This window comes from Streptomyces sp. NPDC093065 (assembly GCF_044754585.1).
Lineage (GTDB): Bacteria > Actinomycetota > Actinomycetes > Streptomycetales > Streptomycetaceae > Streptomyces.
This window is the reverse complement of sequence record NZ_JBIVPJ010000011.1, coordinates 110755-224370: the sequence shown is the minus strand read 5'-3', so window position 1 is coordinate 224370 and position 113616 is coordinate 110755. Positions and strand designations below refer to the sequence as shown.

Sequence of the window (113616 nt, the reverse complement as noted above, 5' to 3'; positions counted from 1 at the left end):
CCGGTACCGGTCGGCGACGTGGTCCAGGGCCTCGGCGATCATGTCGGGGACGGCACTGAGCCAGTCGACCGCCCGGACGTTGCGCCGGGTGGCGTCCAGGGTGCGGCGCAGGGTCTCGGAGTACTGCACGGTCCGGTACCGGGCCTGTTCGGCGGCGAGCTGGGCGTCGGCGAGGCGGCCGCGGCTGATCAGCACCTCCAGCTTGACCTCGGCGGCGATCTGGGCGCTGGTGACGTCGGTGTCCAGGGCGCCGACGAGGACGTTGACCGCTTCGTCGGTGGTGCGCAGGTAGACGGTGCCGCCGGGGCCGGGGACCTCTTCGAGCAGCTTGAAGTCGTAGTCGCGGCGGACGTAGGTGCCGTCGGGGCCGAAGGTGCCGTACACCGCGCGGAAGCCGCGGTCGACACTGCCGACGTTGATCAGGTTCTCCAGGACCCAGCGGGCCACCCGCTCGTGCTCGGCGACGGGGCGGCGCGGGGCCTGGGCGGCGACGCGCGGGATGAGCCTGGCCACTATCTGGTCGTGGTCGGCGCCGGTGTCGAAGTCCATGTTCAGGGTGACGAGGTCGATGGCGGCGAGGGCGACCTCCGCCATGCCGTAGACCGAGTACTCGCCGGCGAGGTTGGCCTTGCGTGCGTCGAGGTCGTGCAGCGGCGCAGTGCAGGCGAGCGCCCGCAGCCGCCGCGCCAGCCCCTCGTCGGCGGCCGGGCCCGGGGCGGGGCGCGGCCCCGCGCTGAGCTGGGGCGGAACGCTGTCCGTCGATGCAGGCGAAGTCACGGTGCACAGACTAGGTCCTCGGTCTGACATCGACCCAAACGACGCAGATGGGCCCCTTGACGGCCGGGGCCGGCCGCCGTGCGCGTGCCGCCCTACGCGTCGTCCCCGACCCGACGCAGGTAGACCTCGACGACGCGCTTCAGCGAGTTCTCGAGGTAGACCGCCAGCAGTCGCGCCGCCTCCTCCCGCTCACCGCTCTCCAGGGTCGCGAGGAGCTCCGCGTTCCGGGCGATGTACGGCTCGTGCAGGCGGCGCGGGTCGTCCACGACGTGGAAGGCGAGGCGCAGTTCGGCGAAGACGCTGCGCATCAGTTCGTCGGTGCGTTCGCTGCCGGCGAGGGCGACCAGCTCCCGGTGGAAGTGGATGTTGGCCGTACCCACGCCTTTCCAGTCACCTTCACGGGCCGACCGCCGCCCGTCCTCGACGGCTTCCGCGAGTCCGTCCAGCGGGTACGGCGGCTCGCCCAGGCTGCGGACGACGGCGCACTCGACGAGAGAGCGGGTGCGGTAGATGTCCTCGACGTCCTCGACCGTCAGGACGCGGACGAAGACGCCCCGGTTCAGCTCGTGGACGAGCAGGCGTTCATGTGTGAGCAGGCGGAACGATTCGCGCAGGGTGTTGCGGGAGACGCCGAGGGCGCCGCCGATGCTGTCCTCCGAGAGCCGGGTCCCGGGTGGGAAGTAGCCCTCCGCGATGCGGCTCCTGAGGATGTCCGAGACCCGCTCGGCGGTGCTGGTCCGCCCGAGGAGGGCACGGTCGTCGGCCAGTCCCGTCAACTGCTCTGCCATGCCCGGAATTCAATCGCAGATACCAGAACGAAACAACAGGGGTATTGAAGGATCGTTGAACGATCCCCTACGGTGCCACCAAGTACCGCTCGACCAGCACCCTCCGTCCTCCCACTGCGAGGTGCACCATGAGCACACCCCCTCCACCCCAGGCCGCGACCGCCGGCACCCGTCCCCCGGGCGCACCCGAACCCGCCGCCGACGACGGCCCGTTCGGCTGGCTGCGCGCCCTCGGTCCGCGGGGCCGCCGCGCCTTCGGTGGCGCGTTCGGCGGTTACGCCCTCGATTCGTACGACTACTTCACGCTGCCGCTGACCATGGTCGCGCTGGCCGCCTACTTCGGCCTGGACAGCGGTCAGACCGGGCTGCTCACGACGGTCACCCTGGTCGTCTCGGCGATCGGCGGAGCGCTCGCCGGAGTACTGGCCGACCGCGTCGGCCGGGTCAGGGCACTGCTGCTCACCGTGATCACCTACGCCGTGTTCACGGTGGCCTGCGGTTTCGCGCCCAACTACGAGACGCTGCTCGTCTTCCGCGCCCTCCAGGGCCTCGGCTTCGGCGGCGAGTGGGCGGTCGGCGCCGTGCTGGTCGCCGAGTACGCGAGCGCCAGGCACCGGGGGCGCACGCTCGGCGCGGTCCAGAGTTCCTGGGCCGTCGGCTGGGCGCTCGCGGTGGTCGTGTACACCCTGGTGTTCTCACTGGCCGGGGACGACCTGGCCTGGCGCGTCATGTTCTGGACGGGCGCGCTCCCGGCCCTGCTCGTGGTGTGGGTGCGGCGCAGTGTCCACGACGCGCCCAAGGCGGCGGAGGTGCGCGAGAAGAGCCGGGGCAAGGGCTCGTTCGCGGCGATCTTCAAACCGGGCACGGCGGACTCCCCCGGCCTGTTGCGCGTCACGCTCTTCGCGAGCCTGCTCTCCACCGGTGTCCAGGGCGGCTACTACACCCTCGCCACCTGGGTGCCGACGTACCTCAAGGACGAGCGCGACCTGTCGGTCGTCGGCACCGGCGGCTACCTGACGTTCCTCATCTCGGGTGCCTTCATCGGCTACCTCGCCGGCGGCCACCTGACCGACGTGCTGGGCCGCAGGCGCAACATCTGGCTGTTCGCACTGCTGTCGGCGGTCTGCATCCTGGCCTACGCGAACATTCCCAGCGGCTCCGACACCCTGCTCCTGGTGCTGGGTTTCCCACTCGGCTTCTGCATGTCGGCCATCTTCAGCGGGTTCGGTTCGTACCTGAGCGAGCTGTACCCGACGGCGGTGCGGGGCGCGGGCCAGGGCTTCACGTACAACACCGGGCGCGCCGTGGGCGCCGTCTTCCCCACCACGGTCGGTTTCCTCGCCGACGGCTGGGGCGTGGGCGGCGCGCTGGTCTTCGGCGCCATCGGTTACGGCATCGCGGCGCTGGCCCTGCTGGGGCTCCCGGAGACACGCGGAAGGGAACTGGCATGAACCACCCGCACCCCGCGACCGGGGACCGGCCGCTCGCCCTCGTCGACGCGCACACGCACGCGTGGAGCCCGAAAACGGCCCGCGCCCGTTTCCGGGAGGGGCTGACCGGCCCCACGGCCGGGGTCGCCGCCGGCCACACCCAGGCCAACCTGATCTCGGTGCCCGCCGACTGGGCGTACGACATGCTGCTGTTCTGCACCCGCAACCCGCAGCCGTGCCCGGTCCTGGACGTGACGGACGCCGGGTCCTGGACCACCGTGCTCGCCGACGGTGCGGACCTGCGCACCGATCTGCCCCGCTACCGGGTGTGGCGGGACGGCGAGCTGGTGGACGAGCCGACGGACGTGCGCGAGTACTGGCGGGACGACCTGGTGACGTTCCTGATCGGCTGCAGCTTCACCTTCGAGTGGGCGCTGGCCACGGCGGGCGTCCCGATCCGGCACGTCGAGCAGGGCCGCAACGTCCCGATGTACGTCACCTCCCGCCGGTGCCGTCCGGCCGGGCGGCTGCACGGCCCGATGGTGGTGTCGATGCGTCCCGTGCCGCCCGCCCACCTGTCGGCGGCCATCCGCGAGAGCAGCCGGCTCCCGGCGGTGCACGGCAGCCCGGTGTACTGCGGCGACCCGTCGGTGCTCGGCATCGGCGACCTGGACCGGCCCGACTTCGGCGACGCGGTGGAGCGCGAGCCGGACGACATCCCCGTGTTCTGGGCCTGTGGCGTGACTCCGCAGGCGGCGGTCATGGCCTCGCGGCCGCCCTTCGCGCTCACTCACGCGCCGGGGCAGATGTTCCTCACCGACGCCCGTGACGAGCAGTACCGCGTGGGCTGATGCGGGACGCGACGGCACGGTCCGGTACCGACCGCGGCGACACCGGGGAGACTGGAGACATGACCTCGATCGACCTGAACGCGGACCTCGGCGAGGGCTTCGGCCGCTGGCGGCTCACCGACGACGAGGGGCTGCTGTCCGTCGTCACCAGCGCCAATGTCGCCTGCGGCTTCCACGCCGGGGACCCGGCGACCATGCGCCGGGTGTGCGCACTCGCGGCCGAGCGGGGCGTGACGATCGGCGCACAGGTCTCCTACCGGGACCTGCCCGGTTTCGGGCGGCGCGCGATGGACGTGCCGCCCGCCGAGCTGGCGGCGGAGGTGGCCTACCAGATCGGCGCCCTGGAGGTCTTCGCCCGGGTGGCGGGCACACGCGTGGCGTACGTCAAGCCGCACGGCGCCCTCTACAACCGGGTGGTCGGGGACGAGGAGCAGGCCGCCGCGGTCGTCGACGGCGTGCTCATGGCGGGCGGCGCCCTGCCCGTCCTCGGGCTGCCCGGCTCACGCGTGCTGGAGCGGGCCGGCCGGGCGGGGCTGCCGGTCGTCCCGGAGGCGTTCGCGGACCGGGCGTACACCGACGAGGGCACCCTCGTGCCGCGCGGTCAGGAGGGCGCCGTGGTCGCCGATCCGGACGCCGTCGTGGAACGCGCGGTGGGGCTGGCCCGCTCCGGCACGGTCACCGCCCGTTCGGGGGCGCCGGTCGGAGTCCGGGCGCGTTCCCTGTGCGTGCACGGCGACACGCCCGGGGCGGTTGAACTGGCGCGCCGGGTCCGTGACCGGCTGGAGGCGTCCGGCGTCCGTGTGGAGGCCTTCGCGTGAACGTCCTGCGGGTCGGTGACGGCGCCCTGCTCGTCGAGGTGTCCTCGGGCGAGGAGGCGCAGGCGCTGCACGCGGAGCTTCTTCGGCGCCGCGCGGAGGGCATGCTCGCGGCCGGGGAGATCGTCCCGGGGGCTCGCACCGTCCTCCTCGACGGCCTCCCCGACCCTGGCCGGATCTCGTCCGAGCTGACGGCCGCCGAGGCGCCGCCCGCTCCCCCGCGCGCGGGGCACGTCGTGGAGATCCCGGTCCGCTACGACGGCCCGGACCTGGCCGACGTGGCCGCGCACTGGGGCGTCGCGCGGGGCGAGGTGGCGCGCGTCCACGCGGGCACCGAGTTCCGGGTCGCCTTCTGCGGGTTCGCGCCCGGCTTCGGTTATCTGACCGGCCTCCCGGCGCGCTACGACGTGCCGCGCCGCGACACCCCGCGCACCGCCGTGCCCGCCGGTTCGGTGGCGCTGGCGGGGCCGTACACGGGCGTGTACCCGCGTTCGTCGCCGGGCGGCTGGCAGCTGATCGGCAGTACGGACGCCGTGCTGTGGGACCACACGCGCGTGCCGGCGGCCCTGTTGTCGCCCGGCACGCGCGTGCGGTTCGTTCCCCTGGGAGGCCAGGGACTTCTGGGAGGTCAGGGGCTTCCATGACGGATCGCGCGCTCACGGTCGTCCGGGCCGGGGCCCTGACCACCGTGCAGGACCGGGGCCGGCCCGGCCACGCCCATCTGGGCGTCCCCCGCTCCGGGGCGCTCGACGCGCCCGCGGCGGCGCTGGTCAACCGGCTGGTGGGCAATCCGCCGGGGGCCGCCGTCCTGGAGACCACGCTCACCGGCTGCGCCCTGCGTGCGCGGTGTGCGGTGACGGTGGCGGTCGGCGGTGCTCCCTGCGCGGTGACGGTGGACGGGCGGCCGGCGTCCTGGGGCGCCGCGGTCGGCGTGCCGGCCGGAGCGCTGCTCGACGTCGGGGCGGCGGACTCCGGTGTGCGCTCCTACGTTGCCGTCTCGGGCGGCGTCCTCGTCGAGCCGGTCCTCGGCAGCCGCTCCACCGACCTGCTGTCGGGCCTCGGGCCACCGCCGCTCGCGGACGGCACGGTGCTGCCCCTGGGACGACCGGGCGTGCCGCACGCGCGCGTGGACGTCGCGCCGCAGCCGGCGCCCCCGGCGGAGCTGGTCCTGAGGGTGTCGCCCGGGCCACGCGCCGACTGGTTCACGCCGGAGGCGATGCGGGCGTTCACCTCGTCCGTGTACCGGGTGTCGTCCGCGAGCAACCGCATCGGACTGCGCGTGGACGGGCCCGCGCTGGAGCGCGCCCGCCCGGGCGAACTCCCCAGCGAGGGCACGGTGCTCGGCGCGGTGCAGGTGCCGACCGACGGACGGCCCGTGGTGTTCCTGGCCGACCATCCGACGACCGGCGGCTACCCGGTGATCGGCGTCGTGCGCACCACCGACCTCCCGGCGGCGGCCCAGGCGGCACCGGGGACACCGGTCCGCTTCGTGCCGACGGGCGGACGCTGACACAGTGCCACGCCGGGCCACGCCCCCCTTGCCGACGGACAAGCCCTAGCCACCCCGGCGCCCCGCGCTTCCCCGCCGCGCGATCCACGGTCCCGCCACCTCCCCGACGCGACACCCCCGCACAAAGACAGACCCAACCCCGCACCGCACCACCCGAACCACCTGAACGCCAGCCACCCGCCGACGGCATACGCACCACAGACGGGGACACCGAAGCGCAGACGGGCCCCGGCACCCCGCGCGCCGGGGCAAACGCTCCGGCCCGCGCGGTCCGGCGTCCTGGCCTCCCCGTGTGAGGAGGCCGGTCGGCCCCAGGACGGGCCACCCGCCCGTGCGGCAGGGCCGATCGCAGCGGCGGCACCGCGCTCATCGGTACCGCGGTGCTCACACGGCGGGGGCGTCCGGGCCGAAGCGGCTGCGTACCGCCGTCTGGACCTCGTCCTCCTCGGCCGGGTCGGTGGCGAGCCTGCGCAGGCGTTCGACGACGCGGTTGTCGCCGGTCTCGGCATGGCGGGCGGCGAGTTCGCGGGTGGTCTCCTCGCAGTCCCACAGGCACTCGACGGCGAAGCCCGCCGCGAAGGACGGATCCGTGGCGGCCAGCGCGCGGGCGGCCCGGCCGCGCAGGTGGGAGGAGGCGGTTTCGCGGTAGATGTGTCGCAGTACGGGAGCGGCACAGGCGATGCCGAGCCGTCCGGTGCCGTCGACGAGGGTCCACAGGGTCGGCGCGTCGGGGCTTTCACCGCGTACCGCCTCCCGCAGCGCGGCGAGGACGAGATCCCGGTCCTGGGCGGCACCCCGGCAGGCCAGGACCCGCCCGGCGGCGGCGCCCAGGGCGTCGGGCCGGTGCACCCAGCCGCGTGCCCGGTCGACCGCGGCGAGGCTGCGCATCCGCTCGTAGGCGGCGACGGCGGCCTCCACGACCGGGACGGAGCCGGTGGCCACGGCGCCCTCGATCAGGCCGAGGACGTCCGGGTCGTTGGCGTCGGCGAGGTAGCGCAGGGCGGTGCTGCGGGCGCCCTCGGTGCCGGTCCGCGCGGCCTCGACGATCTCGGACCGGTCCTCGGGGCCCGCGACGGCCGTGAGGCAGCGGGCGGCCGGGACGTGGAGCGGGGTGCCGCGCTCCACGCCCTGCTCGGCCCACTCGAACACGGCCCGCACGCTCCAGCCGGGGCGCGGGCCGCTGGAGTTCATCTGGCGCTGCCAGCGGTCGAAGCAGCCCGTCTCCTGGGCGGCACGCACCCGCGTGGCGATCGATTCGCGGGGGTCGTCGGCCCACAGACGCCAGGGCCGGGGTTCGAAGGCGTCCCGCACGGCGGCGGCCAGCTCGGCCTCGCCCTCGGCGTCGCGCGGGAAGCGGGCCAGCACGGGCGCGGCGAGGGCGCGCAGGCCGGCGTCGTCGTCGCGCAGCGCCAGCTCGTCGAGGGCCCACGCCCAGTTCACGCCGTGAGCGGCGTACCGGCGCAGCAGCTGGAGCGCGTCCAGCCTGCCGTAGGAGGCGAGGTGGCCGAGGACGGCGAGTGCCAGCCCGGTGCGCGACTCGTCGGCGTCCAGGACGTCCTCGGGGTCGAAGAGGTGGGCCTCGACCGCGTCCAGCTCGCCGTTGAGGTCGAGGTAGAGGCGGGCGTAGTAGAGGGAGCGGTTCTCGACCTGCCAGTCGTGGCGGGGGTCGTGGAGCACACAGTGGTTCAGCGCCGCGAGCGCTTCGGCGCGCGGAGCGGTGAGCGCGTGCAGCGTGCCGTCGCCGCGACCCCGCTGAAGCAGGCCGAGCAGCGTACCGCTGGGCGCTATGACCGGATCGAACATGGGAAACAGCCTCACATCAAGCGTCGACGCAACCGGGGAGCACGCGTTACCTGGCCGTGCGCCAACACGTCGGATCGCCCGCCGTCTCTTGCTTGCCGAAGACCATGTTCCTCTGCCTCTCGTCGGTGGCCCTTGCGGGCCGTGTCACGGCCCGCGCGGTGCGGCAACATCTGCCCAGCCATCACGTCCGTGAACCACGTCGTCATGATGGCCCGGCGGTCACATCTGCCGCGACCGAAATTTCGGCGGCCCTGTACCGCCTCCCCCGTTTTCAGTGTCTTCCCTGGTCAGAAAGTGCGGAGCGGACCCCGACGGGCTCCGTTCCGCCGCCTCGTCAGGAGGCGCCGAACAGCTCCAGCAGGTCCGTCCGGGCGAACATCCGGGCCGTGTCGACGGCCGACGGAGTGCCCGCCGCGGGGTCCGCGCCGGCCCCGAGAAGCGCCTTGGTCACTTCCGTCTCACCCTTGAAGGCGGCTCCGGCGAGTGGAGTCTGACCCCGGTCGTTGACGCGGTCGGCGTCGGCGCCGCGGGCGAGGAGCGCGCGGACCGCGTCGGCGTGGCCGTGGTAGGCGGCGAGCATGACGAGGGAGTCGCCGCGGTCGTTGGTCAGATCGGCCGGGACACCGGCGTCCACGTACGCCACAAGTTCCTCGGTCCTGCCCTGCCGGGCCAGGTCGAAGATCTTGGTCGCCAGCTCCACGACCTCCGGGTCGGGGGCTTCACTCATCGGCCGGACCACCTCTCACTGCGCAATCACTGCGAACGTGACGCCCGTCCTGGGGCGGACGGACGCCGGGGACAACGTGTGCGCACAGCCACGAGCGGTGTGGCCGTGCGAGTGAATCGCCAGGGTACTGGCTCGTGGGGCACCCGAGCGGACCAAGGACCTCTCGACCACCTGGGGTAAATCCGGCAACTTTCCCCCATTTGCACCTTTTATCGTATGGATACATGCTGTGAGCCTGGAAGTACTCATGGTGACTGTCCCCGTGAACCAGGAGAACTCACATGATCCTCTCGATCTCAGGCGTCGTCCTGCTCGGCATCGTCGTCTTCATCTTCTTCCGCAAGGACGGCCTCAAGGCCTCGCACCTTCTGGTCGCCGTCCTGTTCGGGTTCTATCTCGCGAGTACGGCCATCGCCCCGAGCATCAAGGCGGGCGGCGAGAGCCTGGCGGGCCTCCTCGGCGGCATCAAGTTCTGACGACCCGCTCCCCCGCCCGTCATCCGCACGTACGCACCTCCAGGAGGCAGCAGTGGCCCGGCGGCCCCTCCCCCGCATTCTGAGCAACGGCGGCGCACAGCTCGCCCGGAGCCGGGAGCTGGCCCGGACGGCGGCCGACAGCGCCACCGACGTCCTCCAGCCGCTGATCACGATCGCCCGCGGTCTGCGCCGACTGGCCGCGGCCGCTCGGCGCAGATGGACGGAGACCCCCAAGGACCGGCGCGGCGCACTGCTGTTCCTGGTGGCCTCGGTGGTCCTGGTCGTGGCACTCGTGCCGTACGGCCCGCTGCTCGCCGTCGTCGTCCTGATGGCGGCGGCGGCCTGGCAGGGCAGGGACCGCACCACGCCCGTGCCCACGGGTCCCGACGACTCGCAGAGCCGGCGTCTGCAGTCCCTCTACGAGGCGCTGGTCCCGTACTTCTCGATCGCGGAGGACCCCGACCCCCTCTACGCCCACGGCGGTGGGTGGGAGAAGGCGTTCCCGGCCCACGAGTTCGACGACGACGGCCGCGTCGCCCACCTGGTGATCCGCTACCCCGCCTACTTCACCGACGGCGAGGCGGAGTCCCGGGCCCGGATCGAGCACCTGCTCACCGCGAAGTCCGGCCGGGGCCGGGAGTACCGCTTCACGTGGGACGAGGAGGCCAACCACCTCTCCGTGGACGTGCTCCCCGCGCTCCCCACCGACATCGCCGCCCAGCGCTTCGTGACGGCGCCCGGTGAGACCGTCCTCGGCTTCACCGACCCGACCGGGGTCCAGCGCACGCTCCCGCTCACCCACGGCGCGGAGCAGCGGGACGTGCCGCCCGTCGTGTGGCGCACCGGTATCCGCTCGACCGAGCCCCACCTGCTGGTCCTGGGCCAGCCCGGCACCGGTACGTCCACGCTGCTGCGCTCGGTCGCCCTCCAGGCGCTGCACCACGGCGACCTGCTGATCGTCGACGGCGGCGGCACCGGGGAGTACGCCTGCCTGGTCGGCCGGGACGGTGTCCTGGCCGTGGAGTGCGGCCTCACCGGCGCGCTGACCAGCCTGGAGTGGGCTGCCGCCGAGACGGAGCGGCGTCTGATCTCCGTCAACCGGGCCCGGCAGCAGGGCCTGGCGGCGCCGGACGACACCCGGAGGCCCCTGTGGGTCTTCGTGGACCGTCCGACCGCGTTCACCCACCTCGCCGACGCGGACGGCCGCCGGGACCCACAGACCCTGCTCCAGATCCCGCTGCGGCACGGCCGGGCCGCGAACGTGACCGTGGTCGTCGCCGACCAGCTGGACGCCCTGGACGGCCTCACCGACGCCGTGCGGCAGCACACGCGCGCGCGTGTCGTGCTCGGGGCGGCGACGGCGGACGAGCTGGCGACCGCGCTGGGCGCTCCCCCGCACACCACGCCCGTCGACCAGGTCCCGCCCGGCCGGGGGTATGCCCGCCTGGGCACCGGCCCGGTACACCGCCTCCAGGTCCCGGCCACCCCGGACCCCTACGACGACGCGACGAGCGAGGCACACCGGCAGGCGGTGCTCGACCTGCTCCCCCCGCGCACGACACCGGCGGACGGGGAGCAGGCGCCCCTTCCTCCGGAGGCGGAGGCCGAGGCCGAGGCGAAGGCGGTCTCCATGGAGAAGGCGGAGAAGCAGGACTCACCGGCTCCCGCGACCGCGCGCGAGCCGCAGGAAGCCGCGGCGGACCCGGAGCAGGCCCCCGTGACGGTGGAGAAGGCGCCGGCCGAGCCGGCCGCCCGTGAGACGGTCCCCGCCGAGGCCGTCGCGGCGGAGAGCTCCTGACGCCGTGGCCGGGGCGGTGCGACCCACCGCTCCGCTCCGGCCCCCTCGCACAGCCGGCGCGGGTCCGGATCCTGCCCGCGCCCGCCGCCGAGAGCCCCGGCGGCAGGGGCGCCTCAGCCGGGTCGCACCGCGGACGCGGGTGCGGCACGCCGGTCCACGCCACCGCCGCCCGTGGCCGACGCGGCGCGTCGACGCCGTCCGGACCCCGGCGGCCGAACGGACCGGGCTCGGCCCGCCGGCGCTCACGGGTGCCGGTGGCGCTCCCGCGGCCTGCTCCGCCGGACCGGCCCTAGGCCACGAACGTCCGCGGTGCCTCGCCGCCGCCGACGCCCCCGTTCTCCACCAGGCGGGCCGCCGCGGCCAGCCGTACCGCCGCCTCCTCGGCGACGGGGCCGCCGACCGTGAACGGCAGCCGGACGTACCCCTCGAAGGCACCGTCGACCCCGAAGCGCGGTCCGGACGGGACGCGGACGCCCACCCGCTCCCCCGCCTCGGCGAGCCGGGAGCCCGACAGGCCCCCGGTCCGCACCCACAGGGTGAGCCCGCCCCCGGGCACCTCGAACTCCCAGTCGGGCAGCTCCCGCCGCACCGCGGCCACCAGCTCGTCCCGGTTCTGCCGGGCCTGTTCGCGGCGCACCGTCACGGCCTGCTCCCAGCCCCCGGTGCTGAACAGCCAGTTCACGGCGAGCTGCTCCAGCACCGGGGTGCCCAGGTCGGCGTACGCGCGCGCGGCGACCAGACTGCGGATCACGTCGGGCGCGGCACGGACCCAGCCGATGCGCATCCCGGCCCAGAAGGCCTTGCTCGCGGAGCCGACGGTGATCACCGTGGAGCCGGCCGGGTCGAAGGCGCACACGGGGCACGGCATCTCGACGTCGTCGTCCAGCCACAGCTCGCTCATCGTCTCGTCGGCCACGAGCACCGTCCCCGCCGAGCGGGCCGCGTCCACCAGGCGCCGTCGCTGGTCGTCGTCGGCGAGCGCGCCGGTGGGGTTGTGGAAGTCGGCGACGACGTAGGCGATGCGGGGCGCGGCGTCCCGCAGCACCTGGCGCCAGCGGTCCACGTCCCAGCCGGTGAGCCCCTCGGCCATCGCGACGGGCACCAGCCGGGCACCGGCCTCGCGCATCAGCTGGAGGATGTTGGCGTAGGAGGGGGACTCCACGGCGATGCGCTCGCCGCGGCCTCCGAAGAGGTGGCAGATGGCGTCGATCGCGCCCATCGCTCCCGTGGTCACCATGATCTGCTCGGGCATGGTGGGGATGCCCCGCGCGGTGTAGCGCTCGGCGATCATCGCGCGCAGCGCGGGCAGCCCGGCCGGATAGTCGCCGTGAGTGTGCGCGTACGGCGGCAGTTCCTCCAGGGCGCCCTGCACCGCGCGCGTGAGCCAGGGCTCGGGTGCGGGCAGCGCGGCACACCCGAGGTCGATCACCGAGCCGAGGGCCTCGGGCGGCAGCGGCTCGAGACCGCGGGCCGGGAGCGGGTTCCCGGCCGGGACCGCGGTCCAGCTGCCCGCGCCCCGCCGGGACTCCAGGAAGCCCTCCGCGCGCAGCGCCTCGTAGGCGGCGGCGACGGTGGTGCGGCTGACGGTGAGGGCGAGGGCCAGCTCGCGTTCGGCGGGCAGGCGGGCGGCGACCGGGACGCGGCCCTCCAGCACGAGCAGCCGGATGCCGTCCGCGAGCGCGCGGTAGGCCGGCGGTCGGCGCGTGCCGGGGCCGGCCGGACGGTCCTGCTGGGAGCCGAGCAGCCGGGCCAGCTGCCCCGCCCCCACGGCCGAGGTCCACTGCGCCATGGAAATCAGTCCACCTTCCCGGAATTGGCCATGGTTGACTCTCCTTCTCAGGCCACAGGGTGTCATGCGGCAGGCCACCACCACCACACAGGGGGCATCTCTTGTCCAGGCAGTCGAGGCAGACCAGGCAGTCGATGCGGTTGATGCCGTCCGGGCGGCCGGGGCACCTCACGCGGCGGCTGATACAGCTCTACGGCGGTCTCGTGCTGTACGGGGCGAGTTCCGCGCTGCTGGTCAGGTCCGGGCTCGGTCTCGAGCCGTGGAACGTGCTGCACCAGGGCCTCGCGGAGCACACCGGGCTGTCGATGGGAGTGGTACTGACCATCGTGGGCGCGGTGGTCCTGCTGCTGTGGATCCCGCTGCGCCAGCGGCCGGGCCTCGGCACGGTCTCCAACGTGCTGGTGATCGGCGCCGCGATGGACGCCACGCTGGGTGTCGTACCGGACGCCCACGGCTGGACGCTGCGGACCGCCGTCATGGTGGCGGGCATCGTGCTGAACGGCGCGGCGACCGGGCTGTACATCGCCGCACGGTTCGGTCCGGGCCCGCGGGACGGCCTGATGACGGGGCTGAACCGGCGCACCGGGCTCTCGGTGCGGCTGGTGCGGACCGCCGTCGAGATCACCGTCGTGGTGACGGGCTTCGCCCTCGGCGGCACGGTCGGCATCGGCACCCTGCTCTACGCCGTGTCGATCGGACCGCTCGCCCAGGTGTTCCTCCGCGTGTTCGCCGTGCCGCCGACACCGGACGGCAGCACGGTGGTTGCCGCCGGTCGGCCCCGGCGCGCGATACTGCGTCGGTGACCACCCCGATACGCCACCCGTACCTCGACCATCCGGGCCCCATCGCCTTCGCCCACCGGGGCGGGGCGGCGGACGGCCTGGAGAACACGCTGCGGCAGTTCCACCGCGCGGTGGAGGCGGGCTACCGGTACATCGAGACCGACGTGCACGCCACACGGGATGGGAAGCTCGTCGCCTTCCACGACGCGACCCTGGACCGGGTGACGGACGGGGCCGGGCGGATCGCGGACCTGCCGTGGGAGGACGTGCGCCACGCGCGCGTGGCGGGCGAGCAACCGGTGCCGCTGTTCGAGGAACTCCTGGAGACCTTTCCCGAGGTGCGCTGGAACATCGACGTGAAGGCCGAGCCCGCGCTGCGGCCCCTCCTGGAACTGATCGGACGGCGCGACGCCTGGGACCGGATCTGCCTCGGCTCGTTCTCCGAGGCCCGCGTGGTCCGCGCCCAGCGGCTGGCCGGCCCGCGCCTGGCCACCTCGTACGGCACCCGTGGCGTCCTCGGCCTGCGACTGCGCTCCTGGGGCGTACCGGCCGCGCTGCGCCCCTCGGCGGTGGCCGCGCAGGTACCCGAGGCCCAGTCGGGCGTACCGGTGGTGGACCACCGCTTCGTGCGCGCCGCCCACGCGCGCGGGCTGCAGGTGCACGTCTGGACGGTGAACGAGCCGGACCGGATGCACCGGCTCCTGGATCTGGGAGTGGATGGCATCATGACCGATCACATCGACACACTGCGCAAGGTCATGGAGGACCGCGGCGTCTGGGCATGAGACCCGGCCGCGCCCCGGGGACGGTGCGCCTTCACGGGGAAGCGAGGGCACGGGTGGGCACCGACACCCTGCGGACGGGCGCGGCCGACGGAGCGGCCGGACGACGGCGCGAGCAGCGCGGCTGGTACTTCTACGACTGGGCGTGCTCCGTCTACTCGACGACCGTGCTCACCGTGTTCCTCGGGCCCTATCTGACCTCGGTCGCCGAATCTGCGGCGGGCGCGGACGGGTACGTCCATCCGCTGGGCATACCGGTGCGCGCCGGGTCGTTCTTCGCGTACTCGGTGTCGCTGTCGGTGATCGTGGCAGTGCTGGTGATGCCCCTGGTGGGCGCCGCCGCCGACCGCTCGGGGCGCAAGAAGCCGCTGCTGGCCGCCGCCGCGTACACCGGCGCCGCGGCTACGACCGGCATGTTCTTCCTGGACGGCGACCGCTACCTGCTGGGCGGCCTGCTGCTGGTCGTCGCCAACGCGGCGCAGTCGGTCGCGATGATGCTCTACAACTCCTACCTGCCCCAGATCGCCCCGCCCGAGGAGCGCGACGCGGTCTCCTCCCGCGGCTGGGCCTTCGGCTACGCGGCCGGGTCCCTGGTCCTGATCGCCAACCTGGTGCTCTACAGCGGCCACGACTCCTTCGGGCTGAGCGAGAGCGCGGCGGTACGCATCTGCCTGGCGTCGGCAGGCCTGTGGTGGGGCGCCTTCGCGCTCATACCGCTCCGGCGGCTGCGCGACCGGCGCGCGGTGGCCCGGGAGGCCGCGCTGCCCGGGTTCCGGCAGCTCGCGGCCACCGTCCGCGACATGCGCCGCCGCCCGCTGACGCTGGCCTTCCTGCTGGCGTACCTCGTCTACAACGACGGCATCCAGACGGTGATCTCCCAGGCCTCGGTCTACGGCTCCGAGGAACTGGACCTCGGGCAGTCCACGCTCATCGTGGCGGTCCTGCTGGTCCAGGTGCTGGCCGTGGTGGGCGCCCTGGCGCTGGGCCGACTGGCCCGGAGGTACGGGGCCCAGCGCACCATTCTCGGGTCGCTGGTCGCCTGGACGGTGACCCTCGCGGCCGGGTACTTCCTGCCGGCCGGGGCGCCGGCGTGGTTCTTCGTGCTGGCCGCCGGGATCGGGCTCGTCCTGGGCGGCAGCCAGGCGCTGTCCCGCTCCCTGTTCTCCCATCTGGTCCCGCCGGGCAAGGAGGCCGAGTACTTCTCGGCGTACGAGATGAGTGACCGCGGGATGAGCTGGCTGGGACCGCTGCTCTTCGGGCTCACCTACCAGCTGACGGGGAGCTACCGGGACGCGATCATCTCGCTGGTGGCGTTCTTCGTCATCGGGTTCGTACTGCTCGCACGGGTACCCGTGCGGCGCGCGATCGGCGACGCGGGCAATCCGGTACCCGAAAGGATTTAGCACTCGGCGCGAAAGGGCTGTAGTGTACGCGTTTGGCCTGCCAGGCGTACCGTTACTGCGCGTCAAAGGTGCCGAATCGCTATGCCACATCTGCCAGCAGAGGTGACAAACCGGACGTCGGCGGGTACTGCACTGGTTGCAAGGCTGCGGCTGCGACGGCGACGCAGGGCCCGGATCGGGAGTCGGAACGGGAATCTTTACCGCCGCCCGGACGTTGACCGGATGACGACGACAGCGACACCTGTCCTGTGGGCGACAAGCCCGGGAGGCACGATTCATGAGTGAGCGAGCTCTTCGCGGCACGCGCCTCGTGGTGACCAGCTACGAGACGGACCGCGGCATCGACCTGGCCCCGCGCCAGGCCGTGGAGTACGCATGCGAGAAGGGGCATCGATTCGAGATGCCCTTCTCGGTCGAGGCGGAGATCCCGCCAGAGTGGGAGTGCAAGGTCTGCGGGGCCCAGGCACTTCTGGTTGACGGCGACGGCCCTGAGGAGAAGAAGGCCAAGCCCGCGCGTACGCACTGGGACATGCTGATGGAGCGACGCACCCGCGAGGAGCTCGAAGAGGTCCTCGAGGAGCGGCTGGCCGTTCTGCGCTCCGGCGCTATGAACATCGCGGTCCATCCGCGTGACAGCCGCAAGAGTGCGTAGCGGGAAACCGTAGACGACACAACCGAAGAACCGCGGGTGCCGTACATGAGTCTCATGTACGGCACCCGCGGTTTTCCGGGCTCAGCGCGTCAGCGGCGGGCGGGGGTCCTGCGGGGTGTCGTCCGGGTCGTCCCGTATGACCTCGCCCTGGACCACCTTGCCGTCCGGGCGGTGCATCCGGGCCTGGCGGAAGGCGTCGCCCAGGCTGCCCGGGCCCGCGTCGCGGAGCCTGCGCTCGAACGTCCGCTGGGCGTATCGGCTGACCGCCTTCTGTACCGGGGGCAGCAGCATGAGAAGGCCGAGCGCGTCCGAGATCAGGCCGGGCAGGATCAGGAGCAGCCCGCCCAGCATCATCAGGCCGTTGCCCTCGCTGTTCGGGCGGGCGGCCTCGGGCGGCGTGCCAGACTGCTGCTGGTTGAGCGTCTCGGTGAGGTTGCGGAAGGCCCGGCGGCCGGCCGCCTTGATGACCACGGAGCCGAGGACCACGCCGGCGACCAGGAGCAGGAAGACCACGAAGCCGCTGGTCGCCCCCGCGACCACGACCAGCAGCCAGATCTCCAGCACGAGCCACGCGGCGACGCCCAGCGGCAGGAAGGTGCGCAGCCGGGAACGCGGGGGCCGGGCGGGGGACCTGGGGGTCTGAGCGCCAGTCGTCATGCTTCCAGTGTGCCTGGCCCCGGCTCAGTGCGGCATAAGGGGGCGGTCAGGCGTCGCCGTCGGGCACCTTCGCCGACTTCACCGACTCCGCCGGCTCTGTCGACTTGTCGCCGGGGCCCTCCGGTCCGCCGGACCCCGCGTCGGAGCGCTTGTCGCGGCCCAGGACCTTGCCGACCCTCTCCCCCACACCCCACGTGGTGACCCGCCACAGGGCCTCGACGAGGATGTCGCGGCTCATCTTCGAGTCGCCGAGTTCGCGCTCGACGAACGTGATCGGCACCTCGACGACGTGGTACCCGGCCTTGATCGCCCTACGGGCGAGGTCGACCTGGAAGCAGTAGCCCTGCGAGGCGACCTCCTCCAGGCCGAGTCCTTCGAGGGTCTCGCGGCGGAAGGCGCGGTAGCCGCCGGTGATGTCGCGCAGCGGCAGATCGAGCGCGAGCCGCGAGTACATGCTGCCGCCGCGCGAGATGATCTCGCGGGACTTGGGCCAGTTCACCACCCGGCCGCCGGGCACCCAGCGGGAGCCGAGCACCAGGTCGGCGCCCTTGAGGGCGGTCAGCAGCCGGGGCAGTTCCTCGGGCTGGTGGGAGCCGTCGGCGTCCATCTCGATCAGCACGCCGTAGCCGTGCTCCAGGCCCCAGCGGAAGCCCGCGAGGTAGGCCGCGCCCAGACCCTCCTTGCCCTTGCGGTGCATGACCTGGACGTGGTCGTCCGCGGCCGCCAGTTCGTCGGCGAGCTTGCCGGTGCCGTCGGGGCTGTTGTCGTCGGCCACGAGCACGTGTGCCTCGGGGACGGCCTCGCGCACGCGCGTGACGATCGCCTTGATGTTCTCCGCCTCGTTGTAGGTCGGGATGATCACCAGGGCCGTACCCAGGGGGCCGAACCGCCTCTCACGCTCCGCTGCCGCGGGCGTCCCGTCGCCGTCGTTCACCACTGCCCCTTCGTGTCCGTACACAGAGGACCACCATAATCGCCGCGGCCTGCGTCGACGTGACAGGACGGTCGTACGGTGGTGTCGTTTCCCCAGGAGCGGGGTAAGGATGGCCGATTCGGGTCGTTGTGCGACGGATGGGGGCCCGGCGCCCTTCGGGCCGGCCCGGGACCCGCCGGCTGCGGGTCGACCTGAGCCGTTGTCTACTGAGCGCCCGGGCCCCACCCGGGTCACACCTCCCGACCGGCCGGAACGTTCCCTCGTCGCGGTGCGGGCACTGAGCCTGGCTCCCAGTGGCGGTGCCCCGGTGCGGCACACCGTCCCTGACTCAGCGGCGCCGCGACGCGTATGCGGAAGATTCCCCGGTCGGGCGTCCGGTGGTGGACTCCGCCGAACCTACCGGCCCCCCGCCGCCGCCTGTCAACAGCCGTTCGACCTGCACCTTTTCCATCAATGCGCAGGTCAGCGCGGAGGCGACGCAGGTCGTGGCGGCGCGAAGATCATCGCCCCGTCGGCCGTGGAGATCACTCGCCCGGCCGTACGAAGACGGTCCGGCCGCCCACCACGGTACGCAGGCAGACGGGCAGGTCCCGGCCGGGGGTGAGGTCGGGCAGGCCGGGCGTGCCCGAGCGCGGGTCGGTCGACCAGCGCGCCACGCGGTCGTCGGGGGCCTGCACCACGAGGTCGCCGGTACGCCAGACCGCGTAGTCCGCGGGCACGCCTGGCACCAGCACGCCCGCGTCGTCGCGGCCGATCGCCCGCCAGCCGCCACGCGTGTGCGCCGTGAACGCCGCGCGGACGGAGACACGGTGCTCCGGCGTGCGGTGGAAGGCGGCGGCCCGGACGGTGCCCCACGGGTCGAGGGGGGTTACGGGGCTGTCGGAGCCGAAGGCGAGCGGCACCCCGGCGCGCAGCAGGGCCGCGTACGGGTTGAGCGTGCGGGCCCGCTCGGTGCCCAGGCGCTGGGCGTACATGCCGTCCTCGCCGCCCCAGAGCGCGTCGAAGGCGGGCTGGACGGAGGCGGTCAGGCCCAGTTCGGCGAAGGCCGCGACCGTCTCCGGCGTGAGCATCTCGGCGTGCTCGATCCGGTGGCGGGCGGCGCGGATCCGGGCAAGGCCCACCTTGTCGGCGGCGGCACGCACTCCCTCCACGACGGTGCTCACGGCGGCGTCGCCGATGGCGTGGAAGCCCGCCTGGAGGCCCGCCTCGGTGCACGCGACGACATGCGCGGCGACGGCGGCGGCGTCCAGGTGGGAGGTGCCGGTGTGACCGGTGTCGGCGTAGGGCTGGTGCAGGCAGGCGGTGTGCGAGCCGAGGGAGCCGTCGACGAAGAGGTCGCCGGCGGCCCCGACGGCGCCCAGCTCCCGCGCCCTGTCCACGTCCTGTTCGGCCCAGTAGCCGATCACCCGCGGTCCGGACTCCTCGGCGGACAGCCGTAGCAGGCCGGTCAGGTCGTCCTCGGAGGAGATGTCCGGGCCTGCGCATTCGTGAACGGTTCCGATACCGAGGGATGCGGCGTGCGCGAGGGCGGCGCGCTGGGCCCCGGCGCGCTGGGCCGGGGTGACGGCCCCGAGGGCGGCGGCGCGTACGGCGTGGTGGGCGTCGCCGGTGAGCGGGCCGTCCCCGCGGGGGAGGCGGCCGGGCGCCAGGTCGAGCATGGCTGTGGTGACGACGGCCGAGTGGACGTCGATACGGCTGAGGTAGAGGGGACGGCCACCGGTGGCCGCGTCCAGTTCGGCGCGCGTCGGGGGCTGTCCGTCGGGCCAGCGGGCGGCGTCCCAGCCGTGGCCGAGGAGCACGCGGTCGTCCGGGCAGGCGGCGGCGAAGTCCCGTACGAGGGCGAGGGCCGCCTCGCGGCTGGGGGCGCCGGTCAGGTCGAGGCCGGTGAGGGCGAGGCCCGTGGCGGTGGTGTGCACGTGTGCGTCGGTGAACGCGGGGGTGACGAGGGCGCCGTCCAGGTCGATCACCTCGTCGACCCCGTCCGCGAAGGCGTCCGCAGCGCCCTCCGAGCCGACCCAGGCGACCTGGCCGCGCTCGACGACCATGGCGGTCGCGAAGGGGTCGGCGGGACTGTGGACCTCGCCGCGGCGCAGCAGAACGGTCGAGGACGGGGTGGTGGACTCACTCATGGGCACCAGTCTCGCCCCTCACGGGCACCGCCCGGCAGCCGGGGCGGCCGGGCGGCGGACCGACCGCCCGGCCGGAGAGCCCGGGAAGCCGGGCAAGGCCGGAAGCCGGGCAACGCCGGGAAGCCGGGCAAGGCTCGCGCTTCCCGGCGGTGCCGGTCAGATTCGCGGCGGGCGGGACTCGTAGGGGGTCGAGAGGACCACGGTGGTGCGGGTGGAGACACCGGCGAGGGAGCGGACCCGCGCGAGCAGTTCCTCCAGCTCGTGGGGGGTGGCCACGCGGACCTTGAGGATGTAGTTCTCGTCGCCCGCGACGCTGTGGCAGGCCTCGATCTCGGGGACACCGGCGAGGCGGTCCGCGATGTCGTCGGGGGCGCTGGGGTCGAAGGGTTTCACCGAGATGAACGCGGTCATCGGCAGCCCGACGGCCTCCGGGTCGACGACCGCGGCGTAACCGCGGATGACGCCACGCTGTTCCAGCCGCCGCACCCGCTGGTGCACGGCCGACGTGGACAGGCCCGTGGCCTTGCCCAGGTCTGTGTAGCTCATCCGCCCGTCCTTGACGAGCAGCTGCACGATCTGTCGGTCCAGCTCCTCCATGGCGCAAGAACCTACAGTGCCGCTGATCTCCTCGGATAGCCGAGCAGTCCAGGTCATGCCCCGTTCGTGATGTGACGGGCCGTCGGGCCCCGGCCGGCCGGGGACAAACCCGCCGCACGGGGCATCTGCGAGCGGCATGTGACGAAGGCCACACTGGTTGAACGTTCTCCGTGATGTTCTCGTGATTACCCCGGAGGGGGGACGGGAAGTGCTTGCTGTGGTCGAGGCCGCAGTGCCGTCACGGCCCAGCCCGAGGGGGAGATCCCATGCAGAGTCTTAAGCGCCCTGGTCGTACCACGTCCAAGCGGCAGCAGCCGGTCCTCGAGCCCGTATCGGAGGGCGTCGAACCGGACGCCTTCGACGACGAGGAACTCGACGCCTACGACACCTTCGAGATGTACCGGGTGATCTGCCCGGACTGCGCGCAGCCCATCGCCCTGCTGGCGGACGAGGAGAAGCTGCCGGAGCACGCGCTGTGCGCCTCGCCGTGGAACCCGTTCGGGCTCACGGTCTGCGCCGGCACCGGCCGCCGGGCCACCGAGGCGCATCCGGCGGACGAATCGTTCCGGCCCCACGAGCAGGACACCGCCCTGCTGTTGACGCTCCCCCGGGGCCTCGACTGGCGCACCCAGCCCTTCTCCCACGTCGGCGGCCCGGGCTCGCGCCCGATGCGGGTGCCGACGATGCGGCGCGAAGCCGCCTGAGGCGACCGGGGCACCGACCCGCGTCACGATGCTCCGGGAGCCGTGACGCGGGCGGACGGCGGACCGCGTCCGGCAACCGGCACCTGCCCGTGGGCACTCACGAACTCACGCTCGAATAGGGCCGCCGGTGACCTGCCCGCGCCTCGCCGCGTTGCCCGGGTATGACCCCCACGTACTCGTCGGCCGGAAGTCGGCGCCGCGTGTTCGTACCGGTGCCCCCGGGACCGGTACCCCCGGCCCCGCAGATCCCGGACCCGCCGATCTACCGTGAGCTGATGCGGACCTGGGCCGACGGCGGCCGCACCCTGCCGGGGCGCCACGACCCCGAGTGGGTCAGGCTCGCGGAACCCCCGCGCGGACTCGGCGACTTCTTCGCCACGGGTGACTTCGTCACCACCGGCGACTTCCGGGTGGGCGGCGACTTCGCCGTCGCCGCCGATCTCACCGCTCCTCGGGACCCGCGAGGTGACGGGCGATGACCATGCGCTGGATCTGGTTGGTGCCCTCGACGATCTGCAGCACCTTGGCCTCGCGCATGTACCGCTCGGCCGGGAAGTCGGCGGTGTAGCCGTACCCGCCGAGGACCTGCACGGCGTCGGTGGTGACCCGCATCGCCGTGTCGGTGCAGTGCAGCTTGGCCATGGCGGCCTGCTTGGCGAACGGCAGTCCGGCGTCGCGCAGCCGGGCCGCCGTCAGGTACAGCGCACGGCCGGCCTCGATCTGCGTCGCCATGTCGGCGAGCATGAAGCGCAGCCCCTGGAAGTCGGCGATCGGCTTGCCGAACTGCCGCCGCCCGGCCGCGTAGGACACCGCCTCGTCCAGCGCCGCCTGGGCCACGCCGATCGCGCAGGCGGCGATGCCGAGCCGGCCCGAGTCGAGCGCGGACAGGGCGATCGCGAAGCCCTGCCCCTCGTCGCCGATGCGCCGGGCGTCGGGCACCCGCACCCCGTCGAGGTGGACCTGAGCGGTGGGAGAGCCCTTGAGCCCCATCTTCCTCTCCGGCACCGCGGCGCTCAGCCCCTCGGCGTCACCGGGCACCAGGAAGGCGGTGATGCCGCGCGGCCCGTCCTCACCCGTGCGGGCCATGACGGTGCAGAAGTCGGCGATGCCGCCGTGCGTGATCCACGCCTTGGTGCCGGTGATCACCCAGTCGTCGCCCTCCCGCACGGCCTTGGTGCGCAGGGAGGCGGCATCCGAGCCGGAGGCGGGCTCGGAGAGGCAGTAGGCGCCGAGCAGACCGCCGCCCAGCATCGCGGGCAGGTGCTCGGCCTGCTGCTCCTTGGTGCCGTGCGTGGCGAGCGCGTAGGAGGCGAGCGTGTGCACGCTGACGCCAAGACCGACGGTGAGCCGGGCCGCGGCCAGCTCCTCGAGGACCTGGAGGTAGACCTCGTACGGCTGCTCACCGCCGCCGAACTCGGCGTCGTAGGGCAGTCCGAGCAGTCCGGAGTCGGACAGGAGGGTGAAGACCTCGCGCGGGAAGCGTCCGGCGTCCTCCTCCTCGGCCACACTCGGGGCGATCTCATGCTGCGCGATGTCGCGGACGAGCGAGATCAGGTCCCGTGCCTCGTCCGTGGGCAGTTGCCGGTCCACCGGCTGCGGGGCGCGGTCGGGCATGGCGACGCTCTCCTCCCTGTCGGGCACATCGGCGGACGTGCGCCTTGGGTGGAGGCGGCGCCGCCGGGTCGTTGGGCCTGGCCGATGCTCGCACTCCCGGGTCGCGGAAGCGGCTGACCAGCGGCTGTGCGCTGTGAGTATGCCCGATCGGAGGCACGGAGTCACCAGTTAACGACCGCTTACTCAAAGAATTCGGAGAACGGCCGGGGCAGGGCCCACGGGGCCGGGAATCCGGCTCAGGGCATCGAGAATGGTCCGAACCATTGACCACACTGGTCTAGTCCTCCTACGGTGGCGAACCGAACGCCTTACCGCGTTCATGCCAATCGGCGCGCGTTCCCTCTTCCCCCCACGAGGAGACACCCGATGCACGTCCCGCACCTCCCCCGCGTCCGCCCCGTCCGGACGCTCCTCTCCGCCCTGTGCACCGCCGCCCTCGGCGCCGGGCTGCTGGCAGGCGCCGGTCCGGCCACGGCCACCGCGGCGGCGCCCGCCGGGCCGGCCGAGGCACCCGCCGCGCAGGCCGCGGCCGGGTCCAAGGTCGTCGGATACTTCACCGAATGGGGCGTCTACGACCGCAACTACCACGTCAAGAACATCGAGTCGTCGGGCTCCGCCGACAAACTCACCCACATCAACTACTCGTTCGGCAACGTCACCGGCGGAAAGTGCGCCATGGGCGACGCCTATGCGGCGACCGACCGGGCCTACACCGCGGCCGACTCCGTCGACGGCGTCGCCGACACGTGGGACCAGCCGCTGCGCGGCAACTTCAACCAGTTGCTCAAGCTGAAGGAGAAGCACCCGGACCTGAAGATCCTCTGGTCCTTCGGCGGCTGGACCTGGTCCGGCGGCTTCGCGCAGGCCGCGCAGAACCCCGAGGCGTTCGCCCAGTCCTGCTACGACCTGGTCGAGAACTCCAAGTGGGCCGACGTCTTCGACGGCATCGACATCGACTGGGAGTACCCCAACGCCTGCGGCCTGAGCTGCGACACCAGCGGCCGCGACGCCTTCCCGAAGCTGATGGGCGCCCTGCGGGCCAAGTTCGGCCAGGACTACCTGGTCACCGCGGCCATCACCGCCGACGCCACCTCCGGCGGCAAGATCGACGCCGCGGACTACGCGGGTGCCGCCCAGTACGTCGACTGGTACAACCCGATGACGTACGACTTCTTCGGCGCCTGGGACGCCACCGGGCCGACCGCCCCGCACTCGCCGCTGACCTCGTACTCCGGCATCCCGAAGGAGGACTTCCACACCTCGGCGACGATCGCGAAGCTCAAGGGTCTCGGCGTTCCGCCCTCGAAGCTCCTGCTCGGACTCGGCTTCTACGGCCGCGGCTGGACGGGCGTCACCCAGTCGGAGCCGGGCGGCACCGCGACCGGCCCCGCGAAGGGCACGTACGAGGACGGCATCGAGGACTACAAGGTGCTGAAGACCAGTTGCCCGGCGACCGGCACCGTGGGCGGCACCGCCTACGCCAAGTGCGGTGACGACTGGTGGAGTTACGACACTCCGCAGACCGTCGCCGGCAAGATGGCCTACAAGAACGAGCAGGGCCTGGGCGGCACCTTCTTCTGGGAGCTGAGCGGCGACACCGCGAACGGTGAGCTGATCAAGGCGATCGACTGAACCACCCGGCGCGCACGGGGGGCGGAGGGGCGGAGACCGGCTCGGGTCTCCGCCCCTCCGTCACGCGTCGTCGCACCGTGCCGCCGTCACGCGCCGCCGTCAGGCCTCGTCGCGGCGGGCCGGGGCCGGGGCCGGGCAGGCCGGGTCCAGTTCCTCGATGGCGCGCAGCGTGCCGCCCAGCGACCTCACCAGCAGTTCACGCATGGTCTCGCGGGGCAGTTCGGGCCGGCCGATCCAGTCCAGGGTGGCGCCCTCGACACTGCACACCCAGGCGAGCAGACCCATGCGGGCCAGCGGCCCGATGTCGGAGCGGCCGTACGCCCCTTCGGCGATGGTGACGACGATCGCCTCGCGCACCCCGTCGCGGATGCTGTGCACCTCGGCGTCGAAGCCGACGCCACCGCTGACGATCGTGCGGTAGGCGGCCTGGTTGTGCTCGGCGTAGCGCAGATAGCCGTCGATGGTGCGGTGGACGCGGTCCACCTGCGGCAGTTCGGTGCCGCGCGCCGCGGTGGTGACGAGGTCGGTGACGGAGTCCTGGACGATCGCCAGGTAGTAGCCCCGCTTGGACTGGAAGTAGTAGTAGATCAGCCCCTTGGCGACATGCGCCTGGCGGGCGATGTCGTCCATCGAGAGCGCGTCGTAGGACCTGTCGGCGAACAACCTCCGCCCGATGGCGATGAGTTCGGCGCGGCGTGCCGCCGAGCGCTCGGTGCCGCGCGCCCGGGGACGGGCGTCGGCACGTTGTTGACTGATATTCAATTTCGACCCTGGTCTCCTACGGGCGGCGGGACCTCCGCAGTATGGCAGGTCGGGTCGTGGGGCAGGTCACACGCGGGTCACGTCACAGCAGGCCCAGCTGAACCACGAGCATCGCGACCACCACGACGAGGGTCCAGCCCATGACGTGTTCGAGGATCTTCGGGCCGTCGTCCTTGGGGCCGCCGGTGCGGACGCGGGCGGCGGCTGCGGTGTGTGCGGTCATGGCTTCTCGCTGCTCTCGGGCTTCGGCTTGGGCGGAGTCCCCCCGCTCACGGTGTCCACCTTGCCACCGTGAGCGGCTTTTGCGGCCGAGAGCTTCGTCACAGCGGGGCCGGTCAGCGCACGCCCACCGCCGCGAGGGCCTTGCGCTGCCGCGGGCTGGGGTGGGCCGGGAAGTACAGGTAGCAGACGCCGCCGGTACCGGAGACGACCTTGCCGCCGGCGTTGTACCGCTTCGTCCTGAGCCAGATGTTCTCCCACTCGCGCCGCTTGTAGACGCGGCGGACGGCGTCGTTGTCGTCCGAGGCCGGGTCGTTGGCGATCACGTCGCCGTCTGCGGTGAAGCCGATCACGGTCATCAGGTGGCCGGAGGTGCCGTACCCGGACCCGGTCAGCTCCTCCTCCAGGAACGACTGGGACGTGATGGCCGGGATGCCGGCCGCGATCAGGGTCTCCAGGTCGGTGAGGGAGCCGAGGCGGGTCACCACGCCCTGCAGGCCCTTGAACGTGGCGGCGTAGGCGGCGTTGAAGGGCCAGTTGCCGCAGCCCTCGTACTGGTAGTCGTAGGTGTACCGGGCGGCGTGGCACACCTGCGGGTCGGCGTAGGAGGGGTCGACCCAGGCGAGCTGCTCCTCGGTGAGGCGGCCGCCCCAGTACTCGACGATCATCTGCGAGGAGGTCGGGCTGCACCAGGCCTCGCCGCCGTTGTCGTACTCGGGGTACTGGCCCTTGTGGATCTCCTGGGAGTGGCGCGGGACGCGCAGTTCCCCGGCGTGGCGCGGGGTGGAGGCCGGGACGGTGAAGCGGTCGGGGATGTCCGAGCCCATCGCGCCGAGCCGCCAGACGGTGGGCGTGGTGCGCGTGCCGGGGCGGCGGTGGAGGGTGAGCCGCAGCCGGTAGGAGGCCAGGCGCAGGCCGGTGGAGGCGTCGTCGATCGAGAAGGTGTCGGTCCAGATGCTGCTCCTGCCGTCGCTCTGGTCGTCGACCGAGGTCCGCCTGATGTCCTGGTCGCCGTCGCCGGCCGTCCAGCGGCCCATCACGTACCAGGGCGTGTCCGTGCCGTCGGAGTAGGTGCCCTTCAGCTCGACCTGGACCCAGGTGCCGCTCGGCGTGTGCGCGTTCCAGGAGGCGATGACCTCCGTCGAGGGCACCGCGAGCCGGTGGACGGGCGAGGTCCAGGTCGCGTACTCCCAGGAGGCGGTGGTGCCGGTGTGCGGGTCGGTGTAGTCGGTGGTGCCGGCCGGGGCGCCGATCACGACGCCGGGGCGGGCGCCCGCGACGGGACGGGCCCCCCGGGCGGTCCCGTGCCGCCAGTCCCCGAACGTGGTCCAGGCGTGGTAGTCGACCGGTCGCCGGGGGGTGGCGCGGCCGGGGCCGGTGCCGCGCCCGCCGCCGGAGTCCGCGGCGGTCGCGGCCCGGGCGGTGGCCGGGATCGCGCCGCCCGCCGTGGCGGCCGCCGCGACGGCCGCGGCCAGAAGGGTTCTGCGGGACGGCTGTTCGACTCTGCTCATGGGCGGGAGACCCCCAGGTGTCCGTGTCGGGCGGGTCCGTCGTTGCACGTTCGTGCGCCAACTATGGCCGCAGGCGCCGGCTCCTGCCAGCACTTCCACGCACGCCACGCCATCAATATTGGTGTCTACCAGTGGCGGGTACGGGGGTGCGGGTGCCGGGGCGCGGGGCGCCGGAGGCGCGGGTGGCTAGAGTGCGGGTGAACGTGTCCGCACCTCCTGCCCAGGGACCCGCCATCCTCGACCTGGCAACCCGGCTCCGCCGGCTTCCCCCCTCGTGCGGGCCCGTGCGCCTGATCGGCGTCGACGGACACGCCGGGTCGGGGAAGTCCACCTTCGCCGGGCGGCTGACGGCCGGGCTGGACGGTGCGCCGGTGCTGCGCCTCGACGACATCGCCAGCCACGACGAGCTGTTCGACTGGACCGCACGGCTGCTCGGCCAGGTGATCGAGCCCCTGCGGCGCGGTGAGACCGCGCACTACGCGCCGTACGACTGGCGAACCCGGCGCTTCGGGGCTGCGCGCCCCCTCGCGCCCGCTCCGGTGATCCTCGTCGAGGGTGTCGGCGCGGGCCGGGCGGCGCTGCGACCGCACCTGGCCGCACTGCTCTGGATGGATCTGCCCCGGGAGCAGGCGTGGGCACGCGGACGGGCGCGCGACGGAGCGGAACAGCGGGCGTTCTGGGACGGGTGGATCCCGGCCGAGCGCCGGCACTTCGCCGAGGACCCCTCGCGCCCCTTCGCGCACCTTCTGGTGCGACAGTGCGAACAGGGATACGAGGTGCTGCCGGGGCCCGCGGGAACCGCCACCGGAGCCCACTTCCTCACTCAGGGTGACGGGCCATAGGCGATGTGTTGAACGCGTGAAGATCACGCTCCGGCAACCCGCCGACGGACCCCAACTTGGCTTGACCCAGGGGCCGTACAGGTCTTACGTTCTGAATGTGCGGCAGTTCGAAGCCGCCGACAGACGCGAAGCCCCCGGTTGTTCCCCCGTGATCGGGGGCTTCGTTCTGCCCTGAGCACCATTTCCGGCTGCTCCGCGGCGCCGCGCGATCACACTCGGTCACCGTCTGGCCGTGCGCCCTCGTCGCTTCGACCTCGTGGAACGGCCCCTCCCGCACCCTTCGGAGGAAAGACCCCCGCGGGTACGATGCCCTCGGTGCGGGCTACCGGAGATTGCCGCACGCACCTGCAACTCCGGTCCGCGGCGGAGCCGTTGACCGAGACGGCCGACGAGTGACGGCTCGACGGCTTACCGACGGGGGCACGGTAGGTGGGGGACGTGATGGACTTCGGCGCGCAGGGCCCACAGGCCCCGGCCGAACTCGCCTGGCTGCGCGGCGTGGACGCCTACACCATGGGGGCCTACCCGCAGGCGGAGGAGGAGTTCCGGGCGGCGGTGCGGATCGATCCCGCGATGGCCGACGGATGGCTGGGACTGCACGCCCTGCGCGTCGACACCACCAACGCGCTCCTGCGAATGTTCCGCAACCGCGACCGCTTCGGCGAGCAGCGGGCCCGCCACCGCCGGACGCTCAACTCCTGGTACTGGCTGGGCTGGTGGGTGCAGCCCGTGCTGGAGAACCCCCGCGATCTGCTGCTGGCGCACGCCTCGCACTGGCTGGACGGGCGGCACGTACCGGAGCTGGACCGGGCCCTGGCCGGACTGCCGCCGGTGGACTCCGACCCCCAGGTCCGCTTCCTGCACGCCTGCCGTGCCTACCTCGTCAAGGACTGGGAACAGCTCGTCCGGCACACCGACCCGCTGCTCGGCGACCCCTTACTGGGCATCGAGGCCGGCCTGTTCAGCGGCATGGCCCGGGTCCGCCTGGAGATGTTCGGGCAGGCCCAGCCGCTGCTGTCGGCGGCCCTGATGCGGTGCCGCAGCGAGCAGCCGCAGCGCAAGGAGCTGCGCTACTGGCTGGCGCGGGCCCACGAGGGCACCGGGCGCAGCGCCGCCGCACTCCCGCTGTACCGGGCGGTGCACCGCGTCGACCCGGCCTTCATGGACACCTCGGCCCGGCTGGCGGCGATCGCCGAGAGCGACGGCTACGACGACCCGGCCGACCTCGCGGGGCTCGCGCAGGCCGGTGCGGCGACGGACGGCCTGGACGGGCTCGACCCCCTCTTCGGCATCGAGGAGCGCGGCGTCAAGCTCTCCGCGCCCGAGCCCCCGCTGTCCACCCCGCTGCCACCGCTCGGCGGAGCGTCGGTGCGCGAGAAGGCCGACGGGCCCGACCCGTCCCTGCCCACCGGGCCCACCGATCCGGCGTTGCTGGAGGAGGCGCTCGCGGAGCTGGAGCGGATGGTGGGCCTCGAACCGGTGAAGCGGCAGGTCAAGGCGCTGTCCGCGCAGCTGAACATGGCGCGGCTGCGGGCCGGGCAGGGCCTGCCGGTGCAGCCGCCCAAACGTCACTTCGTCTTCTCCGGTCCCTCCGGCACCGGCAAGACCACCGTGGCCCGCATCCTGGGCCGCGTCTTCTACGCCCTGGGGCTGCTCGGCGGCGACCACCTTGTGGAGGCGCAGCGGGCCGATCTGGTCGGTGAGTACCTGGGCCAGACCGCCGTGAAGGCCAACGAGCTGATCGACTCCGCGCTCGGGGGTGTCCTCTTCGTCGACGAGGCGTACTCCCTGTCCAACTCCGGGTACGGCAAGGGCGACGCGTACGGCGACGAGGCGCTGCAGGTGCTGTTGAAGCGGGCCGAGGACAACCGGGACCACCTGGTGGTGATCCTCGCCGGCTATCCGGAGGGCATGGACCGGCTGCTGGGCGCCAATCCCGGGCTGTCGTCGCGCTTCACGACCCGGGTGGACTTCCCGTCGTACCGGCCGCTGGAGCTGACCTCGATCGGGGAGGTGCTCGCGGCGGACAACGGGGATGTGTGGGACGAGGAGGCGCTGGACGAGCTGCGGTCGGTCGCGGGGCACGTGGTGGATCAGGGGTGGATCGACGAGTTGGGGAACGGGCGGTTTCTGCGGACGCTGTACGAGAAGAGCTGTGCGTACCGGGATCTGCGGTTGTCCATGTATCCGGGGGTGTTGAGCCGGGATGATCTGTCGACGTTGCGGTTGCCGGATCTGATGCAGGCGTATGGGGAGGTGCTGTCGGGGCGGGGGCCGGGGGGCCCGTCGGCCGTGTAGGTGCTGAGCCTCGGTGCGGGGTGGTGCGGTGCGCAGCCCGGCGTTGCGGGGTGCCGCTGCGCCCACCCGTGCCGCCCTGGGGGCACTTCCCAGGCCGTTCAGGCACTGGGGGAGGCACGACTGCCCGCAGCGGCGGCAGCGGCGGTCAGGTCGCCAGGGTTACCTCTCTGTCTCTGTGGGCCGGGTCTCTTACCTCGCCGACCAGGAGTTCCAGTACGTCCTCCAGGGCGACCAGGCCCAGTCCCCTGCCCGACGCGTCCGTGACCTGGGCCAGGTGGGTGGCCGCGCGGCGCATCACCGTGAGGGCGTCGTCCAGGGGGAGTTCGGGGCGCAGGGTGGTCATCGGGCGCCACAGGTGCTGGGGGACGGCGCGGTCGGACTCCTCCAGGTCGAGTACGTCCTTGACGTGCAGGTAGCCCATGAAGGCGCCCTGTTCCGCCGCGACCGGGAAGCGCGAGTACCCGGTGCGGGCGGTGAGCGCGACGATCTCCCCGGGCGTGACCGAGGGGCTGACCGTGATCAGGGACTCGCGTGACAGGAGTACGTCGGTCACCGGACGGGAGCCCAGTTCCAGGGCGTCCTCCAGGCGTTCCTGCTCCTCCGGGTCGAGCAGGCCGGCCTGGCCCGCGTCCTCCACCAGGCGGTTGAGCTGCTCGCTGGTGAAGACCGCCTCGACCTCGTCCTTGGGCTCGACGCGGAACAGCCGCAGGATGCCCTGCGCACAGGCACCGAGCGCGACGGTGATCGGCCGGCACAGGCGGGCGAAGGCGACCAGGCCGGGGCTGAGCCACAGCGCGGCCTTCTCGGGGGCGGCCATGGCGAGGTTCTTCGGGACCATCTCGCCGATGACGAGGTGGCAGAAGACCACGGCGGCCAGGGCGATGACGTAGCCGAGCGGGTGGATCATGCCGTGCGGCAGGTGGACCCACCCGAAGACCGGCTCCAGCAGGTGGGCGACGGTCGGCTCGGCGACCGCGCCGAGGGTCAGGGAGCAGACGGTGATGCCGAACTGGGCGGCGGCCATCATCTGCGGCAGCCGCTCCAGCCCGTACAGCACCTGTCGGGCGCGGGCGGTGCCGAGCGGTTCGATCTGGCTGCGGCGCACCGAGACGAGTGCGAACTCGGCGCCGACGAAGAAGCCGTTGGCGAGCACGAGCAGTGCGGCGAAGAGGAGTTGCAGGATGCTCATCGGGCCGCCTCCAGGACGGAGACCGGCGCGGTGCGCACCAGTCGTATCCGCTCGGCGCGGTAGTGACCGACCTGGCGGACGGAGAGCCGCCAGCCGGGCAGCTCCGCGCGGTCGCCGACGGCGGGGATGCGGCCGAGCAGGTCGGCGACGAGCCCGGCCACGGTCTCGTACGGCCCCTCGGGCGCCTGGAGGCCGACGCGGCGCAGGGCGTCCACGCGGCAGCTGCCGTCGACGTCCCAGGCGGGGCGGCCGTCCTCGGGCGGGGCGGGGGCGAGTTCGGGCACGTCGAGCCCGTCGTGTTCGTCGCGGACCTCACCGACGAGTTCCTCGACGATGTCCTCCAGGGTGACGACGCCGGCCGTGCCGCCGTACTCGTCGACGACGACCGCGATGGGCTGCTCGCTGCGCAGGCGGGTGAGCAGCGGCCGGACGGGCAGGGTCTCCGGGACCAGCAGCGCCGGGCGGGCGATCCGGCCGGCCGGGGTGCGCAGCCGGTCGCGCACGGGGACCGCCAGGGCGTCCTTGAGGTGGACCATGCCGACGATCTCGTCGATCTTCTCCCGGTAGACGGGGAAGCGCGACAGCCCGGTGGCGCGGGTCAGGTTGACCACGTCCTCGGCGGTGGCCGAGGAGTGCAGGGCGCTGACCTTCACGCGGGGGGTCATGACGTGCTGGGCGGTGAGTTCGCCGAGCGAGAGGGTCCGTACGAAGAGATCGGCGGTGTCCTGCTCCAGGGCGCCGGCCCGGGCGGAGTGCCGGGCCAGGGAGACCAGTTCGCCCGGGGTGCGGGCGGAGGCCAGTTCCTCGGCGGGTTCGATGCCCAGCATGCGGACCAGGCGGTTGGCCACGGTGTTGAGCGCGGCGATCACCGGGTGGAAGATCCGGGCGAAGGCGTGCTGGGGTCCGGCGACGAAGCGGGCGACCTGGAGCGGCTTGGACACCGCCCAGTTCTTGGGCACCAGTTCGCCGATCACCATCTGCACGGCGGAGGCCAGCAGCATGCCGACGACGACCGAGACACCGGAGACGGCGCCGTCGGGGACGCCGATCGCCGTGAAGGGCCCGTCGAGCAGTCGGGCGAGCGCCGGTTCGGCGAGCATGCCGACGACGAGGGAGGTGATGGTGATCCCGAGCTGGGTGCCGGAGAGCTGGAAGGACAGCTCCTTGAGGGACTCGACGACCCGGTGGGCGCGCCGGTCGCCCGCCGCGGCGGCCTGTTCGGCGTCGGGCCGTTCGACGGTCACCAGGCCGAACTCGGCCGCGACGAAGAAGCCGTTGGCGAGGATCAGCAGGAACGCGGCTGCCAGGAGCAGCAGGGGGGTGGTCATGATGCCGCCGCCTGTGGGGTGTCACAGCAGGGGGCGGCGCAGGTACTGCAGGACGGTCCGTCCATCGCCGGAGGGAGTCACTCCTCGGGTAGCAGGAACCCCGCGCACCGGGCGGAGCGACGGGGGCGAGGACGCGACGGCCGCGTCCTCGTTCCCAGATTAATCACGAAAAGGGTGCCCGCGGCAGGGGCGGCGGCGCTGCGTCAGTCACGCGGGGCCTCGGGGAGGGCACCGGAACGGGCCTCCACGAGGTCGCGCAGGGCGCGTGCGTCGGCGAGGGCACGCTGCCTGGCGATGCCCGGCTGGATGCCGAGCGCGGGCAGGCTGGTGCCGTCGCTGAGGTCGAGGAAGACCCAGGGGTCGCCGTGGCGGAGGTTGACCCGGAGGATCTCGGGCCACGCCAGGTGCCGCCTGGCGGTCAGGTTGACCACGGTGACGCCGCTGTCGTCGGCGACGACCTTGGGCCGGGCCAGCAGGAGCAGCACGCCGGCCAGGAGGAGGGCCGTCAGGACGAAGCTGCCGCGCTCTCCGGGGCCCAGGCCGCCCAGCAGCATCCCGAGCGCAGTGACGGTCGCGAAGGTCACGACCGCGAGGACGATCAGGACGGCACGGGTGCGCCCCGGACGGAAGGTGACGGGCAGGGCCGGCGGATCGTCCGGCGTGGTGTCGGGCATGGCGTGGCTCCGGGTGGTACTCCGAGGCGGTGGGCCGGTCAGAGGCGGCAGGCGTGGATGGCCGTCGTCAGGATGGCCCGGGCGCCGATCTCGTACAGGTCGTCCATGATCCGCTGGGCCTCCTTGGCGGGGACCATCGCGCGGACGGCGACCCAGCCCTCGTTGTGCAGCGGGGAGACGGTCGGGGACTCCAGGCCGGGGGTGAGTGCGACGGCCTTCTCCAGCTGCTCCACCCGGCAGTCGTAGTCCATCATCACGTACGTGCGGGCCACCAGGACGCCCTGGAGGCGGCGCAGGAACTGCTGGACCTTGGGCTCGGTGGTCTCGTCGGGCTCCGCGTCCGAGCTGGGGGCACCCCCGGACGAAGTCTGGGGGAGGATCACGATGGCCTCGGACTTCATGATGGGCTCGCCGAACACTTCCAGGCCCGCGTTGCGCAGGGAGGTGCCGGTCTCCACGACGTCCGCGATGACCTCGGCGACACCCAGTTCGATGGCGGTCTCGACGGCGCCGTCCAGGTGGACGACGGAGGCGTCGACGCCCCGGTCGGCCAGGTGGGCGGCGACGATGCCCTCGTAGGAGGTGGCGACGGTGCGGCCCTTGAGGTCGTCGATGCCGTGCGCCGTGCCGGGCTTGCCGGCGAAGCGGAAGGTGGAGCGGGCGAAGCCCAGCGGGAGGATCTCCTCGGCGTGGGCGCCGGAGTCGACCAGCAGGTCGCGGCCGGTGATGCCGATGTCGAGCTTGCCGGAGGAGACGTAGATCGCGATGTCGCGGGGGCGGAGGTAGAAGAACTCGACCTCGTTGGTCGGGTCGACGATCCGCAGTTCCTTGGACTCGCGGCGCTGCTGGTAGCCGGCCTCATGCAGCATCTCCCCCGCGGGGCCTGACAGGGAACCCTTGTTGGGGACGGCGATGCGCAGCATGAGGTCGGCTTCCTTTGCGTGAAGGGGTGGTGAAGGAGGAGAGCGGGGCTCTACAGGTGGGCGTAGACGTCGTCCAGGGAGATGCCGCGGGCGACCATCATGACCTGGACGTGGTACAGCAGCTGGGAGATCTCCTCGGCCGCCGCGTCCTTGCCCTCGTGCTCGGCGGCCATCCAGACCTCCGCGGCCTCCTCGACGACCTTCTTGCCGATGGCGTGGACGCCCTTGTCGACCAGTTCGGCGGTGCGGGAGGTGGCGGGATCGCCGTTGGCTGCCTTGTGCTGGAGCTCGGTGAACAGCTCCTCGAACGTCTTCTTGGACATGATGGCCCCCACTTTACGCGTGCCCCGACGGGCCTAGCGCCACGGTTCGGATACTGAGCGGAGCGTGGCCGCCGTGGCGACGGCCGCGGTCACGGCCTCGTGCCCCTTGTCCTCGTTGGAGCCCTCGATGCCGGCCCGGTCCAGGGCCTGCTCCTCGGTGTCGCAGGTGAGGACACCGAAGCCGACGGGGACGCCGGTCTCGACGGAGACCTGGACCAGGCCCTGGGTCACGCCCTGGCACACGTAGTCGAAGTGGGGGGTGCCGCCTCGGATGACGACGCCGAGGGCGACGATCGCGTCGTAGCCGCGGCCCGCGAGGACCTTGGCGACCACCGGGAGCTCGAAGCTGCCGGGGACCCTGAGCAGGGTCGGCTCGTCGATCCCCAGCTCGTGCAGGGCGCGCAGGGCGCCGTCCACCAGTCCGTCCATCACCTTGTCGTGCCACTGCGACGCGATCACGGCGACCCTGAGGTCCCCGACGTTGCGTACGGACAGTTCCGGTGCACCCTTGCCGCTCACGTGTCTCCTCGTATCGCTTCTTACTGGTTGCCGCAGGTGGACACGGGGGTCGTGTCCAGCCAGGGCAGGTCGTGTCCCATCCGGTCCCGCTTGGTGCGCAGGTAGCGGAGGTTGTGCTCCCCGGCCTGGACGGGCATCGGTTCGCGGCGCGTGACCGCGATGCCGTGCCGTTCCAGGGCGTCGCTCTTGTCCGGGTTGTTGGTCATCAGGCGGACGGCGCGCACGCCGAGGTCCGCGAGGATCTGGGCACCGGCGCCGTAGTCGCGGGCGTCGGCGGGCAGGCCGAGTTCGAGATTGGCGTCGAGGGTGTCGCGGCCGCGCTCCTGGAGTTCGTAGGCGCGCAGCTTGGACATCAGGCCGATGCCGCGTCCCTCGTGGCCGCGCAGGTAGACCACGACGCCCCGGCCCTCGGCCTGGATGCGGTCCAGGGAGGCGTCGAGCTGAGGGCCGCAGTCGCAGCGCTGGGAGCCGAAGACGTCGCCGGTGAGGCACTCGGAGTGGACGCGGACCAGGACGTCCTCGCCGTCGCCGAGGTCGCCGTGGACGAGGGCGATGTGCTCGACGCCGTCGACCGTGGAGCGGTAGCCGTACGCCGTGAACTCGCCGTGAGCGGTGGGGAGTCGGACCTCGGCCTCGCGGCGGACGGTGGGCTCCTCGCTGCGCCGGTGGGCGATGAGGTCCTCGATGGAGATGATCGTCAGGCCGTGCTTGCGGGCGAAGGGGATCAGCTCGGGCAGCCGCAGCATGCGCCCGTCCTCGCCGGCGATCTCCACGATGGCGCCGGCCGGGCGCAGGCCCGCGAGGCGGGCGAGGTCCACGGCGGCCTCGGTGTGGCCGTTGCGGACGAGCACGCCGCCGGGCCGGGCGCGCAGCGGGAAGACGTGCCCGGGGCGGACCAGGTCGGTGGGCTCGGCGGTGCCGCTCGCGAGGAGTTGGAGAGTGGTGGCGCGGTCGGAGGCGGAGATGCCGGTGCTGACGCCGTGCGCGGCGGTGGCGTCCACGGAGACGGTGAAGGCCGTCTTCATGGACTCGGTGTTGTCGTCGACCATCTGCGGGAGCCGGAGCCGGTCCAGTTCCTCGCCCTCCATGGGGGCGCAGATCAGGCCGCGGCACTCGCTCATCATGAAGGCGACGATCTCCTCGGTCGCCTTCTCGGCGGCGACGACGAGGTCGCCCTCGTTCTCGCGGTTCTCGTCGTCGACGACGACCACCGGGCGGCCGGCGGCGATGTCGGCGACGGCCTGCTCGACCGGGTCGAGGGAGAGGTCGTCGACGCCGTCGGGACTGTAGAGGATGGGTGCCGTGCTCATGCGGGCGCTCCTTCCGGGATGGGCCGGGCGGCGTTGCGCGAGCGCAGCCACCAGTCGCGCAGGCCCCACAGGACGAGCGCGCCGTAGAGGACGTAGACGAAGCCGGAGAAGGCGAAGCCGTTGGCGAAGTTCAGCGGGACGCCGACGAGGTCGACCAGCAGCCAGGCGAACCAGAACTCGACCATGCCGCGGGCCTGGGCGTACATGGCGACGACGGTGCCGACGAAGATGTACGCGTCCGGCCAGGGGTCCCAGGACAGGGTCGGGTAGGCGGTGAAGACGGCGCCCACCGCGAGGGTGCCGACGGCGGCCGCGGCGGCCAGGGCACCGCGTTCGCGCCAGGTGGCGAACCGTACGGCGACGGAGCCGTCCTGGGTCTGCCGCGAGCCGCGGTTCCACTGCCGAAAGCCCCAGGCGGCGACGGCCATGACGACGATCTGCTTGCCGGCGCTGCCGGAGAGGTGGGCGGTGGCGAAGGCCGCGAAGAGGACGAGCCCGGAGACGAACTGCACGGGCCAGGTCCAGATCGAGCGCCGCCAGCCGAGGGCGAGGCCGAGCAGACCGATCACGTTGCCGATCATGTCCGACCACTTGATGTGCTGGTCGAAGAGCGTGAACGCCTCGGAGTTGAGCCAGTTCACCGGGCGCCCCCCTGCGTGCCGAGGAGCCGCTCGACGTACTTCGCGATGACGTCGACCTCGAGGTTGACCGGGTCGCCGGGCTGCTTGATGCCCAGCGTGGTCAGCGCGAGGGTGGTGGGGATGAGGCTGACGGTGAAGAAGTCGGGGCCCGCGTCGACGACGGTGAGGCTGATGCCGTCGACGGTGATGGAGCCCTTCTCCACGACGTAGCGGGCGAGGTCGGCGGGCAGGGAGATCCTGACGAGCTCCCAGTGCTCGGAGGGCTTGCGTTCCAGGATCTCGCCGGTGCCGTCGACGTGGCCCTGCACGATGTGGCCGCCGAGCCGGGCGCCGACGGCGGTGGGGCGCTCCAGGTTGACCCGGGAGCCGACGGCGAGGACGCCGAGGCTGGAGCGGTTCAGGGTCTCGGCCATCACGTCGGCGGTGAACTCGTCGCCCTCGTGGTCGACGACCGTGAGGCAGACGCCGTTGACGGCGATGGAGTCGCCGTGCCGGGCTCCTTCGGTGACCGCGGGGCCGCGCAGACGGAAGCGACAGGCGTCGTCGAGGGTCTCGACGGCGGTGATCTCGCCCAGCTCTTCGACGATTCCGGTGAACACTTCCCGGGTCCTCCTGCCTCTTCGGGCACGGACTCCGGGGCTGTCGACGAACGACAGAAGGGACGGACGGGAACGCGGGAACGACGACGCCGGACGGGGCCCGTCCATGACGGACGCGCCCCAGAGATCGGCGGCTCGCACGTGTGCTCGCCCGCCGCGCACTGCCTCCCATCCGGACTTTAACCGTCGGTCCAGGAATTTCACCTGGTCAACCGGCCGCTGGAGGCGACCGGGTCGCGGACTGTAACCGCCGGTTCGGACTTTCACCGACCCCGGAGTGCGCTGCTTCTGGTACAGGGCCAGTGTGCCACGCCCGGCGACCGTCCATACGGACGGAGCGTGTGGAGTGGATCACAGAGCGCTCCTCCGTCGGGACTCCGCCGCGTCGCGCCGCTCCAACCCGGCCGCGGACCAGGGACGTTGAGATTGGTCCATACCTATTGACTCACTGGTCTAGTCCTCTCTAGGGTCTGCGCAACTTCCGTGGAGAGGAACCGACTGTGCCTTCCCCGTCACGCTCCAGATCCCGCCACAGAGCGGGGCCGGCCCTGTTCGCGGCGGCCGCCGCCGTCGCGGGCCTGCTGCTGGCCGGCCTCCCGGCGACCGCGTCGCAGGCCGCCGCCCAGGAGTCCTGTCGGCCCGACGGTCTCTACCAGACCCCCGGCGTCGACGTCCCCTACTGCTCGGTCTACGACGCGGACGGCAGGGAGAAGATGGGTGCCGACCACCCGCGCCGGGTGATCGGCTACTTCACCGGCTGGCGCACGGGCAAGGACGGCAGGCCGGCCTACCTGGCCTCGGACATCCCGTGGGACAAGATCACCCACATCAACTACGCCTTCGCGCACGTCGACGGCGGCAACAGGCTCTCCGTCGGTCCGGACGGCGAAAAGAACGCGGCGACCGGGATGACCTGGCCCGGGGTCGAGGGTGCCGAGATGGACCCGGACCTCCCCTACAAGGGCCACTTCAACCTGCTGGGCAAGTTCAAGAAGCAGCACCCGGACGTCAAGACGATGATCTCGGTGGGCGGCTGGGCCGAGACGGGCGGCTACTTCGCGGACGACGGCTCGCGCGTGGACTCCGGCGGCTTCTACTCCATGGCCACCAACGCCGACGGCTCGGTCAACCGGGCCGGCATCGACACCTTCGCCGACTCGGCGGTCGACTTCATCAGGAAGTACGGCTTCAACGGCGTCGACATCGACTACGAGTACCCGACCACGATGAAGGACGCGGGCAACCCGCTCGACTGGTCCTTGGCCAACGCCCGCCGGGCCGGGCTGGTCGAGGGCTACGCGGCGCTGATGAAGTCGATGCGCGAGAAGCTGGACCGCGCGGGCGCCGCGGACGGCAGGCACTACCTCCTCTCCGTGGCCGCGCCGTCCTCCGGGTACCTGCTGCGCGGCATGGAGACCTTCCAGGTCCAGAAGTACCTGGACTACGTCAACATCATGTCGTACGACCTGCACGGCGCCTGGAACGAGTACGTCGGCCCGAACGCCTCGCTCTTCGACGACGGCAAGGACGCCGAGCTGGCCGCCGCCAACGTCTACGGCAGCGCCCAGTACGGCGGCCTCGGCTACCTCAACACCGACTGGGCCTACCACTACTTCCGCGGCTCCATGCCGGCCGGCCGCATCAACATCGGCCTGCCGTACTACACCCGCGGCCACAAGAACGTGCAGGGCGGGACCGACGGTCTGTGGGGCAAGGCGTCCGCCTCCTCCTGCCCGGCGGGCTCCGGCCTGACCAAGTGCGGTGACGGCGCCGTCGGCATCGACAACCTCTGGCACGACCTCGACACCGACGGCGAGGAGTCCCCGGCGGGCTCCAATCCGATGTGGCACGCCAAGAACCTGGAGAAGGGCATCGTCGGCGACTACGTCACCGACTACGGCTTCCCGGCGGACACGGAGCTGACGGGCACGTACGCCCGCAAGTACGACTCCACGCTGGTCGCCCCCTGGCTGTGGAACGCCGAGAAGAAGGTCTTCCTCTCCACGGAGGACGAGCAGTCGGTCGGGGCCAAGGCCGACTACGTGGTGGACCGCGGCATCGGCGGCGCGATGGTCTGGGAGCTGGCCGGCGACTACGGCTGGAACGCCGCCAAGGGCCAGTACGAGATGGGCGACACCCTCACCTCGCTGATGTACGACACGTTCAAGTCGGCCGCTCCGTACGGCGCGAAGAAGTCCAACGCGGACCTGCCGACGGAGGCGGTGAACGTGGACGTGGAGTTCACCGACTTCAAGCTGGGCGACTCCAACTACCCGATCACGCCCAAGCTGCGGATCACGAACAACACGGAGTCCGCGCTGCCGGGCGGCACGGAGTTCCAGTTCGACTACGGGACCTCGGCCCCGGGCAACGCCTCCGACCAGTCCGGTTTCGGCACCAAGGTCATCAGCAGCGACCACACGGGCGGCAACGCGGGCGGTCTGAAGGGTGACTTCCACCGGGTGTCGCTGAAGCTGCCGGCGTGGCAGTCGCTGGCGCCGGGCGCGAGCGTCGACCTGTCCTTCAACTACTACCTGCCCGTGTCGACCCCGTCGAACTGGACGGTGACGATCGGCGGCAAGGCGTACGCCCTGGCCGGCGACCTCGCCCGGGGCACGACCGTGGTGGACCCGGGTCCCCAGACCCCGACCCCGACGCCCACGGATCCCGAGTCCCCGGAGCCGAGCCCCAGCCCGACGGGCGGCACCGGGCAGTGCACCGCACCGGCCTGGGACACGGCCTCGTCGTACGGCGGTGGCACCAGCGTCTCCCACCAGGGGCACACGTGGAAGTCCAAGTGGTGGACGAAGGGCGAGGAGCCCGGAACCACCGGTGAATGGGGTGTCTGGCAGGACCTCGGCGCCTGCTGACCCCACCCGAACGGACCCGGCGGCGGTGACGAAGGCCCTTGCCCGCCGCCGGGTTCCCCCAACGCACGCTGCCGGGCCCCGGCAAGGTGTCCGGACTCGCCGGCTGCACGCCGTGACGAACCCGGACACACTGGGCTTCGCAGGGCATCAGCCGGCCCGGCGGTGAGATTTCCGCCCCGGCGTTGTCACAATCCGAGGGTGCCGCGCGGTCCCAGCTGACGACAGGTGCTCCACCCGGGAGTCCCCACGTCCGACAGGGGCTGAACAGCATGACCACGATCCTGGTGACCGGCGGCACCGGCACACTCGGCCGGCTCGTCACCGAACGGCTGCGCGCCGACGGGCACGAGGTGCGGGTGCTCAGCCGGCACAGCGAGCCGTACGCCGTCGACCTGCGCGAGGGCGGCGGGGGCCTGGACACGGCGCTCGCGGGCGTCGACACGGTCGTGCACTGTGCGACCACGCAGCGCGGCGGCGACGAACAGTCGGCCGCGAACCTGATCGCGGCTGCGCGACGGGCCGGGGTGGCACACCTGGTCTACATCTCGATCGTCGGCGTCGACCGGGTGCCACTCGGCTACTACCGCACCAAGCTCGCCGTCGAGAAGCTGGTTGAGGAGTCGGGCCTCGGCTGGACGGTGCTGCGGGCGACCCAGTTCCACGACCTGGTGGTGCAGGTGCTCCAGACCCTGGCCAAGCTGCCGGTCGTGGTGCTGCCCGCACACGCCTCCGACCAGCCGGTGGAGGTGGCGGAGGTCGCGGACCGGCTCGCCGAACTGGCCCAGGGCGCGCCCGCCGGGCGGGTGCCGGACATGGGCGGCCCCGAGGTGCGCACCTTCGCGTCGCTGGCCCGCGCCTACCTGGGCGCGACGGGACGCCGTCGGGCCGTGGTGAACCTGCCGCTCGCGGGGAAGACTTACCGCGCGTTCCGCGAGGGCGGGCACCTCGCGCCGGACCACGCGGTCGGCGAGGGGACGTTCGAGGAGTACCTGGCGGTGCGGTTCGGCGGCGGGGAGGGCGGGCGGCGCGGATGAGCAGACGGGCGTGGCTGCGGGCGGGGCTGGGAGTGCTCGCGGGCGGCCAGGCGCTGCTGGGGCTGTGGGTCCTGCTGCTGCCCGGGCTGTTCTGGAAGTGGCCCTGGGTCTCGCACCTGCCGCCCTACAACGAGCATCTGCTCCGGGACTTCGGCGGGGCGAGCCTCGCCCTCGCCGTGGTGCTGTGCGCGGCGGTGGCCACGATGGAACGCCGCCTGGTGCTCACGTCCCTGGTGGCCTACCTGGTCTCCTCCGTCGCCCACCTCCTGTTCCACGCCCGGCACCTGAAGCCCTTGCCGGCGGCGAGCGCCGCGGGGTTCATGGCCCTGCTGGGGGCAGCGGTACTGCTCCCGGCGGTACTGGTGTGGCTGGCGGCGGACGGTTCGGCGTTCGGGGAGCCGGAGCCCACGGAACGACGGCCCGCTCCCTGAGAGAAGCCCGCCACAGGGCCGCGCGGGCGGGTGTGGCGCGTGACCCCGGGGACGACACGGCCACCCGGGGGCAGTCCCGGCCCGGGGGCGCGGCACAGGCCTCCGCTCGGGCAGCGCGCACGGGCCGGCCGGGTACCCGCGAGCCGCCAAGGCGGGGAGCCTCGGCGGGCTGCTCCGGTCACGCGTGTTCCCAGGCGGGGCCCGGCCGGCGGATGTCCCTGCCCTGGGCGTCTCCCGTCCCCGGTCGGGGGCGGCCGTGTCCGGGCGCGGTCGAGCACCCGTCGAAGCGCCGCAGGCTACCGCTCCGGCGGTGCGAAGAGGTCGTCCTGCGCACGGTCGCGGGCGGTCAGCAGGGCGCCGCGCAGTACCGCGCCGCCACCCAGGGTGCTGGGCCGTACCTCCGTGGCCAGCGGGGACATCCGGCCGAGGCGGTGCTGGACGCGGTCGGCGAGGGCATCGGCACCGGCCCGGCCGATCTCGCCGGCGAGGACCAGGCAGCCGGGGTCGAGGACGGAGACGACGGCGGCGGCACCGAGGACGACGCGGTCGGCGAGCGCGTCGAGGAACCGGTCGGCGGCCGGGTCCTTGCCGGACGCGGCCCGGCGTACCGCCTCCCGGACCAGGGTGGCGGCGTGCGGTTCGGGACCGGTGGCCGGTGCCGTCACGCCGTGCTCCGCCGCCAGGGCGGTCACCGCCGCGGCCCCCGCCACGGAGTGGAAGCCGCCGTCGCAGTCGGTGGCGGAGGGCAGGCCCGAGGTGCCCGGCACCGGCATGAAGCCGATCTCGCCGGCGCCCCCGGAGACGCCCCGGCGCAGGGTGCCGTCCAGGACGACGGCCGCGCCGATCCCGAGGCCGAGCCAGAGCAGGACGAAGGTGTCGCGGTCGCGGGCGGCGCCGTCGCGCTGCTCGGCCAGGGCGGCGAGGTTGGTCTCGTTCTCGACGCCGACCCGTGCCTCGGGGAACTTCTCCTGGAGCGCGGCCATCAGCCGGCGGTGCCACTCGGGCAGCCCGGTGGAGTCGCGCAGTTCGCCGCCACCGGGGTCGATCAGGCCGGGCGCGCCGATGCCGACGGTGTGCAGCCGGTCGGCGCCGGCCTCCTTCACCGCACGCTCGACCAGGTTCACCGCCTGCTCCACCGCGGGTCCCGTGCCGGAGTGGTCGTCGATGGGCACCGAGGCCTCGGCGAGGACCCGGCCGAGCAGGTCGGAGACGAGCACGGCGACGCCCTCGGTGCGCACGTCGAGGGCGGCGAGGTGGGCCCGTTCGGCGACGATGCCGTACAGCTTGGCGTTGGGCCCGCGGCGCTGCTCCCCGGACTCCCCCGCCACCTCGATCAGCCCGGAGGCGGTGAGGCGTTCGACGAGGTCGGCGACGGTGGGCCGGGACAGGCCGGTCAACTGCTTCAGCTGCCCTGCCGTCAACGGGCCCTCCTGCTGGAGCAGATGGAGGGCGAGCCGGTCGTTGATGGCCCGGGCGGTGCTCGGGGATGCGGGCATGCCGGGATCCTTCCAGATCGGTGGCGCGGGAGCGCACGCCGGTAATCCACTATCTATCAGGCAGGCTCCCTGATAGTTTACGCCGCGCGCTGCCGCACCGCCGCGCACCGAGGACACGGAGGGGTGGACCATGAGCACAGGGACCTACGGGCGACGCGAGGTGAAACACGCCCGGTACACGGTGGCGGCCGTGTTCGCCGTGCACGGCGCCGTCACCGGCTCCTTCGCGACCCGTGTGCCGTGGATCCAGGACCACGCCGCCGTGAGCGCGGGCCAGTTGGGGCTCGCGCTCGCCTTCCCCGCGCTCGGCGCCTCCCTCGCCATGCCGCTGGCCGGGCGCGTCACCCACCGCTTCGGCGCCCGTGTGGCCCTGCGCGGTCTGCTGGCGCTGTGGACGCTGGCCCTGGTCCTGCCCTCGCTCGCCCCGAACCTGCTCACCCTGTGCCTGGCCCTGTTCGTCTACGGCGGCACGGCGGGCATGTCGGACGTGGCGATGAACGCCCTGGGCGTGGAGATCGAGAACCGTCTCGACAAGTCGATCATGTCCGGGCTGCACGGCATGTGGAGCGCGGGCGCGCTGATCGGTTCGGCGGCCGGCACGCTCGCCGCCCACCTGGGCACCGACGCCCGGACGCACCACGTCCTGGCCGCCGCGGTGCTGACCGTGACGGGCCTGGTGGCCTGCACCTGGGTGCTGGACCTGCAGCCCGCCGAGGACGAGGACCCGCCGCCGCGGTTCGCGCTGCCGCCCAGGTCGGCGCTGCTGATCGGCGCGGTCGGCTTCTGCGCGGTGTTCGCCGAGGGCGCGAGCCTGGACTGGTCGGCGGTCTACCTGCGGGACGAGCTGGAGACCTCGGCCGGTCTGGCGGCGGCGTGCACGACGGGCTTCACGCTGACCATGGCGCTGACCCGGCTCGTCGGCGACAAGGTGGTGGACCGGTTCGGCGCGGTGCGCACCGTCCGGGTGAGCGGCGTGCTCGCCACCCTCGGCGGGCTGCTGGTCGTGGTCGGCGGCCACCCGGCGGTGGCGATGACCGGCTTCGCGCTGATGGGCCTCGGCATCGCCGTGGTCGTCCCGCTGTGCTTCGCCGCGGCCGGCCGGGCCGGCTCCAACCCGAGCCTGGCCATCGCGGGCGTCGCCACCATCACGTACACCTCGGGTCTGGTCGCGCCGGGCGCGATCGGCGGTCTCGCCCAGGCGACCAGCCTGGTGGTGTCGTTCGGTCTGGTGACCGTGCTGGCCTGCTGCCTCGTGGTGTTCGCGCGGGTGCTGCGGGCCGGGGACCGGAACCGCCCGACGATCAGTCCGCCGGCCGCAGGAGTGCCCGGCCGGCAGTCCTGAACGCCTCGCTCCACGGCGCCGGGCGCAGCGTCCGGGAGTCCAGCCGGACCAGCACCCGGGTGCCGCGGGCGTAGGTGGTGGCGCCGTCCGCCGAGCAGAACCGGAAGCCGTAGGTCAGCCCGGTGGTGCCCAGCCGGTCGAGCCACAGGTGGACGGCGTACACGCCCGGCCGGGTGACCGGCGCCTCGTAGCCGATGGTCAGTTCCCTGACCGCGTTGCAGGCGTCGCCGGCCGCCTCCCAGTCGCCCTCGAACCGGAAGCCGTGCCCGGCCCACAGCTCGGTCCAGGCCCGCTCGACCATCACGGGGTAGCGGGCGTTGTGCAGCAGCCCGAGCGCGTCCAGGTCGTCGAAGTGGACGGTGACGGGGACGAGCCGGCCGTGGGACAGGGCGGGCACGGTGGGGGCTTCGGCGGTCACGGGCGGGGCTCCTGGTCGTGCTCGACTGTGCCCGGGCAGGGCGGTTCCCCCTCATCCTAAGCGACCGCTCAGCACACTCCTTGAGGAAGGGGTGCAGGTCAACCGCACGGCCGGGCACCCCCGACAATGGTCCGGACAGTCCTCACGTACAGAGAAAGCGAAACCTCACCATGGACCTCGGAGTGCGCTGGAAACTGCACGGGGACGGCAAGGTGCCCGCCCCCGGAGCGGTGGTCCGCCCCGACGAACGGCTCTCGTGGCCCCGCACTGCCGGGCTCGGCGCCCAGCACGTGGTGGCCATGTTCGGGGCGTCCTTCGTGGCTCCGGTCCTGATGGGCCTCGACCCCAACCTCGCGATCATGATGTCGGGCGTGGCGACCGTCATCTTCCTGCTCGCCACCCGCGGCCGGGTGCCCAGCTACCTCGGCTGCTCGCTCTCCTTCGTAGGCGTCGCCGCGGTGATCCGGGCGCAGGGCGGCACCAGCGCCACGGTGACCGGCGCGGTCCTCGTCGTCGGCGTCGCGCTGTTCCTGGTGGGGCTCGCCGTGCAGCGGTTCGGGGCGCGGATCATCCACGCCGCGATGCCGCCGGTCGTCACCGGCGCGGTCGTGATGCTGATCGGCTTCAACCTGGCCCCGGTCACCGCCTCCACCTACTGGCCGCAGGACCAGTGGACGGCGCTGCTGGTGATGCTCTTCACCGGTCTGGCCGTGGTGTGCCTGCGCGGCTTCTGGTCCCGTATCGCGATCTTCCTGGGGCTGGTCTTCGGATACGTCCTGTCCTGGGCCCTCGACCGGACCTTCGGGAAGATCCACTCGGTGGACGGCAGCGGCAAGCTCACCGACCACTGGCGGCTGGACTTCTCCGCCGTCGGCCGGGCCGACTGGATCGGGCTGCCCTCCTTCCACGGGCCGAGCTTCGAATGGTCGGCGATCCTGGTCGCCCTCCCCGTCGTCATCGCGCTGATCGCCGAGAACGCGGGGCACGTCAAGGCGGTCGGCGAGATGACCGGCGACAACCTCGACGACAGGCTCGGCACGGCGATCTCGGCCGACGGCATCGGCTCGGTGCTCTCCACCGCGGTCGGCGGCCCGCCCAACACCACGTACTCCGAGAACATCGGCGTGATGGCCGCGACCCGGGTCTACTCGACGGCCGCCTACTGGGCCGCGGCGGGCTTCGCGCTGCTCTTCGGCCTCTGCCCGAAGTTCGGCGCGGTCGTGGCCGCTATTCCGGGCGGCGTGCTCGGCGGCATCACCGTCATCCTCTACGGCATGATCGGCCTGCTCGGCGCCCAGATCTGGATCAACGCCAAGGTGGACATGCGCAATCCGCTGAACCTGGTGCCGGCCGCAGCGGGCATCATCATCGGCGTCGGCAACGTCAGCATGGAGTTCACCGACACCTTCTCGCTCAGCGGCATCGCGCTCGGCACCCTGGTCGTCATCACCGGCTACCACGCGCTGCGCGCCTTCGCCCCGGCCCACCTCAAGACGCAGCAGCCGCTGCTGGACGAGGGCACGTCGTCGTACGACGCGAAGACCGGGGGCGGGGACGGCGGCGACGGGACTCAGCGCGCCAAGTCGTAGGCGTACGAGGGGGTGAACGTGCCCGGCTCGCCCTTGCACCCGTCCGACTCCCCGGGCAGCTTGACCCACAGGTAGGCGTCGACGCGCCCCATCCCGGTGCTCAGGGTCGGGGCGCGGCCGATCCTTCGGCCGGCCGGGTCGCACCACTCGCCGTCGGGCGGGGCGCCGTTGCCGTTGCGGCTGGTGTCGATGACGGCGCCGAGGCCTGCCGGACCGCCGAGGGCGTCGAGAACGGCGCGGTCGTAGGCGATCTCGTCGGCGGTCGCGTGGAAGTTGGAGACATTGCTGAAGACGCCGTCGGAGGAGGCGGCCGAGGCGGCGCCGGCCTGCTTGAGCCAGCCCGCCTGCTTGGCGGGCGCGTGCCAGCCGGAGTGGCCCGCGTCGTAGTAGACCCGGGCGCGGGGATCGGCGTCCTTCAGCACCCGGCCCGCCCGGGCGAGGGAGGCGAAGCGGTCGGCGCGCTCACCGGCGGACAGGCACTCGGACTGGGCGACCGAGTCGGGCTCCAGCACGACGATCACCTCGCCGGAGCCGAGCCCGGCGGCGAACCGGTCGATCCAGGCGTCGTAGGCGTCCAGGTCGGGCGCGCCGCCCTCGGAGTGGCCGCCGCAGTCGCGGTCGGGTATCGCGTACGGCACGAGCACCGGCACCCGGCCCTGGGCGGCGCCGGCCGAGGTGACCTCGCGGACCCTCGCCGTGATGGTGGCCGGGGTGTGGTCGGCGAACCAGACCGCCGCCGGGCGGTCGGCGATCCGCGACGCGATGACGTCCTGGCGCGGGTCGCCGGGGTGGGCCCTGACCCAGTCGAGGACCTGGGAGTCGGGGTGCCGGTAGAGGCGGGTGGCGGCGGGCGGGGGCTTCTCCTTCTCCGAGGTCCGCCCCGGCGAAGGGGCGGGGGCCGGCTTCCCGGTGGCCGGGGACGGCGACGGGGAGCGCGACGGCGCCGCCGACGGGGACGGGGACGCGGGCGGCGCGGCCGGCGGGGTGTCCGGCCGTACCAGGTGGGTCACCTGCGGGCGGGCGGCGTCGGCGCCGCCGCCGTCCTCGTCGCCGAGGGCGGTGAGCACGCCGGTCGCGGTGCCCACCGCGACGACGACGGACGCCGCAGCGACCATCGCGCCGCGGCCGGCGGCACGCCTGCGCCGCGTCCTGCGAGCGGCCAGACGCCGGGCACGAAGGCCTGACACGTGCGGTCCCCCTCCCCCGCGCGGCGGGCGCGTTCCCTCGTTCTGGGGAAGCCTCGGGCCCGCCGGCACTGCCGTCAGCCTAAAGCTGCGACGCTGCCGCCATGGCGCACTGCGAGCAAGTCCCGACGGCCGCCTTGACGGTGGACACCGTCCTGCTGCGAATGCGTGCCCTCGACACGGCGCTGCCGGCCCGGGACGGTCTGGCGGTGTTCAACCGCGTCTACCTGGCCGTCACGGAGGCGGTGGACCGGCACATCGACGGCGGCCGGTTCGCGGACGCCGGGGCCGCGACGGCGCTGGACGTGCGGTTCGCGGAGCGCTATCTGGCCGCCGTGGACGCGGCGGAGGAGGACCGCCGTCCGCCCGCCTGCTGGCGCCCCCTGTTCCAGTTCCGCCGCCATCCCGGGGTACGGCCGCTGCAGTTCGCGCTGGCGGGCATCAACGCGCACATCGGCCACGATCTGGCGCTGGCCGTGGTGGACACCTGTCGTACGCTCGGCTGCGAACCCGTCGACCTGGAGGACGAGTTCGACCGCGTGGGCGATCTCCTCGTCTCGCTGGAGGAGCGCGTCCGCGACGAGCTGATGCCGGGTCCCGACCTCCTGCAGATCGCCGACCCGCTGACCCATCTCCTCGGCGCCTGGAGCCTGGAGCGCGCCCGTGAGGCCACCTGGGCCGCGGCCCGCGCGCTGTGGGCCCTGCGCAGGCTGCCGGACGTCGCCGGGGAGTTCACCGACCGGCTGGACGCCGCGGTGGGCTTCGCGGGCCGCATGCTGCTCACCCCGCTGCCGGACTGACCGGGCCGGTGCGCGCGGCGCGCGCTCCCGGAACCCCCGTGCGATCGCTGTACGTTGAAGCCGTTGGGAACCACGGGCAACCCGTTGGGAACACGGTCGACCCGGTGGGGACCACGGGCAACATCGCACCCGACTGCGAAGGAGCACCCCGGCATGACGACCCGGCTCGGACTCGGCCTCCCCCAGATGCGGCAGTACGACATCGGCAAGGACGTCCCCGACGTGGCGCGCGCGGCGGAACGGATGGGCTACGAGAGCCTGTGGGTCTTCGAGCGCGCCCTGTTCCCCGAGCCCGCCACCCAGGGGCTGTACGGCATCGAGGGCCTGCCCTGGCCGGACACGTACCGGAGCGTGGCGGAGCCGCTGGTCACCCTCGCCCTCGCCGCCGCGGTCACCGAACGGGCCCGGCTGGGCACGAGCGTGCTGGTCGCCCCGCTGCACGTCCCCTTCCAGCTGGCCAAGACGCTGGCCTCGCTGGACGCGGCGAGCGGCGGCCGGGTGCTGGCGGGCTTCGGCACCGGCTGGTCCCACGACGAGTACGCGGCGGCGTCCGTCAGGCCGTTCGCCGAGCGCGGTGCCGCCCTGGACGAGCTGATGGGGGTGTGCCGCGCGGTGTGGGGCCCGGACCCGGTGGTGTACGACGGCGAGGTCACGAAGATCGCGTCCGCCGTGGTCGGCCCCAAGCCGGCCCGGCCCATCCCGGTCCTGCTGGCGGCGGGCGACAGCGGCCGGGCCCGGCGCCGCCTGGTCGACCACGCCGACGGCTGGCTGCCTACCGGCATCGGTGCCGAGACCGTCGCCGAGCAGTGGCGGCGGCTGCGGGACCTGGCCGCCGAGCGGGGCCGCACCAAGCCCATCCGGACGGTGCTGCGGGTCAACACCCGCTACAGCGCGGCGAACTACGAGGGGGCCGACCGCCGCCCCTTCCAGGGCGGCGTCGACCAGATCGTGGAGGACCTGGCCGCGCACGCCGAGATCGGATTCGACGTGATCCTCATCGACGTGCAGAGCACCACACGCGACGCGGAGGAACTCAAGGACGTCGCCGCCCAGGTGTACGAGAAGGCGAGGACGGCCGGTGTCTAGGCCCCTTCGCCCCGCGCCGAGAACCCCTAGTCCTCCGGAAGTTCCACCGGCGCGATCTCCTCGTACAGGTCGCCGGGGCCGGGATTGGTCGCGTCGGTCTCGCCGCCGAAGTGGTGCATGACACCCCAGACCGCGTTCAGCGCGGTCTGGACGGCTCCCTCGGCCCAGCCGGCCGTCCAGGAGATGTCGTCGCCGGCCAGGAAGATGCCCCGCTTGTCCTCCGGCAGCGCCTCCTGCATGAAGTGGGTGAACAGGCGCCGCTGGTAGCGGTAGTGGCCGGGCAGGTTGGCCTTGAACGCGCCCATGAAGTAGGGCTCGTTCTCCCAGGAGACCGTCACCGGGTTGCCGATGACGTGCTTCCTGATGTCGACCTTCGGGTAGATCTCGCCGAGTGACTTCAGCATGACCTCCATCCGCTCGTTCGCGGACAGCGGCAGCCACTTCAGGCTGTCGTCGCACCAGGTGTAGGAGAGGCAGATGACGGCGGGCTTGTCCGGGCCGTCGTCGAGGAGGTAGGTGCCGCGCGTCATCCGGTCGGTCAGCGTCATCGACATCGCGTCCCGGCCCGTGTGCTCGTCCTTGTCCAGCCAGAACGGCCGGTCGACGGGCACGAAGAGCTTGGAGCTCTCCATGTAGTGGGTCCGCTCGATCGCGGTCCAGTGGTCGATCGGGAAGAGCGAGTCGTCGCAGGCGATCTTCGAGAGCAGCATCCAGGACTGGGCGGTGAAGACCGCCGCCCGGTAGGTGCGGATGTCGCCGTCGGCGTCGGTCACGGTGATGCGGTTGCCGGCGGTGCGGTTCAGCCGGGTCACCGCCGGGCGGGGTTCGCCGTCCGCGTGCAGGGACTTCAGCGAGGTGCCGTACGGCCAGTGGACGATCTTCTCCGGCTCGCGTTCCCAGAGCCTGAGCGGAAGCTGCTGGGAGCCGCCGACGATGCCGCGGTGGTGGTCGTCGGCCTCGGTGTAGACGACGCGGAGGATCTCCAGGATGGAGTTGGGGAAGTCGGTGTCCCAGCCGCCGGTGCCGAAGCCGACCTGGCCGAAGATCTCGCGGTGCCGGAAGGACTTGAAGGCCTCGGAGTCGCACAGGAAGCCGTAGAAGGTCTGGTTGTCGAGCTTCTCGACCAGCTTCGCCCAGATCTCGCGGATGCGGGGGACGTCGCGCTCGCGCAGGGCGCGGTTCATGTCGGTGAAGTCGGCCCCCTCCTCAAGGCACTTCGCCCAGGCGTCGGCCACGTCCCGGTAGACCTGCGGCAGGTCGTCGAGGGTCTCGGCGTAGTGCGACTCGCCCTTGAGGTCGACGACGGTCGAGGGGGTCGCCTCGGCGAGCGGGTTGGGGAACGCCCGGGTCGTGAGGCCCACCAGGTCGATGTAGTGCTGCAGGGCGGTGGAGGACGGCGGGAAGCGCATCGCCCCCATCTCGGCGGTCAGCGAGGGGTCGCAGCCGTCGAAGCCGACGGTGCGCAGGCGGCCGCCGATCCGGTCGGCCTCGTAGACGACGGGCTTCAGGCCCATCTTCATCAGCTCGTAGGCGGCCACGATGCCGGACAGTCCGCCGCCGATCACGGCGACCTCGCTGCCGTGCTCGGTGGCGGGTATCTGGCCGAGTCCGGCGGGGTGGGCGAGGAAGTCGTCGTACGCGTACGGGAAGTCCGGCCCGAACATGGTGATCGGCGGCTGCTGCTCGTCTGCGTGCTCGATCGCGTTGGGCACGGTGGACGTCATGGGGTACGGACTCCTTGCACGGGTGGAACGAGGGGGGCGGGGCGCGGGGTCCGGGCTCAGGCGAGGGCGCCGTAGAGCCCGGGGCGCCGGTCCTCCAGGTACGGGTTGGCCTCGCGGGACGCGGTAAGGAAGGCCGGGTCGGCGTCGGCCAGGACCAGCTCCTCGACGCGCCCGGCCCTGGCGCGGGCGACGCCGTCGGGCCCCGCGAGGACGGACAGGCCGACGAACTCGAACTCGCCCTCCCGGCCGACGCGGTTGACGTACGCGACGTACATCTGGTTCTCGAAGGCCCGCACCGGCACGACGGACTCGGCGACGAACTGGAAGGGGTGCATCTGCGCGGTCGGGACCAGCAGCAGGTCGGTGCCGGCCAGGGCGTGGGCGCGGACGTTCTCCGGGAACTCCACGTCGTAGCAGATCATCAGGCCGACGGTGAGGCCGTTCAGCTCGGCCTGGACGACGGGCTGCTCGCCCGGCGTGAAGTGGTCGCGCTCGAAGCAGCCGAAGAGGTGGGTCTTGCGGTAGCCGGCGAGCCGGGTGCCGTCCGCGGCGACGAGCTGCACGGAGTTGAAGACGCGCTCGCCGTCCCGCTCGGGGTAGCCGTACGCGACGGCCAGGCCGTGGCGCCCGGCGATCTCCGCGACGGCGTCGGCCGAGTCGCCGTCGGCGGGCTCCGCGAGGACGCCGATGCCGTCGCCGACGGCGTAGCCGGTCAGGAACAGCTCGGAGGTGACGAGCAGCGCGGCGCCCGCGGCGGCGGCGCGGCCCGCGGCCTCGTCGAGGACCTTGAGGTTCTCTGCGACGGAACCGGGGCGGCCGGAGCTCTGGAGCAGGGCGGTGCGCATGCGTGATCCTCACCGGTCGGAGGGGGGGTTCGGGGGGCCAGATAGACGGTACGGTCGGCGGACTCGGCCGGACAAGACGGACCCGTTGCGCGCCGGTGAGCGGATCGTTGCGTGCGCCCGGCACGCCTCGGCGATTCGTTGCGCGGCCCGGTGGGCGCCCCCGTCCTCCCCGGGAAGCAGACCGGCCCCGTCCCTCCCCGCCGCACGGCGGAGACGGCACCGGCCCCGGGCCCGATGCGGCGCGGGCACGGCGCCGGAACAGTGGTGACCGTTCGGTTCACCGGTTTCGCATCCCTGGGAGACGACCCGCCATGAAACGCCGTACCGCGACCGCCACGCTCTGCGCCGCCCTGCTGCTCACCGCCGCCACCTCGGGCGCGGCCGTCGCCGACGGTCCCCACGGGGGCCCGCACGACGGTCCGCCGCCGAGGGAGGCCGCCGCGCTGACCGGCACGGCCAAGCTGTACCGGTCGGCCGGGGACGACATCACCTTCACCTTCGACGCCCATCTGGCGGCCGAGGACAACGAGGACCCCCTCAGGGCGACCGGGACCTTCGCGTTCAGCCACTACCTGAACGGTGCGGGGGCGCGGGCCGAGGCCGAGGTGGACTGCCTCCTGACCGGCGGCGACGTGGCCGTCGTCTCCGGCGTCATCACCGACTCCGACCTGCCCGGAGCGGTAGGGAAGCGGGTCGGCGTCACCGTCCACGACCTGGGCCGGCACGATCGCCTCGGCTACAGCTGGGCGGCGACGGGCAGCCCCGCGGAGGGCGGGGAGCTGCCCCGCTGCGTGGGGTCGGCGCCCTTCGAGAAGGTCAGGAAGGGGACCGGCGACTTCGACGTCGTGCCCTGGCAGCCGCGGCTGTAGTTCGGGCGGCGCCGGCCAGCACCGGCGCCGTCACGAGGTACGGCACCGCGGACAGCGCGAACGCGGTGCCGTGGCCCCACGCCGTGGCCGCCGCCGCGTAGGCGCCGTAGGTGGCGAGGTTGCCCAGCTCGGATCCGAGACCCGCGACCGAGGTCAGGGTGGCCCGCCCGGTGTCGTCGACGCGCTGCTGGAGGCGGGCGTCGGCCAGCACGGTCGCCAGCTGGAACCCGCCGAAGGCGAGCGCCACCAGGGCCAGGGCGGCCGGTGTGCCGGCCAGAGCGCCCGCGGCCAGGGCGAGTGCGGAACCGGTGAGCAGGGCGGCGAACCCGTTGCCGGACAGGCGTTCGGCGGTACCGGCCAGCAGGCTGCCGGCCGTGGCGCCGGCCCAGATCACCAGCAGCAGCCAGGGCACGGTCTCGGGCGCGACGCCGGTGTCGCGCGCCAGCAGCGGTGTGTACTCGTCGAGGGCTCCCCACACCGCGGTCACGGCCGGTACGAGCAGCAGGGCGCCGCGCACGGACCGGTCGGCGCGGGCGTCGGCGAGTCCCGCGCGCAGGGTCGCGGACCAGCGTTCGCCGCCGCCGGAGGGGGTTCGGTGCTCGGGGAACCGGGTGGCGACCACCGCACCGGCGAGACAGGCCAGCACGCTCGCCGCGCCCACCGCGCCGTAGCCGCCCCGGGCGAAGACCGGACCGGCCAGGCCCATGGCGCACATGGTCGCGGCGATGCCGACGGCTCGGGCCCGGCCCATGACGCGGGCGTACCGGTCGGCCGCACCGGCGCGGTCCAGTTCGTCGTAGACCAGCGCCTCCAGCGCGCCCGAGCCGAGCGCGCCGCCCGCACCCCACAGCACGAAGCCGAGCGCGAAGGCACCGTAGGAGGGCAGCAGCACCCACAGGGCGAAGCCGGCGGCGGTGAGCAGCGGCCCGAGGATCAGCAGCAGCCGACGGGATACGGCGTCGGCCCAGGCGCCGGAGGGCACCTCGAGCAGTACGCCGGTCAGCGACCACAGGGCGAACAGCGAGGCCGTCTGCCAGACGGACAGACCGGTGTCGCTGAACAGCAGCGCGTACACCGGGTACAGCAGGACGAACTCGTCGCAGAACGCGGAGGCGTACAGCGTGCGCACGAGCCGGCGGGTACCAGCGGGGGCGTGGGCACGCCCGGACGGGGTGGAGAGCGTCATGAGGCCTTCCCGAGGGGGCGGATCGGACACCGGAGGTACGGCGTCCGGGGCGGCCCTCGGGAGGAGGCGCTACGGGTGGCGCGGGTGGATCAATGTCGCCGGGTCATGACAGCGATGCTAGACGGCACCCGGCGCCCCGCCCACCGGATTACGTGGGCGAGCCCGACGAGAAGCGCCGCAGCAGCGGGGAGAGCACCAGCACGGACTTGGTGCGCTCCACGAACGGCTCCCCGGCGATGCGTTCCAGGACCCGCTCGAAGTGCCGCATGTCGGAGGCGAAGACCTGGGCGACCGCGTCCGCGTCCCCGGTGACGGTGGACGCGGCCACGACCTCCTGGTAGCGCTCCAGGCCCCGCTGGATGGTCTCCGGCGAGGTGTTGCGGCGGCAGAAGATCTCGACGAACCCCTCGGTCTCCCAGCTGAGCGCGGCGGGGTCGACCCGTACGGTGAAGCCGGTGATGGCTCCGCTGGCGCGCAGCCGGTCCACGCGCCGTTTCACGGCGGGCGCGGACAGGCCGACCGACTGCCCGATGTCCGCGTAGGAGCGGCGGGCGTCCTCGGCGAGGGCGTGCACGATGCGTTCGTCGAGATCGTTCAGCACTGCGGGTCGTTCACTTCACTTCTGGTGCGTCCGGACCTCGGAGGGGTCCGCTGTGGCGAGTCGGGAGCGGCGGTGGCCGTACACGAAGTAGAACACGAGCCCGACCGCCATCCAGACACCGAAGACCACCCAGGTGACGGTGGACAGGCTGCCCATCATCCAGACGCAGAGGCCGAAGCCGAGGGCGGGCAGGACCGGCGACAGCGGGACCCGGAAGGTGCGGCGCATGTCGGGACGGGTCCGGCGCAGCATCACGACGGCGACGTTGACGAGCGCGAAGGCGAAGAGCGTGCCGATGCTGGTGGCGTCGGCGAGCTGTCCGAGCGGAATGGCGGCGGCCAGGACGCCGCAGAACAGGGAGACGATCAGCGTGTTGGCGCGGGGCGCGCCGGTCTTCGGGTGGACCTTGGAGAACACCTTGGGCACCAGTCCGTCGCGGGACATGGCGAACAGGACGCGGGTCTGGCCGTAGAGGACGGTCAGGACGACGCTGGCGATGGCGACGACGGCGCAGAAGGCCAGCAGGGTGCCCCAGAAGCTCTGCCCGGTCACGTCGGTCATGATCTGGGCGAGGGATGCCTCGGAGTCCGTGAAGGTCCGCCAGGGCTTGGCGCCGACGGCGACGGCGGCGACCAGGACGTAGAGCACCGTGACGATGATCAGGGACAGCATGATCGCGCGAGGCAGGTCGCGCTGGGCGTTCTTGGCCTCCTCCCCCGCGGTGGAGGCGGCGTCGAAGCCGATGTAGGAGAAGAAGAGCGTCGCCCCGGCCGCGCTGACCCCGGCCATGCCGAGCGGCATGAAGTGCTCGTAGTTGCCGGAGCGGAAGCCCTGTACGCCGATCGCGCAGAACAGCACCAGCGCCGCGATCTTGACGACGACCATGATCGTGTTGGCGCGGGCGGACTCGCGGGCACCGCCGAGCAGGAAGGTCATGGCGAGCAGGACGACGGTCAGCGCGGGCAGGTTGAAGATGCCGCCGTCGCCGGGCGGTGCCGACAGGACCGCGGGGAGGGTGACGCCGATGGTGCCGTCGAGCAGCTCGTTCAGGTACTCGCCCCAGCCGACGGCGACGGCGGCCACCGACACGCCGTACTCCAGGACCAGACACCAGCCGCAGACCCAGGCGATCAGCTCGCCCATGGTGGCGTAGGCGTACGAGTACGAGGATCCGGCGACCGGGATGGTGCCGGCCAGTTCGGCGTAGGACAGGGCCGAGAAGAGCGCGGTGAGCCCGGCGATGACGAAGGAGAGCGTGACGGCCGGGCCGGCCTTGGGGACGGCCTCGCCGAGGACGACGAAGATGCCGGTGCCGAGGGTGGCGCCGATGCTGATCATCGTGAGCTGCCAGAGGCCGAGGGAGCGGCGGAGGCTGCCGCCCTCGCCCTGGCCGCCCTCGGCGACCAGGCGTTCCACGGGCTTGCGGCGCATGAGGCGCGCGGCGAGGCCCGGGGACGGTGGGCCGGCCGATGCGTCGTGGTGCGGGGGTGCGCCGTGGTCGATCACGCGGTGACTCCTCTTTCGCTGCCGGTCGCGCCGCCGGGGTGAGCGGACGGGCTCCCGGCGGGCGTCTGGAGCGGCGGGGGCCGGCGGGCACGCCGCTGAAGAGCGGGAACCCACCGAGCGGGGTCCCCGCCACGCCACGTACAGCGCAGAACACTACGAGGGGGGCGGTGCTCCGGTAATGCAGCAACCTTGCGCGTTCGAGCACGATCGTTGCGTTCGGCGGGGCGGGGCGGGGGTTCGTTGCGCGAGGCGTGCGGCGCGTTGCGTCCGGGACCGGCCGCGACGGATCGGACCTGGTCAGCGGCCGTACCGCCGCCACGGCTCCGGCGCCTGGCACGGCCGGTCGCCGGGTGCCGGTGGGTGGTCCGGTCGGTGGTCCGGTGGGTGGTCCGGTCGGTGGTCGTAGGGTCGGCCCGCGGCGGGACGCGCGTCGGCCGCGTCCGCCGCGTCGAAGCCGAGTTCGCCGGGCCGGCCGCGGCAGCGGTGGGCGGCCTTCCGGGCGTCGATCCAGCGTGTGCGCCTCGCGGGAGGGGGCGGACGGTCGGCTGACGCCCTAGGCGGCCCGACAGGTCGCGTCAGGCCTGCCTGACGTCAAGCCCGCCTGACGGGACCTGCCGGGATGCGGCGCCGGTCAGCTCCAGCTGGCGTGCAGCGGCTTGCCCTCGGCGTAGCCGGCGGCGCTCTGGATGCCGACGACGGCCTTCTCGGCGAACTCCTCGAGGGAGCCGGCGCCGGCGTAGGTGCAGGACGAGCGGACGCCCGCGATGATCGAGTCGATCAGGTCCTCGACGCCGGGACGGACCGGGTCGAGGAACATCCGGGAGGTGGAGATGCCCTCCTCGAACAGCGCCTTGCGGGCCCGGTCGTACGCGGACTCCTCGGAGGTGCGGTTGCGCACCGCGCGGGCGGAGGCCATCCCGAAGGACTCCTTGTAGGCACGGCCGCCGGCGTCGTGCTGGAGGTCGCCCGGGGACTCGTAGGTACCGGCGAACCAGGAGCCGACCATCACGTTGGACGCGCCGGCCGCGAGGGCCATGGCCACGTCGCGCGGGTGGCGGACACCGCCGTCGGCCCACACGTGCTTGCCGTACTTCCTGGCCTCGGCGGCGCACTCCAGGACTGCGGAGAACTGCGGCCGGCCCACGCCGGTCATCATGCGGGTGGTACACATGGCGCCGGGGCCGACGCCGACCTTGACGATGTCGGCGCCCGCCTCGATCAGATCGCGCACGCCCTCGGCGGAGACGATGTTGCCCGCGACGATCGGGACCCGCGGGTCGAGCTCGCGCACGACCTTGACGGCGCTGATCATCGACTCCTGGTGGCCGTGCGCGGTGTCGATGACGAGGGTGTCCACGCCCGCGTCCAGCAGCTGCTCGGCCTTGCCGGCCACGTCGCCGTTGATGCCGACGGCGGCGGCGACACGGAGCTTGCCGTCGGCGTCGACGGCCGGGGTGTACAGCGTGGCGCGCAGGGCGCCCTTGCGGGTGAGGATGCCGGCGAGGCGGCCGTCCTTGTCCACGGCGGGCGCGTAGCGCCGGTTGGCGGCGTCGAGGGTGTTGAAGGCCTCGCGGGGGTCCAGGTCGGCGTCGACGAGGATCAGGTCCTTGGACATGACCTCCTCGAGCTGGGTGAAGCGGTCCACGCCGGACAGGTCGGCGTCGGTGACCACGCCGACCGGCCTGTGGTCCTCGTCCACGACGACGCCCGCGTTGTGCGCGCGCTTGGGCAGCAGGGCCATCGCGTCGGCGACGGTCTGGTGCGGGGCCAGCACGATCGGGGTGTCCAGGACGTGGTGGCGGCTCTTCACCCAGGAGACGACGTCGGCGACGACCTCGATGGGGATGTCCTGCGGGATGACGACGAGGCCGCCGCGCCGGGCCACTGTCTCGGCCATCCGGCGGCCCGCGATGGCGGTCATGTTGGCGACGACCAGCGGGATCGTGGTGCCCGTGCCGTCCGGGGAGCCGAGGTCCACGCCCTGCCGGGAGCCCACGGCGGAGCGGCTCGGCACCATGAACACGTCGTCGTACGTCAGGTCGTACGAGGGCTGGATGTCATTCAGGAAACGCACGTGCTGCACATCCCAGTCGATCAGAGGTGGCCCCCGGACAGGTCAGCCAGGGGGAAAGAGCACGTACTTCATTCTCCCATGCCGGGTGGCCGATAATCCCCGGGCGGATCATCCAGGCTGGTCAGCGGCCTCCTTGGAGGAACCTCCAGGGCCGAGGGTGACGAAGAGACCCGGACCGCGGTCGGTGGCCTCGGCGAAGACCTCCTCGGCGACGGCCCACTCCTCGGGCCGCGCCTCCGCGTATGCCCGCCAGCCCTCCACGACGAGCACCAGACCCCGGTCGGCCGCGCTCTCGGGCCAGACGGAGGGGTCGGCGAGGGAGTCGGCGAGCGCGTCCCAGTTGCGGCCGAACCAGTCGGGCAGCGCCAGGTCACGGACGCAGCGGTCCATCAGGCCCGCCTTGTCCGTGACCCCGCCGAGGTCCAGCGTGACCACGAGCCGCCCCGCGGAGTCCTCGGTCATCCCGCGCCCTTCCGTCGCCCTCGCGTGTGGTGCCGTGCCTGGTGCCGTGCCGTCAGATCCCGTCCGGATCCGTCCTGTTGAGCGTCGACTTCGGTGCCGAGCCCGCCGTCATCAGGTAGTCCGCGGCCGACGTGTCCGTCACCAGGCTGGTGACCAGACCGGAGCGCAGCACCGCGTCGATGGCCGCAGCCTTGCGCTGTCCGCCCGCGATCGCGACGACCTCGGGGATACGGCGGAGCTGGTCGGCCTTGACGGTGATGCACCGCTCCCCCAGGTCCCGTCCGACCCGGCGGCCCTCGGCGTCGAAGAGGTGCGCGGACATCTCGGCGGCGACGCCGAGCGAGGCGTAGTGCGCGCGCTCCTCGTCGCTGAGCATGTCGTGCACCGTCGAGATGCCCGGCTCCCAGGAGCCGATGGAGACGCAGGCGACCGTGACCTTGTCGAAGTACTCGAAGGCGCGGGCGATCCCGGTCTGGTGGCGCAGCGCCTGCGCGGTGGCCGCGTCGGGCAGCAGCATCGGCGCGTAGATGGGGTGGGCGTCGCCGCCCGACACCTGGGCGGCGCGGCGGACGGCCTCCACCGAACCGCGCTCGGCGGTCCCGGCGTCGTACACGCCCGTCAGCTGCACCACGGTGCACGGCGGCAGCCGGTCCAGGGCCGCCGCCATGTGGATGGTGGACCGGCCCCAGGCCAGGCCCAGCACGTCGCCCTCGTTGACCAGCTCACCGAGCAGGTCGGCGGCCACCTCGCCCAGGTTCTCCGGGTCGGGTGTCTCCTCGGCGTCGGCCGGGGACTCCACCACGACGGCGTGCCGGAGCCCGTAGCGGGCCCGCAGGGCGTCCGAGCGCTCGGCGTCCAGCTCGGCCGGCACCCGGATCTCGATGCGTACAAGGTCCCGCTCGAGGGCGGTCTCGAGAACCCTGGCCACCTTGAAGCGGCTGACGCCGAACTCCTCCGCGATCTGGATCTTGGACTTGCCCTCGAGGTAGAAGCGGCGGGCCATGGCCGCCGCCTGGACCAGCTCAGCGGGTCCCATCCGCATGGCTGAACGGCCCGCCGACATACCCGACACGGCGATCTCCTCACTGCTGTTCACACTCTGGATACGCCGTTCATCCTTGCAGATTCGGCGCACTTGATCAGCCCTGGTGGGAGCCGTTCACTTTCTGTTCCTCAGTGGTCGCAGGACCAGGATGCCTTGGCGGTCGCCGCATCGGCCTGTGTGCGCAGTGCACGTACCGCCTCGGCCGGGTCTGACGCCCCGTACACGGCGGACCCCGCGACGAAGACGTCGGCGCCGGCGTCGGCGCACCGCTCGATCGTGGCCGCCGAGACACCGCCGTCGACCTGGAGCCACAGCTCCAGACCGTGCTTCTTGATCAGCTCACGGGTACGGCGGATCTTCGGAAGCATGATGTCGAGGAACGCCTGCCCACCGAATCCGGGTTCAACCGTCATGATCAGCAGCATGTCGAGTTCGGGGAGCAGGTCCTCGTACGGCTCGATCGGCGTCGCGGGCTTGAGCGCCATGGACGCGCGGGCGCCCTTGGCCCGGATCTCCCGGGCCAGCCGCACCGGCGCGGCGGCCGCCTCGGCGTGGAAGGTGACGGAACCGGCGCCCGCCTCCACGTACTGCGGCGCCCAGCGGTCGGGGGCGTCGATCATCAGGTGGCAGTCCAGCGGGGTGTCGGTCGCGCGGGCCAGGGACTCGACCACCGGAACGCCGAGCGTGAGGTTCGGGACGAAGTGGTTGTCCATGACGTCGACGTGGAGCCAGTCGGCTCCCTCGACCGCCTTGGCCTCGTCCGCGAGGCGGGCGAAGTCGGCGGACAGGATGCTGGGGTTGATCTGCGCGGCCATGTCCCCAAGCCTGCCATGCCCCGTGGGGGTGGGCGGGGACGGGTCCGGGTGGGCGGGACTGTTCGCCGACCGCGGGCCCGGTGGTGGGTTGCTCGCGCCCGCGCGGCGGAGCCGCACGGTGTCGCAGCCTCGCGCCCCTTCGGGGCGCGTCCCCTGGATGTGGGGCGCAGGGGCCCCCGGGTTCAGGCGGCGCCGCAGACCGGGAGGTTCTGGTATTTGCGGAGGCGGTCCAGTTCTCTCAGGCGGGTGTCCAGGTGGGTCGGGTCGGCGAAGTGACGCAGGACCGCCTGGTGGAAGGCGTCGCGGGTGGTGCGGGGCATGGCGTCGGAGGCGTCCCAGCAGCGGGTGCGGCCGGGTTCGCGCAGGATGGTTCCGATCTGCCGCTCCGTGGCGTCCTGCTCGGTGTCCGCCGCGGCGGCCCTGTTCGCCGTGTACTCCGGCAGCGCGGTGTCGGGGTCGGCGAGGTAGCGGATCAGCTGCTCGGCCTCGTCCGTCGGGTTCAGTACGGCCGCGAGGTCGCCGGAGACCTCCCAGGCGCCGGCGTTCGCCCCGGCCCCGGGCACGACCTCGGAGAAGTGGACGTAGTCGCCGCCCTCCTGCCGCCAGTGCCCGGCGCGGAAGGAACCCTGGTGCTCCAGGCGGCCCGCCGCGCAGTCGGCGTCGAACGCGGTGGTCAGCACCTGCTCGACACGGTCGGCGTCGCCCGCGCCCACCAGGCCCGCCCAGGTCGTCCAGGCCTTGCGCACGGCGTCGTCGGTCCAGGGCAGTCTGCCGTTGGCCCACTCCTCGTACACCCGCGGGCCGGCCTGCTGGAGCAGGATGTCCTCCACCCAGTCGGTGCCGGGCCAGCCCGAGGTCGCGCCGGACTCCAGGCCGGCGCACCACCGTGCGGGAGGGCCCACCGTCCTGGTCGTCGGCGCGGGTCCGGCGTACCACACCATGCTCTTCAGGCCGGTCTTCACGGGCAGCCAGTACGTGTGGGCGCCCTGCCCGGGCACGGTGACCTCGGGAGCCCAGAAGCGGTCGTAGTCCCCGGCGTCGAAGAGGCCGTCCAGGGGGTGGAGCCGGCCGTCGACGGCGTAGGCGAGCAGTTCGCCGGGGCCGGGCAGCACCGCCACGTCGGGCGGGTTGCCGGCCGCCATGTCGGCGGCCAGCACCTGGCTGAGCGCGGAGCTGCCCTGGTAGACGACGTCGATCCGGTACTTCTCCTCGAACGGCTCGACGACGCGCTCCTCGAACTGTTCGCGCTCCGTGCCGCTCCAGTTGGCGAGCAGGGTCACCGAGCCCTCCCAGTCGCGCGCCCAGCGCACCCCGGCGTACACACCGGCGCCGAGCAGGACCAGGCAGAGGCAGAGGATGCCGAGGGTGCGGGTGCCAGGGCGGCTCATCGCTGCCCCCGGAACCGGTACTCGGCGATCCGCGGCCACAGTCCCCACAGCGTCAGCGCCGCCACCACGGCCCCTCCCAGCGGTATCCAGTCCGACAGCGAGGCCCAGAACCCGGCGTCCGCGAGCGCGCCCTGCACCCCGTCGGCCACCTCGGGGACGGCGTCCGGGGCGGCCGGCGGCACCCGTACCCCGGCGACGGAGTCGGCCATCGCGCGGTGTGCCGTGAAGGTCTGCCAGGCCAGCACCGGCACGCCGACGGCGCACACCGCGGTGGCGGCCAGCAGCCGCAGCCGCAGTGGCCGCCGGAAGCGGCGCCGCAGGAACCGCTGGGTCTCCAGCAGCGCCCCGCACAGGGCCGCGTACAGCACGGCGACCGTGCACCAGCCGAGCCACAGCTGCCAGGGGAAGGCGGCCTGCCGCCGGGCCTCGGCCAGTTGTTCGCCGCGCAGGGCGTCGAGGCGGCTCATGATGTCGCCCTCGGTTCCGGCCTCGGCCTCCAGACCGAGGACCTTCTCGGCGTAGTGGAGGAAGGCCGCGCGCAGCGGCGATCCCTCCGGCTCTCGGCCCCGGCGCTCGACCCAGCCCGAGTAGACGGCGATCAGCCCGGTGACGGTCTGGACGTCGTGGCGGCCCGCCAGGCCGGTGACGTTCTCCGAGGCGGCCAGGGCGAGGCTCTGCTGGGCGACCGAGATCTGGGTGAGGAACTCGCCGCTGGTGTCGCCCTCGGCGCCGGTCTCGCGGACCACGGCGTTCGCCTGGCGCAGCGCGCTCCGCGCGGTGTCGACGGCGCGGATGCCGGGTGTGCTCGCGGTGGACAGGGGGACGGTGTCGTCGTGCACGCCCCGGTAGGCGAGGAAGAGCGCGAGGGTGGTCGCGGTCGACAGGACGAGCAGCACCCTGAGTCTGCGGACCAGGTCCCGGCCGGTGGTGCTCACGGCCGGGCCTCGAAGCGGTGGCCGCAGGACGGGCAGAACCGGGCGGCCGCCGGAGCCCTGTGCGAGCAGGCGGGGCAGCTCACGGTGGCTCCGCCGCCCGGCGTGGTGCCGGCCGCGCCGGAACCGGGGCCGGTTCCGGAGGCGGGGCCGTAGGTGCTGTGGCTGCTCGCGGTGATCAGGTGCTGGAAGTCGACGGCCGTCACGTCGGGGCGCAGCGCGACCCTGCCCTCCCGCGCGTCCTCGATCCGCACGAGCCGGGCCAGCCGGCCGAGCTGCTCGTCGGCGCCCATGGCGTGGGCGAGCTGCACGGCCCGGCCCAGCTGGTGCTCGGCCAGGTCGCGCTGGCCGCGGCGGTGGGCGTCGGTGGCGGCGGCGACTGCCTCGCCGAGCCGCTGGTGCTGCTCGAAGTGCTCGACCTGGGCGTCGGTGTGCCGGGACAGGGCGGGATCGTCGGTCCAGTGCACCAGGCAGGGCTGCGGGGGCGGCAGCCGGACCTCGTCGCCACCGGGTACGTCGACGGCGACCACGGCGAGCTGGAGGTCCTCGTGGCGGGGTCTGCCGGTCGGGTCGGCGGCCAGGCACAGCTGGTAGCGGCGTGTCTCGTCGCCCCAGGCGCGGGTGACGAACCGGCCGGTGCCGTCCTCGGCGGTCAGTTCCGCCTCGGTGGGGAAGACCTGTTTGAGGTAGCGCACGGTGCACCCGGGCATCGGGGTCACGGAGATCCCCAGCTCGGGGACGGTCTTGGTGAGCAGTCGGCTCATCAGCTGCTCGTACTCCCCGGGCAGGGCCTCCTCCTCGCGCACCGAGGAGGCGCTGCCGTGCAGCCGGCGGGTGATCCGCAGCAGTTCCCGGCCGTCCCAGCCGTCGCCGATGCCCCAGACGTCGCAGACGAAACGGCCCGCGCACTGCTCCAGCACCCGGGCGAGCGGCATCTGTTCGTCGTGCTGGTTCTTGCCGTCGGTGAGGAGCAGGACGTGACCGATGGGCGCGTCCTGCTCCGCCAGCAGCCGGCGGCTCAGGTCCAGCCAGGCGCCGATGCAGGTGCCGCCGCCCGCGACCATCTCGCGCACGGCCCGCGCCGCCCGCGCCCGGGTGCCGGCGGAGGCGCGGGCCATCCGCGGGGTGTCCGGGTACACCACGGTCGCCTGCTCGTTGCCCCGGACCACCGCGAACGGGGTGCCGTCGGGCAGCTTGCGGATCGCCGCGACCGCCGCCTGCTGGGCCGCGTGAAGCTTCTCCACCGGCCATGTCATCGAACTGGAGCAGTCCACGGCCAGTACCTGCGCCAGCACCGGGCCGTCCGGACCGCCGCCGCCCCCGGTGCCGTCCACGCGCACGCTGAGGATCGCGTGCATCTGCGGGTCGCCCGCCTCGCCGGCCAGGTACTTCCACTGACTGATCTCCAGTCCGGCGATCGCCTGCCCGGCCGCCCCGCCCGTCCCGGGCGCTCCCGTCTCCACGGTGTCCGTGCCCCCTCGCCACGTCGTCGTCCCGCCCACGTCGCTGCCGTGCGCGCCGTCACGCGCTCACGCCGTACGCCGCCACCCCCGCCCTCGCACCAGCTCCCGCAGCCCGGCGGGTGCCGGGAGCACCGCGTAGGCGGCGTCCAGCAGGTCGCCGCGCTCGTCGGCGCTGCCCGCCTGGCCGGCCAGGCGCCTGAGCGACCCGGACAGCAGCCTGCGCAGCGCGTCCTCGGTGTCCTCGGGGCCGAACAGCTCACCGGCGGGGAAGCCGCTCCCCCAGCCACCGGGCGGGCGGCAGGCGAGCGCGTGCTCGCGCACTTCGGTCTCCAGCCGGTCCCGGGACCCGCCGCCGTCCAGGTGCAGCCCCGCCAGCCGTTCGCCGGCCTCGCGCAGTTCGGCGGCGAGCGGCCCGGACCCGCCGGGCAGCCGGCCGGCCAGGACGCGCACCGCGGCGACGCGTGCGGCGTCGTAGTGCCGGGAGGTGGTCGGCACTGCGTCCAGTACCTCGACGGCCCGGCGGCGTCCGTCGCGGCGCAGCCGGACGCGGGCCAGTCCGAAGGCGGCGCTGCCCTGGGTGGGGTCGCGCCGCAGGACGGCCTCGTAGAACTCCTCGGCCTGCGCCTCACGGGCCCGCGCCACCTGCGCGTCCGCCGGGCGGGCCGCCCGCGGGGCGTACTCCCCCGCCTCCGGCCCCCGTGTGCCGGCCCCCTGCCCGCTCGGTCCCCGTACGTCCGGCTCCGGCGGGTCCGGCTCCGGTACCCCGGGCTCCCGCAACCGCTCGGCCAGGTACTCGGCGCAGTATCCGAGGGCCAGCTTGGGCGCCGCCTCGCCGGGCAGCGAGGCGTAGGTGGCGGCGAACTCGTCCTCCGCCTTGTCCACCGCGCCGCACGTGAGATGGACCAGGCCCCGGTGCCAGAAGATCCGCCAGTCGTGGTCGCCGCTCCAGGCCTTGGCCCGGGTCACCCACTCCTCGGCCCGCGCGGTGTTCCCGGCGTCCAGGTAGGCGCGGCACAACCAGAGCGCCGTCTCCACGGTGGAGAGCGCCGGGTCTTCCCGGGCCCGTTCGGCGATGCGGTCGGGGGTGTCCGCGGCGAGCCCGCCGAGCAGTACGGCGGCCGGGTCCGAGGGGTCGGGCAGGGGCACCGGCAGCGCGCGGGCCGCCGCCCGGGGCCCGGGTGCGCGGGCCGGCAGCTCCGGCGTCCCGGTGCCGGGGCGCCGCGTCCACCGGCACAGCGCCGGGACGGTGCCGAGCCCGGCGCCGAAGAGCGCCGCGGTCGGCTCGAACCGGGTGGAACGCTCGGGATACGGCTCCCGCCCGCCGAGCGCCTGGTCCTCGCGCAGCACCTCCCACAGCTGACGGGACATCTCGGCCGCGGACCGGAACCGGGCGGCGGGCTCGGGATGGGTGGCCCGGCGGATCAGCGCCTCGAAGGAGCGGGCGGCCAGTCCGGCGGGCCGGGTGGCCCGCTCCGCGAGCACTTTCAGGGTCCGGCCGACGGTGTACAGGTCGCTGTCGACGCCGAGCCCGCGCCGGTCGCGTTCGCGCTTGGGCGGGGAGTAGCCGTGGGTGTGGACGAGCGCGGAGGAGCGGTCGTCGGTCCGGCGGATGGCGCCCAGGTCTATGACCTTGATCTCGCGGCCGTAGTGGATGACGTTCTCGGGCTTCATGTCGCAGTAGAGCAGGCCCCGGTCGTGCAGGTACTCCAGGGCTCCGAGGATCTTGCAGCCGTAGGTGATGACGTGCCCGAACTCGAGGCCGCCGGCGCCGAACAGCCGGGTCAGGTCCTCCTCGGGGGCGAACCGGATCCAGGCCAGGGACCGGCCGCCGACGTACTCCATCACGATGTAGCCGGTCGGTTCGGCGTCGCCGGGCGCCCGGTGCTGGACGTGGGTGACGATGCGGACGATGTCGCGGTGGTGGAGGGTGGTGAGCGAGCGGCGTTCCTCGACCGCCGCCCGGCGGGCCACGGCGTCGCCGGTGTTGATCAGCCCCTTGAGGACGACGTGCAGGCCGGGCACGCGGGTGTCCTCGGCCAGGTAGACCCAGCCGTGGCCGCCGACCGCGAGGTAGCCGAGCACCTGGTAGTGACCGCCGACCCGGTCGCCGGGGCGCAGCTTCGGCCGGAACGAGTACTCCGTACCGCACTCCGGGCAGAACCCGTGGTCGGGTGCGGGGCCGCCGTCGTAGGAGACCCCGATGGTGCCGGCGCAGTTGTCGACGCCGCAGCGCCGGCCGCCGGTCGGGGGCCGGGCGACGGTGTCGGCGGCCTCGGAGGCGGCCGGGGAGGGCAGGTGCGGCAGGACGAGCAGACCGTCGCGGTCCAGTTCGCCGGTGGCGGGGGCGACAGGGGTCCGTTCGGGCTCCTGCGGTGCGTCGCCGGGGCCGTCCGTGTCGGGGTCCGTCGGGGTCGAGGGGGGTTCGGGGGCGAGGGCGCGGCGGAAGCAGGTGTCGCAGAACCCGGTGGCCATGATGTGGCCGCCTCGGCAGTCGGCTCTGACGCAGGCCGTGTCGCTCATGCCCGGAGCTCCTCGTGCGGCCGTGGGGTGGACCGGGGTGCCTTCGCCGTCATCCCGCGCCCCCTGCGCCGTGGTCGTCGACGCGCCGGGTGTAGGCGTCCACCGCCGCCTCCGCCGCCCGTACGTCGCAGGGTCGTGCCCGCAGCAGCGCGTGGGCCCGCAGGTAGAGCTCGTCCACCGCCGGGTCCTCCTCGCCCTGCAGGGAGTGCTGGTGCAGGACGTGATAGCCGCGCAGGCGTCCGGCGAGTTCGTCACGCCGGTCGCGAAGCCGGTCGAGTTCCGCGACGGCCGCCGCCAGCCGGGCGGCCGCCCGGTCGGCCAGCCGCTCGTACCGGCCGAGGTCGGAGGTGTGTCCGGGGGAGGGACCCGGGTCCCGGCCGTCGTCACCCTCCCGGTCCTCCTCGTCGGCGCGCAGCAGGCCGGCCAGGGCGGCGTGGGCGGCCACCAGGTCCGAGTCGAGGGGGCGCATCCCGTGCGGGAGCACGACCGCGAGACGTTCGTGCAGGTCCTGGGCGAGCGGCCCGGTGATGTCCCGCAGCCGCTCGACGAGCCGGGCGCGACGGTCCCGCGCGGGCCGGGCGAGCAGACGGTCACGGGCTTGGCGGTGGCAGTCGCCGGCCGTGCTGAACACCAGCAGCAGACGGCTGCCGCCGGCGCGCAGCACCTCCAGGAGGTCCAGCAGGGCCGGCGGGTCGGCCGCCTCGTCGACGCCGACGACGACCAGGTTGAGGGTGGCTTTCGAGGCGCGGACGCGGTCGAGCGGGGGGTCCTCCGGATGCTGCCACAGGCCCATGCGCTCGGCGATCCGCTCGGCGATCTCGGCGGCGCTCACCCCGCTCGCGTCCACCGCGAGGTCGTGGCCGCCGGCCGACGGCACGGTGCCGGGCGGGTCGAGGGACGCGCGGTCGACCGAGACCGCGGTGCGCAGTTCCCGGTCGGCGAGGGTGATGGCGCGGCGCAGCGTGGCGGCGCGCGCGGCGTCGCCGGGCCCGACGACGCTGATCTTCACCTGGCTGCCGTCGTCGCGCAGCCAGGCGGCGAGGCGCTGGGCGAACGGCTCGTCGAGCAGGTCCTGCGAGGCGCCGTCGTCGGTGGGGAGCAGCCGCTCGTCGACGGCCGTGGGCCCGACGATGTGCGGCTTGAGCCGGGGCAGGTGACGGGCGATGGTCTCGGCGGGGCTCATGAAGGAGAAGCGGTTGCCGTGCTGGTCCAGCTGACCGCTGAGCACCATACCGATGACCTCGCCGGTCCGGCTGTCGGCGACGCCCGCGCCGCTGCATCCCGGGCTGGCCAGTTCACCGGGGCTGACCGGGCTCAGCTGGACCTGTCCGTCGCGCCCGCAGCCGCCGACGACGGTGGAGCGGAACCAGATGCCGCCGTTGTGGGCGTAGGGGAAGCCGTACATGCGCACTTCGCGGCCGGGTGCGGACAGCCGGTGGAGCCGGACCGTCTCCTCCGTCGGCCGGGGCCGCTCCAGCCGCAGCAGCGCCACGTCCCCGCTGGGGTCGCCGTCGGCGTCCCGCGTCTCGGGCACGTAGGCGGTGCCGTCCACCCGGGCGGGAACCGCGGGCACGCTGTGGTCGGCGGCGCCGACGAACTCCGCCGTGAGCCGGTCCGCCGCGCGGTCCACGACATGCGCGCAGGTCAGTACCCGGTCCGGGGTCAGCAGAATGCCGGCTCCCGCGATCTCCCCGTCCGCTCCCCTGATCCGCACCGCCCAGCTCGGTGTCTTCATGGGCGAGGCGGCCGGATCTCCCCCGCCAGCAGCCATATGCGAACTATACGGGCGTCTGCTCCTGCCGCATACTGCTGCGACAAGAGTGAACGAGCTTTGTACGGAGGCGAGTTGACGAACGAACCGGGATTCGTGGGTCTGGCCGAGGTGATCGGCCGGATCCGGGGCGAACTGGAGGAGGCCCGCGCCGAGGCGGAGGGCCGGGACCTCGGTTTCGCGGTGGAGAACGTGAGCCTGACCTTCACCGTGCAGGTCCACCGCGCCGGCAGCGGCCGGGGCGGCGTCCGGATCGGTGTGGTGACGGCCGAACTGGGCGGCTCCGTCGACCACCAGACCACCCACCAGGTCCAGGTGGACCTCAAACCGGAGCTGGCAGGCGGGGAACGGGTGAAGGTGAACCGGCGTTAGCCGCCCCGAAGACCGAAGCCGGTCCCGGAGAGCGGAGCCCGTCCCCGGGGGGCGAACCCTGTTCCGGGGGCGACGCCGGTCACGGGAGCGGAGCCGGTCACGAGGTACGGCGCACCAGCGCCAGGTACATGGCGTCCGTGCCGTGCAGGTGCGGCCAGAGCTGGACGTCGGGGCCCTCGCCCAGGTCGGGGACGCCGGGCAGCAGCGGCCGGGCGTCGAGCAGCTCGGTGCCGGGGTGCTGCTTGAGGACGTCCGAGACGACGGCGCGGGTCTCGGCGAGGTGCGGCGAGCAGGTCGCGTAGGCGACGACGCCCCCGACCCGTACCGCCTCCAGGGCACTGCGCAGCAGCCCGCGCTGGAGCGGGGCGAAACCCTCCAGGTCCTCGGGACGGCGCCGCCAGCGCGCCTCGGGCCGGCGGCGCAGGGCACCGAGCCCCGTGCACGGCACGTCGACCAGGACCCGGTCGAAGCTCCCCGGCCGCCACGCCGGACGGGTCCCGTCGGCGGCGATCACCTGGTACGGCCCCGGGTTGCCGTCCAGCGCCCTGGCGACGAGCCCGGCGCGGTGCGGCTGCTTCTCGGAGGCGAGCAGGAAGGCGCCGCGTTCGGCGGCGAGTGCGCCGAGGAGCGCGGCCTTGCCGCCGGGGCCCGCGCAGCCGTCCAGCCAGCGCCGGTCCGGCCCGTCGAGCGGCGCGTTGGCGAGAGCGAGCGCGACCAGCTGGCTGCCCTCGTCCTGCACGCCGGCGCGGCCCTCCCGCACGGCCTCGACGGCCCCGGGTTCGCCGCCCTCGCTCAGGCGAACGGCGTAGGGCGACCAGCGCCCCGGTACGGCGGCCTCCTCGCCGAGCAGTTCCTCGGGGGTGGCCCGGCCCGGCCGCGCGACGAGGGTGACCTCGGGGCGTTCGTTGTCGGCGTCGAGCAGGTCCTCGATGCCGCTGCGGCCGCCGCCCAGCGAGTCCCACAGCGCGGAGACGACCCAGCGCGGATGCGAGTGCACGACGGCCAGGTGGTCCTCGGGGTCCTTGTCGTAGGGCGGGGCGACCCGCTCCAGCCAACCGTCGAGGTCGTCCCGCGCGACCTTGCGCAGCACGGCGTTGACGAACTTGGCCCGCCCGTCGCCGAGTACGACCCGTGCCAGCTCCACGGAGGCGGAGACGGCGGCGTGACTCGGGATGCGCGTCCCGAGCAGCTGGTGCACGCCCAGGCTGAGCACGTCGAGCACCGGCGGATCGACCTCGCGCAGCGGCCGGTCCACGCAGTCCGCGATGATCGCGTCGTACGTCCCCTGCCGGCGCAGCGTCCCGTAGACCAGCTCGGTCGCCAGCGCCGCGTCCCGGGCGTCGAACTTCTCGGGGCCCTCCTTCTCCCGCGCCTTGCGCAGCAACGGCGGCAGGACGAGGTTGGCGTACGCGTCCCGCTCGTCCACGGCCCGGAGCGCCTCGAAGGCGAGGATGCGGACGGGGTCCTTCTGGGGCCTGCGGTACGGCTTGCCGGGCTTGCGGGGACGGCGGGGCTGTTCGCTCACGAAAAAGGTGCTCCGGGTGTGGGGTGAAGTGCGCTCACCAGCGTACGCCGGGCCGGTGAACGGTGAAGCGGGGTACTCGGGCGGGGGTCAGCCGCCGAGTGCCTCGCCCTCGGTGATCCGCGCCCCGCGCGCCCAGTCCGCGGCCCGCATCGGCTTCTTGCCCTGGGCCTGCACCCACAGCAGCTCGACGGCGTGCGAGCCGGTGCCGACGTAGATGTTGTTCTTCCCGGCGGCGAGCCGGCCCGGGGCGAGGTCCGTGCGGTCGGGCAGCGGTACGGCCTGCACGAGCTTGAGCCGCTCGCCCCGGAAGGTGGTCCAGGCGCCGGGGGCCGGGGTGCAGCCGCGCACCACCCGGTCCACGCGCAGCGCGGGGGCGGTCCAGTCGACGCGGGCGTCCTCGACGGTGATCTTCGGTGCGAGGGTGACGCCCTCGGCCGGCTGCGGTACGGCCTTCAGGCTGCCGTCCTCGATGCCGTCCATGGTGGCCGCGAGCAGGCCGGCGCCGGCGAAGGCCAGCCGGGTCAGCAGGTCTCCGCTGGTGTCGGTGGGGCGGATGGTCTCGGTGACCGTCCCGTACACGGGTCCCGAGTCCAGGCCCTCCTCGATCAGGAAGGTGGACGCACCGGTGATCTCGTCGCCCGCCATCAGCGCGTGCTGCACGGGGGCCGCGCCGCGCCAGGCGGGCAGCAGCGAGAAGTGCAGGTTGACCCAGCCGCGGGCGGGCACGTCCAGGGCGACGCGGGGCAGCAGGGCACCGTAGGCGACCACTGGGCAGCAGTCCGGCGCGATCTCGCGCAGCCGCTCCAGGAACCCGGGGTCGCGCGGCTTCGCCGGCTTGAGCACCTCGATGCCCGCCTCCTCGGCCCGTTCGGCCACGGGCGAGGCGACCAGCCGGCGCCCGCGCCCGGCCGGAGCGTCGGGCCGCGTGACGACGGCGGCCACCTCGTGATGCCCGGAGGCGATCAGGGCGTCCAGGGCGGGAACGGCGACCTCGGGGGTACCGGCGAAGACGAGCTTCATGGGTGGGACGGGCCTCTCGGGGCGGGGATGTGTGCGGGCGACGCCCCAGTCTACGAGCCGTCAAACCAGGGGAAGCCGCCGACGGCGCGGCACCCCCACGGGAGAGCCCCGCCTCTCGACCGACTGGAAACGAGTGGTGCGCGGGTGGGAGACCCCCGAGGCCGAAGGCCGAGGGGGCGCACGACCAAACCCCCACGCCCCCGCCCCGTGACCAACTCCGCACCCGCACGTTGGTCAAGGAAGAGTTGACACACCGGGCCGCCCGCGCGGCCCGAATCCTTTCAACGCCGGTTCGAGAGGCTTGTTCATGGCCGACCACGCAACCCACGACGCCCAGGCTCGGGCCAGCCTGCACTTGCTGGTGCGGGACATCGAGCGGGTCCGCCGGCAGGTGGACGCACTGCGCACCCTCACCGCCCAGCTGGGCAACGTCTACCGCCCGCGCCGCTCCGGCCCCTCCACGGGCTTCGTCGTCTACGGACGCGCCCCCGCCCCGACCGTCCGTCTCGCCCAGGAGCTGCGGGACAGCGTCGAGACCCTGGTCACGGCCGCCGTGGACTTCGACCGTTCGCTCGGCTTCTCGTGGGACGCGGTGGGCTCCGCGCTGGGCGTGACCAAGCAGGCGGTGCACCGGCGCTACGGCTCCCGCCGCGCCGCGGCCCAGGCGGCGGCGACCGCCTCCGAGACCGGCGAGCACACGCCGGAGGCGTCGGGCACGCGTCCGGTCGACGTGGGCTCGGGGATCCCCCCGGTGCCGACGGTTCCGGCGGCTCGCTCGATGCCGACCCAGCCCACGTCGGGCAGCCCGTCCCTGCGCGACGAAGTCCGCCCGACCACCGCCTTCCCCGGCCCGCGCAACGGGTGACTCCGGGCGATCGGCCCGGAGAGGGGCCGATCCGCCGCCCCGGCCGTCCCGCACCGGCCGGAGCGGGACGTCACCCCGGCCCCGTCGCCCCGGCACCCCACCGGGAAGGCGGGGCCGCGGCACGTACGCCCCTCACCCGATGTCGGGCGGGTCGATCCGCACCCACACCGCCGGGTCGCTCCCCCGTGCCGTCCGCGCCGCCTGAGCGGCCTTCAGCGCGCCGGCCAGCGCGGCCCCGCGTCCCGGCGGCACCCGGACCAGTGCCCGCTCCCAGTGCTCCCCGGGCGGCGGCGCGCCCAGCCTTCGCGGCCGCCCTGCCGCCGTGACCGGCAGGGGCACGGGGCCCAGTACCTCCGCCTCCGGCGGCAGTTCGACCGCGCCGAGGAAGCCGGTGACCGCGTCCGGGGGTCCCGCCACGGCCGCCATCCGCGACACCGGCGGGAAGCCCAGCTCGGCCCGCTCGGCCAGCTCGCGCAGCGCGTGTCCGACCGGGTCCCAGCGCACCAGCGCCTGCACCGGCCGCAGCGTCGGCTCGGCGACCGCGACGACGGTGCCCCCGGCGCTCTGCGGACGTACCAGGGCGGCGGCGGCCAGCCAGCGCCGCAGCGCGTCCTCGCCGGCGCGCAGGTCGGGCCGGCCGAGCATCGCCCAGCCGTCGAGCAGCAGCGCCGCCGCGTAGCCGCCCTCGGCGACGGGTTCGGCACCCGGGGTGCTCACGATCAGCGCGGGGGCCTCGGACACGGTGTCCAGCACATGCTCGCGCCCGGAGGTGCGCACGGGCACGGCCGGAAAGGCCCGCCCCAGCTCCTCCGCGGTACGCCGGGCGCCCACGACCTGCGCGCGCAGCCGGAAGGCGCCGCACTCCGGGCAGTGCCAGTCGCCCTCCTCGCGCCCGCACCAGCCGCACCGCAGGGCGGAGGCCGACTCCTGCCCCTCCAGCGGACCCGAGCAGTGCCGGCAGCGCGCGGGCGTCCGGCACGCCGCGCAGGCCATTCGGGGTACGTAACCCCGCCGGGGCACCTGCACGAGCACCGGCCCGTGCCGCAGTCCGTCCCGGACGGCCTGCCAGGCGAGGGTGGGCAGTCGCGCGGCGCGGGCGGCCTCGTCCCGGGCCAGGTCCTGGTCCCCCACGGTCCGCACCAGCGGGACGGCGCCCCGCACCTGCTCGCGGGCGGCGACCAGGGGCCGGGCCCAGCCGGTCTCCACAAGCTGGGCGGCCTCCACGGTGCAGCTCCAGCCGCCCAGCAGGAAGGCGCACCGGTCCTGGGCGGCGCGCAGCAGCAGTACCTCGCGCGCGTGCGGCTGCGGCGCGTGCGGCTCGCTGTGGCTGTCGTCGCCGTCGTCCCACAGGGCGACCAGACCGAGGTCGCGCACCGGAGCGAACATGGCGGCCCTGGTCCCGATGACGGCCCGTACGGCGCCCCGGCGCACCGCGAGCCACTGCGCGTACCGCTTCTCGGGCCCGGCGTCGGCGGTGAGCACCGCGTGCCGTCCCTCGCCCAGGAGTGCGGTGAGCGCGACGTCGGCGCGGGCGACCGCCCGTCCGTCCGGCAGGACGACGAGGGCGCCCCGGCCGGAGGCCAGCGTGGCCGCGACGGCCCGCGCGAGTTCCTCGGTCCACTGCGGGCCGGGCAACGCGTTCCACACCGCGCGCGGTGCACCCCCGGTCGCGAGGGCCGTCACGAACGCGGCCCCCTGCTCGTACCGCGCCCACGACCCCGGCTCGGGCGCGGGCGGTGCGGGCAGCGGCTGCGGCGAGGCGCGCTTCTCGGCGCGCGCGTTGCGCGGGGGCACGGCGAGCTGGAGGACGTCCGCGACGCTGCCCGCGTACCGGTCGGCGACCGCCCGGACGAGTCCGAGCAGCTCCTCGTCGAGGATCCGCTCGGGCGAGACCACCTGGGCCAGCGCGGCCAGGGGCCCCGCGTAGTCGGACTCGGCGAGCCGCTCGACGAGGAAGCCGTCGATGAGCCCGCCGCCCTCGCGCCGCCCGTCCCGCACCCGGTTCCGTCCGGCCCCGAAGCGCACCCGCACCCGCACACCCGGCTGGGCCTCGGCGTCCAGTTCCTCGGGCACGGCGTAGTCGAAGTACCGGTCGAGGTGGAGCACGCCCTTGTCGACGAGGACCCGGGCGACCGGCAGCTCCTTGGCGAGCGCGGCCCCGCGCCAGGTGCGCGGCTTGGCGCGGGGTGTCTTCGCCTTGCGCACCGTCTCCCGGATGAGCGCGAGCTGCTCGGGCGGCGCGTCCTGCGTGCCGCCCTGCTCCGGTCCGTTCTCGCTGCTCACGCCTGCATTCTCGCAAAGGCCACTGACAACGGGGCCGGGGTCGGGCACATGTGAGGAGGCCCGGCGCCCCCATCGGGGACACCGGGCCTCCTCGCGTGCCGACGGGAGCGACGGCGCACCGGGCCTTACAGGCCGGAGGCCTCGCGCAGCGCGTCCACGCGGTCGGTGCGCTCCCAGGTGAAGTCCGGCAGCTCACGGCCGAAGTGGCCGTAGGCGGCGGTCTGGGCGTAGATCGGGCGGAGCAGGTCGAGGTCGCGGATGATGGCGGCCGGGCGCAGGTCGAAGACCTCGTCGATGGCCTTCTCGATCTTCTCGGGCTCGACCTTTGCGGTGCCGAAGGTCTCCACGAACAGGCCGACCGGCTCGGCCTTGCCGATGGCGTAGGCGACCTGCACCTCGCAGCGGGCGGCGAGGCCCGCGGCCACGACGTTCTTGGCGACCCAGCGCATCGCGTAGGCCGCGGAGCGGTCCACCTTCGACGGGTCCTTGCCCGAGAAGGCACCGCCGCCGTGGCGGGCCATTCCGCCGTACGTGTCGATGATGATCTTGCGGCCGGTCAGACCGGCGTCGCCCATCGGGCCGCCGATCTCGAATCGGCCGGTCGGGTTGACCAGGAGACGGTAGTTCTCCGTGTCGATCTTGATGCCGTCGTCGAGGAGCGCCTTCAGCTCCGGCTCGACGACGAACTCCTTGATGTCCGGGGCCAGCAGCGACTCCAGGTCGATGTCGCTCGCGTGCTGGGAGGAGACGACGACCGTGTCCAGGCGGACCGCCTTGTCACCGTCGTACTCGATGGTGACCTGGGTCTTGCCGTCCGGGCGCAGGTAGGGGATGGTGCCGTTCTTGCGGACCTCGGACAGGCGCTTGGACAGGCGGTGCGCCAGGAAGACCGGCAGCGGCATCAGCGTCGGCGTCTCGTCGGAGGCGTAGCCGAACATCAGGCCCTGGTCGCCGGCGCCCTGGCGGTCCAGCTCGTCGGCGTCGTCGCCTGCGGCGGTGCCCCCGACCCGGCTCTCGTACGCCGTGTCGACGCCCTGCGCGATGTCCGGGGACTGCGCCCCGATGGAGACCGAGACACCGCAGGAGGCTCCGTCGAAGCCCTTCTTGGAGGAGTCGTAGCCGATCTCGAGGATCTTGCCCCGGACCAGGTTGGCGATGTCCGCGTAGGCCTTGGTGGTGACCTCGCCGGCCACGTGCACCAGGCCGGTGGTGATCAGGGTTTCGACGGCGACCCGGGAGGTCGGGTCCTCACGCAGAAGCGCGTCGAGAATCGTGTCGCTGATCTGGTCAGCGATCTTGTCGGGGTGACCTTCGGTCACGGACTCCGAGGTGAACAGGCGACGGGACACAACGCTCCCTGGGGTTGCAGCGGCTGCTGGCTGATCATTTGTGGACGGCACGGGGAGCTGCACCCGGCGACGTCCGAGAACAGTTTATCGGTCGCACTCTGCCGCGGGCCCACCTGTCTCAGCTCTCGGGAGGGCTGTGACCTGCGGCACGGGCATTCTGCCCAGAAGAAAGCGCCCTTGGCCAGGGGCGCCACGCTCGAATGCGCCGTCTTCGCGGCTCCTTCGAGCAAATGGGTCATTCACTCCAGCCGCCGGGCGACGAGGTCCCAGACCGTGTCGGCCAGGGCTTCCTTGGGCCCGTGGGCGACCGGCGTCTCGCTGCCGTCGGCGCCCAGGACCACCGCCTCGTTCTCCTCGGAACCGAAGGTCTTGCGCTCTCCCACCTCGTTCACCACGAGGAGGTCGCAGCCCTTGCGCTTCAGCTTGGCCCGGCCGTTGGCCAGGACGTCGTCGGTCTCGGCGGCGAAGCCGACGACCACCTGCCCGGCGCGGGCCCGGGGCGCGGAGATCTCCGCGAGGATGTCCGGATTGCGCACCAGGGCGATCGGCGCGGGCTCCTCGCCGTCCTTCTTCTTGATCTTCCCGGTGGCGTAGGTCGCGGGCCGGAAGTCGGCCACCGCCGCGGCCATGACCACGGCGTCGGCGTCCGCCGCGGCGCACAGCATCGCCTCGCGCAGCTCCACCGCCGTGCCGACGGGCACCACGTCCACTCCGGCCGGGTCCGGCATCGTGGCGTTCGCCGCGACCAGCGTGACGCGGGCGCCGCGGGCGGCGGCGGTACGGGCGAGCGCGTAGCCCTGCTTGCCGGAGGAGCGGTTGCCGAGGAAGCGGACCGGGTCGAGGGGCTCCCGGGTGCCGCCGGCACTGACGACCACGTGCCGTCCGGCGAGGTCGGGCTCGCGCACCCCGCGGGCGAGGACGCGGCGGCAGACCTCGAAGATCTCGCCCGGGTCGGGCAGCCGGCCCTTGCCGGTGTCGACGCCGGTGAGGCGGCCGACGGCGGGTTCGATCACCACGGCGCCGCGGCGGCGCAGTGTCGCCACGTTCTCCTGGGTGGCCGGGTGCTCCCACATCTCGGTGTGCATGGCGGGAGCGAAGACGACCGGGCAGCGGGCCGTGAGCAGGGTGTTGGTGAGCAGGTCGTCGGCGAGGCCGTGGGCGGCCTTGGCGAGCATGTCGGCGGTGGCCGGGGCGACGACGACGAGGTCGGCGTGCTGGCCGATGCGCACGTGCGGGACCTCGTGGACGTCGTCCCACACCTCGGTGGAGACGGGGTTGCCGGACAGGGCGGACCAGGTGGCGGCGCCCACGAAGTGCAGCGCGGAGGCGGTGGGGACGACCCGGACCTCGTGTCCGGACTCGGTGAGTCTGCGCAGCAGCTCACACGCCTTGTACGCGGCGATGCCGCCGCTGACCCCCAGAACGACCTTGGGCTTGTCCACCGTCTCTCCCCGGTTCGGATAGCGCGCTCGGACGGCGCGTACGACCCATCACACACCACAGGCCCGACAGTCGGGCTGCCGGGCCTGTGGATAAGTCAGCGTGAGGCTGAAGATATTACCGCCGATGCTGCTGGTGCTACTGCGCCGGGCCCTCGATGGCCTCGGAGGTCAGCAGCCCCGCGTTGATCTCGCGCAGGGCGATCGAGAGCGGCTTCTCGTGGACGTGGGTGTCGACGAGCGGACCGACGTACTCGAGGAGGCCCTCGCCGAGCTGCGAGTAGTACGCGTTGATCTGGCGGGCCCGCTTGGCCGCGTAGATCACGAGGCTGTACTTCGAGTCCGTGGCCTCGAGGAGCTCGTCGATCGGCGGGTTGATGATGCCCTCGGGCGCGGAGATGGAAGAGGACACGCTCTACCTTCCGATGGATGGGAAAGATTCAGTCGGGACGATCACAGGACGACCAGTGACGATCACACGACGTTCGTCAAGGCTAGCAGCTCGCGCGCCACGTCCTCGACGGAGGTGTTCACCAGGGTCTGGTCGAACTCCGGCTCGGCCGCCAGCTCGACCCTGGCCGCGTCGAGGCGGCGCTCGATCACCTCCGGCGGTTCGGTGCCCCGGCCGGTGAGCCTGCGCACCAGCTCGTCCCAGGAGGGCGGGGCCAGGAACACCAGCCGGGCCTCGGGCATGGACTCGCGGACCTGCCGCGCGCCCTGGAGGTCGATCTCCAGGAGGACGGGCTCACCGGCCTCCAGGCGCTCCAGAACGGCCGTGCGCGGCGTGCCGTAGCGGTTGCCGGCGAACTCGGCCCACTCCAGCAGCTCGCCGTTGGCGATCAGCTTGTCCATCTCCTCGTCGCTGACGAAGAAGTAGTGGACGCCGTGCTGCTCGCCGGGGCGGGGCCTGCGGGTCGTCGCCGAGACCGACAGCCATACCTCGGGGTGTTCCTTGCGCATATGGGCGACGACCGTGCTCTTGCCGACCCCCGAGGGGCCGGAGAGCACGGTCAGCCGCGGACGTGCGTCCGGGGGTACGGGGGACGTCCCCCGGGGTGTTGCAGCCATGCAGCGATTATTCCAGCAATCCCGGAGTGGTCCGGACTCAGCTGCCGGTGCTGCCGAACTCGCGCTCCAGGGACGCGATCTGGTTGGACCCGAGACCGCGCACGCGGCGGCTCTCGGAGATGCCCAGTCGCTCCATGATCTGCTTGGCGCGGACTTTACCCACGCCCGGCAGGGACTCGAGGAGGGCGGAGACCTTCATCTTGCCGATGACGTCGTTCTCCTGACCCTGCTTGATGACCTCGTGGAGGGAGGCGCCGGAGTGCTTGAGTCGATTCTTGACCTCGGCCCGCTCCCGGCGAGCCGCGGCGGCCTTTTCGAGCGCGGCTGCGCGCTGTTCAGGGGTAAGGGGCGGAAGAGCCACGCCTACGTCACCTCGGATGTCGAACTGTCGGATACGGACCGGTGAGGAACCTAGTCGCCCCTCACCTGGTGAGCCACGAGCAACACGCTCGCCCGTTGACTCTCGACGGAGACTAGCGGTCAAGTCCGCCAGAGTCAGCGAGAACAGCGGAAAAGTCCTGGTCAGCCTCCGCCAGGCCGGACATTTAGGACATACTGCCTCTGATTTGAGGATGTATCCAGAGTCAGGACGCCGTGACCGCGGTCCGGATCTCCGCCGCGAAACGGTCGGCGGCCCTCCGCAACGCGACCGCATCCGGACCGTGACGAAGGACACCCCGGCTGACGTTGGGCACCACGTTGCGCACCGCCGCCCCGAACACGCCCGGCAGGTCCGCGGGCGTGGCTCCCTGGGCACCGATGCCCGGCGCCAGCAGCGGACCGTTGATGCCCAGGTCGTACGAGGACAGGTCGCCGAGCGTGGCGCCGACCACCGCGCCGAAGGACCCCATGGGCTCCTCGCCCGCGTTCTCGGCGGCCAGGTGGGCCAGCATCGTCGCCCCGACGCTGCGCCCGTCGCCACGCACCGCGTGCTGCACCTCGGCGCCCTCCGGGTTGGAGGTCAGGGCCAGCACGAACAGGCCCGCGCCGCTCTCGCGCGCCAGGTCGACGGCCGGCTTCAGGGAGCCGTAGCCGAGGTACGGGGAGACGGTCAGCGCGTCCGAGAACAGCGGCGCGTCCTTGTGCAGGAACGACTCGGCGTACGCGGCCATGGTCGAGCCGATGTCGCCGCGCTTGGCGTCCATGACGACCAGCGCACCGGCCGCGCGCGCCTCCTGGACCGACTTCTCCAGCACGGCGACGCCGCGCGAGCCGAAGCGCTCGAAGAAGGCGCTCTGCGGCTTGAGCACGGCGACCCGGTCGGCCACCGCCTCCACGACGGTGCGGCTGAAGCGCTCCAGACCGGCCACGTCGTCGTTCAGGCCCCACTCGGCGAGCAGGGAGGCGTGCGGGTCGATGCCGACGCACAGGGGCCCGCGCTCGTCCATCGCGCGGCGCAGCCGGGCACCGAAGGCTTCCGTCACCGTCATGCGTGCTTCCTCACGTCGGCGCCGACCGCGTCGGCGAGGGTGGCGTACGGGCTCTGCCGCAGGCGCGCGGCGAGCCCCTTGTGGATGCCTCGGGCCCAGAAGGGGCCCTCGTAGATGAACGCGCTGTAGCCCTGGACCAGCGTGGCGCCGGCCAGGATGCGCTCCCAGGCGTCCTCGGCCGTCCCGACGCCGCCGACGCCGACCAGGGTGATCCGGTCGCCCACGCGCGCGTACAGGCGGCGCAGCACCTCCAGGGAGCGCGTCTTGAGCGGGGCGCCGGACAGACCGCCGGTCTCCCCGGCCAGGTCGGGCGAGGAGGTCAGGCCGAGGCCCTCGCGCGCGATGGTGGTGTTGGTGGCGATGATGCCGTCCAGGCCCAGCTCCACGGCCAGGTCGGCGACCGCGTCCACGTCCTCGTCGGCGAGGTCGGGCGCGATCTTGACCAGGAGCGGGACACGCCGGGTGGTCACCGTGCGGTCGGCGGCCTCGCGGACCGCGCTCAGCAGCGGGCGCAGCGCCTCGGTCGCCTGGAGGTTGCGCAGGCCGGGCGTGTTGGGCGAGGAGACGTTGACGACGAGGTAGTCGGCGTGCGGGGCCAGCCGCTCGGCCGACTTCACGTAGTCACCGACGGCCTCCTCCTCGGCGACGACCTTGGTCTTGCCGATGTTGACGCCGACGACGGTCCGCAGGACGGGCGTACGGGAGGCCAGACGGGCCGCCACGGCCAGCGAGCCGTCGTTGTTGAAGCCCATGCGGTTGATCAGCGCGCGGTCGCCCACCAGGCGGAACAGTCGCTTCTTGGGGTTGCCGGGCTGCGGCTCGCCCGTGACCGTGCCGATCTCGACGTGGTCGAAGCCGAGCATCGCCATGCCGTCGATCGCGACCGCGTTCTTGTCGAAGCCCGCGGCGAGCCCGAAGGGGCCGTGCATGCGCAGGCCCAGGGCCTCGGTGCGCAGCTCCTTGTGGCGGGGCGCGAGCGCGGCGGCCGCGAAGGTGCGCAGGACGGGGACGCGGACGGCCAGGCGGATCCAGCGGAAGGCGAGGTGGTGGGCCCGCTCCGGGTCCATGCGGGAGAAGACGAGCTTGAAGAAGATCTTGTACATGTGTCCTCGTGAAGCCTCTGTGGCGACGGAGCCTCTGTGGTGCTCTGGGGCTCATGAAGAGGGGGACACCGTTTCCGGTGTCCCCCTCGGGGCTGCTAGTCGCGGGCCGCGGTCAGGAATTCGGCGTGTTCCTGGAGTGAGCGCACTCCCACGTCGCCGTGGTTCAGGGCATCGATGCCCTGTACCGCCGCCGCCAGCGCCTGGACCGTCGTCAGGCAGGGCACGGAGCGGGCCACGGCCGCCGTACGGATGTCGTAGCCGTCGAGGCGGCCGCCGGTGCCGTACGGCGTGTTGACGATCAGGTCGACCTCGCCGTCGTGGATGAGCTGGACGATGGTTTTCTCGCCGTTCGGTCCGGTGCCCTCGGACTGCTTGCGCACGACGGTGGCGTTGATGCCGTTGCGCTTGAGGACCTCGGCGGTGCCGGAGGTGGCCATCAGCTCGAAGCCGTGGGCGACCAGCTCGCGGGCCGGGAAGATCATCGAGCGCTTGTCGCGGTTGGCGACCGAGATGAAGGCGCGGCCCTTGGTCGGCAGCGGCCCGTAGGCGCCCGCCTGGGACTTGGCGTAGGCCGTGCCGAAGACGGAGTCGATGCCCATGACCTCGCCGGTGGAGCGCATCTCCGGGCCGAGGACCGTGTCGACGCCGCGGCCGTGGATGTCTCGGAAGCGGGACCACGGCATCACGGCCTCCTTGACGGAGATCGGCGCGTCCAGCGGCAGGGTGCCCCCGTCGCCGGTCGCCGGGAGCAGGCCCTCGGCGCGCAGCTCGGCGACGGTGGCGCCCAGCGAGATGCGGGCGGCGGCCTTGGCCAGCGGCACCGCGGTCGCCTTCGAGGTGAAGGGGACCGTGCGGGACGCGCGCGGGTTGGCCTCCAGGACGTAGAGGATGTCTCCGGCCAGCGCGAACTGGATGTTGATCAGGCCGCGCACGCCGACGCCCTTGGCGATGCCCTCGGTGGAGGTGCGCAGCCGCTTGATGTCGAAGCCGCCGAGCGTGATCGGGGGCAGGGCGCACGCCGAGTCGCCGGAGTGGATGCCGGCCTCCTCGATGTGCTCCATGACGCCGCCGAGGTACAGCTCCTCGCCGTCGTACAGCGCGTCGACGTCGATCTCGATCGCGTCGTCCAGGAAGCGGTCGACGAGGACCGGCCGGGACGGGCTGATCTCGGTCGACTCGGCGATGTACGCCTCAAGGCGGGTCTCGTCGTAGACGATCTCCATGCCGCGTCCGCCCAGGACGTAGGAGGGCCGCACCAGGACCGGGTAGCCGATCTCGTCGGCGATGGCCTTGGCCTCGCCGAAGGTGGTGGCGGTGCCGTGCTTGGGGGCCGGGAGACCGGCGTCGGCCAGGACCCGTCCGAAGGCGCCGCGGTCCTCGGCGGCGTGGATGGCCTCCGGGGAGGTGCCGACGATCGGCACGCCGTTGTCCTTCAGTGCCTGGGAGAGGCCGAGCGGGGTCTGCCCGCCGAGCTGGACGACGACGCCGGCGACCGGTCCGGCCTGCTGCTCGGCGTGGACGATCTCCAGGACGTCCTCCAGGGTGAGCGGCTCGAAGTAGAGCCGGTCGGAGGTGTCGTAGTCGGTGGAGACGGTCTCGGGGTTGCAGTTGACCATCACGGTCTCGTACCCGGCGTCGGACAGCGCGAAGGAGGCGTGGACGCAGGAGTAGTCGAACTCGATGCCCTGGCCGATGCGGTTGGGACCGGAGCCCAGGATGATCACCGCGGGCTTCTCGCGGGGCGCGACCTCGGTCTCCTCGTCGTAGGAGGAGTAGAAGTACGGCGTCCTCGCGGCGAACTCGGCGGCGCAGGTGTCGACCGTCTTGTAGACCGGGCGGACGCCGAGCGCGTGCCTCACCTGGCGGACCACGTCCTCGCCGAGGCCGCTGATCTCGGCGATCTGCTGGTCGGAGAAGCCGTGCCGCTTGGCCTCGGTGAGCAGGTCGGCGGTCAGCTCGCGGGCCTCGGCGATCTCGTCGGCGATCTCCTTGACGAGGAAGAGCTGGTCGACGAACCAGGGGTCGATCTTCGTGGCCTCGAAGACCTCCTCCTGGGTGGCGCCCGCGCGGATGGCCTGCATCACGGCGTTGATGCGGCCGTCGGTGGGCCGCACGGCCTCGCGCAGCAGCTCCTCCTTGTCGCCGGGCTCGCCGACGAAGGTGAACTGGCTGCCCTTCTTCTCCAGCGAGCGCAGCGCCTTCTGGAAGGCCTCGGTGAAGTTGCGGCCGATGGCCATGGCCTCGCCGACCGACTTCATGGTGGTGGTGAGGGTGGAGTCGGCGCTCGGGAACTTCTCGAAGGCGAAGCGCGGTGCCTTGACGACCACGTAGTCGAGCGTGGGCTCGAAGGAGGCCGGGGTCTCCTGCGTGATGTCGTTGGGGATCTCGTCGAGGGTGTAGCCGACGGCGAGCTTCGCGGCGATCTTGGCGATGGGGAAGCCGGTCGCCTTGGAGGCGAGCGCCGAGGAACGCGACACGCGCGGGTTCATCTCGATCACGATGACGCGGCCGTCGACCGGGTTCACCGCGAACTGGATGTTGCAGCCGCCGGTGTCGACGCCGACCTCGCGGATGATCGCGATGCCGACGTCGCGCAGCACCTGGTACTCGCGGTCGGTCAGCGTCATCGCGGGCGCCACGGTGATCGAGTCGCCGGTGTGCACGCCCATGGGGTCGAAGTTCTCGATGGAGCAGACGACCACGACGTTGTCGTTCTTGTCGCGCATCAGCTCCAGCTCGTACTCCTTCCAGCCGAGGATGGACTCCTCCAGGAGCACCTCGGTGGTCGGCGAGAGGGTGAGGCCCTGTCCGGCGATGCGGCGCAGTTCCTCCTCGTCGTGGGCGAAGCCGGAGCCGGCGCCGCCCATCGTGAAGGAGGGACGGACGACGACGGGGTAGCCGCCGAGCGCGTCGACGCCCTTGAGGACGTCGTCCATGGAGTGGCAGATGTGGGACCGGGCGGACTCGCCGTGGCCGATCTTCTTGCGGACCTCCTCGACGACCTCCTTGAACAGGTCGCGGTCCTCGCCCTTGTTGATGGCCTCGACGTTGGCGCCGATCAGTTCGACGCCGTACTTCTCCAGGACCCCGTTGCCGTGCAGCGAGATGGCGGTGTTGAGGGCCGTCTGGCCGCCCAGGGTGGGCAGGAGCGCGTCGGGGCGCTCCTTGGCGATGATCTTCTCGACGAACTCGGGGGTGATCGGCTCGACGTAGGTGGCGTCGGCGATCTCCGGGTCGGTCATGATCGTCGCCGGGTTGGAGTTCACCAGGACGACGCGCAGGCCCTCGGCCTTGAGGACGCGGCAGGCCTGGGTGCCGGAGTAGTCGAACTCGGCGGCCTGGCCGATGACGATCGGGCCGGAGCCGATGACCAGGACGGACTGGATATCGGTGCGCTTAGGCACGCTGGCCCTCCATCGAAGCGGTGCTCATCAAAGACGTGAAGCGGTCGAACAGGTAGGCGGCGTCGTGCGGGCCCGCTGCCGCTTCGGGGTGGTACTGGACGCTGAAGGCCGGCCGGTCGAGGAGCTGGAGGCCCTCCACCACGTTGTCGTTGAGGCAGACGTGGGAGACCTCGGCGCGGCCGTAGGGGGTCTCGGCGATCTTGTCGAGCGGAGCGTCGACGGCGAAGCCGTGGTTGTGCGCGGTGACCTCGACCTTGCCGGTCGTCCGGTCCTGCACCGGCTGGTTGATGCCGCGGTGGCCGTACTTCAGCTTGTACGTGCCGAAGCCGAGGGCGCGGCCCAGGATCTGGTTGCCGAAGCAGATGCCGAACAGCGGAGTGCCGCGCTCCAGGACCGCCCGCATCAGGGCGACCGGATGGTCGGCGGTGGACGGGTCGCCGGGGCCGTTGGAGAAGAACACGCCGTCGGGGCCGGCGGCGTAGACGTCCTCGACGGTGGCCGTGGCGGGCAGGACGTGCACCTCGATGCCGCGCTCGGCCATGCGGTGCGGGGTCATGCCCTTGATGCCGAGGTCGATCGCGGCGACGGTGAACTTCTTCTCGCCGATCGCCGGGACGACGTACGACTCGGTGGTGGCGACCTCGGCGGAGAGGTCGGCGCCGCTCATCTCGGGGGCCTGGCGGACCTCGGCGAGCATGGTGCCCTCGTCGGGCAGCGCGTTGCCGGAGAAGATGCCGACGCGCATGGCGCCGCGCTCGCGCAGGTGACGGGTGAGGGCGCGGGTGTCGATGCCGGAGATCCCGACGACGCCCTGGGCGGCCAGCTCCTCGTCGAGGGAGCGCGTGGAGCGCCAGTTGGAGGGCACGCGCGCGGGGTCGCGCACGACGTAGCCGGCGACCCAGATCTTCTTGGACTCCATGTCCTCGTCGTTGACCCCGGTGTTCCCGACGTGCGGGGCGGTCATGACGACGACCTGGCGGTGGTACGACGGGTCGGTGAGGGTCTCCTGGTAGCCGGTCATGCCGGTGGAGAACACGGCTTCGCCGAAGGTGGCCCCCACGGCCCCGTAGGCGCGGCCGCGGAAGATCCGGCCGTCCTCCAGGACGAGTACGGCGGGAGTCCGGTGGGCTCCCCTGGTGGAGGTCGTCATCGTGCGCCTTCCGTTTCCGTCTTGTTGATCATGTCGTTCAGGGTTTCGACCCACTCGTTGTGCTCGGCCGCGTGGTCGGAGCGGAAGCCGGAGTCGATCAGTCTGTCGCCGTGGGCCCAGGTGACGACCAGCAGGCCGCCCTCGGTGAGGACCTTGCCGGCGATGCCCTTGTCGAGCCGGGCCTCGCGCAGCGCGGCGACGGGGACGAAGAAGTCGGCGGCGCCGGGGCGTACGACGTCCAGTCCCGCGCCGGTCAGGGTCAGCTCGACCCTGCTGCGGGTGCCCAGGCCGTGCGCGACGATGCGGTCCAGCCACTGCCCGGCGGTGGTGGAGCCGTGGTAGCGGCCGCTGAGCACCAGTTTCGCCGCACCGGGCTCGTCGGGCGCGGCGGGGAGGGCGGGCAGGTCGCTCTGGAGGGTGCCGCGCCACTTCCAGCCCTCGCGCATCAGCCAGTACACGAGCGCGACGAACAGGCCGAGGCCCACGACCCAGCCGACTCGGGCGGCCCAGTCGGTCACTTCCGCCGATTCCTTCTCGGCGGCCAGCAGGATTACCGGTGCTACAGATGTCACGTGAGCTTCCCGTCGACGAGCGTGGCCTTGCCCCGCAGCCACGTGTGCGTCACACGGCCCGGCAGCTCACGACCCTCGTAGGGGGTGTTGCGGCTGCGCGAGGCGAAGCCCGCGGGGTCCACCCGGCCACGGTATGCCTCCTCGACCAGGGTGAGGTTGGCGGGCTCACCAGCCGAGACGGGACGGCCGTGTCCGGTGGCCTGTCCGATCTGCGCGGGCTTGAAGGACATGCGGTCGGCGACGCCGGCCCAGTCCAGCAGGCCCGTGTCCACCATGGTCGCCTGCACCACCGACAGCGCGGTCTCCAGGCCGACCATGCCCATGGCGGCGGCGGCCCACTCGCAGTCCTTGTCCTCGTGCGGGTGCGGGGCGTGGTCGGTGGCGACGATGTCGATGGTGCCGTCGGCGAGCGCCTCGCGCAGGGCCGTCACGTCACGCTCGGTGCGCAGCGGCGGGTTGACCTTGTAGACCGGGTTGTAGGACCGGACCAGCTCGTCGGTGAGGAGCAGGTGGTGCGGGGTGACCTCGGCGGTGACGTCGATGCCGCGGGACTTGGCCCAGCGGACGATCTCGACGGAGCCGGCGGTCGACAGGTGGCAGATGTGGACGCGGGAGCCGACGTGCTCGGCGAGCAGCACGTCCCGCGCGATGACCGACTCCTCGGCGACGGCGGGCCAGCCGCCGAGGCCCAGCTCGGCGGAGACGACGCCCTCGTTCATCTGGGCGCCCTCGGTGAGCCGGGGTTCCTGGGCGTGCTGGGCGACGACGCCGCCGAAGGCCTTCACGTACTCCAGGGCGCGGCGCATGATCACGGCGTCGTGGACGCACTTGCCGTCGTCGGAGAAGACGGTGACGCCGGCCGCGGACTCGTGCATGGCGCCCAGCTCGGCGAGCTTGGCGCCCTCCAGGCCGACGGTGACGGCGCCGATGGGCTGCACGTCGCAGTAGCCGGACTCCTGGCCGAGCCGCCAGACCTGCTCGACGACACCGGCGGTGTCGGCGACCGGGAAGGTGTTGGCCATGGCGAAGACGCTGGTGTAGCCGCCGCTCGCCGCGGCGCGGGTGCCGGTGAGGACGGTCTCGGAGTCCTCGCGGCCGGGCTCGCGCAGGTGGGTGTGGAGGTCGACCAGGCCGGGCAGCAGCACCTTGCCGCCGGCCTCGACCACCTCGGCGCCCTCGGCGGACAGGTCCGGGCCGACCGCCTCGATGACGGTGCCGTCGATCAGCACGTCCTGCGGCTCGCCGCCGAGCACCTTCGCACCGCGGATCAGGGTCTTGCTCATGTTCTTACTTCTCCTCGGTGGGTCGGGCGTGGGAGACGGCGGGCTCGGCGCCGCCGAGCAGCAGGTAGAGGACGGCCATCCGCACGGAGACGCCGTTGGTGACCTGCTCGACGACGGTGCAGCGGTCGGAGTCGGCGACCTCGGCGGTGATCTCCATGCCGCGGACCATCGGGCCGGGGTGCATCACGATGGCGTGGTCGGGCATCTTCGCCATGCGCTCGCCGTCGAGGCCGTAGCGGCGGGAGTACTCGCGCTCGGTGGGGAAGAAGGCGGCGTTCATGCGCTCGCGCTGTACGCGCAGCAGCATCACCGCGTCGGACTTGGTCAGGGTCGAGTCGAGGTCGTAGGAGACCTCGCAGGGCCAGGTCCCGACGCCGACCGGCAGCAGGGTGGGCGGGGCGACGAGGGTGACCTCGGCGCCGAGGGTGTGCAGCAGGTCGACGTTGGAGCGGGCGACGCGGCTGTGCAGGATGTCGCCGACCAGGGTGACGCGGCGGCCGTCGAGGTCCTTGCCGAGGCCGGCGTCGGGGCCGACCAGGCGGCGGCGCATGGTGAAGGCGTCCAGGAGGGCCTGGGTGGGGTGCTGGTGGGTGCCGTCGCCCGCGTTGATGACGTGGGCGTCGATCCAGCCGGAGGTGGCCAGGCGGTAGGGGGCGCCGGAGGCGCTGTGCCGGATGACGACGGCGTCGACGCCCATGGCCTCCAGGGTCTGGGCGGTGTCCTTGAGGGACTCGCCCTTGGAGACGCTGGAGCCCTTGGCGGTGAAGTTGATGACGTCTGCGGACAGGCGCTTCTCGGCGGCCTCGAAGGAGATCCGGGTCCGGGTGGAGTCCTCGAAGAAGAGGTTGACGACGGTACGGCCGCGCAGGGTCGGCAGTTTCTTGATCGGCCGGTCCGCGACCCTGGCCATCTCCTCGGCGGTGTCGAGGATCAGGACGGCGTCGTCGCGGGTGAGGTCGGCGGCCGAGATGAGATGACGCTGCATCTGTCAGGCTCCGTAGGGCGATTCATGCGGAAGAGCGGGATGATTCGGGCGGCCGGGCGCATGCGGGGGCGCGCCGAGCAGGCGTACGGCTCGGACGGGCGCGTACGCGGGTGTTACGGGCGGGCGCCCGGGGCGTCCGGCTTGGCACCGAGCAGCACGGTGTCGCGACCGTCCTCCTCGGCGAGCTGGACCTTGACCGTCTCCCGCAGCGACGTCGGGAGGTTCTTGCCGACGTAGTCGGCGCGGATGGGCAGTTCGCGGTGGCCGCGGTCGACGAGGACGGCGAGCTGCACCGCGCGCGGGCGGCCGATGTCGTTCAGCGCGTCGAGGGCGGCTCGGATGGTGCGGCCGGAGAAGAGCACGTCGTCGACGAGGACGACGAGCCGGCCGTCGATGCCGTCACCGGGGATCTCGGTGCGGGCGAGAGCGCGCGGCGGGTGCATGCGCAGGTCGTCGCGGTACATGGTGATGTCGAGCGAGCCGACCGGCATCTTGCGCTCGGTGATCTGCTCCAGCTTGTCGGCGAGCCGCCGGGCGAGGAAGACGCCGCGGGTCGGGATGCCGAGGAGCACCACGTCGTCGGCGCCCTTGGCGCGTTCGACGATCTCGTGGGCGATGCGGGTGAGCACCCGCGCGATGTCGGGCCCTTCCAGCACGGGCCGGGCCTCGGACTGGGCGACCGACTGCCGGCCGCTCTGCACGTCCTGCTTCTTGTCCTGCTGCTTGTCCATACGAAACGGACCCCCTTCTCCGCCTCACGGGACGGACCTTAAAGGACGTCGGATTTGCGCCACCTACGGTACCAGGCCCACAAAACCGGTCCGGCAGCCCCCTGACACTCCCCCCATCACCCGTCTGCCGCATCCCGACCACCCGTTCGGAGCAACGGAAGGCGAATATCACGGAAGAGCCGGTGCGGACCATTCGGCTTGACGCAGCAGAGTAACGCTGCGTAACCTCACAGTGAGTTACCAGCCGCGCGGCCGACAACAGAGCCTGCCGCGTCGACACCTTGTCCGGGGAGCCATATGTCCAGCGAATACGCCAAACAGCTCGGGGCCAAGCTCCGGGCCATCCGCACCCAGCAGGGCCTTTCCCTCCACGGTGTCGAGGAGAAGTCCCAGGGCCGCTGGAAGGCCGTGGTGGTCGGCTCGTACGAGCGCGGCGACCGTGCCGTGACCGTGCAGCGCCTCGCCGAGCTGGCGGATTTCTACGGCGTCCCCGTACAGGAGCTGCTGCCGGGCACCACCCCGGGCGGCGCCGCCGAGCCGCCGCCGAAGCTGGTCCTGGACCTGGAGCGGCTGGCCACCGTGCCGGCCGAGAAGGCGGGCCCGCTCCAGCGCTACGCGGCGACGATCCAGTCGCAGCGCGGTGACTACAACGGCAAGGTGCTCTCGATCCGCCAGGACGACCTGCGCACGCTCGCCGTCATCTACGACCAGTCGCCCTCGGTCCTGACCGAGCAGCTGATCAGCTGGGGCGTCCTGGACGCGGACGCGCGCCGCGCGGTGGCGTCCCACGAGGAACTCTGAGCCTCGATCACCTCAGCAGAAACGTGCCGCCGGGGTGGCCGGAACCGTTCATTCGGTCCCGGCCACCCCGGCGGCTTTTTGCACGTCGTAGGCTCAGCGCCGCGTAAGGGGCGCGGGGAACTGCGCGACCAGCCACAGACAACCCGCAGCCGCTCACGCCACCGCACCCCCACGACGCTGCGCCCCCGCACAACCTGCGGAGCTACTCGCGGCGCAGCGACGGCTTCAGGTCCTTCAGCCGACCCAGGAGGCCGTTGACGAACGAGGGTGAGTCGTCCGTCGAGAACTCCTTCGCCAGCTGCACCATCTCGTCCAGGACGACGGCGTCCGGGGTCTCGTCGACCCAGATCAGCTCGTACGCGCCCAGGCGCAGGATGTTGCGGTCGACGACCGGCATCCGGTCGAGCGTCCAGTCGACCGAGTACTGGGCGATCAGCTCGTCGATGCGTTCCGCTCGCGCGGCGTAGCCCTCGACCAGCTCCATCGTGTACTCGCTCACCGGCGGCTGCCGGGTGTCGGACCGGGAGTGCCGGACCCAGTCGGCGAGCACCGTCAGGACGTCGGCGCCGCGCTGGTCGCCCTCGAAGAGGATCTGGAAGGCGCGCTTGCGGGCCGTGTTGCGAGCAGCCACGGTTAGCTGTTCACCCGGCCGAGGTAGTCGCTCGTACGGGTGTCGACCTTGATCTTCTCACCGGTGGTGATGAAGAGCGGGACGCTGATCTGGTGACCGGTCTCCAGGATGGCCGGCTTGGTGCCGCCGGTGGAGCGGTCGCCCTGGACGCCCGGCTCGGTCTCCTGGATGGTCAGCTCGACGGCGGCCGGCAGCTCGACGAAGAGGACCTCGCCCTCGTGCTGCGCGACGGTGGCCTCGAAGCCCTCGACGAGGAAGTTGGCCGCGTCGCCGACGACCTTGCGGTCGATGTGCAGCTGGTCGTAGGTCTGCATGTCCATGAAGACGAAGTACTCGCCGTCCATGTACGAGAACTGCATGTCCCGCTTGTCGACGGTGGCCGTCTCGACCTTGACCCCGGCGTTGAAGGTCTTGTCGACGGTCTTGCCGGAGAGCACGTTCTTGAGCTTGGTGCGCACGAAGGCCGGGCCCTTGCCGGGCTTGACGTGCTGGAACTCGACGACGGACCAGAGCTGGCCGCCTTCGAGCTTGAGCACCAGGCCGTTCTTGAGGTCGTTCGTGGAAGCCACGGTTTGGGAATCTCCTGGACTGGACTGACGTGGACGACCTCGGGGTTGCGCGCACAGCGCGAGGCTAGAGCGCGAGCAGCTCCTTGGTCGTGATGGTGAGTAGCTCGGGTCCGCCGTCCGCCTCGGGGCGCACGACGAGCGTGTCATCGATCCGGACCCCGCCCCGGCCCGGGAGGTGGACTCCCGGTTCGACGGTGACCGGCACACAAGCGTCCAGTTTACCCATGGCCGCGGGGGCCAACTGCGGGTCCTCGTCGATTTCGAGTCCGACACCGTGACCGGTGAGCGCCGGAAGGTTCTCCGCGTACCCCGCCGAGTCCAGTGCCTGGCGAGTGGCGCGGTCCACATCACGGCAGGCCGCACCGGGTGCGAGGGCCTCACGTCCGGCTCGCTGGGCGGAGAAGACGAGGTCGTACAACTCGATCTGCCAGTCGGCCGGCGAGGTGCCGATGACGAACGTACGGCCGATCTCACAGCGGTATCCCCGGTACGTCGCGCCCAGGCACACGGAGAGGAAGTCGCCCTCCTCCACCCTCCGGTCGGTGGGCCGGTGGCCGCGGCGCCCCGAGTTCGGGCCGGTACCGACGGAGGTGGGGAAGGCCGGGCCGTCGGCGCCGTGGTCGACGAGGCGGCGTTCCAGCTCCAGGGCCAGGTGCCGCTCGGTGCGGCCGACCAGGATGGACTCCAGGAGTTCGCCGAGTGCCTGGTCGGCGATCTCGGCGCCGATGCGCAGGCAGGAGATCTCCTCCTCGTCCTTGACGACCCGGAGCTGCTCGACGGCCTGGCCGAGGTCGGTCAGGCGCAGCGCGGGGGCGACCGAGGACATGGCCCGGTGCCGGACCACGGTGAGGTGGTGGTCCTCCGTGGCGAGGGACTCGGCGCCCTGGTCCGCGGCGAGTCCGGTGGCCGTGACGGCCGGATCACCGCCGGGTCCGGGCAGCGTGCGCACGGGCAGCGCCTCGTCGGGACGGCCCTGTGCGGGCCGGTCGTCCGGCGGGCCCGAGCAGACCAACAGGTCCTCGGTCCTGCCGAGCAGCAGCACGGCGCCGTGCGGGGCGGCGCCGGCGAGATAGCGCACGTTGGCGGGCCGGGAGACGAGCGCCGCCGCGCTGCCGCCCGCGTTGCAGCGTTCCCGTAGGCGCGTCCGGCGGGCCGCGTAGACCTCTGACATGAGCCGAGCGTATGGCTCCGCCGGTTGGTGTGCCGCTCGGGTGGGCCGAGTGGGCGGGGCCGGGGACCGCGGGGTGCGCCTGTAGGGGTGGGGCCTTGGATTGTGTGGCGGCCTACCGCCGGTGGGGGCTTGTCGCGCCGTTCCCCGCTCCCCTTCGGGGCGCTTTCCTCCCCGGCGCTTACCAGTTCGGGGGGCTCGCTATGGAGCGGGAGAGGACCTCGTCGAGGAGCTGGGCGGTTTCCGGGATGTCGAGTTGGGAGTTGTCGATGATGGGGAGGCCGGAGCCGTACCAGCCGGCCATGCGGCCGTGGATGCGGGCGACCTCCTCGTCGGTGAGGCGCCGGTTGCCGCTGCGTTCGGCGTTGCGCTCCAGGACGATGTCCAGGCCCGGCAGGAGGACGACCGGAAGCAGGCCGGGGCCGACGTGCCGCTTCCAGCCGCCGAGGCCGACGACCGGGCGGTCCGGGAAGACCGCGTCGTCGAGGATGCAGGAGATGCCGTTGGCGAGGAAGTTGCGCGCGGAGAAGCCGCAGGTGCGGCGGGCGAGGCGGTACTGGGCCTCCGAGTGCTCGTTCCACCCGGTCTGGGGGTCGGCGAAGCCGGAGCGGACCCATTCGCGGACGTCGTCGAGGCTGATGTGCGCGGTCGGGACCCGCCGGTGGTCCGCCCAGTACTTGGCGACGCTGGTCTTGCCGGCGCCCGCGGGGCCGATGAGCAGCACGGCCAGGGTGGTCGTGGTGGGGTCGGGCGCGGCGGCCGTGGCGGGGGGCACGCTGGGCACGGCCACCGGGCCGCCGGGGGGCAGCGGCACATGGCCCGTGGTCTCCGGCGCGGGCGCGGCGGGGGCCGGCCGGGGCGGCCCCGCGGCGGGAGCCGGCTGACGCGGGGCCGGGCCGGGGGCCGGGTGCGCGGCCGGGGACTGGAGCGGTGCCATGGGGTGCCCCGGTGCCGGAGGCGGGACGGGGGCGGGTCCCTGGGGCGGACCAGGGTGGTGTGCGGCCGGGGACCAGCCGAGGGCCGGTCCGTGCCCCGGCTGGTGGGGCGGCGGCAGCGGAGAACCCACTGGGTGCTGCATCCGGTGCCACTCCGTCTCGTACAGGCAGGCGATGGGCGCTGGCGGCGGGAAGGGGGCCCGCCGTCCTGCTACCGAACGGTACCGCCCCCGGCCGTCGTTTGGTGAACGGCCGGGGGCGGTCCGAAGTGCCCGTCCGGCAGGGCGAATCGGGCGGAAGGGAACACCGGGGTACTACTCGCCCACCTCGCCGTAGGCGGCGAGGAGGACGGCCGGGTCGGGGCCCTCCAGCACGGTGGGCTTGGCCAGGCCGTCCAGGACGATGAAGCGCAGCAGGTCGCCGCGGGACTTCTTGTCGACCTTCATGTTCTCGACCAGCTTGGGCCACTGGTCGTAGCGGTAGTGCAGTGGGAGGCCGACCGCTTCGAGGATGCTGCGATGGCGGTCGGCGGTGGCGTCGTCCAGCCGTCCGGCCAGGCGTCCCAGTTCGGCGGCGAAGTGCATGCCCACGGAGACGGCGGCGCCGTGACGCCACTTGTAGCGCTCGTTCTTCTCGATGGCGTGGCCGAGGGTGTGGCCGTAGTTGAGGATTTCCCTGACACCCGCTTCCCTCAGGTCGGAGGAGACCACCTCGGCCTTGACCTTGATGGAGCGCACGATCAGCTCGGCGGTGTGCGGCCCGGTGGGGGTGCGTGCGGCCTCGGGGTCGGACTCGATCAGGTCGAGGATCGCCGGGTCGGCGATGAAGCCGGCCTTGATGACCTCGGCCAGTCCGGAGACGTAGTCGTTGACCGCGAGCGAGTCCAGTGCGGCCAGGTCGCACAGCACACCGGCGGGCGGGTGGAAGGAGCCGACCAGGTTCTTGCCCTCGGCGGTGTTGATGCCGGTCTTGCCGCCGACGGCCGCGTCCACCATGGCCAGCACGGTGGTGGGCACGGCGATCCAGCGCACCCCGCGCAGCCAGGTCGCGGCCACGAATCCGGCCAGGTCGGTGCTGGCACCGCCGCCCACCCCGACGATGACGTCGGTGCGGGTGAACCCGGACTGGCCGAGCGCCTTCCAGCAGTACGCGGCGACCTCGGCGGTCTTGGCCTCCTCCGCGTTGGGCACCTGGATGGCGATCGCCTCGTAGCCCTGCTCGGCGAGGTCGGCGCGCAGGGCGTCACCGGTCTCGGCGAGCGCCTCGGGGTGGATCACCGCGACCCGCTTGGCCATTGCGCCGATCAGGCCGCCCAGCTCACCCAGGAGCTGACGGCCCACCAGGACCTCGTAGGGGTCGGACCCGGCGGTGCCGCCGACCTGGATCTTCGTCACATCGTTCACCACAGCGTCCTCCGGCCGGGGGTCCGGGAGTTGCCCCCCGGGAGATACGGTCAACTCCACTGCGTCCAGGACGGCTTGGGCGACTTGTTCCGGATTGCGGCCGTCCGTGGCCACGACGGCCGCGGCAACCTCCTCGTAGAGGTGGCGGCGGGCCTCCATGAGCTCGCGCCACTGCTTGCGCGGGTTGACCGCCAGCAGCGGGCGCGCCGCGTTCAGGCCGGTGCGCTTGACTGCCTCCTCGACGTCCATCGAGAGGTAGACGACGCGTTGAGCGGCGAGCAGCACGCGTGTGTCCGCGTCGAGGACCGCGCCGCCACCGAGGGCGAGGACCCCGCCGTGCTCGACGAGCGCGCTCCGCACGGCCTCCTTCTCCAGGTCACGGAAGGCGGCCTCGCCCTCGTCCACGAAGATCTCGGCGATGGCCCGCCCCTGGGCGGTGACGATGTCCTCGTCGGTGTCGCGGTAGCCGACGCCGAGCCGCTCGGCGAGCAGCTGCCCGACGGTGGACTTGCCGACGCCCATCGGGCCGACGAGGACGACCAGCGGTGCCCCGGTCACCGGATGGCCAGGTTGTCGAGGTACGAAGACACGTTGCGGCGGGTCTCGGCGACCGAGTCACCGCCGAACTTCTCCGCGACGGCGTCGGCGAGCACGAGGGCCACCATGGCCTCGGCGACGATTCCGGCGGCCGGCACGGCGGACACGTCGGAGCGCTGGTGGTGGGCCTGAGCGGCCTCGCCGGTGGTCACGTCCACGGTCTTCAGGGCGCGCGGCACGGTGGCGATCGGCTTCATCGCGGCGCGCACCCGCAGCAGTTCACCGGTGGTCAGGCCGCCCTCGGTGCCGCCGGAGCGCCCGGAGACCCGGCGGATGCCGTCGGGCGTGCTCACGATCTCGTCGTGGGCCCGGGAACCGGGCACGCGGGCCAGTTCGAAGCCGTCGCCGATCTCGACGCCCTTGATCGCCTGGATGCCCATGAGCGCGCCCGCGAGCCGCGCGTCGAGCTTGCGGTCCCAGTGGACGTGGGAACCGAGGCCCACCGGCACGCCGTAGGCCAGGATCTCGACGACCCCGCCGAGGGTGTCGCCGTCCTTGTGGGCCTGGTCGATCTCGGCGACCATGGCCTCCGACGCGTCCGCGTCCAGGCAGCGCACCGGGTCGGCGTCCAGCCGCTCGACGTCGTCCGGCGTCGGGTACACACCCTGGGGCGCCTTCGCCGAGGCCAGTTCGACGACGTGGCTGACGATCTCGATGCCGGCCGTCTCCTTCAGGTACGAGCGGGCCACCGCGCCCAGCGCCACCCGGGCCGCCGTCTCGCGGGCGGAGGCGCGCTCCAGGACCGGCCGGGCCTCGTCGAAGCCGTACTTCTGCATGCCGGCGAGGTCCGCGTGGCCGGGGCGCGGCCGGGTCAGCGGGGCGTTGCGCGCGAGGCCGGCCAGCACCTCCGGGTCGACCGGGTCGGCCGCCATGACCTGTTCCCACTTGGGCCACTCGGTGTTGCCGACCATGACGGCGACCGGGGAGCCCATCGTCAGACCGTGCCGGACACCGCCGAGGAAGGTGACCTCGTCGCGCTCGAACTTCATGCGCGCACCGCGGCCGTAGCCGAGCCGCCGCCTCGCCAGGTGGTCCGCCACCATGTCGGTGGTGATCGGCACGCCGGCGGGCAGTCCCTCCAGCGTCGCGACGAGTGCGGGACCGTGGGACTCCCCCGCGGTCAGCCAGCGCAACCTGCTCAACGGTGCTCCTCAATACTCGCGCCCCGGTATGCCCCGTGTACGCGCCTTGTCCGCGTACACGATGGTCCGACCGGGTGCGCGGCCCCGGCCCGCCGCCTCCGATCCTCCCACGTCCGGTCGCCGGACCCGGCCGCCGGTCCATCTGCCGGACGCGCGGACGGACGCGCGGGAGGCCCGCACGGCGTCAGGCGGGACGGTTGCCCTGCTGCTGCGAGGGGGCGTAGGAACCGAGGAAGTCCGCGCCGCTCTCCTGCCGCTGTGCCGGGGCGTAGGGGCCCAGGAAGTCGGCGCCGCGCTCCCCCGACTGTGACGGCGCACCGGGGCCCGGACGGCCGGTGACGGTGCCCCGGCCGTACTGCACCGCACCCGGCGGCGCCTGCCCCGCGCGGCTCGCGCGCCGCCGGGAGATCCCGCGCTTCGCCTTGACCACCCAGCTCGCGACGACGGCGAGCACGATCAGGGCGAGCACCGTGATCTGCACCCAGTCCGGCAGGAAGCCCAGGACTGCCTCGAAGATCTGGCTCTTGGCCGAGGCCAGCGGCACACCTGTGTACATGGATCGTCTTCCCCTCCCGTCCCGCCCCCTGCGGAACCGGAGGGATACTAGCGATCCGCGAGCGCCCGCTCCCCCACTTTTCGCATGGCGGCCAGCGGGGCGGGAGCACGGCCGGTCATCTGCTCCACCTGGAGCACCGCCTGGTGGAGCAGCAGGTCGAGGCCGCTGACGACGGCACCGCCGTACGCCGACCAGCGGGCGGCGAGCGCGGTGGGCCAGGGGTCGTAGAGCACGTCGAAGAGGGTGGCCGGCATCTCGGGCACGGCGGCGGTGAGCGCGTCGGTGGCGCCGGCCGGTGTGGTGGCCACGACCAGCGGGGCGTGCAGAGCCTCCTCGGCGTCCGCCCAGTCGGCGATGCGCACGTCGACGTCCAGCCGCTGGGCCCAGCCCCGCATCTCGGCGGCGCGCGCGGCGCTGCGCACGTAGACGGCGACCTCGCCGGTGCAGACCCGGGCCAGCGCGGCCAGCGCGGAGGACGCGGTGGCGCCGGCGCCGAGGACCGCGGCGGTCTCGACCTTCTCGATGCCGTGTTCGCGCAGGGCGGCGACGATGCCGGGGATGTCGGTGTTGTCGCCGGTCCTGCGGCCGTCGCCGGTGAAGACGACGGTGTTCACCGCGTCCACGGAGGCTGCCGTCTCGCTGACCGAGTCGAGCAGCGGGATCACCGCCCGCTTGAGCGGCATGGTCAGCGACAGCCCCGCCCACTCGGGCCCCAGCTGCGCGAAGAACCCCGGCAATGCCGCCTCGTCGACGTCGAAGCGCTCGTAAGTCCAGTCTCCGAGACCCAGCTCCGTGTAGGCGGCGCGGTGCAGCGCCGGGGAGAGGGAGTGGGCGATCGGGGAGCCGAGCACGGCGGCCCGGTGCCGGTCAGTTGCCGGAGCTGGCATCGAACTTGTCCTTCAGCTTCAGGAACTCGTCGTGGGTCTTGGCGAACTCGGTCTTCTTCACACCGTCGGTGGCCACGAAGTAGATCCAGCCGTCCTTCGTGGGATTGAGGGCCGCCTGCAGGGCCTCTTCGCCGGGGTTGCCGATGGGTCCGGGCGGCAGACCCCGGTGGTAGTACGTGTTGTACGGGTCCGGGTTGCTGTTGATCTCGGACTCAGCAATGTTGATCTTGCTCTGGCGCATCAGGTAGTTGAACGACGAGTCGAACTGGAGCTTCTGGTTCGTCTCGGTGTTGGACTCCTTGAGCCGGTTGTAGATGACCTCGGCCATCTTGCGGAAGTCCTCGTGTGTCTTGCCCTCCGCCTGCACCAGGCTCGCGGCGGTGAGCAGCTCCCACGGGCCCTCGAGACCGAGGCCCTCCGCCTTCTCCTTGAGGCCGATCTTCTCGTACTGCTCGCCGGCACGTGCCACCATCTGCTTGAGCACGTCCTTCGGCTTCTGCCCCTTGGCCACCGAGTAGCTGGACGGGTAGAGGAAGCCCTCCAGCGGGTCCTTGACGTCCTTGTGGTTCAGCGCCCATTCGGGCAGGCCGAGATCCTTGTACTCGGACTTGGCGACCTTGGCGGTGGTACCCGCCTTCACCTCGAGGCGCTTGTCGATGAGCTCGTAGATGCTGGCGTTCCGCCAGCCCTCGGCGATGATCAGGTTGCTGCGGCTCTTCGGGCTGAGCATGAGCTCGACCGCGCTGTCGGCCGACATCTCCTTCTGCAGCGTGTACACGCCGTCCTGGATGCTCTTGCCCTGGGGGTTGCTCTGCTGGGCGGCGATGAAGGCGTCGACGCTCTTCACCACTCCCTGCCGTTTGAGTTCCTGGCCGATCGTGGAGCCACCCGCGCCCTTGGGGATGGTGACGGTCACCTGCTCGCCGTTGCCGTCGCCCGCGAAGTCCGGCGCCGCGCCGAAACGATCCTGGTAGAACTGGTAGCCGAAATACCCGACACCCGCCACGCCGCCGCCGAGCACCAGGCAGACGACCAGGCAGGCGCATCCGCTGCGGCGCTTCTTGGGCTTTCCGCCACCCCGGGTCCTGCGGTCCTCGCGGCCGCCACGGCCGTCGCCCGCCGCGTCATCGTCGTCGTCGGCGTCCCCGCCGGCGAAGAAGGCGTGCTCCCCCTCGTCGGGCCCGGGGTCCCAGTCGGTGCGCTGCGGCTCGGGCTCGGCGCGCCGCCGGGCGGGCGGCTCCGGCGGCGGGTACGCCTCGGGGGTTCCGTAGAAGTCGGGCTGTTCGGCGCCGTAGCCGCCGGCCTGCTGTCCGTAGGGGTCGGACGGGTCGGCCGGGTACTGCGCCTGGGGGTGCGCGCCGCCGCCCCAGCCGTTGTCGTGCCCCTGCTGCGGCTGGGCCTGGGGCGCGTACTGCTGGTCGTACTGCTGCTGACCGTACTGGTGCTGGTCGTACTGCTGCTGGTTGTACGGGTGGCCGTACTGGTCGTACTGCTGCTCGGGGTGCTGGTGGCCGTACTGCTGGTCGTACTGCGGCTGCCCCCCGCCGTACGACTGCTGGCCGCCGTTGCTCCAGTCGCCGTAACCCTGCTGCGCCTGCTGCTCCGGATACTGCTGCGGCTGGCCGCCGTAGGGGGACTGCTGACCCGCATGGGCCTGCTGTCCGCCCCATCCGCCGTCCCCGTACAACGGGTCCTCCGGATGCCACGGTTCGGAGCCTGGGCCCCGGCCATACTCAGTCATCGATCCCCTAGAGCCGCGAGGCGACGGGGGGCGCGACCTGTGCCGAAGGGCCCGCTTCCGTTCCGCCTCTTGCTGTGCGGTGGCTGTTCGAATGCCTCCGCATCGCGCGGAACGTTACCGTACCGCGATCAGATGACCACTTCGACGCCCTCGCCGGGGGGCCTGCCTGACACCCGTTCGGATTCCAGGGCCTGCTGGAGGATGATCACAGCGGCGGCCTGGTCGATGACCGACCGGCCCTTCTTGGACTTCACCCCCGAGGCGCGCAGTCCCTGACTCGCGGTGACCGTCGTCATCCGCTCGTCGACGAGCCGGACCGGGACCGGGGCGATGCCTCGGGCCAGTTCCTGCGTGAAGCGTCTGACCTTGGCCGCGGCCGGGCCCTCGCCCCCCTTGAGGGAGCGGGGGAGGCCGACGACGACCTCGATGGGCTCGTACTCCGCGACCAACTGCCTCAGGCGCCGGTGCGCCGCGGGCACGTCGCGGCCGGGGACGGTCTCCACCGGGGTGGCGAGGATGCCGTCGGGGTCGCAGGACGCGACCCCGATACGGGCGTCGCCGACGTCGATCGCCAGGCGGCGGCCGCGGCGCATCGCCGGGCCGTCCGTCCGGTCTTCGGGCGGTGTGCTCACTTGGCGGAGTCCGCCACGAGCCGCTCGACGGCGTCGGCCGCGTCGCCGATGGCGGCCGGGTTCTGGCCACCGCCCTGCGCGACGTCCGGCTTGCCGCCACCGCCGCCGCCCAGGGTCTTGGCGGCGGCGCGCACCAGGTCACCGGCCTTGAGACCGCGCTCGCGGGCGGCGTCGTTGGTGGCGATGACCGTGAGGGGCTTGCCGCCCACCGTGGTGAACAGGGCCACGACCGCGGCCCGGCCACCCTGGATGCGGCCGCGCACGTCGAGGACCAGCTTGCGCAGGTCGTCGGCGGTGGTGCCGTCGGGGACCTGACCGGTCACGAGGGCCACACCGCGCACGTCCTTGGCGGAGTCGGCGAGCGAGCCGGCGGCCTGGAGGACCTTCTCGGCGCGGAACTTCTCGATCTCCTTCTCGGCGTCCTTCAGCTTGCCGAGCATCGCGGAGACCTTCTCCGGCAGCTCCTCCGGACGGCCCTTGATCAGCTCCTGGAGCTGGGCGACGACCGTGTGCTCGCGGGCGAGGAAGCTGTAGGCGTCCACACCGACCAGGGCCTCGATGCGGCGCACGCCGGAGCCGATGGAGGACTCGCCGAGCAGCTTGACCAGGCCGAGCTGGGCGGTGTTGTGCACGTGGGTGCCGCCGCACAGCTCCTTGGAGAAGTCGCCGATGGTGACGACGCGCACGCGCTCGCCGTACTTCTCGCCGAACTCGGCGATGGCGCCCTGCTTCTTGGCCTCGTCGATGCCCATGACGTCGGCGCGGACGTCGAGGTCGCGGGCGAGCACCTCGTTGATCTTCTGCTCGACGTCGGTCATCACGGCCGTCGGCACCGCGGAGGGCGAGCCGAAGTCGAAGCGGAAGCGGCCGGGCTGGTTCTCGGAGCCGGCCTGCGCGGCCGTCGGACCGAGGGCGTCGCGCAGCGCCTGGTGGGTGAGGTGGGTCGCCGAGTGGGCGCGGGCGATGGCCTTGCGGCGCCGGTCGTCGATGGAGGCCTGCGCCTTGGCGCCGACGGTGACCTCGCCGACCTGGACGACGCCCTTGTGGACGTACACGCCCGGCACCGGCTTCTGGCAGTCGCGGATCTCGATGACGGCGCCGGTGTCGACCCGGATCCGGCCGGTGTCGCCGATCTGGCCGCCGCCCTCGGCGTAGAACGGGGTGCGGTCCAGGACGATCTCGACCTCGTCGCCCTCGGTGGCGGCCGGGGAGGAGGCGCCGTCGACGAGGATGCCGACGATCGTGGACTCGCTCTCGGTGTCGGTGTAGCCGACGAAGTCGGTGGCGCCGGCCTTGTCGGCGATCTCCCGGTAGGCACCGGCACCGGCGTGGCCGGTCTTCTTGGCCTGGGCGTCGGCCTTGGCGCGCTCCCGCTGCTCCTTCATCAGGCGCCGGAAGCCGTCCTCGTCCACGGACAGCCCCTGCTCGGCGGCCATCTCCAGGGTGAGGTCGATCGGGAAGCCCCAGGTGTCGTGGAGCAGGAACGCCTTGTCGCCGGCGAGGACGGTGCCGCCGGAGGCCTTGGTGTCGCTGACGGCGGTGTCGAGGATGTTGGTGCCGGCCTTGAGCGTCTTGAGGAAGGCGTTCTCCTCGGCGAGGGCGACCTTCTCGATCCGCTCGCGGTCGGTGACCAGCTCGGGGTACTGCTGCCCCATCATGCCGATCACGACGTCGATGAGGTCCTTGACGACCGGACCGGTGGCGCCGAGGAGCCGCATGTTGCGGATGGCGCGGCGCATGATGCGGCGCAGCACGTAGCCGCGGCCCTCGTTGCCGGGGGTGACGCCGTCGCCGATGAGCATCACGGAGGTGCGCATGTGGTCGGTGACCACGCGCAGGGAGACGTCCGAGGCCTGGGCGTCGCCGTAGGCCACGCCGGTCAGTTCGGTGGCCTTCTTGATGACGGCCATGGAGGTGTCGATCTCGTACATGTTCTGCACGCCCTGCAGAATCATGGCGAGCCGTTCCAGGCCGAGGCCGGTGTCGATGTTCTTGCTCGGCAGCTCGCCGAGGATCTCGAACTCCTCCTTGCCGATGCCCTCGCCCCGCTCGTACTGCATGAAGACGAGGTTCCAGATCTCCACGTACCGCTCGTCGTTGACGGCGGGGCCGCCCTCGGCGCCGAACTCGGGGCCGCGGTCGTAGTTGATCTCGGAGCAGGGGCCGCAGGGGCCGGGGACGCCCATGGACCAGTAGTTGTCCTTCTTGCCGAGGCGCTGGATGCGCTCGGAGGGGACGCCCACGACGTCGTGCCAGATGCGCTCGGCCTCGTCGTCGTCCTTGTACACGGTGATCCACAGGCGCTCGGGGTCGAGGCCGTAACCGCCCTTGTCCTGGGGGCTGGTGAGCAGCTCCCAGGCGTACTTGATGGCGCCTTCCTTGAAGTAGTCGCCGAAGGAGAAGTTGCCGCACATCTGGAAGAACGTGCCGTGGCGGGTGGTCTTGCCGACCTCTTCGATGTCCGGCGTGCGCACGCACTTCTGGACGCTGGTGGCACGGTCGAAGGGCGGCTTGACCTCACCCAGGAAGTAGGGCTTGAAGGGCACCATGCCGGCCGGGACGAGGAGCAGAGTCGGGTCGTCCGCGATGAGCGACGCCGAAGGGACGACGGTGTGACCGCGCTCCTCGAAGAAGCTCAACCAGCGGCGACGAATCTCGGCCGACTCCATCAGTGGTCCTCATTCCGGTTGTACGAGTACGTCGTGTACGTGCTGTCGTCGACGACGGACTTCGGGTCCTTGCTGTTCTCGATGGCGGCGTGGCGCCGCAGTGCGGGCAGTTCACGGTCGACGGGGGCGTTCAGGCCCAGCGCGTCGTCCAGTTCGGCCTCCCGCTGGGCCATGTTGTCGCGGACGTCGAGCGCGAAGCCCACCGCGCGGTCCCTGACCCGGCCGCCCACGTCGAGCGCCTTGTTCGCCGCGGTGGCGGCGAGGCTGTCGGGGGTGAGCTGCTTGAGCTTGCGGTTGACCTTGGTGGTGGCCCACACACCGGCGGCCACGCCGGTGCCGAACCAGAACGTACGGCGGAACATCGCTCGGTCAGCCCTTCTTCCGCTTCGTCCGCCGCGCGGCCGGGAGCGTACGGCCCACGATCACGGTGCGCCGTGCCTGGCCGGCCGGGGCGGACATGTCCTCCTTGCGACCGCCGAGTGCCCGGCGCACGCCGTATCCGAACGCCGCGACCTTGACCAGCGGGCCGCCGAAGGTGGAGGCCACGGTGGTGGACAGCGCGGAGGCGTTCGAGGTGACCTCCTGGACGTCGGAGGCGATCGCGTCGACCCGGTCGATCTGGGTCTGCGCGCTGCGCACCGCCGCCGAGGCGTCGGCCAGCAGCGGGACGGCCTGGTCGGTCACGTCCGCCACGAGTTTGGTGGTCGTCCTGAGCGTCCGGGCCAGCCTCGCCAGTGCGACGGCGAGGAAGGAGACCAGGATCGCCCAGAAGACGGCCACCAGGATCCCGGCCACCTCGCCACCGGACACTGTGTGCACCCGCTCCCTGGAATACGCGCCTGAACATCGGGAAAGTCGTGCGCCGAGCCTATCGCGCCGGGCGCGGGGCTCCGTACCGGATTCCCCGTCGCGCGCGGCGCGCTCCGGCCGAGTCGCACGAAGCGATTGTACGGAGTGAATACGGTTCAGTACGCTCCGTGTTTCATGCGAGACCTTCGGCGCGACGGCGTCCCGCACGGCAATCTACCGCTGGAACTCGACGCCTTCGTGGGGAGGGCGACGGAGCTCGCGGAGCTGGCCGGGGCTCTGGACTCGGCACGGCTGGTGACCGTCACCGGCGCCGGTGGCGTCGGCAAGTCCCGGCTGGCCGCGCGGGCCGCCGGACGCCGCACGCCCCGGGACGGGGTGTGGCGGGTGCAACTGGCACCGGTGCGGGACGAGGAGTTCGTCGACTACGCGGTCGTGGAGGCGCTGGGCCTGACCGACCACACGACCCGGCTGCCGCGCGAGACCCTGCTCGCGCACCTGGCCGAGCGGGAGCTGCTGCTGCTTCTGGACGGGGTCGAGCACCTGGTGGACGCCTGCGCGTCGCTCGTGACCGACCTGCTGGGCCGCGCCCCGGGGCTCAGGGTGCTGGCGGTCGGGCGCAGGCCGCTGGACGTGGCCGGGGAGCGCCTGGTTCCGCTGGCGCCGCTGGGCACGGAGGAGGCGGTGGAGCTGCTGACGGTCCGGGCCGGGCAGCGCAGCGGTGTCCGCGGGTGCGCCGTCGACCCGGACACGGACCGGGTCGAGGTGCGCGAGCTGTGCCGGCGCCTCGACGGGATCCCGCTTGCGGTCGAACTGGCGGCGGGACGCCTGGGCGCGCTCTCCCCGGCCCAGGTGCTGCGCCGCCTCGACGACCGTTTCCGGCTGCTGGCGGGCGGCGACCGCACCGCGCTGCCCCGGCACCGGACGCTGCGCACGGCGATCGGCTGGAGCCACGAGCTGTGCACGCCGCCCGAGCGGCTGCTGTGGGCACGGCTCTCGGTGTTCGCCGGGCCGTTCGACCTGGAGGCCGCCGAGTACGTGTGCAGCGGGGACGGGCTGGCGGCCGACGAGGTGCTCGACGTGCTCTCCGCGCTGCTCACGCAGTCGGTACTGGCCCGGGAGGAGTCCCCGGCGGGGGTGCGCTACCGGATGCTCGACACGGTACGGGCGTACGGCGCCGACTGGCTGACGGCGACGGGGGACGCGGACCGGCTGCGGCGGCGGCACCGGGACTGGTACGTGGGCCTGGCGACCTGGTGCGAGCTGGAGTGGTTCTCCCCGCGCCAGGGCGAGGTCGCGGCGCGGGTGGACGCCGATCTGCCGAATCTGCGCAGTGCCCTGGAGCACTGCCTGGACGAGCCGGACGGCGCGCACCTGGGCCAGTACCTGGCGGGCGCCCTGTGGTTCCACTGGGTCGGCTGCGGACGGCTGTCGGAGGGGCGGCACTGGCTGGAGCAGGCGGTGCGGCTGGACGCGGAGCCGACGGCGGGCGAGCAGTCCCGGCTGAAAGCGCTGTGGGTGCTCGCCTACGTGGCGATCCTGCAGGGCGACTCGGTGCCCGCGCTGGCTGCGCTCCAGGAGTGCCGCGAGGAGGCGGAGCGCTCGGCGAACCCGACGGCGGTGGCGTACGCGGAGCACCGCACCGGCTGTCTGGCGCTGGTGACGGACGACCTGCCGCGTGCGGAGACGCTGTTGCGGTCCGCCCTGCACCGCTACCGGGAGATCGGCGAGCTGAACAGCAACGTGCTGATGGGTCAGGTGGAGCTGGCGATGGCCCGGGCGTTCCAGGGCGATCTGCCGGACGCGGTGCGCCTGTGCGAGGACGTGCGCCAGGTGTGCGAGGACCACGGGGAGCGCTGGGCCCGGGGGTACGCCCTGTACGTGTTGGCGTACGCGGCCTGGAGCGAGGAGGATCCCGTGCGCGCCCGCGAGCTGCTGGCCGACTGTCTGGGCGGTGCGCACCGCTTCCGCGACCAACTGGGCTCGGTGCTGGCGGTGGAACTGCTGGCCCTGGTCACGGTGGCGGAGGGCGACGCGGCGGAGGCGGCGGTGCTCCAGGGCGCGGCGGGGCGGATGTGGCCGTCGGTGGGGCTGCCGCTGTTCGGCTCGGCCCACTACAACGCGCCGCACGAGCTGTGCGAGGCGGCGGCCCGGGAGCAGCTGGGCGACGAGCGGTACGAGGAGTGCGTGCGGCACGGGGCGCGGCTGGGCCGCCGGGAGGTGGTGGCGCGGGCGCTGCGCAGGCCCGGGATGCCCGCCTCGCTGCCGGCCCCGCGTTCGGCGGCCGGGGGGCGGGCCGCGACGGGCGCCGGCACGGCGAAGCCCGCCGCCTCGCCCACCGGGAAGGGCGGGGAGACGGCGGGCTGAGGTACCGCTGGTACTGCGCCGGGGCCGGGATCAGCGGGCGTAGTACTCGACGACGAGCTGCTCGTCGCAGATCACCGGGATCTCCTTGCGGTTCGGCTCACGGTCCAGGCGGAACGCCAGGGCCTTGAGGTTCACCTGGAGGTAGCGCGGGGTCTCGCCGTCGGGGGCGAAGCCACCCTCGCGGGCGATGGTGAAGAGGGTCTTCTCCTTGGAGCGCTCGCGCACCTGCACGACGTCGTCCGGGCGGACGCGGAAGGACGGCTTGTCGACCTTCTGGCCGTTGACCTGGATGTGGCCGTGGACGACCATCTGGCGGGCCTGGTAGATCGTGCGGGCGATGCCCGAACGCAGGACCAGCGCGTCGAGACGGCGCTCGAGCTCGATGACCAGGGCCTCGCCGGTCTTCATGTTGGTCTTGGAGGCACGCTCGTAGGCGCGCACGAGCTGGCGCTCGCTGAGGTCGTACTGCGCGCGCAGACGCTGCTTCTCGAGCAGACGGACCTTGTAGTCCGAGTTCTGCTTGCGGCCGCGGCCGTGCTCGCCCGGCGGGTAGGGGCGGGCCTCGAAGTACTTGACGGCCTTCGGGGTCAGCGCGATGCCGAGGGCACGCGACTTCTTGACCTTGGGGCGGGGCTGGTTCGCCACTGTCTGTGTCTCTTTTCTGGATTTCCGGCTTGTCAGGGTTGTGGGAGGTCGCAATCCGCAGCCGGGGAAACCCGCCGGGTCCGCTGACGGACCTGTCGGGCAGCCGCTCCCCTGGTCTGGGCACATACGTGCAGCACGCGAGTGGCCCACCGACCGCTCCCGGAAGCCGGGTGGTGGTGGGCTGCCCGCGACACCGATCGACGGTGCGCGACGCTCCTGGAACCCCGGAGGGTTCCGGCCGGTTGTCCCGTTCTGACGGCACGGGACTCGGCGCTCCGGCCGAGTGTACAGGCCGCTCAGGACGGCTTGCGACCGAGGTGCCCGCGGGTCCACTCCACGGCGTCCGCGTACCGGGCCTCGGCGCCGTGCCGGGTCGGCGTGTAGTACGTCCGGTCCTTCAGCCCGTCCGGGGCGTACTGCTGGGCGGCGATGCCCTCGGGCAGGTCGTGCGGGTACACGTAGCCCTGGCCGTGTCCCAGCTTGCCCGCGCCCTTGTAGTGGCTGTCGCGCAGGTGCGCGGGGACCGGTCCGGCGTGCCCCTTGCGCACGTCGTCCAGGGCGGCGCCGATGGCGGTGGTCGCGGCGTTGGACTTGGGGGCCAGCGCCAGGGCGATGGTGGCGTGGCTGAGGGTGAGGGAGGCCTCGGGGAAGCCGATCATGGCGACGGCCTGGGCGGCGGCGACGGCGATCTGCAGGGCGTTGGGATCGGCCAGGCCGATGTCCTCGCTGGCGGAGATCATCAGGCGCCGGGCGATGAAGCGGGGGTCCTCGCCGGCCTCGATCATCCGGGCCAGGTAGTGCAGGGCGGCGTCCACGTCGGAGCCGCGGATGGACTTGATCAGGGCGCTGGCGACGTCGTAGTGCTGGTCGCCGTCGCGGTCGTACTTCACCGCGGCCCGGTCGACCGTCTCCTCCAGCGTGGTCAGGCCGATCTCCGCCTCGCCCTTGTCGAGCGCGGCCCCTGCGGCGGCCTCCAGGGCGGTCAGCGCGCGGCGGGCGTCGCCGCCGGCGATGCGCAGCAGGTGCTCCTCGGTGTCCTCGGGGAGGGCGAGGGCGCCGCCCAGGCCGCGCTCGTCGCCCAGGGCGCGGCGGAGCAGGTCGCGGAGGTCGTCGTCGGTGAGCGGTTCGAGGGTGAGCAGGAGGGAGCGGGAGAGCAGCGGGGAGATCACCGAGAAGTACGGGTTCTCGGTGGTGGCGGCGATCAGGGTGACCCAGCGGTTCTCGACGGCCGGGAGCAGGGAGTCCTGCTGGGCCTTGCTGAAGCGGTGGATCTCGTCGAGGAAGAGGACGGTCTCCTTGCCGTATCCGCCGACCGCGCGGCGCGCGCCGTCGATGACCGCGCGGACCTCCTTGACACCCGCGGTGATCGCCGACAGCTCCACGAACCGCTTGTTGGTGGCCTTGGAGACGACGTACGCCAGGGTGGTCTTTCCGGTGCCCGGCGGGCCCCAGAGGATGACCGAGGACGGCCCCGCGGGACCGGACGCGCCCTCGCCGACCAGGCGGCGCAGGGGGGATCCGGGTTTGAGCAGGTGCTGCTGGCCGACGACCTCGTCGAGGGTGCGCGGGCGCATCCGCACGGCGAGGGGGCTGCCGGTCGGGTCCTTCTCCTGGCGTTCTTCGGCTGCGGCGGTGAACAGGTCGGGCTCCACGCCCTGAACCCTAAATGACCGCACCGACAACGCGGCGGGCCCGGTGGGCCCGCCGGCGCGGAAGGACGGGTCAGCTGGTCCAGAAGTCCCACCAGCGGGTGAGGATCATCATGCCGATGATGCCGATGTGCAGCACCGGCAGGACCCAGGTGAACTCGCCGAAGAAACCGCGCAGCCAGCCCGGCGCGGGCAGGAAGCCCTTGCGGACGTTGAAGGAGGTCACGTACCAGAACATCAGGATCGTGGCGACCCAGGCCAGGCAGCACCACAGGCACAGCGAGTTGATCCGGTACAGGGACTGGAACTGCAGCCAGGAGACGAACGCCACACCGAACAGACAGCCGGCGTTGAAGGTGAGCCAGTACCAGCGCGGGAAGGTGGCGCGGGCGAGCAGGCTCATGCCGACGCAGATCACGATGCCGTAGGCGACGAGGCCGAGCATCGGGTTGGGGAAGCCGAAGACGGAGGCCTGGTCGCTCTCCATGATGTTGCCGCAGGAGACGACGGGGTTGAGGCTGCAGCCGGGAGTGAAGGTGGTGCCGGCGACCTTGGCCTCGAGGATCTTCTGCTTGTCGATCGTGATGACCCAGGCGGCGAGCAGGCCGGCCGCACCCGTGATCACCAGCAGCAGCGCGAGGGCCCGGCTGCCGCCCTCGGTGCGCGGGATGCGGGCGCCGGCGTCCGGCGCGGACTCTGCCACGGTGGAGACGTCCTTCACTGTCGTCTTGCTCATCACGCCGATTCCGTCACTGGAGAGTGGTACCTGCTTCGGGCAGGGGCCATTGTGCCGCACAAGCCTGTAGGGGCACCGTTCGATGAGCCTATGAACGGGCCGGCGATCACCCGGGAGCGGCGCGTTTTGGCCATCACCCGTTCCCCAGGGGCACACGCGAGCGAAACGCGTGCCCCTGACGGGTGCCGGCGTGCTAGCCGAGCCTCGACTCCAGCTCCGCCACGATCTCGTTGACGCCGATCGCGGTCTGCTCTCCGGACTCCATGTCCTTGAGCTGGACGACGCCCTCGGCCAGGTCGCGTTCGCCGAGCACCAGGGTGTAGCGGGCGCCGGAGCGGTTGGCCGCCTTCATCGCCGCCTTGAGCCCCTTGCCGCCGTAGGAGAAGTCGGCCGCGACGCCGTTCTTGCGCAGCTCGGTGACCTTGGCGAACAGGATCCTCCGGGCCTCCTCGCCCAGCGGGACCGCGAAGACCGAGGTCGCGGACGGGATGTCCGGTTCGATGCCCTCCGCCTCCAGGGCGAGGACGGTGCGGTCGACGCCGAGGGCCCAGCCGACCGAGGGCAGGGAGGGGCCGCCGATCATCTCGGACAGGCCGTCGTAGCGGCCGCCGCCGCCCACCGCGGACTGGGAGCCGAGGCCGTCGTGGACGAACTCGAAGGTCGTGCGCGTGTAGTAGTCCAGGCCGCGCACCAGCTTCGGGTCGTCCTCGAAGACCACACCCGCGGCCGTGATCAGCTCGCGCACCTCCTCGTGGTACGCCTTGCAGGCGTCGCACAGGTAGTCGCGCAGCAGCGGTGCGTCGGTGAGCTGCTTCTGCACGTCCGGGCGCTTGTCGTCCAGGACGCGCAGCGGGTTGATCTCCGCGCGGCGCAGGGTCTCCTCGTCGAGGTCGAGCCCCCGCAGGAAGTCCTGGAGCGCGGCCCGGTAGACGGGACGGCACTCCTTGTCGCCCAGCGAGTTGAGCAGGATGCGGAAGTTCTGCAGGCCCAGCGCGCGGTACGACTGGTCGGCCAGGATGATCAGTTCGGCGTCCAGGGCCGGGTCCTCGGCGCCGATCGCCTCGGCGCCGACCTGCGAGAAGTGGCGGTAACGGCCCTTCTGGGGGCGCTCGTAGCGGTACTGCGAGCCCGAGTACCAGACCTTCACCGGCAGGTTGCCCGCCTTGTGCAGGTTGGCCTCCAGGACGGCGCGCAGCACGGGAGCGGTGGTCTCCGGGCGCAGGGCGAGGCGGTCGCCGCCCTTGGTCTCGAAGACGTACATCTCCTTGGTCACGATGTCGGTGGACTCACCGACGCCGCGTGCGAACAGCTCGACGTTCTCGAAGCCGGGTGTCTCGATGTAGCCGTAGCCGGAGTTGCGCAGCGGGGCGGCGATGGCCTCGCGGACCGCCAGGAACTTCGCGGAGTCGGGCGGCAGCAGGTCGTACGTGCCCTTGGGGGCCTTGAAGGTGCTCACGGAAGGTCTCGTCACATTCCTCGTCGGGGCGCCTCGGGGGCGCCCTGGCCGGCTGCCACCTGCCGCAAGTACGGGTTGGTGGCGCGTTCCTGGCCGATGGTCGTCTGGGGGCCGTGTCCGGACAGCACCACGGTCGAGTCGTCGAGCGGCAGGCACACGCGTGCCAGGGACTCGAGCATGTCGTCCATGGAGCCGCCGGGGAAGTCGGTGCGTCCGACGGAGCCGGCGAACAGCAGGTCGCCCGAGAACATGACCGGCGGGATGTCCGCCGCCTCGGGCAGGCCGAAGGTCACCGACCCCTTGGTATGGCCCGGCGCGTGCGCGACCGACAGGTTCAGGCCCGCCAGCTCCAGCTGCGCGCCGTCGGTCAGCTCCTTGACGTCGTCCGGCTCCCCCACGGTCAGCTCGCCCATGAGCGGCATGCCGATGCTGCGGCCGATCCCCTTCTCGGGGTCGCTCATCATGAAGCGGTCCTCGGGGTGGATCCAGGCCGGCACGTCGTGGGCGCCGCACACCGGGACGACCGAGGCCACGTGGTCGATGTGGCCGTGGGTGAGGACGACGGCGACGGGCTTGAGCCGATGCTTGCGGATCGCTTCCTCGACTCCGGGGGCCGCCTGGTGGCCCGGGTCGATGATCACGCACTCCTCACCGGCGGCGGGGGCGACGAGGTAGCAGTTCGTCCCCCAGGCCCCGGCGGGGAACCCGGCAATGAGCACGATCGTCCTTCGTTTGGGTCGGTACGGGTGGGCTTGCGAACGGATCGCGCCCATGGTCAGAGCCTACCGGCGGTGCCGATTCCTCAGCGAACCCATATACGGTACGGGGCTACACGCCCACGGTCGGCTCATCGCACCCACGCGTACCGGTCGGCACACGAAGACGCATGAGGAGAGAACCCGGTGGTCACCCAGGAGCAGCGGCGGCGTCAGCTCGCCCGGGAGAAGTTCTTGCGGCAGCAGCAGCGACGCACCTCCGCGCGACGCAAGGCGCGCATGCGCAACGCCGCGATAGCGTCGGTGCTCGGCGTGATTCTGATCGGCAGTGTCGCGCTGTACACGACCGGAGTGGTCCTGGGGGACGACGACGACAGCAAGACGAACGCGGGCGCGGAGGTCACGCCGAGCGCCTCGGCGCCCAGCAAGGCTCCGGACCCGTGCGACAAGCCCGCCGAGGGCAAGGTCAAGACGCAGACCTGGAAGAAGGAACCTGCGATGACCGTCGACGAGTCGGCGAAGTACACGATGAAGCTGGCGACCACGTGCGGCGACATCGACATCGCGCTGAAGGCGAAGGCCGCACCGCACACCGTCAACTCGTTCGACTTCCTGGCCGGGAAGGGCTACTTCGACCACACCAAGTGCCACCGGCTCACCACCGAGGGCATCTACGTGCTCCAGTGCGGCGACCCCACGGCCCAGGGCAACGGCGGCCCCGGCTACAACATCCCGGACGAGAACCTGAAGGACAAGAGCCTCAAGGACAACGTGTACCCGGCGGGCACGGTGGCGATGGCGAACACGGGCCAGCCGGACTCGGGCGGCAGCCAGTTCTTCCTCGTGTACCAGGACAGTCAGCTGCCGCCCAGCTACACGCCGTTCGGCACCGTCTCCAAGGAGGGCATGACGGTACTGAAGAAGATCGCCTCCGCGGGGGCCCAGCCCGCGGACCCCACGACCGGCAACACCGCCCCCAACGCGACGATCGTGATCGACAAGGCCACGGTCACGAAATCCTGACCCTCATCAGCGAAAGTTCGACTCGCGCGGGTGCGGACAGGCCCCCCGCCGGTCGCCTATGTTGGCCGTGACGAAACTGTGGACGATGCCCGGGGGTAGCGAAGCCCTCCGCAGGCATCATGTGGAGGAGGCGCTGTGAGCAGCGACCCGTGGGGCCGCGTCGACGAGACGGGGACCGTGTACGTGCGTACGGCCGACGGCGAGAAGGTCGTCGGTTCCTGGCAGGCAGGCTCCCCCGAGGAGGCGCTGGCCTACTTCGAACGCAAGTACGAAGGCCTGGTTGTCGAGATCGGCCTCCTCGAGAAGCGCGTGAAGACCACCGACCTGTCGGCCAAGGACGCCCAGACCGCCGTCGACCACCTGCGCGAGCAGGTGGACGCGCACCACGCGGTCGGCGACCTGGACGCGCTGCGGGCCCGGCTGGACAAGCTCGTCGCGCTCGTGGAGACCCGGCGCGAGGAGCGCAAGGCCCAGCGGGCCAAGCAGTCCGACGAGGCGCGTGGTGCCAAGGAGGCGCTGGTCGCCGAGGCGGAGGAGCTGGCGCGCTCGGACCAGTGGCGGGCGGCCGGTGAGCGGCTGCGGTCCCTGGTCGACACCTGGAAGGGCCTGCCGCGCCTGGACCGCAAGTCCGACGACGAGCTGTGGCACCGCTTCTCGCACGCGCGCTC

Annotated in this window: 103 protein-coding genes and 1 riboswitch (2 of these 104 cut by a window edge); of the genes, 30 read left to right on the top strand and 73 right to left on the bottom strand. The window is 72.6% G+C overall.

Features of this window, described 5'->3' with window-relative positions:
- Positions 1-777, bottom strand: partial view of a hypothetical protein gene (locus ACIQFU_RS21025; protein WP_402553407.1) — the 5' portion only. The gene continues 750 nt to the left of window position 1, outside the view; only the first 777 of its 1527 coding nucleotides appear in the window; the start codon lies at positions 775-777; the stop codon falls past the left edge of the window.
- 92 nt (positions 778-869) lie between these two features.
- On the bottom strand, positions 870-1565 hold the full coding sequence (locus ACIQFU_RS21020; protein ID WP_402553406.1) for a GntR family transcriptional regulator: 696 nt from the start codon (positions 1563-1565) through the stop codon (positions 870-872).
- 128 nt (positions 1566-1693) lie between these two features.
- Here ACIQFU_RS21020 and ACIQFU_RS21015 point away from each other — a divergent pair, with 128 nt between their 5' ends.
- Genes ACIQFU_RS21015 through ACIQFU_RS20995 form a run of 5 tightly spaced genes read left to right on the top strand, consistent with a single transcriptional unit; the run spans position 1694 to position 6171 of the window.
- Positions 1694-3016, top strand: a complete 1323-nt coding sequence (locus ACIQFU_RS21015) for an MFS transporter (RefSeq protein WP_402553404.1) — start codon at positions 1694-1696, stop codon at positions 3014-3016.
- Complete coding sequence (locus ACIQFU_RS21010; protein WP_402553403.1) at positions 3013-3846, top strand: putative hydro-lyase; 834 nt, start codon at positions 3013-3015, stop codon at positions 3844-3846. The genes ACIQFU_RS21015 and ACIQFU_RS21010 overlap by 4 nt, the downstream gene beginning before the upstream one ends.
- A gap of 59 nt (positions 3847-3905) precedes the next feature.
- A complete protein-coding gene (locus ACIQFU_RS21005; RefSeq protein ID WP_402553401.1) occupies positions 3906-4664 on the top strand; it encodes a LamB/YcsF family protein in 759 nt (252 codons plus the stop codon).
- Positions 4661-5305, top strand: a complete 645-nt coding sequence (locus tag ACIQFU_RS21000) for an allophanate hydrolase subunit 1 (protein ID WP_402553400.1) — start codon at positions 4661-4663, stop codon at positions 5303-5305. Before ACIQFU_RS21005 ends, ACIQFU_RS21000 begins: the two co-directional genes overlap by 4 nt.
- On the top strand, positions 5302-6171 hold the full coding sequence (locus ACIQFU_RS20995) for a biotin-dependent carboxyltransferase family protein (RefSeq protein ID WP_402553398.1): 870 nt from the start codon (positions 5302-5304) through the stop codon (positions 6169-6171). Before ACIQFU_RS21000 ends, ACIQFU_RS20995 begins: the two co-directional genes overlap by 4 nt.
- Positions 6172-6555: 384 nt before the next feature.
- Here ACIQFU_RS20995 and ACIQFU_RS20990 read toward each other — a convergent pair whose 3' ends face one another.
- Together ACIQFU_RS20990 and ACIQFU_RS20985 are read right to left on the bottom strand one after the other, a co-directional pair.
- Positions 6556-7974 carry a HEAT repeat domain-containing protein gene (locus tag ACIQFU_RS20990; RefSeq protein WP_402553396.1) on the bottom strand — a complete coding sequence of 473 codons (1419 nt, stop codon included), beginning with the start codon at positions 7972-7974 and terminating at the stop codon, positions 6556-6558.
- Between the two features lie 334 nt (positions 7975-8308).
- Positions 8309-8701, bottom strand: a complete 393-nt coding sequence (locus tag ACIQFU_RS20985; RefSeq protein ID WP_402553394.1) for an ankyrin repeat domain-containing protein — start codon at positions 8699-8701, stop codon at positions 8309-8311.
- A gap of 281 nt (positions 8702-8982) precedes the next feature.
- Here ACIQFU_RS20985 and ACIQFU_RS20980 point away from each other — a divergent pair, with 281 nt between their 5' ends.
- Together ACIQFU_RS20980 and ACIQFU_RS20975 are read left to right on the top strand one after the other, a co-directional pair.
- On the top strand, positions 8983-9177 hold the full coding sequence (locus ACIQFU_RS20980; protein ID WP_115741101.1) for a hypothetical protein: 195 nt from the start codon (positions 8983-8985) through the stop codon (positions 9175-9177).
- Positions 9178-9229: 52 nt separating this feature from the next.
- The gene (locus ACIQFU_RS20975; RefSeq protein WP_402553392.1) at positions 9230-10975 is read left to right on the top strand and encodes a hypothetical protein; all 1746 of its coding nucleotides are present in this window, start codon (positions 9230-9232) and stop codon (positions 10973-10975) included.
- A 289-nt stretch (positions 10976-11264) separates the two neighbouring features.
- Here the strand turns inward: ACIQFU_RS20975 and ACIQFU_RS20970 are convergent, their stop codons facing one another.
- Positions 11265-12764, bottom strand: a complete 1500-nt coding sequence (locus tag ACIQFU_RS20970; protein ID WP_402553391.1) for a PLP-dependent aminotransferase family protein — start codon at positions 12762-12764, stop codon at positions 11265-11267.
- A gap of 143 nt (positions 12765-12907) precedes the next feature.
- On the opposite strand from ACIQFU_RS20970, the gene ACIQFU_RS20965 reads away from it, so the two are divergent.
- The 4 genes from ACIQFU_RS20965 (at position 12908) to ACIQFU_RS20950 (ending at position 16383) form a co-directional block, all read left to right on the top strand.
- Positions 12908-13567, top strand: coding sequence for a YitT family protein (locus tag ACIQFU_RS20965; RefSeq protein WP_402553449.1), 660 nt, complete (start codon positions 12908-12910; stop codon positions 13565-13567).
- Positions 13564-14331: a glycerophosphodiester phosphodiesterase gene (locus ACIQFU_RS20960; protein ID WP_402553389.1), complete on the top strand. Its 768-nt coding sequence runs from the start codon at positions 13564-13566 to the stop codon at positions 14329-14331. Before ACIQFU_RS20965 ends, ACIQFU_RS20960 begins: the two co-directional genes overlap by 4 nt.
- Before the next feature lie 53 nt (positions 14332-14384).
- A complete protein-coding gene (locus tag ACIQFU_RS20955; RefSeq protein WP_402553387.1) occupies positions 14385-15731 on the top strand; it encodes an MFS transporter in 1347 nt (448 codons plus the stop codon).
- A 277-nt stretch (positions 15732-16008) separates the two neighbouring features.
- A complete protein-coding gene (locus ACIQFU_RS20950; protein WP_003977404.1) occupies positions 16009-16383 on the top strand; it encodes an RNA polymerase-binding protein RbpA in 375 nt (124 codons plus the stop codon).
- A gap of 81 nt (positions 16384-16464) precedes the next feature.
- On the opposite strand, the gene fxsA is transcribed toward ACIQFU_RS20950, so the two are convergent.
- The 4 genes from fxsA to ACIQFU_RS20930 all read right to left on the bottom strand — a co-directional run bounded on the left by fxsA (position 16465) and on the right by ACIQFU_RS20930 (position 20700).
- On the bottom strand, positions 16465-17040 hold the full coding sequence (fxsA, locus tag ACIQFU_RS20945; RefSeq protein WP_402553385.1) for an FxsA family membrane protein: 576 nt from the start codon (positions 17038-17040) through the stop codon (positions 16465-16467).
- Positions 17041-17086: 46 nt separating this feature from the next.
- Positions 17087-17974 (bottom strand): polyprenol monophosphomannose synthase, encoded by an 888-nt coding sequence (locus ACIQFU_RS20940; RefSeq protein ID WP_402553384.1) that lies wholly within the window; start codon positions 17972-17974, stop codon positions 17087-17089.
- A 524-nt stretch (positions 17975-18498) separates the two neighbouring features.
- Positions 18499-20103: an amidohydrolase gene (locus ACIQFU_RS20935; RefSeq protein WP_402553383.1), complete on the bottom strand. Its 1605-nt coding sequence runs from the start codon at positions 20101-20103 to the stop codon at positions 18499-18501.
- 156 nt (positions 20104-20259) lie between these two features.
- Positions 20260-20700: an Lrp/AsnC family transcriptional regulator gene (locus tag ACIQFU_RS20930; RefSeq protein WP_019983923.1), complete on the bottom strand. Its 441-nt coding sequence runs from the start codon at positions 20698-20700 to the stop codon at positions 20260-20262.
- A gap of 266 nt (positions 20701-20966) precedes the next feature.
- Between ACIQFU_RS20930 and ACIQFU_RS20925 the strand changes: the two genes are divergently transcribed.
- Together ACIQFU_RS20925 and ACIQFU_RS20920 are read left to right on the top strand one after the other, a co-directional pair.
- Entirely contained in the window at positions 20967-21404 is a 438-nt protein-coding gene (locus ACIQFU_RS20925; protein WP_402553381.1) for a hypothetical protein, read from the top strand.
- Between the two features lie 161 nt (positions 21405-21565).
- Positions 21566-21883: a hypothetical protein gene (locus ACIQFU_RS20920; RefSeq protein ID WP_402553379.1), complete on the top strand. Its 318-nt coding sequence runs from the start codon at positions 21566-21568 to the stop codon at positions 21881-21883.
- On the opposite strand, the gene ACIQFU_RS20915 is transcribed toward ACIQFU_RS20920, so the two are convergent.
- A complete protein-coding gene (locus ACIQFU_RS20915) occupies positions 21846-23018 on the bottom strand; it encodes an acyl-CoA dehydrogenase family protein (RefSeq protein WP_402553378.1) in 1173 nt (390 codons plus the stop codon). The two genes, ACIQFU_RS20920 and ACIQFU_RS20915, sit on opposite strands and share 38 nt — an antisense overlap.
- A 366-nt stretch (positions 23019-23384) precedes the next feature.
- Between ACIQFU_RS20915 and ACIQFU_RS20910 the strand changes: the two genes are divergently transcribed.
- On the top strand, positions 23385-24650 hold the full coding sequence (locus ACIQFU_RS20910) for a glycoside hydrolase family 18 protein (protein WP_402553376.1): 1266 nt from the start codon (positions 23385-23387) through the stop codon (positions 24648-24650).
- A 99-nt stretch (positions 24651-24749) separates the two neighbouring features.
- On the opposite strand, the gene ACIQFU_RS20905 is transcribed toward ACIQFU_RS20910, so the two are convergent.
- The 3 genes from ACIQFU_RS20905 to ACIQFU_RS20895 form a co-directional block, all read right to left on the bottom strand.
- Positions 24750-25412, bottom strand: a complete 663-nt coding sequence (locus tag ACIQFU_RS20905; protein WP_402553374.1) for a TetR/AcrR family transcriptional regulator — start codon at positions 25410-25412, stop codon at positions 24750-24752.
- A gap of 82 nt (positions 25413-25494) precedes the next feature.
- Positions 25495-25635 carry an SCO1431 family membrane protein gene (locus ACIQFU_RS20900; RefSeq protein WP_007389776.1) on the bottom strand — a complete coding sequence of 47 codons (141 nt, stop codon included), beginning with the start codon at positions 25633-25635 and terminating at the stop codon, positions 25495-25497.
- A 112-nt stretch (positions 25636-25747) separates the two neighbouring features.
- A complete protein-coding gene (locus ACIQFU_RS20895) occupies positions 25748-27142 on the bottom strand; it encodes a peptidase C39 family protein (RefSeq protein ID WP_402553373.1) in 1395 nt (464 codons plus the stop codon).
- 203 nt (positions 27143-27345) lie between these two features.
- On the opposite strand from ACIQFU_RS20895, the gene ACIQFU_RS20890 reads away from it, so the two are divergent.
- Positions 27346-27984: a uridine kinase gene (locus ACIQFU_RS20890; protein ID WP_402553372.1), complete on the top strand. Its 639-nt coding sequence runs from the start codon at positions 27346-27348 to the stop codon at positions 27982-27984.
- Positions 27985-28425: 441 nt separating this feature from the next.
- Positions 28426-30282: an AAA family ATPase gene (locus ACIQFU_RS20885; RefSeq protein ID WP_402553448.1), complete on the top strand. Its 1857-nt coding sequence runs from the start codon at positions 28426-28428 to the stop codon at positions 30280-30282.
- Positions 30283-30427: 145 nt separating this feature from the next.
- On the opposite strand, the gene ACIQFU_RS20880 is transcribed toward ACIQFU_RS20885, so the two are convergent.
- From ACIQFU_RS20880 to ACIQFU_RS20840, 9 genes are all read right to left on the bottom strand, one after another.
- On the bottom strand, positions 30428-31471 hold the full coding sequence (locus ACIQFU_RS20880; protein ID WP_402553370.1) for a hemolysin family protein: 1044 nt from the start codon (positions 31469-31471) through the stop codon (positions 30428-30430).
- A complete protein-coding gene (locus ACIQFU_RS20875; protein WP_402553368.1) occupies positions 31468-32799 on the bottom strand; it encodes a hemolysin family protein in 1332 nt (443 codons plus the stop codon). Before ACIQFU_RS20875 ends, ACIQFU_RS20880 begins: the two co-directional genes overlap by 4 nt.
- Positions 32800-33002: 203 nt before the next feature.
- Complete coding sequence (locus ACIQFU_RS20870) at positions 33003-33473, bottom strand: PH domain-containing protein (RefSeq protein WP_402553367.1); 471 nt, start codon at positions 33471-33473, stop codon at positions 33003-33005.
- 38 nt (positions 33474-33511) lie between these two features.
- On the bottom strand, positions 33512-34396 hold the full coding sequence (gene hisG, locus ACIQFU_RS20865; protein WP_402553365.1) for an ATP phosphoribosyltransferase: 885 nt from the start codon (positions 34394-34396) through the stop codon (positions 33512-33514).
- 50 nt (positions 34397-34446) lie between these two features.
- Positions 34447-34719 carry a phosphoribosyl-ATP diphosphatase gene (locus ACIQFU_RS20860; protein ID WP_007447430.1) on the bottom strand — a complete coding sequence of 91 codons (273 nt, stop codon included), beginning with the start codon at positions 34717-34719 and terminating at the stop codon, positions 34447-34449.
- 33 nt (positions 34720-34752) lie between these two features.
- The gene (gene ribH / locus ACIQFU_RS20855; protein WP_391906085.1) at positions 34753-35238 is read right to left on the bottom strand and encodes a 6,7-dimethyl-8-ribityllumazine synthase; all 486 of its coding nucleotides are present in this window, start codon (positions 35236-35238) and stop codon (positions 34753-34755) included.
- 20 nt (positions 35239-35258) lie between these two features.
- Positions 35259-36548 (bottom strand): bifunctional 3,4-dihydroxy-2-butanone-4-phosphate synthase/GTP cyclohydrolase II, encoded by a 1290-nt coding sequence (locus ACIQFU_RS20850; protein ID WP_402553363.1) that lies wholly within the window; start codon positions 36546-36548, stop codon positions 35259-35261.
- Positions 36545-37189, bottom strand: coding sequence for a nicotinamide riboside transporter PnuC (locus ACIQFU_RS20845; protein ID WP_402553361.1), 645 nt, complete (start codon positions 37187-37189; stop codon positions 36545-36547). Before ACIQFU_RS20845 ends, ACIQFU_RS20850 begins: the two co-directional genes overlap by 4 nt.
- Positions 37186-37788 (bottom strand): riboflavin synthase, encoded by a 603-nt coding sequence (locus ACIQFU_RS20840; RefSeq protein ID WP_402553360.1) that lies wholly within the window; start codon positions 37786-37788, stop codon positions 37186-37188. The genes ACIQFU_RS20845 and ACIQFU_RS20840 overlap by 4 nt, the downstream gene beginning before the upstream one ends.
- 154 nt (positions 37789-37942) lie before the next feature.
- A riboswitch (FMN riboswitch) is annotated at positions 37943-38073 on the bottom strand.
- Between the two features lie 215 nt (positions 38074-38288).
- Here ACIQFU_RS20840 and ACIQFU_RS20835 point away from each other — a divergent pair.
- From ACIQFU_RS20835 to ACIQFU_RS20825, 3 genes are all read left to right on the top strand, one after another.
- Positions 38289-40658: a chitinase C-terminal domain-containing protein gene (locus ACIQFU_RS20835; protein ID WP_402553358.1), complete on the top strand. Its 2370-nt coding sequence runs from the start codon at positions 38289-38291 to the stop codon at positions 40656-40658.
- 269 nt (positions 40659-40927) lie between these two features.
- A complete protein-coding gene (locus ACIQFU_RS20830) occupies positions 40928-41692 on the top strand; it encodes an SDR family oxidoreductase (protein ID WP_402553356.1) in 765 nt (254 codons plus the stop codon).
- Positions 41689-42123, top strand: a complete 435-nt coding sequence (locus tag ACIQFU_RS20825) for a hypothetical protein (protein WP_402553355.1) — start codon at positions 41689-41691, stop codon at positions 42121-42123. The genes ACIQFU_RS20830 and ACIQFU_RS20825 overlap by 4 nt, the downstream gene beginning before the upstream one ends.
- Positions 42124-42419: 296 nt before the next feature.
- Here the strand turns inward: ACIQFU_RS20825 and ACIQFU_RS20820 are convergent, their stop codons facing one another.
- Positions 42420-43619, bottom strand: a complete 1200-nt coding sequence (locus ACIQFU_RS20820; protein WP_402553354.1) for an ROK family transcriptional regulator — start codon at positions 43617-43619, stop codon at positions 42420-42422.
- Positions 43620-43749: 130 nt separating this feature from the next.
- On the opposite strand from ACIQFU_RS20820, the gene ACIQFU_RS20815 reads away from it, so the two are divergent.
- Positions 43750-44961 (top strand): MFS transporter, encoded by a 1212-nt coding sequence (locus tag ACIQFU_RS20815; RefSeq protein WP_402553352.1) that lies wholly within the window; start codon positions 43750-43752, stop codon positions 44959-44961.
- On the opposite strand, the gene ACIQFU_RS20810 is transcribed toward ACIQFU_RS20815, so the two are convergent.
- A complete protein-coding gene (locus tag ACIQFU_RS20810) occupies positions 44921-45379 on the bottom strand; it encodes an acyl-CoA thioesterase (RefSeq protein WP_402553350.1) in 459 nt (152 codons plus the stop codon). The genes ACIQFU_RS20815 and ACIQFU_RS20810 overlap by 41 nt on opposite strands.
- 170 nt (positions 45380-45549) lie before the next feature.
- On the opposite strand from ACIQFU_RS20810, the gene ACIQFU_RS20805 reads away from it, so the two are divergent.
- A complete protein-coding gene (locus ACIQFU_RS20805) occupies positions 45550-46968 on the top strand; it encodes a uracil-xanthine permease family protein (protein ID WP_402553348.1) in 1419 nt (472 codons plus the stop codon).
- Here ACIQFU_RS20805 and ACIQFU_RS20800 read toward each other — a convergent pair.
- Positions 46950-48083: a glycoside hydrolase family 6 protein gene (locus tag ACIQFU_RS20800; RefSeq protein ID WP_402553446.1), complete on the bottom strand. Its 1134-nt coding sequence runs from the start codon at positions 48081-48083 to the stop codon at positions 46950-46952. The genes ACIQFU_RS20805 and ACIQFU_RS20800 overlap by 19 nt on opposite strands.
- Before the next feature lie 173 nt (positions 48084-48256).
- On the opposite strand from ACIQFU_RS20800, the gene ACIQFU_RS20795 reads away from it, so the two are divergent.
- Positions 48257-48952 carry a DUF5995 family protein gene (locus tag ACIQFU_RS20795; RefSeq protein ID WP_402553346.1) on the top strand — a complete coding sequence of 232 codons (696 nt, stop codon included), beginning with the start codon at positions 48257-48259 and terminating at the stop codon, positions 48950-48952.
- 153 nt (positions 48953-49105) lie between these two features.
- Positions 49106-50038, top strand: coding sequence for an LLM class F420-dependent oxidoreductase (locus tag ACIQFU_RS20790; protein ID WP_402553344.1), 933 nt, complete (start codon positions 49106-49108; stop codon positions 50036-50038).
- Positions 50039-50064: 26 nt separating this feature from the next.
- On the opposite strand, the gene ACIQFU_RS20785 is transcribed toward ACIQFU_RS20790, so the two are convergent.
- Together ACIQFU_RS20785 and ACIQFU_RS20780 are read right to left on the bottom strand one after the other, a co-directional pair.
- Positions 50065-51762, bottom strand: coding sequence for a flavin monoamine oxidase family protein (locus ACIQFU_RS20785; protein ID WP_402553343.1), 1698 nt, complete (start codon positions 51760-51762; stop codon positions 50065-50067).
- 56 nt (positions 51763-51818) lie between these two features.
- Positions 51819-52607 (bottom strand): carbon-nitrogen hydrolase family protein, encoded by a 789-nt coding sequence (locus ACIQFU_RS20780; RefSeq protein ID WP_402553341.1) that lies wholly within the window; start codon positions 52605-52607, stop codon positions 51819-51821.
- 311 nt (positions 52608-52918) lie between these two features.
- Between ACIQFU_RS20780 and ACIQFU_RS20775 the strand changes: the two genes are divergently transcribed.
- The gene (locus ACIQFU_RS20775) at positions 52919-53476 is read left to right on the top strand and encodes a Repetin (RefSeq protein ID WP_402553340.1); all 558 of its coding nucleotides are present in this window, start codon (positions 52919-52921) and stop codon (positions 53474-53476) included.
- Here the strand turns inward: ACIQFU_RS20775 and ACIQFU_RS20770 are convergent.
- The 12 genes from ACIQFU_RS20770 to ACIQFU_RS20715 form a co-directional block, all read right to left on the bottom strand.
- Positions 53424-54662 carry an MFS transporter gene (locus ACIQFU_RS20770; RefSeq protein WP_402553338.1) on the bottom strand — a complete coding sequence of 413 codons (1239 nt, stop codon included), beginning with the start codon at positions 54660-54662 and terminating at the stop codon, positions 53424-53426. The two genes, ACIQFU_RS20775 and ACIQFU_RS20770, sit on opposite strands and share 53 nt — an antisense overlap.
- A gap of 148 nt (positions 54663-54810) precedes the next feature.
- Positions 54811-55263 carry an Lrp/AsnC family transcriptional regulator gene (locus ACIQFU_RS20765; RefSeq protein WP_402553336.1) on the bottom strand — a complete coding sequence of 151 codons (453 nt, stop codon included), beginning with the start codon at positions 55261-55263 and terminating at the stop codon, positions 54811-54813.
- A gap of 15 nt (positions 55264-55278) precedes the next feature.
- Complete coding sequence (locus ACIQFU_RS20760; protein WP_402553335.1) at positions 55279-56769, bottom strand: amino acid permease; 1491 nt, start codon at positions 56767-56769, stop codon at positions 55279-55281.
- A gap of 631 nt (positions 56770-57400) precedes the next feature.
- On the bottom strand, positions 57401-58843 hold the full coding sequence (locus tag ACIQFU_RS20755) for a GuaB1 family IMP dehydrogenase-related protein (protein ID WP_402553333.1): 1443 nt from the start codon (positions 58841-58843) through the stop codon (positions 57401-57403).
- A gap of 108 nt (positions 58844-58951) precedes the next feature.
- A complete protein-coding gene (locus tag ACIQFU_RS20750) occupies positions 58952-59305 on the bottom strand; it encodes a barstar family protein (RefSeq protein ID WP_402553331.1) in 354 nt (117 codons plus the stop codon).
- Positions 59306-59357: 52 nt separating this feature from the next.
- A complete protein-coding gene (locus ACIQFU_RS20745) occupies positions 59358-60401 on the bottom strand; it encodes a sugar-binding transcriptional regulator (protein WP_087810377.1) in 1044 nt (347 codons plus the stop codon).
- A gap of 77 nt (positions 60402-60478) precedes the next feature.
- A complete protein-coding gene (rpe, locus tag ACIQFU_RS20740) occupies positions 60479-61165 on the bottom strand; it encodes a ribulose-phosphate 3-epimerase (RefSeq protein ID WP_402553329.1) in 687 nt (228 codons plus the stop codon).
- 182 nt (positions 61166-61347) lie between these two features.
- Positions 61348-62553 (bottom strand): ABC transporter substrate-binding protein, encoded by a 1206-nt coding sequence (locus ACIQFU_RS20735; protein ID WP_402553327.1) that lies wholly within the window; start codon positions 62551-62553, stop codon positions 61348-61350.
- Complete coding sequence (locus tag ACIQFU_RS20730) at positions 62550-63488, bottom strand: hypothetical protein (protein WP_402553325.1); 939 nt, start codon at positions 63486-63488, stop codon at positions 62550-62552. The genes ACIQFU_RS20735 and ACIQFU_RS20730 overlap by 4 nt, the downstream gene beginning before the upstream one ends.
- Positions 63485-64948 (bottom strand): VWA domain-containing protein, encoded by a 1464-nt coding sequence (locus ACIQFU_RS20725; RefSeq protein WP_402553324.1) that lies wholly within the window; start codon positions 64946-64948, stop codon positions 63485-63487. The genes ACIQFU_RS20730 and ACIQFU_RS20725 overlap by 4 nt, the downstream gene beginning before the upstream one ends.
- Positions 64949-65014: 66 nt before the next feature.
- Positions 65015-67468 carry a tetratricopeptide repeat protein gene (locus ACIQFU_RS20720; RefSeq protein WP_402553322.1) on the bottom strand — a complete coding sequence of 818 codons (2454 nt, stop codon included), beginning with the start codon at positions 67466-67468 and terminating at the stop codon, positions 65015-65017.
- Positions 67469-67517: 49 nt separating this feature from the next.
- Positions 67518-69239 carry a serine protease gene (locus ACIQFU_RS20715; RefSeq protein WP_402553320.1) on the bottom strand — a complete coding sequence of 574 codons (1722 nt, stop codon included), beginning with the start codon at positions 69237-69239 and terminating at the stop codon, positions 67518-67520.
- A 75-nt stretch (positions 69240-69314) separates the two neighbouring features.
- Here ACIQFU_RS20715 and ACIQFU_RS20710 point away from each other — a divergent pair, with 75 nt between their 5' ends.
- Complete coding sequence (locus ACIQFU_RS20710; RefSeq protein WP_328559405.1) at positions 69315-69611, top strand: trypco2 family protein; 297 nt, start codon at positions 69315-69317, stop codon at positions 69609-69611.
- A gap of 97 nt (positions 69612-69708) precedes the next feature.
- On the opposite strand, the gene ACIQFU_RS20705 is transcribed toward ACIQFU_RS20710, so the two are convergent.
- Positions 69709-71136, bottom strand: a complete 1428-nt coding sequence (locus ACIQFU_RS20705) for an RsmB/NOP family class I SAM-dependent RNA methyltransferase (RefSeq protein ID WP_402553318.1) — start codon at positions 71134-71136, stop codon at positions 69709-69711.
- 87 nt (positions 71137-71223) lie between these two features.
- Positions 71224-72156, bottom strand: coding sequence for a methionyl-tRNA formyltransferase (fmt, locus tag ACIQFU_RS20700; RefSeq protein ID WP_402553317.1), 933 nt, complete (start codon positions 72154-72156; stop codon positions 71224-71226).
- 307 nt (positions 72157-72463) lie between these two features.
- Between fmt and ACIQFU_RS20695 the strand changes: the two genes are divergently transcribed.
- Positions 72464-73021 carry a hypothetical protein gene (locus ACIQFU_RS20695; protein WP_402553315.1) on the top strand — a complete coding sequence of 186 codons (558 nt, stop codon included), beginning with the start codon at positions 72464-72466 and terminating at the stop codon, positions 73019-73021.
- 132 nt (positions 73022-73153) lie between these two features.
- On the opposite strand, the gene ACIQFU_RS20690 is transcribed toward ACIQFU_RS20695, so the two are convergent.
- From ACIQFU_RS20690 to pyrR, 14 genes are all read right to left on the bottom strand, one after another.
- Entirely contained in the window at positions 73154-75304 is a 2151-nt protein-coding gene (locus ACIQFU_RS20690; protein WP_402553313.1) for a primosomal protein N', read from the bottom strand.
- 125 nt (positions 75305-75429) lie between these two features.
- Positions 75430-76653, bottom strand: coding sequence for a methionine adenosyltransferase (gene metK, locus ACIQFU_RS20685; protein ID WP_402553311.1), 1224 nt, complete (start codon positions 76651-76653; stop codon positions 75430-75432).
- Positions 76654-76892: 239 nt separating this feature from the next.
- Entirely contained in the window at positions 76893-78095 is a 1203-nt protein-coding gene (coaBC, locus tag ACIQFU_RS20680; RefSeq protein WP_402553310.1) for a bifunctional phosphopantothenoylcysteine decarboxylase/phosphopantothenate--cysteine ligase CoaBC, read from the bottom strand.
- Positions 78096-78231: 136 nt separating this feature from the next.
- Positions 78232-78504 (bottom strand): DNA-directed RNA polymerase subunit omega, encoded by a 273-nt coding sequence (rpoZ, locus tag ACIQFU_RS20675; RefSeq protein WP_003977348.1) that lies wholly within the window; start codon positions 78502-78504, stop codon positions 78232-78234.
- A 62-nt stretch (positions 78505-78566) separates the two neighbouring features.
- Entirely contained in the window at positions 78567-79160 is a 594-nt protein-coding gene (gene gmk / locus ACIQFU_RS20670) for a guanylate kinase (protein WP_402553308.1), read from the bottom strand.
- Positions 79161-79197: 37 nt separating this feature from the next.
- Positions 79198-79521 carry an integration host factor gene (locus ACIQFU_RS20665; protein ID WP_003977346.1) on the bottom strand — a complete coding sequence of 108 codons (324 nt, stop codon included), beginning with the start codon at positions 79519-79521 and terminating at the stop codon, positions 79198-79200.
- 223 nt (positions 79522-79744) lie between these two features.
- A complete protein-coding gene (pyrF, locus tag ACIQFU_RS20660) occupies positions 79745-80590 on the bottom strand; it encodes an orotidine-5'-phosphate decarboxylase (RefSeq protein ID WP_402553307.1) in 846 nt (281 codons plus the stop codon).
- The gene (locus ACIQFU_RS20655) at positions 80587-81693 is read right to left on the bottom strand and encodes a quinone-dependent dihydroorotate dehydrogenase (protein WP_402553305.1); all 1107 of its coding nucleotides are present in this window, start codon (positions 81691-81693) and stop codon (positions 80587-80589) included. Before ACIQFU_RS20655 ends, pyrF begins: the two co-directional genes overlap by 4 nt.
- Positions 81694-81788: 95 nt before the next feature.
- The gene (gene carB / locus ACIQFU_RS20650) at positions 81789-85097 is read right to left on the bottom strand and encodes a carbamoyl-phosphate synthase large subunit (RefSeq protein WP_402553304.1); all 3309 of its coding nucleotides are present in this window, start codon (positions 85095-85097) and stop codon (positions 81789-81791) included.
- Entirely contained in the window at positions 85090-86247 is a 1158-nt protein-coding gene (carA, locus tag ACIQFU_RS20645) for a glutamine-hydrolyzing carbamoyl-phosphate synthase small subunit (RefSeq protein ID WP_402553302.1), read from the bottom strand. Before carA ends, carB begins: the two co-directional genes overlap by 8 nt.
- Complete coding sequence (locus ACIQFU_RS20640) at positions 86244-86819, bottom strand: hypothetical protein (protein WP_402553301.1); 576 nt, start codon at positions 86817-86819, stop codon at positions 86244-86246. The genes carA and ACIQFU_RS20640 overlap by 4 nt, the downstream gene beginning before the upstream one ends.
- Positions 86816-88102, bottom strand: coding sequence for a dihydroorotase (locus tag ACIQFU_RS20635; protein WP_402553299.1), 1287 nt, complete (start codon positions 88100-88102; stop codon positions 86816-86818). The genes ACIQFU_RS20640 and ACIQFU_RS20635 overlap by 4 nt, the downstream gene beginning before the upstream one ends.
- A 4-nt stretch (positions 88103-88106) precedes the next feature.
- A complete protein-coding gene (locus ACIQFU_RS20630; RefSeq protein WP_402553298.1) occupies positions 88107-89087 on the bottom strand; it encodes an aspartate carbamoyltransferase catalytic subunit in 981 nt (326 codons plus the stop codon).
- Positions 89088-89200: 113 nt separating this feature from the next.
- Entirely contained in the window at positions 89201-89818 is a 618-nt protein-coding gene (pyrR, locus tag ACIQFU_RS20625) for a bifunctional pyr operon transcriptional regulator/uracil phosphoribosyltransferase PyrR (protein WP_402553296.1), read from the bottom strand.
- A gap of 297 nt (positions 89819-90115) precedes the next feature.
- Between pyrR and bldD the strand changes: the two genes are divergently transcribed.
- Positions 90116-90619, top strand: a complete 504-nt coding sequence (gene bldD, locus ACIQFU_RS20620; RefSeq protein ID WP_007447547.1) for a transcriptional regulator BldD — start codon at positions 90116-90118, stop codon at positions 90617-90619.
- Between the two features lie 202 nt (positions 90620-90821).
- On the opposite strand, the gene nusB is transcribed toward bldD, so the two are convergent.
- The 13 genes from nusB to ACIQFU_RS20555 all read right to left on the bottom strand — a co-directional run bounded on the left by nusB (position 90822) and on the right by ACIQFU_RS20555 (position 104368).
- Positions 90822-91250, bottom strand: coding sequence for a transcription antitermination factor NusB (nusB, locus tag ACIQFU_RS20615; protein ID WP_007447535.1), 429 nt, complete (start codon positions 91248-91250; stop codon positions 90822-90824).
- A 2-nt stretch (positions 91251-91252) separates the two neighbouring features.
- Positions 91253-91819, bottom strand: coding sequence for an elongation factor P (efp, locus tag ACIQFU_RS20610; RefSeq protein ID WP_373906320.1), 567 nt, complete (start codon positions 91817-91819; stop codon positions 91253-91255).
- Positions 91820-91883: 64 nt separating this feature from the next.
- Positions 91884-92990, bottom strand: coding sequence for an aminopeptidase P family protein (locus tag ACIQFU_RS20605; protein WP_402553294.1), 1107 nt, complete (start codon positions 92988-92990; stop codon positions 91884-91886).
- A gap of 178 nt (positions 92991-93168) precedes the next feature.
- Positions 93169-94065 carry a Pro-rich N-terminal domain-containing protein gene (locus ACIQFU_RS20600; protein WP_402553292.1) on the bottom strand — a complete coding sequence of 299 codons (897 nt, stop codon included), beginning with the start codon at positions 94063-94065 and terminating at the stop codon, positions 93169-93171.
- Positions 94066-94236: 171 nt separating this feature from the next.
- Entirely contained in the window at positions 94237-95847 is a 1611-nt protein-coding gene (gene aroB / locus ACIQFU_RS20595) for a 3-dehydroquinate synthase (protein ID WP_402553444.1), read from the bottom strand.
- 32 nt (positions 95848-95879) lie between these two features.
- The gene (gene aroC / locus ACIQFU_RS20590) at positions 95880-97064 is read right to left on the bottom strand and encodes a chorismate synthase (RefSeq protein ID WP_402553291.1); all 1185 of its coding nucleotides are present in this window, start codon (positions 97062-97064) and stop codon (positions 95880-95882) included.
- Between the two features lie 184 nt (positions 97065-97248).
- The gene (locus tag ACIQFU_RS20585) at positions 97249-97620 is read right to left on the bottom strand and encodes a hypothetical protein (protein WP_402553289.1); all 372 of its coding nucleotides are present in this window, start codon (positions 97618-97620) and stop codon (positions 97249-97251) included.
- A gap of 47 nt (positions 97621-97667) precedes the next feature.
- Entirely contained in the window at positions 97668-98507 is an 840-nt protein-coding gene (locus tag ACIQFU_RS20580; RefSeq protein WP_402553288.1) for a shikimate dehydrogenase, read from the bottom strand.
- Positions 98488-100248 (bottom strand): endolytic transglycosylase MltG, encoded by a 1761-nt coding sequence (gene mltG, locus ACIQFU_RS20575; protein WP_402553287.1) that lies wholly within the window; start codon positions 100246-100248, stop codon positions 98488-98490. The genes ACIQFU_RS20580 and mltG overlap by 20 nt, the downstream gene beginning before the upstream one ends.
- Before the next feature lie 128 nt (positions 100249-100376).
- Complete coding sequence (ruvX, locus tag ACIQFU_RS20570) at positions 100377-100841, bottom strand: Holliday junction resolvase RuvX (RefSeq protein WP_402553443.1); 465 nt, start codon at positions 100839-100841, stop codon at positions 100377-100379.
- Between the two features lie 35 nt (positions 100842-100876).
- Entirely contained in the window at positions 100877-103549 is a 2673-nt protein-coding gene (alaS, locus tag ACIQFU_RS20565; RefSeq protein WP_402553285.1) for an alanine--tRNA ligase, read from the bottom strand.
- Complete coding sequence (locus ACIQFU_RS20560) at positions 103549-103911, bottom strand: hypothetical protein (RefSeq protein ID WP_402553283.1); 363 nt, start codon at positions 103909-103911, stop codon at positions 103549-103551. The genes alaS and ACIQFU_RS20560 overlap by 1 nt, the downstream gene beginning before the upstream one ends.
- 7 nt (positions 103912-103918) lie before the next feature.
- Positions 103919-104368, bottom strand: a complete 450-nt coding sequence (locus ACIQFU_RS20555; protein WP_402553281.1) for a DUF948 domain-containing protein — start codon at positions 104366-104368, stop codon at positions 103919-103921.
- A 165-nt stretch (positions 104369-104533) separates the two neighbouring features.
- Here ACIQFU_RS20555 and ACIQFU_RS20550 point away from each other — a divergent pair, with 165 nt between their 5' ends.
- Positions 104534-106723 carry an ATP-binding protein gene (locus ACIQFU_RS20550; protein WP_402553280.1) on the top strand — a complete coding sequence of 730 codons (2190 nt, stop codon included), beginning with the start codon at positions 104534-104536 and terminating at the stop codon, positions 106721-106723.
- A 30-nt stretch (positions 106724-106753) separates the two neighbouring features.
- Here the strand turns inward: ACIQFU_RS20550 and rpsD are convergent, their stop codons facing one another.
- The 5 genes from rpsD to ACIQFU_RS20525 form a co-directional block, all read right to left on the bottom strand.
- A complete protein-coding gene (gene rpsD, locus ACIQFU_RS20545; protein WP_003977321.1) occupies positions 106754-107368 on the bottom strand; it encodes a 30S ribosomal protein S4 in 615 nt (204 codons plus the stop codon).
- Positions 107369-107664: 296 nt separating this feature from the next.
- Entirely contained in the window at positions 107665-109020 is a 1356-nt protein-coding gene (locus tag ACIQFU_RS20540; protein WP_402553278.1) for a replication-associated recombination protein A, read from the bottom strand.
- 70 nt (positions 109021-109090) lie between these two features.
- Entirely contained in the window at positions 109091-109753 is a 663-nt protein-coding gene (locus ACIQFU_RS20535; RefSeq protein ID WP_402553277.1) for a vitamin K epoxide reductase family protein, read from the bottom strand.
- Between the two features lie 193 nt (positions 109754-109946).
- The gene (hisS, locus tag ACIQFU_RS20530) at positions 109947-111209 is read right to left on the bottom strand and encodes a histidine--tRNA ligase (RefSeq protein WP_402553275.1); all 1263 of its coding nucleotides are present in this window, start codon (positions 111207-111209) and stop codon (positions 109947-109949) included.
- Between the two features lie 11 nt (positions 111210-111220).
- Positions 111221-111928 (bottom strand): MBL fold metallo-hydrolase, encoded by a 708-nt coding sequence (locus tag ACIQFU_RS20525; protein WP_402553274.1) that lies wholly within the window; start codon positions 111926-111928, stop codon positions 111221-111223.
- A gap of 183 nt (positions 111929-112111) precedes the next feature.
- On the opposite strand from ACIQFU_RS20525, the gene ACIQFU_RS20520 reads away from it, so the two are divergent.
- The gene (locus tag ACIQFU_RS20520) at positions 112112-112948 is read left to right on the top strand and encodes a peptidylprolyl isomerase (protein ID WP_402553272.1); all 837 of its coding nucleotides are present in this window, start codon (positions 112112-112114) and stop codon (positions 112946-112948) included.
- A gap of 135 nt (positions 112949-113083) precedes the next feature.
- On the top strand, positions 113084-113616 hold the 5' portion of the coding sequence (locus ACIQFU_RS20515) for a DUF349 domain-containing protein (protein ID WP_402553270.1). Its footprint extends 697 nt past the window's final position; 533 of the gene's 1230 nt are visible here — the first part of the coding sequence; the start codon lies at positions 113084-113086; the stop codon falls past the right edge of the window.

Excerpts from the sequence above, each read along its gene's own strand:
- ACIQFU_RS21020 (WP_402553406.1), bottom strand. The coding sequence starts at position 1,565 with ATGGCAGAGCAGTTGACGGGACTGGCCGACGACCGTGCCCTCCTCGGG.
- ACIQFU_RS21015 (WP_402553404.1), top strand. The coding sequence starts at position 1,694 with ATGAGCACACCCCCTCCACCCCAGGCCGCGACCGCCGGCACCCGTCCC.
- ACIQFU_RS21010 (WP_402553403.1), top strand. The coding sequence starts at position 3,013 with ATGAACCACCCGCACCCCGCGACCGGGGACCGGCCGCTCGCCCTCGTC.
- ACIQFU_RS21005 (WP_402553401.1), top strand. The coding sequence starts at position 3,906 with ATGACCTCGATCGACCTGAACGCGGACCTCGGCGAGGGCTTCGGCCGC.
- ACIQFU_RS20995 (WP_402553398.1), top strand. The coding sequence starts at position 5,302 with ATGACGGATCGCGCGCTCACGGTCGTCCGGGCCGGGGCCCTGACCACC.
- ACIQFU_RS20990 (WP_402553396.1), bottom strand. The coding sequence starts at position 7,974 with ATGTTCGATCCGGTCATAGCGCCCAGCGGTACGCTGCTCGGCCTGCTT.
- ACIQFU_RS20985 (WP_402553394.1), bottom strand. The coding sequence starts at position 8,701 with ATGAGTGAAGCCCCCGACCCGGAGGTCGTGGAGCTGGCGACCAAGATC.
- ACIQFU_RS20980 (WP_115741101.1), top strand. The coding sequence starts at position 8,983 with ATGATCCTCTCGATCTCAGGCGTCGTCCTGCTCGGCATCGTCGTCTTC.
- ACIQFU_RS20970 (WP_402553391.1), bottom strand. The coding sequence starts at position 12,764 with ATGGCGCAGTGGACCTCGGCCGTGGGGGCGGGGCAGCTGGCCCGGCTG.
- ACIQFU_RS20965 (WP_402553449.1), top strand. The coding sequence starts at position 12,908 with ATGCCGTCCGGGCGGCCGGGGCACCTCACGCGGCGGCTGATACAGCTC.
- ACIQFU_RS20950 (WP_003977404.1), top strand. The coding sequence starts at position 16,009 with ATGAGTGAGCGAGCTCTTCGCGGCACGCGCCTCGTGGTGACCAGCTAC.
- fxsA (WP_402553385.1), bottom strand. The coding sequence starts at position 17,040 with ATGACGACTGGCGCTCAGACCCCCAGGTCCCCCGCCCGGCCCCCGCGT.
- ACIQFU_RS20935 (WP_402553383.1), bottom strand. The coding sequence starts at position 20,103 with ATGAGTGAGTCCACCACCCCGTCCTCGACCGTTCTGCTGCGCCGCGGC.
- ACIQFU_RS20930 (WP_019983923.1), bottom strand. The coding sequence starts at position 20,700 with ATGGAGGAGCTGGACCGACAGATCGTGCAGCTGCTCGTCAAGGACGGG.
- ACIQFU_RS20925 (WP_402553381.1), top strand. The coding sequence starts at position 20,967 with ATGCAGAGTCTTAAGCGCCCTGGTCGTACCACGTCCAAGCGGCAGCAG.
- ACIQFU_RS20920 (WP_402553379.1), top strand. The coding sequence starts at position 21,566 with ATGACCCCCACGTACTCGTCGGCCGGAAGTCGGCGCCGCGTGTTCGTA.
- ACIQFU_RS20915 (WP_402553378.1), bottom strand. The coding sequence starts at position 23,018 with ATGCCCGACCGCGCCCCGCAGCCGGTGGACCGGCAACTGCCCACGGAC.
- ACIQFU_RS20910 (WP_402553376.1), top strand. The coding sequence starts at position 23,385 with ATGCACGTCCCGCACCTCCCCCGCGTCCGCCCCGTCCGGACGCTCCTC.
- ACIQFU_RS20900 (WP_007389776.1), bottom strand. The coding sequence starts at position 25,635 with ATGACCGCACACACCGCAGCCGCCGCCCGCGTCCGCACCGGCGGCCCC.
- ACIQFU_RS20895 (WP_402553373.1), bottom strand. The coding sequence starts at position 27,142 with ATGAGCAGAGTCGAACAGCCGTCCCGCAGAACCCTTCTGGCCGCGGCC.
- ACIQFU_RS20885 (WP_402553448.1), top strand. The coding sequence starts at position 28,426 with ATGGACTTCGGCGCGCAGGGCCCACAGGCCCCGGCCGAACTCGCCTGG.
- ACIQFU_RS20880 (WP_402553370.1), bottom strand. The coding sequence starts at position 31,471 with ATGAGCATCCTGCAACTCCTCTTCGCCGCACTGCTCGTGCTCGCCAAC.
- ACIQFU_RS20875 (WP_402553368.1), bottom strand. The coding sequence starts at position 32,799 with ATGACCACCCCCCTGCTGCTCCTGGCAGCCGCGTTCCTGCTGATCCTC.
- ACIQFU_RS20870 (WP_402553367.1), bottom strand. The coding sequence starts at position 33,473 with ATGCCCGACACCACGCCGGACGATCCGCCGGCCCTGCCCGTCACCTTC.
- hisG (WP_402553365.1), bottom strand. The coding sequence starts at position 34,396 with ATGCTGCGCATCGCCGTCCCCAACAAGGGTTCCCTGTCAGGCCCCGCG.
- ACIQFU_RS20860 (WP_007447430.1), bottom strand. The coding sequence starts at position 34,719 with ATGTCCAAGAAGACGTTCGAGGAGCTGTTCACCGAGCTCCAGCACAAG.
- ACIQFU_RS20850 (WP_402553363.1), bottom strand. The coding sequence starts at position 36,548 with ATGAGCACGGCACCCATCCTCTACAGTCCCGACGGCGTCGACGACCTC.
- ACIQFU_RS20830 (WP_402553356.1), top strand. The coding sequence starts at position 40,928 with ATGACCACGATCCTGGTGACCGGCGGCACCGGCACACTCGGCCGGCTC.
- ACIQFU_RS20825 (WP_402553355.1), top strand. The coding sequence starts at position 41,689 with ATGAGCAGACGGGCGTGGCTGCGGGCGGGGCTGGGAGTGCTCGCGGGC.
- ACIQFU_RS20820 (WP_402553354.1), bottom strand. The coding sequence starts at position 43,619 with ATGCCCGCATCCCCGAGCACCGCCCGGGCCATCAACGACCGGCTCGCC.
- ACIQFU_RS20815 (WP_402553352.1), top strand. The coding sequence starts at position 43,750 with ATGAGCACAGGGACCTACGGGCGACGCGAGGTGAAACACGCCCGGTAC.
- ACIQFU_RS20805 (WP_402553348.1), top strand. The coding sequence starts at position 45,550 with ATGGACCTCGGAGTGCGCTGGAAACTGCACGGGGACGGCAAGGTGCCC.
- ACIQFU_RS20800 (WP_402553446.1), bottom strand. The coding sequence starts at position 48,083 with ATGGTCGCTGCGGCGTCCGTCGTCGTCGCGGTGGGCACCGCGACCGGC.
- ACIQFU_RS20795 (WP_402553346.1), top strand. The coding sequence starts at position 48,257 with ATGGCGCACTGCGAGCAAGTCCCGACGGCCGCCTTGACGGTGGACACC.
- ACIQFU_RS20790 (WP_402553344.1), top strand. The coding sequence starts at position 49,106 with ATGACGACCCGGCTCGGACTCGGCCTCCCCCAGATGCGGCAGTACGAC.
- ACIQFU_RS20785 (WP_402553343.1), bottom strand. The coding sequence starts at position 51,762 with ATGACGTCCACCGTGCCCAACGCGATCGAGCACGCAGACGAGCAGCAG.
- ACIQFU_RS20780 (WP_402553341.1), bottom strand. The coding sequence starts at position 52,607 with ATGCGCACCGCCCTGCTCCAGAGCTCCGGCCGCCCCGGTTCCGTCGCA.
- ACIQFU_RS20775 (WP_402553340.1), top strand. The coding sequence starts at position 52,919 with ATGAAACGCCGTACCGCGACCGCCACGCTCTGCGCCGCCCTGCTGCTC.
- ACIQFU_RS20770 (WP_402553338.1), bottom strand. The coding sequence starts at position 54,662 with ATGACGCTCTCCACCCCGTCCGGGCGTGCCCACGCCCCCGCTGGTACC.
- ACIQFU_RS20750 (WP_402553331.1), bottom strand. The coding sequence starts at position 59,305 with ATGACCGAGGACTCCGCGGGGCGGCTCGTGGTCACGCTGGACCTCGGC.
- rpe (WP_402553329.1), bottom strand. The coding sequence starts at position 61,165 with ATGGCCGCGCAGATCAACCCCAGCATCCTGTCCGCCGACTTCGCCCGC.
- ACIQFU_RS20735 (WP_402553327.1), bottom strand. The coding sequence starts at position 62,553 with ATGAGCCGCCCTGGCACCCGCACCCTCGGCATCCTCTGCCTCTGCCTG.
- ACIQFU_RS20720 (WP_402553322.1), bottom strand. The coding sequence starts at position 67,468 with ATGAGCGACACGGCCTGCGTCAGAGCCGACTGCCGAGGCGGCCACATC.
- ACIQFU_RS20715 (WP_402553320.1), bottom strand. The coding sequence starts at position 69,239 with ATGGCTGCTGGCGGGGGAGATCCGGCCGCCTCGCCCATGAAGACACCG.
- fmt (WP_402553317.1), bottom strand. The coding sequence starts at position 72,156 with ATGAAGCTCGTCTTCGCCGGTACCCCCGAGGTCGCCGTTCCCGCCCTG.
- ACIQFU_RS20695 (WP_402553315.1), top strand. The coding sequence starts at position 72,464 with ATGGCCGACCACGCAACCCACGACGCCCAGGCTCGGGCCAGCCTGCAC.
- gmk (WP_402553308.1), bottom strand. The coding sequence starts at position 79,160 with ATGGCTGCAACACCCCGGGGGACGTCCCCCGTACCCCCGGACGCACGT.
- pyrF (WP_402553307.1), bottom strand. The coding sequence starts at position 80,590 with ATGACGGTGACGGAAGCCTTCGGTGCCCGGCTGCGCCGCGCGATGGAC.
- ACIQFU_RS20655 (WP_402553305.1), bottom strand. The coding sequence starts at position 81,693 with ATGTACAAGATCTTCTTCAAGCTCGTCTTCTCCCGCATGGACCCGGAG.
- carA (WP_402553302.1), bottom strand. The coding sequence starts at position 86,247 with ATGACGACCTCCACCAGGGGAGCCCACCGGACTCCCGCCGTACTCGTC.
- ACIQFU_RS20635 (WP_402553299.1), bottom strand. The coding sequence starts at position 88,102 with ATGAGCAAGACCCTGATCCGCGGTGCGAAGGTGCTCGGCGGCGAGCCG.
- ACIQFU_RS20630 (WP_402553298.1), bottom strand. The coding sequence starts at position 89,087 with ATGCAGCGTCATCTCATCTCGGCCGCCGACCTCACCCGCGACGACGCC.
- pyrR (WP_402553296.1), bottom strand. The coding sequence starts at position 89,818 with ATGGACAAGCAGCAGGACAAGAAGCAGGACGTGCAGAGCGGCCGGCAG.
- bldD (WP_007447547.1), top strand. The coding sequence starts at position 90,116 with ATGTCCAGCGAATACGCCAAACAGCTCGGGGCCAAGCTCCGGGCCATC.
- ACIQFU_RS20605 (WP_402553294.1), bottom strand. The coding sequence starts at position 92,990 with ATGTCAGAGGTCTACGCGGCCCGCCGGACGCGCCTACGGGAACGCTGC.
- ACIQFU_RS20600 (WP_402553292.1), bottom strand. The coding sequence starts at position 94,065 with ATGCAGCACCCAGTGGGTTCTCCGCTGCCGCCGCCCCACCAGCCGGGG.
- aroB (WP_402553444.1), bottom strand. The coding sequence starts at position 95,847 with ATGGGCGTCGGCAAGTCCACCGTCGGGCAGCTGCTCGCCGAGCGGCTC.
- ACIQFU_RS20585 (WP_402553289.1), bottom strand. The coding sequence starts at position 97,620 with ATGTACACAGGTGTGCCGCTGGCCTCGGCCAAGAGCCAGATCTTCGAG.
- ACIQFU_RS20580 (WP_402553288.1), bottom strand. The coding sequence starts at position 98,507 with ATGCCAGCTCCGGCAACTGACCGGCACCGGGCCGCCGTGCTCGGCTCC.
- mltG (WP_402553287.1), bottom strand. The coding sequence starts at position 100,248 with ATGACTGAGTATGGCCGGGGCCCAGGCTCCGAACCGTGGCATCCGGAG.
- ruvX (WP_402553443.1), bottom strand. The coding sequence starts at position 100,841 with ATGCGCCGCGGCCGCCGCCTGGCGATCGACGTCGGCGACGCCCGTATC.
- alaS (WP_402553285.1), bottom strand. The coding sequence starts at position 103,549 with ATGGAGTCGGCCGAGATTCGTCGCCGCTGGTTGAGCTTCTTCGAGGAG.
- ACIQFU_RS20560 (WP_402553283.1), bottom strand. The coding sequence starts at position 103,911 with ATGTTCCGCCGTACGTTCTGGTTCGGCACCGGCGTGGCCGCCGGTGTG.
- ACIQFU_RS20550 (WP_402553280.1), top strand. The coding sequence starts at position 104,534 with ATGCGAGACCTTCGGCGCGACGGCGTCCCGCACGGCAATCTACCGCTG.
- ACIQFU_RS20535 (WP_402553277.1), bottom strand. The coding sequence starts at position 109,753 with ATGAGCAAGACGACAGTGAAGGACGTCTCCACCGTGGCAGAGTCCGCG.